The organism is Bdellovibrio sp. HCB2-146 (assembly GCF_047345725.1).
GTDB lineage: Bacteria > Bdellovibrionota > Bdellovibrionia > Bdellovibrionales > Bdellovibrionaceae > Bdellovibrio.
Genome location: NZ_JBLEQP010000001.1, coordinates 1,828,966 through 1,944,308, shown reverse-complemented (window position 1 = coordinate 1,944,308; position 115,343 = coordinate 1,828,966). Strand labels below are relative to the sequence as shown.

The following is a 115,343-nucleotide window of genomic DNA, read 5'->3' as shown; positions in this document are numbered from 1 at the left end:
CGTCATAGTCGCTATTCATCGGTACATGTGGCAAACGAAAGAAAGTTTTAATTGCTCCAAAGCGAGGAAACTCACGTCCACTAATTGGCTTATATTCCATAACAAACTCCTCTGACAGTCCGACTCCCAGACTACCTCGGATCCCACGAAAACTCGAGTTCTAATATGACGCAGGATTCTTTATTGCAAAACCAAAGACCAAAAACGAAAGTAGCTGACATGCAAAGTCCAGAAAAGTTTGAAAACCTGCTGCAAGAGCATTTCCACTTGCGCTCCTTCCGTCGAGGGCAAAAGGAAATTATCTCAGATGTGTTGGCAAAGAAAGATGTCCTCGCGGTTCTGCCAACTGGTGGCGGTAAATCTTTATGTTACCAATTTCCTGCTTTGCTATTAGGTCAACTCACCGTGGTGATCTCTCCCCTTATTGCCTTGATGCGCGATCAAGTTGCGGCTTTGCGCAAAATTGGTATCGCCGCAGGCTGTCTGCATGCCGGACAAAATGAAGAAGAAAAACGTAAAATCTTTCAGGACATTTCTCTCGGGGGTCCTTACCTCCTGTATCTGTCGCCAGAGCGTGTGCAAAAAGAAGGTTTTAAAAATTGGATCAAGGCCCGTCCTGTTTCTCTTTTTGCGGTCGATGAAGCGCACTGCGTATCGCAATGGGGCCATGATTTTCGTGAAGAGTACGGCCAACTCAGTCTGCTCAAAGCCTTGCGCCCCGATGTTCCTGTATTAGCTTTAACAGCATCGGCGACTCCAACAGTTTTGGCAGATATCGCCAAACAACTTTCTCTCAAAAATCCTGAACAACGCGTGCATGGGTTCTATCGTCCGAATCTTTACTATCAGGTTGAGATTTGTGCGGATGACGATGCAAAACTTTTGCTGCTTATGCAAAGTTTGAAACAAACGCCGACAGGTCGTGTGATTATTTACTGCGGAACTCGCAAGGTCACAGAGGAGCTTGCACAATTCTTGGCTTCAAAATTTGATCAAGTGGGTTATTACCATGCAGGACTTGCGAATGAACAAAGAAACCAGGTGCAAGAAGCTTACACTCGGGGTCATTTAAGAATCCTCGTTGCCACGAACGCGTTTGGAATGGGAATCGACCAACCTGATGTGCGTTTGGTGGTGCACTATCAAATGCCTGCGAACATTGATTCCCTCTATCAAGAAATGGGTCGTGCGGGCCGCGACGGAGAACATTCCACTTGCCTACTTCTGTATGCAAAAAAAGATAAAGGCCTTCAGTCGTTCTTTATTACTGGATCTGAAGCACAGCAGGAAATTAAAAATCTCCGCTGGCGAAATCTCGAAGCCCTGGTGAATTACTCGGAAGGTGGTGAGTGCCGTCACAGCGAAATCCTCACCTACTTTAAAGACTCGCAACGAGTGGATCGTTGTGGGCACTGTGATGCGTGTGACCCTGAGTCGTCTCGTCGTATTCAAAAACCAGCACCACCACCCGCAGAAGCCTTTACTTCCGTAATTAAATCGGTGAAGGCGAAAATGAAAAAAGCCCCTGCTAAAGGCGGCGACCTTGTGCTTTCCGAAGAAGAGCAAGTTCGCTTCGAAGGCCTGAAGCGTTGGCGCAAAGAAAAAGCGAAGGAATTGGATGTTCCGGCGTTTGTGGTCTTTAGCGATCAGAGTTTGAAGCATATGGCTCAGAAAAATCCTCAAAATCTGGACGAACTGCGCCGCATTTACGGCGTGGGCGACGCAAAACTCGAGCAATATGGCTGGGACGTACTTGCCGAGCTAGGAGCTTCGAGGTAAAGTCCGGCCCATGGATTTAAAGGCCGATCATCGTTCTCTGGTTCAGTGGTATAAGAAAAACCAACGTGCACTTCCTTGGCGTGAAAGCAAAGACCCGTATCGCATTTGGCTTTCGGAAGTCATGCTTCAACAAACAACCGTCGTCGCGGTGATTCCTTATTTCGAAAGATTTCTTAAAAAATTTCCGCGCCTTAAAAATCTTGCTGAAGCTCCAGAGGCCGAAGTTCTCGAAGCTTGGGCAGGACTGGGATATTATTCTCGCGCGCGCAATTTACATAAAGCCGCCAAAGCTCTTAACGAAAATGGTTTTCCTCAAACAGCCGCTGAACTTTTAGAGCTGCCGGGATTTGGTCCCTACACATCGCGCGCTGTTGCCAGCATCGCCTTTGGTGAAAAAGTCGGTGTCTTAGACGGAAACGTTATCCGCGTTCTTTCACGCAAGTATGGTTTGTCCCTGGATTGGTGGACGCCGAAAGGTCGCATGGAGTTGCAAAAAATTTCTGACGACTTGGCTCTTTTTGGACAAGCTGATTTTCTGAACCAAGGTTTGATGGAATTGGGTGCAACAGTTTGTACGCCTCAAAAAGTGACATGCATGCTTTGTCCCTGGGCTTCCGACTGCAAAGCGCGCGATAAAAATTTGATTGAGAAATTACCGCTGAAAAAACCAAGAAAACAAAGCGAAGTCTGGGTCTGGAAACCAGAACTTGCGATCAAGGACCAAAAGGTCGCTCTGATTACCAACGATTATGCGCCATTTTTAAAAGGGCAGATGATTTTTCCTGGCGAAATTGCCAAAGAAAAAAACAAGCCCAAAGCCTATGATGCCAAACACAACATTACCCATCATGATATCTTTATCCAAATCACTCGAAAAAAATCAATTTCGAGCCGAAAGGTAACTTGGGTTTCGTTGAAGGATTTAAAGAAAGTAAATCCTTCTTCTCTATTACAGAAAGTGTTGGCAAAGGCAGAGCATGAGAGCGGTTAGAATCATAGTTGCAGTTTTACTTCTTGCTCCAGTTGGATGTATTCACAAAAGTGCGACCAAAGATGTTCTAACTCCCGATTACCTTCTTGCTAAAAATTCCAAACAACTGACATTCATGGGCGACAATGAACGCCCGCGCTTTTCTGCCGACGGAAATAAGTTACTTTACGTCAGTCGTCAGCGTGCGGCTCACAAAGGAGCTCAAGTTTACGAGTTGGATTTGCGGACGAACAAAGAACGTCGCGTGACCTTCTCTGATGGCGACGCCTTTGATGCCGTCTATGTTTCTCAGGATGAAATTCTGTATGCTTCCACAACTGACGAGATTAAAGAAAGTCCGTGGCAAAATAAAATCATCGATAAGCAAGCTCCACCGTCTGATCTTTACATGAGTGACCTTTTTGGTTCCGAGATTTTGCGATTGAATGTTCAGCCCGGTTACGATGGCGAGCCGCTTTTTGTTGCTCACGATAGCAAGCCGTATATTTTATTTACCTCTCGTCGTGGCGATATGACGGGCCTGTATCGTCTGGATCTTAAAAATTTACCGGTGAGTTTTGTATCTGTCGAAGCTGGCAAACAACGCCACTTCCCAGCGATCTCACCAGACGGGAAACAGATCGCTTGGATTGAAAAAGATCTAAAGACCGAAGAGCAAAGCATTGTGATGTATGCTCCAAAAGGGAAAGTCACCTTGGTTCTTAAGAAAAACGAAGGCGATTATCGTGATTTATTTTGGTCTCCCCGCCTGCCAGATCGCCTGTTCTACAGCATTCTAAGAAAAGGCGACAAGAACTACCAGATTGAGTCTTTGCAGTTAGAAAACCATTGTACGCAGGTTGTTTTTAAAGGGGCTGATTCTTTGATTTATCCGGCGCTTTCTAATGAAAGTTCTGAAAAATTGGCGTTTGTGCGTGTATTCCAGGACAGAAAACAAATTTACATGCTCCCGTTGCCAACTGATTTAGGGCCTTGCCTCCCCGACCCGACTCAAGTTACTCTTAAAGAGTGAAAACCGGGCTTTTTATCTTATTCCAACTAGCCGCTTCTGCTTTTGCAGCTCCACATCCTGCAACCAGCACTTCTGCGCTTACAGCTCCGGAAAAAGGCCTTTATTTTCTGCACAAAGGCTTCTCACTTAAAACAGAAGGCTCGTCATGGGTGCCAGTTGCCAATGCCGATACACTTCTTGATACGGTTCGCTTTGCTTCACCGGGAAATACCAAAACAGGATCTCTCAGCATTCGCACTGACAAGGTTGCCAAAGATGCTTCCTTGGATCTTTATACGCGCAAGTGGATGCGTGATTATCCCAATTATGGTTTCGAAGTTTTAGCGACAAAAAAATTCACTTTGAATGGCAGCCCTGCTTTGCTCGTAGATATGCTGTCGCGCTCGAAGAATAAACAAATTCGCCAAGTCGTTTTGAAAAACGAAGATCGCGTGGCGATTATGACGTGCCTTGATGACAAAGAAAGCTTTAGCGCTTCGCTTGCTCAGTGCAATCAAATCATGAAGTCCTTCACTTGGACGAACTCCGAAAATCAAAAATAGATATTCTACAATTGTTGTGAGCATGTTGATGCTCGTCGACACTTTCAGTTTTGCAATCAAGATTTTTTTCCCTCAATAGATGCGGTTTTCAGTCTTATTTTCCCGACCTTGTTAGTGATTTTGTTTACTTACATTTTGACCTAATAAAACGAACTCACATACTTAGAGACGTCACAGACAAGGAGCATCTTATGAAATCATTAATCGTCTTCGCGCTCATTGCACTGAGCGTTTCTTATTCACAGGCACAAGAGGGTTCCAGCAGCATGCTATTCGGAAAAGAGGAAGCGGAAGTTGCTCCACGCGGACTACTCCCCTTCATCGGAGCCGGTGGTGGTTACACTGGGTACGACACATTTGAAGCAGCTGAAGGTACACCCGCATCATTAAAACTGTTGGGATCATTGTATCTCGAAAGTCCTTGGGTCATGGACTTCGGTTACGGTTTCAACAATCAACAATTCACGAGTGACCTCGCAGCCGAAACGGCTCGTACTGAAGGAGCCATGGAGCTCGCAGCTCGTTACCGTACTGAAAATCGCTGGCAAGTGGGTGCGATTTACAATCAGTACTTCAATCAAGGGGACGCATACGCTGCCTACACAGCTGATGCGCAGTTCGCAGGTTTGCAACTCTTAAAAGAGTTCAACATGTCTCCAAGTTGGTTGGGACGTCTGGGTGGTCGTGTGCAATCGCTCACAAATAATACAGATGGTCTTGTGATCCAATACTTGGTCGACTTGCAAATCGGTTGGAATCCAGGCGCTTACAAACCATCTGCTAAAGCTGCTTCTGCGGCCGCAGTACCAGCAGCTGTTGCAGCTGAGCAAGCAATGAATGAACCAACTGAACCCGCAAAACCAACGACAACTCCAATTAGCGAAGTGAGCTACAGTGAACTTGTACCAGCAGGTGCTGCAGCCATCACATTCGGCTCTGCAAAGGCAGCGGTGTCTCGTCGAGACCAACAACGTTTGGATAAAATCGCGAAAGCACTTCGTGAAAATCCAGATCTCGTTGATAGAGTCGAGGTCCGTGGTTACGCAGACTCAACGGGAAGCATGGCTACCAATGACCGCATCTCTCAACAAAGAGCTAACAGCGTTCGCTCGGCCCTTGAGAAATCAGGTATGGGTGAAGTCGATATCGTAGCGGTAGGTAAAGGTGCAACTGACAGCTTTGGATCTAAATCCCAAGACCGTCGTGCAGAATTGATCTTCCACGGTGTGAAAGACGAAGATGCCCTTCGTAAAGCACTCTCTGATATCGAATAGTTAAACGCTTATAAAAACCACAAACCCTCGCTTGATCGCTAAAGGTCCTGCGAGGGTTTTCTTTTTTTTAATAAAAGTAAACTCGCCCCTGTTCAACATACCTTGGTCTTTACCATCGGTTAACGCTTGCTCCCCTAGGTCTTGCTTTTTAGACTAAGGGAATGACGCCAATCTTTCTTGCGGATGCAGCTATTTTTGATTTCCTACCCGTAGGCGTTCTTATTCTGAGCGAAGATAAGAAAATCATCTATTGCAACGAAGCTTTCGCGGGTATTTTACGGACGCCTTTACGTCGTCTTAAACCCGGATCACCGTTAAGCAAGAGCATTCCTGAATCGTCAGAGATCTTTTCTGTGTTAAATCTTGAAACAGGTCACCAGAAAGAAATCACCTTGAATCTGCCCTCTGGCATTAATCCGACTTTGCGTGTGAATTGTCAGCCAGTGCGTCTTGATCAAGACGTGCATTATTTGATCTCGATGCAAGACGTGTCGATTGAAAAACATCTGCACGAACGCTACAAAAGTGTCTCCAAAGATTCCGTCACAGACGAAAAAACGGGACTCTATAACTCTCGCTATTTTGAAACCGCACTTTCTGATGAGTTTAAAAATGCCGACAACAAATCAGCCACTCGTTTGGGATTGATTATCGTCGACATCGATCACTTTAAACAGGTCAACGACAAACACGGACACTTAGTGGGCGACGAAGTTTTAAAGGACGTGTCCGCTCGTATTCGCGAATCTCTTCCGGACAATGCGATGGCCGCTCGTTATGGTGGCGAAGAGTTTTGTATTCTGGTACGCGATACAACCGAAGGCGAGTTGATGGCTTATAGTGATAAGCTTCGTCTGAGCATCGCTAACTCGGGGCAAATTCGCGTGACTGTGAGTATGGGAGTGTCTTTGGTTTCTTCGAAAACGACGAGCAGTCGCTTGCTTTTTGAAACGGCGGACGAAGCTCTTTACGAAGCAAAGAACTCCGGCCGCAATCGCGTTATTTTGCGGGCTTAAGCTGCTCAAGAACTTTCAAAAGTTGCTCTTGAGATGCTGTTTTCGCCGATTTCTTATTTGATTTTTTCACAGTCATTTTCGTCAAAAGCTCTTCGACGTGAGAGTTCAATTCAGGCTTGATGTTGAGTTTCTCCAAAAGCTTTTTTGAAGCCAAAGCTTGATTCAAGACTTCTGTTTGTAAGTATTCAAGCTGAGTCGCATTGAGAGTTTCAACATCAAAGGTCCAACCCATTTTGACTTGCCATGCTTGCGCCAAGAAATTCTTATTTCCGATGTGAGAAACCGCATTGATAAAGACCAATGGGAAAACATTGTAACGAGCTTGCAGCAACTGAATCGCTTTTGATTCGTGCGCCAAGATCTCACGCACATAACCTGTTTGAGCTTGATCGCGGGATGACAAAAGAGCTTCTTCCATCATTGAATACATACTCATTGGTTTTTGCTCAGGTGACTGACTTAAAGCGCGCACTTGTTTGCGGTTGTGTTGGTGCATTGAAACCGCCATGGCGTCGAAAGCGGCTTCTCTGTTTTTTTCAGAATAGATATCATCTGATTCTGGTTCAACAAGAGGATTTACACTGCCATCAGCAGGAGCCAGCTCTTCGATTTCCATGAAAAACTCCATCGCTGCTTGCTGGCCTAACAAGGCACGTTTGTCGGCTTCCAGATCTTGACCGAACTTGTTCCAGATTTGGAACTCAAACGACATAAAGTATTTGTTGGCTTCCGAGATTTTTTTAAAGAGCGTTGGTGCTTTTAAGATCGCTTCGTAAGCTTGACGACGCAAAGATAACGAATCGCCTTGGCGAAGAGTATCGTATAATTCATTGGTGATATCACGCATGTCGTTGGTTGCATCATGCATGTCATCGAGTTTTTCTTTTTCCGAGCAAGCTACGACCATTACAAGGGACATTAAACCTAGCAGGAGTCTTTTACTCATATCGATTTCCTTAAAAGAGGTTGTTCAAGACTTAGACAGTCCGGTTTTTTTTACCAAGACCGCGTATTCAGGGACCTCTGAATCAGTTAAAAAGTTCGTTGAGCAAATACTCCAATATGTATGCCATAAAAAAAGCCGACCTTGTGGGTCGGCTCTCTTCACATTCTGCGAATCAAGATTGTATTTCTGCAATTTATTTTTGCTGACGTAACCACTCTGCCATCGGTAATGCAAAGTAAGTAAAGATGATGTCCGCCCCTGCTCTGCGAATGGAGTAGAGCGTCTCAACCATCGCACGCGTCTCATCAATGATACCGGCTTTGGCACCAGCTTTGATCAAACCATATTCACCACTGACGTTGTAAGCAGCCACTGGCAAAGTCGTGTGTGCTTTCACTTTCGCAATCACATCCAAATAGCTCAAAGCAGGTTTTACCATCACCATGTCAGCACCTTCGAACTCATCTTGTTCGATTTCACGAAGAGCTTCACGGGTATTGCGGAAATCCATTTGATAGGTTTTTTTATCGCCAAATTTAGGAGCGGAATCCAAGGCCTCACGGAATGGTCCGTAAAAAATTGAAGCGTATTTCACCGAGTAAGAAAGAATACCGACATCCGTAAATCCATCCTCATCAAGGGCTTCACGAATCGCCCCCACTCGCCCATCCATCATGTCAGATGGAGAGATGATATCAGCTCCTGCTAAGGCATGAACCAAAGACATTTGTGCGAGCACTTCCACTGTTTCGTCATTGAGGATTTTGCCGTTTTTCACAATGCCATCATGGCCATCGGAAGAATAAGGATCTAAGGCCACATCGGTGATCAGGGTCACATCGGGAAACTTGTCGCGAATCATTTTTAGGGTGGTGGGAACCAGGCCGTTGGGATTCAAAGACTCTTTGCCGTAGGTGTCTTTTTTGCTTTCTGGAAGCGCAGGGAAAAGGTCGAAGGTTTTGACCCCTAGACCCACTGCTTTTTCCACCTCCCCGAGGATCATATCGGGACTCATACGGAAAATACCCGGCATAGATTGAATCGCTTGCTTTTCGTTTTTGCCTTCGACCAGGAAAAGTGGCAAAACCAGCTGATCCACTCGTAAATCTGTCTCCGCGACCATGTTTCGGATGGCTTCAGTCTTACGATTTCGACGGGGTCTTTGAGTGAGTTTCACGTTTTCCTCCCTTGGGCGATTCAATCTGAGGCGTTCACGGAAATCGTGCTAATAATTTAAGCATATGCGCTTCGCAGCCATGACATTTCCGTGACACTTTAATGAAAGGTTAGTGATAAACCTATCATTAATGGAAGATATACTGCTCGTTCACAGAAAAACCAATAGAAACTTCGCGCCGGTCTTGGAAGGATACGCACTTTGGAAAACGTGCCTCCGTCAGATCATGTTCTTGAGCGAAGCGGAATATTCTGTGAACAGCGAGGCCTTCGAAGCTGACGATCACGTGCTTCGTGGCGAAAAAGCTTTCTCACTGTTGCTGGAAATTCTTTGCGGTTTGCACTCACCTATCGTGGGTGAAACTGAAGTCTTCGGCCAGTTCAAAAATTTCGTCGAATCACGCAAACAAATTTCCGATCCTCTTTTTGGGGACCACCAAAAATGGCTCAACTTTATTTTCTCTGAAGTCAAAAAGACTCGTTCAGAGCATTTGGTCGGTATTGGCTCACAAAGCTACGGAAGTTTGGTTCGCAAATACAGCAAGGACGCAAACTCAGTTACGATTTGTGGTTCTGGACAATTGGCTCTTGAAATCCTTCCTTGGGTTGCCGCAAAATCCCAAATCCAATTGATCTGCCGTACACCTGCAAAAATGCAAACTTTTGCAGATAAATATTCGCACCTGAATATCTCGAATTACAATCAAGCATACATTCATGGCGAAGTATTAGTTATTGCAGCTCCCCTTGAGGATCAAAGAATCGTCGAGCTTATGAGTCGTCAAGACACACGCCCTCTAGCGGTTTGTGACTTGCGTGGTGAGGACAATCGTCTGGCAGATATGATTGCGGAACAGTTTCCACATGTGAAGTATTTAAGCCTTCAGCAATTTTTTGCTGAGATCGAAGAGACGAAAAAAGACACGCACAATAAAATCACGACTCTTAAGAATTTACTGTTCGAAAAAGCCCAAGCCTTTATGCAACGAACTGAGCTTCGTCCTTTAGGTTGGGACGATCTATGCGCTTAAGGATTTCCGCAAGAAAAAGTGACCTCGCACGTTTACAAGCATACATGGTAGGTGAAGCTCTCGAGAGCCAAAACCCCGGTCTTGAAATTGAATATCGTTTCAAAGAATCTCTCGGTGATATCAACCTCACGGACCCTCTCTGGAAAATTCCGCAAAAAGGTGTTTTTACTGAGGACTTCTATGGTGAGCTGATCCGCAGTGAAACCGATATGGTTGTGCATTCTTGGAAAGACCTTCCTACAGAACACAAATCGGACACGGTTATCGCCGCAACCTTGCCTCGCGCCGACCAACGCGATCTTCTTTTGATTAAAAAAGCGCACATCGCAGGAATCCGCGAAAAGAAATCTCTGCGCGTGTTCAGCTCTTCGCCTCGTCGCGAATACAACCTGAAGGCGTTCTTTAAATCCCATCTACCATTGAATCTTGAGCAAGTTTCTTTTGAAAGTGTTCGCGGTAATATTCCAACTCGTATTCGTAAACTTTTAGAAAGTACAGAAGTCGACGGTTTAATCGTAGCGAAAGCGGCCTTGGACCGACTATTGACGGCTTCTCAAGCGGAGTTTTCTGAAGTGAAAGCTTTGCTTCGTTCCTACTTGAATCAACTTGATTACGTGGTTTTACCATTATCAGTAAATCCCAATGCCGCAGCTCAAGGAGCTTTGGCGATCGAGGTTGGCGCTCACCGTCCCGAAGTTTTGGAAATCGTTAAAAAGCTCAACCACGCAGCGACTTTCGAATGCGCGCAAAAAGAACGCGATCTTTTGGCAGGCTTTGGCGGCGGTTGCCATCAAAAAATCGGTGTTGCCGTTTTGTCTCGCCCTTATGGCCAAATCACTTGGTTGCGTGGCGAAACAGATCAGGGCCGCATCCTTCTTGAAAACACCTTGAGTCAGAAAACTCCTCCTCCTCGCTTTAATGCCAATCAGTTGTGGCTCGAAAAGCCTGCGACACAAAGAGTTCCTAATAATGCGTCCCTTCCGACTGGAAAGAATGCCTATTTCGTCGCTCGTGCAGAAGCGTGGCCAGAAGGCTTTACCACTCACGAAATTGTGTGGACTGCAGGGCTTAAAACCTGGAAAAAGCTCGCTGAGAAAGGTATATGGGTGCATGGTTCTTCCGAGAGTCTCGGAGAACAAGAAGAAGCTCGTGTTGAGATCTTAGCAAGTGAGCCACTTGCTTGGGTGAAACTTTCTCATCAGGAAAGTGCGCAAGAAGAGGGACTTCCGGTGGTAGCCACTTACCAATTGGATTTCAAACTCGATGTTTCTTCTTTTAGCGGGAAAGAATTTTTCTTTTGGAGCAGCGGCAGTCAATTTCTTGAAGCCGTAAAAACTTCGCCAGAACTTTTGACGAAGTATCATGCGTGCGGCCCTGGCAACACTTCCAAAATGATTCGTTCTCAACTGAAAGATTCAAATCGCTTATTTATTTTCTTGGATGCTGATGATTGGAGAAAGCAATGCACGAAGGAATGAACTCAGAATCACTTTTTCAAAGAGCCCTTAAAGTAGCTCCGGGCGGAGTTCACTCTCCAGTTCGTTCTTTCAAAGGTTTAGACCGTGCTCCGGTTTTCTTTAAAAGCGCACAAGGTGCTTATCTAACCTCTGTTGAAGATAAAAAATATATCGACTTCTGCCAAAGCTTTGGGCCCTTGATCCTTGGCCACTTGGATCCTGAAGTGAAAGAAGCTGTTCACAAAATGGTGGACACGGCTTGGACTTTCGGTGCGACAGAAATTTATTCTTTGGAATTGGCTGAGTGGATCACTTCTACTTTGCCTTTCATGGAAAAGCTCCGTTTCGTATCTTCTGGTACGGAAGCTGTGATGAGTGTTCTTCGTGTGGCGCGTGCAGCAACTGGTCGCGATAAAATTTTGAAATTTGAAGGCTGTTATCACGGTCACGTCGATAACTTGCTGGTAAAAGCCGGAAGCGGACTTGCGGGGGCTGCGGCTTCTTCAAGTGCGGGTATTTCCGCACAAGTGGCATCACAAACTTTGGTAACTCCACTTGATGACGAAGCCGCATTGGAAGCCGTATTCCAAGCTCACGCTTCAGAAATCGCAGCCGTTATTATTGAACCACTTCCGGCCAACTATGGATTGCTTGTCCAGCGCCCTGAATTTTTGAAAAAGGTCGCAGACCTTTGCAAAAAACACGGCAGTCTTTTGATTTATGACGAAGTGATTTCAGGTTTCCGCGTTGGCCTTGATGGCATGGTTGGTAAAACTGGTATTCGCCCAGACCTCGTGACTTACGGTAAAATCATCGGTGGTGGTTTTCCTGTTGGTTGTTATGGCGGTCGTGCAGATTTGATGAACCTTGTTGCTCCCAGCGGCGACGTTTACCAAGCTGGTACTTTGAGTGCCAACCCGGTGGGTATGCGCGCCGGTCTTGTGACTCTACAAAAAATGCAACGTGTGAACGGTTGGAATGTTTTGTCAGAGCGCACGCAGAAATTCGTGAAGTCTTTGCAAGCGGGCTTTGATAAAAAAGGTTTACCACTGCAAGTGTCTTCAGAAGCTTCTTTGTTCTGGATTCACGGCAAATCTGACAAAACAATTCGTACAATTGAACAAATTCCTGCTAACCAAGGCGTGAATTTTAAAAAATTGTTCCTTACTTCTTTAGACAAAGGTGTTTACTTGGCACCAAACGCCTACGAAGTGGGATTTGTTTCTTGGGCCCACACGGATGAAATTTTGGCTGAAGCAGCTGAGAAAATTATTTCTTCTGCGGAGTAACTAAGATGATTACAAAGATCCTTAAGCAAAATCTGAAAACCGTATTGGCGATCGTCTGGTTCGCCTTTACATTTTCATTGGTTGCTTGGTGGTGGGTCTTTTTCCTTTTCAAAATGACAGAGTCGACTTCCCACACCATGTTTGCGTGGGAAGGATCAATTTTGCTGGCAGCCATTCTCATTGGTGGCATTGCTCTGATTGTTTTTAGTTATCGCGATCAACGCCGTCATAAGCGTTTGCTCTTTTTCTTTGCGACTTTTAGCCATGATATTAAAACTTCGATTGCACGTTTGCGTTTGCAGGCGGAAGTTTTAGAAGAAGAGCTGCATGGCCAAGCTCATCCGGTTCTAAAACGCCTGGTCAACGATATTCATCGTTTGGATTTGCAACTAGAAAACTCCCTGCAACTGGCGAACTTGGACAACGGAACAACTCACCAAGAAGAAGTTTCTTTAAAGTCTTTGGTAACGACACTACGAAATGAGTTTCCAGATCTTTCCATTGAACTTGAAAAAGATGCGATGATCTTAGGAGATCGCAGAGCTTTGATCAGTGTATTGCGCAATCTTTTGCAAAATTCCGTTCAACACGGCAAAGCATCCATCGTTCGTTTCAAGGTAAAAGCCTTGTCAGATTCCCGTCTTGAAGTTGCCATTCAAGACAACGGCTTAGGTTATAAAGGTGCTCTTCACAAGCTAGGCTCTGATATTCTTGTTTCAACAGACCCTCGTGGAAACGGCATTGGCCTTCTGATCACCAAAAGACTTCTTGAAAAAATGGGTGGTGACGTTTCTTTCAACTCAACTGACAAAGAAGGCTTTATCAGCACCCTTCGCGTAGGGGGCCGTCTATGAGAAAAATCCTCTTAGTCGAAGACGACCTTTCCCTTGGCGAAACTCTGCAAGAGCGTCTTAAAAAAGAATACGACGTGGAATGGGGTCGCAGCCTTCAAGAAGCCTGGACCTTGTTTTCTTCGAGAAAAGATTTTGATCTGGTGATCTTGGATGTCGGCCTTCCCGATGGAAATGGCTTTGAACTTGCCAATAAAATTAAAGAAGCTTCTAACGTGCTCTTTATTTTTCTCACGGCTCAAGCTGATGCCGAATCGCGCTTGAGAGGCTTTGAGTTAGGGGCCGTTGAATACATTCCAAAACCTTTCCACCTCAAAGAACTTTTGATTCGCGTGCACCATGTGCTGGAAGCCCATGTGCCTGTTCGCGAAATTGAACTGCGAGATTGTTTTATTAATTTTACCGACATGTCGGTTCGTCAGAAAACGGGAGCGATTGAGTACCCGCCGGTGACCGACATGAAGATCTTGCAGCTTTTGATCGACAAAGCACCTCGCGTGCTCAGTCGTGATGAAATTATGAATGAAATCTGGGGTGTTGATAAAAATCCCAGCCATCGCACAATCGACAATATCATCGTCAGACTTCGCCATCTTTTGGGAACTCACGGTGAGCAGTATATTCGCTCCGTTCGTGGTGTCGGCTATCAATGGTCGGAACATCCCGAGGAATCTTAGAAAGGAACTCTCCTATGAACACTCTCTTCCAGAACACCTTGCAAAGACGTCCTCAAGCTGTCCCCCCTATTTGGTTTATGCGCCAAGCAGGTCGTTACCACAAACACTATCAAGGTTTGCGCACTCAATATTCTTTCGATCAGCTTTGCAAAAAGCCAGAGGTCGCAGCGCAAGTCGCTTTGGGCCCCGTTGCAGAATTTGATTTTGACGTTTCAATCTTGTTCAGTGATATCTTGTTCCCGCTTGAAGGCTTGGGAATGGGTCTTGAGTACACGGATCATGGTCCTCGTTTAAGCTTCCAATTAAGTCCTGAAACGATTTCGCAATTAGGACCGGTCGATAAAGCTATCGAATTTATGTCTTTCCAAAAAGAAGCCATGAAAGCCACTCGTGCGGTTTTACCTTCGAATAAGAGCTTGATTGGATTTGTGGGTGGCTTTTGGACCTTATTCGTTTATGCAGTTGAAGGCTCACACGCCGGTTCTTTAACGGCTTCTAAAAAGTTCGCGCCCTTATTTCCTCAATTCATGGAAAAAATGTTTCCGTTGCTCCAAGCCAATATTCAATTGCAACTGGACGGTGGCGCGGAAGTCGTCATGATCTTTGATACAGCTGCGGGCGAAGTGTCTCCGCATTTCTTCAAAACTTGGATCCAACCTTACCTTGCTAAAATGGCACAATTGTATCCGGGTAAGATCGGTTACTATTCGAAAGGCACACAACGCGCATTCTTTGATGATGCGTTTACGTCGTTGCCATGGGCAGGACAAGGATTCGATCATCGTTGCTATATTCCCGAATGCTTCTCTGTTCAAAACAAAGGCTTTGTTCAAGGAAACTTTGATCAAGGTCTGTTGTTTATGGACGAATCGGACTTTAAAAAATCATTAACTGAATGGCTTCGTCCTATGAAAGACATGCCTCAAGCTGCACGCGCAGGTTGGGTGTGCGGACTTGGTCACGGTGTTTTACCTAAAACTCCAGAAAAACATGTGAAGTACTTTGTGGATCATGTTCGTGAGGTGCTATCATGATGAAAGATCTATTAGCTAAGTATGATGTTCCCGCTCCACGCTACACGTCTTATCCAACTGTTCCTTACTGGGAAACAAATCCCACAACCGATCAATGGGTTTCGCATCTTCGTACGACGTTACAAAAATCTTCCAGTGGATGGTCTTTGTACGTGCATATTCCCTATTGCGAGACTCTTTGTACTTTCTGTGGTTGCAACAACATCATCACGAAAGATCACAAAAGAGAAACTCCTTACGTCGACAATCTGATTAAAGAATGGGAGTTGTATTTAAAGGCAGTTCCCGAGCTCATGACAACTCCGCTGAAGCACATTCACTTGGGTGGCGGAACCCCGACCTTCCTTTCGGCAGACAGCCTGGTGCGTTTGTTAAAAGCGATCCTGGAAAAAGTAAAAGTTGATCAGGAACATTTTGAAGGCTCTATTGAAGTCGATCCTCGCCGTACAACAGCAGTTCAATTGAAAGCTTTGCGCGAGCTGGGCTTCAATCGTGTCAGCATGGGCGTTCAGGATTTCCATCCTGAGGTTCAACGCTTGGTGAATCGGATTCAGCCTTACGAGATTACGGAAAAACTGACTCGCGAAGCCCGCGAGATGGGTTATACATCTGTGAATTTTGACTTGATCTATGGTTTGGCGAAACAAACTCCGGATTCTATTCGCGATACGGCTGAAAAAACTGTGGCATTGCGACCGGATCGTATTGCGCTTTACAGCTTTGCTCTTGTTCCCTGGATCAAACCACAACAACGTCTTTTCAAAGACGAAGACTTGCCAAAGGCTTCTGAAAAACGTGAGTTATATGAAATTGCTCGCGGTATCTTGATTGAAGCGGGTTACAAAGAAGTGGGTATGGATCACTTTGCCTTGCCAACGGACAACCTGTGCTTGGCTATGGATGAAAAACGCTTGCACCGTAACTTTATGGGTTACACGGATCAGCGCACGGACGTTTTGTTGGGCTTGGGTGTTTCTTCTATCTCTGAAACTCCGCAAAGCTTCCATCAAAACGAAAAGGTCTTGCCGCTGTATGAAGCTGCGCTAAATGAAGGCCGTTTGCCAACCTTGCGTGGTCACGTGTTGACGGAAGAAGATCAAGTTCGCCGCGAACAAATTTTAAAATTGATGACTCAGTTTGAAGTTTCATTCCTTGATAAACAACAAGAGGACCTGGCGAAGGATTTCTTGGCGGAAATGATCAAAGATGGTCTGGTGTTTATTGAAGACCACAAACTGATAGTTCGCGAAGAAGGTCGTCCCTTCCTGCGCAATGTTTGTGTATTCTTTGATGAGAGATTGAAATTGAAACAACCTCAAACAAAAGTATTTTCACAGTCTATATGAAGAAAATTTCCGTCGTGGGGGCGGGCTTTGCGGGGATGACTTTATCCCTGAGGCTCGCTGAAAAAGGGTTTCAGGTCGATCTTTACGAAAAGTCTTCTCGTGTGGGCGGACTTTTAGGAACGGAGATCACACCGTATGGCCTCGCAGAAAAAGCGGCCAATGCCTTAATTCGTACTGAGCGCGCGGAAAAGTTGTTTGCCGAGTTAGGTATTACACCCCAGTTAACTCGCGAAGACTCCAAAAGACGTTATATTTTTCGCGGCAGCCCTCGCAGATGGCCCCTTTCTTTTTTTGAAAGCTTAGGTTTTGTTTTTAAGTTTTTACCTGTCGCACTTTTTAAACGAGAAAATCTCAAACCTCATCCAGAACAAACTTTGAAATCCTGGGGACTTCACCATTTAGGTGAAGCACCCACTCAGTTTCTCTTAGAACCTGCGATGCAGGGAATTTACGCCTCGGAGATTTCATCGTTAAGCGCCTCGCTGATCTTAGGTCCTCTTTTCTCGAAAAATCGTGAAAAGTACAAAGGTCTTTTAACGGGAAAAAATGGTCTTCAAGATCTCATTAATGCTCTAGAAAAACGCTTGCTTGAAAAAGGTGTACGCATTCATTTGAACTTTAATGGCTCATTGGAAGAAGTTTCAGGCCCTGTGGTGCTCGCCACTTCGGCCTCAGCGGCGCAAAAAATCACTGCCGATCTTTATCCAGACGTTTCAAGCTGGCTCTCAAAAATTCATATGTCGTCAGTGGTGAGCGTAAAGCTATTCTTTGATAAGGCCCAGGAGTCTTATAAAGGTTTTGGCTGCCTGGTTCCTCAATCTTTAGGATTTAAAACTCTGGGAATCCTGATGAATTCCTATATCTTTGCTGAACGTGATCAGACCTATACGGAAACTTGGATCATGGGTGGCAAAGATGTCGAGGCCTTGCTGCAAAAAACCGATCAAGAAATCTTGGATGTTATTCTGTCAGAACGTCGGCAGTTGCTCGAACGCTCGGATAAAATCGTCCATGCAAGCATTGATCGTTGGGATCGCGCCCTTCCTTGTTATGATGTACAACTCGAAAAAGTACTGCATACGATGACAACTCCATCGCATCTCTATTTACACGGAAATTACTTGGGTGGATTGGGATTAAGTAAGATACTTGAGCGCAGTGATCGCTTGGCAGAGGAGCTCGCAAAGAACTATGTCTAAAAAAGGTTTGTTACTTCTTAATATCGGCAGTCCCAAGTCATACGAAGTTTCTGACGTAAAAAAGTATCTTCGTACTTTCCTCATGGATAAAGATATTATCAATATTCCGTTTTTAGCGCGTTGGTTTCTCGTGAACTGCATGATTGTTCCGCGCAGGTCTTCGTACTCTGCTGGCAACTATAAAAAAATCTGGATGGAAGGTGGTTCTCCCCTTCTTGTTCACACGGTGAACTTTGCCAAGAAGTTGCAAGAGGCTGTTGGTGATCGTTATTCAGTTAAAATCGGCATGCGCTATAGTGATCCTTCAATTGAAACAGCTCTGCGTGAATTTTCCAACGAAGGTATTGAAGACGTTCTTTTGGTTCCCCTTTATCCACAATATGCAGAAGCAACAACGGGTTCGTCTTTAAAAGAAGTTGAACGCCTGCTGCAAAAGATGAAATTGCCAATCAAAACTCAGGCTCTTTCTTATTTCTATGCAGCACCACCGTTTGTCGACTCGTCTGCAAAAATGATTGAAGAATCTTTGCGTAACAAAACAGTCGACCATTATCTTTTTTCTTTTCACGGATTGCCTGAAAGCCAAGTCCGCAAAGTTCATGGATGTTTGCGTTCGGAAGATTGTTGTTTCGAAAAAAATGCGTGCGATAAACCTTGTTACCGCGCTCAATGTTTTGCTTCGGCTTCGGCAATTGCACAGAAACTGCATATTCCTGCAAGTCATTGGAGTGTTTCATTTCAATCGCGCCTCGGACGTGGCGAGTGGCTAAAACCCGCGACAGATCACAGTTTGCAGGTCCTTGCCGAATCCGGACGAAAAAAAATCGCCGTGATCTGTCCATCATTCGTTGCTGATTGTATCGAAACCCTGGAAGAGATCGGCATGGGTGGGAAAGAACTTTTCACCGAACATGGTGGTGAAGAGTTTGATCTTATACCGTGCGTGAATGATGAAGATCACTGGATCACGAACTTTCAAAAACTCATTTAATCATTTAAATTTCACAGATTTAGTGATGTCAGTTCCACCGTGGAACTAGATCGAAAAAATATATTTTTGTAATTCTCAAAAATTTCCGTTTACTTTTCTGAATCAATCTCCGATATTGAAAGTATCTCAATGAAAGGAGGCCATGATGAGCATCATGATTAAGAAAACAGAACTGACAGTTGTAGGACACGCACTTGACCTGGCCTCCAACATTCAATTCTAAATTAAGATCCCCGTCACAATTTTAATTTATTATTAGAACTCTTGCGTTCGCACACTTTCGTTTACGTGCGCTTACGTCTTGAATTCACAAAGAAATTTTTAACTAAACACTCTCGCACAAGCTGTCTTGCGATGGCCTTCGCATGTGCGCTTTGCGAGCACGATCAACCAGGAGGAAGCTATGAACGCTTTATTGCGTAAAAAGAAAGAATGGGAATTCTATAACGAGCAAGTTTTATTAAGGCTCGTCGAAACTTCTGCTGATGTGTCTATCGAAAGCGTAAAAAAGGCCGGTCATGTAACAAGCTTCCTCATGTACATTTTGTACAAATTAATGGGAGTCGTGCTTGCACTTGCAGCATTGATGTTCAAAGGACCGACACTTGTGCGCTGGGAATCTCCGGAGTTTGCTAAAACTGTGGAGAGGACACCTGAGCAGTTAGAAGCCCAAGTTCGCAATCCATTTTTGCGAATGTAATTTGATGTGGGGCCGAGAGAAATCTCGGCCTCTTTTTTATCTACCAAATGGCAATGGCACTGGTCCCATGTCTTTGCCAATGAGTTCTTCAAAACCCTTCATAAAATCATGACTATATTTATTGAACACGTATTTACGTTCTTCAGCACTTTGAAAGCATCCCACTCTTGAAGCTTCGACGCCATCTCTTGGAAGAATAATCACTGTCGGCGCACCCGCCGTGCGCGGATTACCCTGATTCCCAATGCTCGTCATGTCGGTCAGAAATAGACCTGAAATTTCAACAGCAGATTTACTTTTTTGGTTGCGAACAAGCATTGTATTTTGATCAAAGCCTTTTTGCAGATCAGTCCTGTTACCATGCCAGTTGAGTAAATTATCACCTTTAAACTTATTAATTTGTAGATCAATGCCCTTATCAGTGACTTGGTAAAAGCATTCATACGGCGAGATCATATCTGTCACCTGATCTCGGAACTGATACTTCATTTTCGCAAGACTCCAAAGATCTTGCTTGGCTCCAAAGCTGGTTGTGACTTCAACTCCCTCAGGCAATCCGGTTTTAAGCTGAGGATCTGCCAACACCGGTAAGGTTAGACCATTGATTTGCACAAACTGTCCCACGATGTTATTGCCAAGACCGTTTTGCATGCCAATTCCAAAGCCAGATGCCGACGGATCGTAATCTCCATCGACTGAGATGGCATTGCCACTATCACCTTTGTAGAAACTTCCCGATGGGGTTTTGATCATATTCGTTTCAAGAATCCCATTACCAAAATCACGGAAGGTCATTCGGTTCTTCATTCGCCAGCGCGTGTTGCTGGTATAATTGCGCAATCCTTTTTTGAAGTCCTTTATAATTTTAACTAGTGAGCGTACACCTACAAAATAAGATTTGTTTTCGATTCTATGATGTCCTTGCACAAGACCTTCGATAAAATAGACATACTGATTTTGCCATAAAAACACAGAGAGAGGCATGTCACGAATGACGGGTGCACCACTGAGACCCGGCAACATTCGTGCTCCCGCCATATAACCTCCGCCAACCAACTGCTCCTGTAAAACGCCGTCCCGATCCCAGATGTCAGCCATCATGATCATGGCTTCCTGAACCGACTTTAATGCATTTTTAGTTTTGTTTTCGTTGATATATCTACGAAGAATATCTTCGCGATTCTGAGAAAATGTATAGACAGTGTGACCCGCCGAATTTTGTGGTAGCAAAGATTTTAATATTGGTACGTGTTGTTTCTTGGATACATAGATCCGATCATAGTCAGGAATATCCATATCATCAGCCAGAGGTTTCATTTTCAGTGGCTCTGTCGCCAGCAATCCAAACTTATCATGTTCGATTAACGGTGTTTCGACATCGTCTTTCAAAATGATAAGCTCCACGTCTTTATCGACGTTAGCAAGGCGCATTCCTGGCTGGATCGATACCAATCGATTTTTTGTATCATAGATTCGAAGCTGCTGACCTTGAGTCAAATGCGAAACGGTGATAACTGCTGAGCGTATAACACCGTCAATTTTTACTTTCACAAAAGATCCGAGGCCCTGAACAGTTTCCCATTTTTTTGTCGCTTCATCATAATACGAAGATTGAATACGCGCTAAGAACGGCGCTGACTTCCCCCGGATGACCGGTTCACTTTTTTTACGATATTTTTTCTTAATCATTTTCATCAGGTTGTCGCGAAGAACCTCGTCACCTGATGCTAGGAGTAACAACATATTATAATCTTCGCTCTCAATTACTTCCGGATCTCTATTCAATTTGGAGTAATCAACTTTCCCGGTCCAAAACTCTGTGGTTTGAGCAAAGGCCTGATTAGAGAAAACAAAAACCGACAAAATTGCTGAGATGATTGATTTTTTCATACAAACCTAAAAAGCAAACCTGGGACCGACTCACCTCCGATATACGCTAGCTCAGACATATATATAGACAACTTTGCCATCCCTGTTCGACAGGTGTTTATCCCCTAAACAAGTATGTCTTCTCCATTCTCAAAGTGAGACGCTGGTTCTATTGACAGGCGATGGACCTAATTTGTCTCTCGAAGGTCGATTCATATCTCTTTCCTCGTATAGTCGCGCTCTTGCGGCACAGCCTTCGCACTCTAGGTTTAAGAAATGAAAATTTCAAACAGGAGAGCATATGAAAAAGGCAGTTATTTGGGCGATGGCAGCAATGATGATTTTGGGTTCACTTAAAGCTTTGGCGACAGATATTGATATGACTGGCGGAAAGCTAGATGCAGCAGAAGCGGAAGAAGCCCTTCTTGAAGCTGATATTCAAGCTGAAAACACGGAAGGTAAAATTGCAGCTGCGGAACTGCAGACCGCTATGGCTTCGATCAGAACTCAAATCGATGCAATCTATGCGATGCAAGACGAACTTTCCGCACTTGAAGACTCTCAAGGCATGATCAAAAAACTGGGCATGATTGCAGATCTTGAAGAGCAAAAATTAAGAGCCATCGATGATTCATTGAACGTAGCGCTAGCAAAAAAAGCCAACGCTTCCCTTGCAAAACGCATCCAAGTGTTGCGCCAAGAGGTTAACGTTGTTTTGGGTCAGTAATTAGAAGCTTAAATTGTATGAAAACCGGGGATCTGACGAGATCCCCTTTTTCCGTATAAAGAGGTCGAAAATGAACGCGTTTATTAAGTTAATTGAAGCACCTTTGGATGAACTCTTTTTGATTCAAGAAGAGGTCCGAGAGGATATGATACTTTCGACTTATGCAGAGATTCTTCAAGCTTATTTGCGCAGCGATATTTCGGCTTTGATTTTGTTACAGGAAAAAACCAAGACCTCTCCCCTTTTGCATACGCTCTTAAAATTGCGCCTCGGAATTCGTGAGCGGGTGATCAGTGAAGTTCTTTTTCAGGAGGCCAAGGACCTTTTATCCGTCCATCCTGAATGGGCCGGTGAAATTCATTTTGTTTGCGGATTTGCTAGTGAGATCCGCGGCGAGTATGTGAACGCCAAAGATTATTACCACGCTTCATATGTTGAGCTTGCACGTCTGGGTGCTCAGCAAAAATCTTTGAAGGCACTCCATAACTATATTTCAGCTTCAACGAAAGCCGTTCCGGAACGTGCTTATTTTGCGGAATTCAGCTTGATCTATCGTCGTGCGAAAGCCATTGGAAACTGGGAAGTTTCGGGAACGGCATTGACAAATGTTGCGCGCGAGTTTCAAAAGTTGAAAGCTTACACGTCAGCGCTTCGCTATGCGAATCGATCGTTAACACTGTTATCTCGTTGTCCTGGAACTCACCATCAACAACTCGCTCTTCTAAATCGCTGTCATATTTTGTGTGATATGAAACGATTCAGGGAGGCGCTTGTTGATTTTGAAAGCTTGCGGAGCTCTTCACATCCGGAAGTGAAAGCCGGCGTGAAAGCACTTGAGCAAGTGATCATGCAAAATGAAGCGGGTGTTGATCAAACATCCTTACATCCAACCTGGCTTGAGAGATTGGCTTATCAAGAAAATGGTACGATGGAGCCGCTAACAGACATGGAAGACCGTTTGGTGTGCCTGGTTTCTTGCCGTCCTCGCGATAAGTTTGAAATTATAGATGACCTTTACGGTGAAAAAATTGATTTAGAAGCCGCTGAAAATCGCCTTAAAAACCTCTTAAATCGCCTGCGTAAAAAAAGACCGGGCCTCATTCAATTGATCGAAGGTCGCTATCACATCGTGGATGGCGAGGCCCTTGAAGTTGGTTAAAATTATTTAAATAGAACGAGGACCGCCGAAAGGCTCCTCCAGATCTTCAAGTGTCGAACTTGTAGACGTCGACCTCTATTCTTCTAACTGCCTCTAACTGTAATCTTCATTCACTTCCCGGTAGAACTGTTTTTGTTCAAACAAACACAAAAACCCTATCCCTGGAGGATAAAGTGAAAGCATTCGTAACAGTATTGATGACAGGACTCCTACTTATTCAAACCGCTCATGCGGGTGTTGTCATCCGTGTGAACTCTTTAAGTGCCGAGGGCCAGCAAATTATCACTGCTTTAAAACTCTCGCCTAATAATTCTTATAGATGCGTTGCTAAAAGCGACGGCAAGGATTTCACCGAGAGCACGAGCTACCTCTCTTCTTTTATTTCGACGCTAGAGAACTTCGGGGGATATTCGATTGCGCAATATGATGGCCCTACACCTTTGTTTGAGGCTTTGGTGCGTAACTCTGACTATGTTATGCAAATGAGCCTCTATACAAACGCGAGCGCCACAGAAGTTGTTCAAATCATCAAAAAAGATTTTAGAAAAACTCAGGTGAATAAAGGAACTTTGGCGAAACCCAACTTGGGCTATGAAGATAGACTTTATAGAACAACGACTTGTACGAAAATCGTTTCGAAATAAGAGATTTAGAAATAAAAAAAGCCCAGGTTTCCCTGGGCTTTTTAGGATCAGCTGTGCTGATTCAAATTACTTCGCGATATCGCCAGTGTATTTGAAACCAACAGTGATCATGCTTTGAGTAACGTCGTCACCCGCAGCGAAGTCTTTGTCTTTTGTAGACGTGTAAGCTACGTGGTAACGGAAAGCGTCTTCAGCTTTAGGAACGATTTCCAAACCAAGAGCCCAAGCATCACGTTTGAAGTTGTCAGCGTCAGCAACTTTGTCTGTAGACATTTCGTATTTGAACACTGGAACGTACATACCCATTTTGTAACGAGCTTCTAGGATAGTAGAAGTAGTCTCGTCTTTAGCATCTGTAGTTGAAATAGTGTCTGAGTTCGCAAGGTACTCAAGATCAATGTTCAAGTTTTCAACTGGAGCTACGCGGAAACCAACACCAAGGAAAGTTTGCTCGTGACCAGCAGTTGCATTGTCAGCAGCACCCAAAGTGTAGCTGATGTATGTTTGAACCATTTTCTCAGCGAATGAACCCCAGTAAGCAAGACCCATTGTGTGGCGTCTGTTGTTTGAAGTTGCTAGTTCGCTGTCAGAGTTAGTTTGGTTCGCCAATTGGAACTCAACTTTGTGCTCTGGAGTGATAGTGTAAGCTGCACCGATACCAGACATGTTCTCTGGAGTTACTACTGAACCAGAGTTTGCAACTGGAGTAGCACCAGCTACGCGACCACCAGTACCACCGTTCGCCAATGAAGTAAGGTAAGTATCACCATCGTAGAATGCACGACGCTCGAAACCACCAACATTCATCCACATTTTACCAGCTTGGAATGTCCAGTCGCCCATTGGTTTAGAGATAGTCAAGTGCTCAACGAATTTGTCTACAGTCATAACTTTTTGGAAGCCAGTGCCTGCACCGTCGATGTCACCAACAACGAATGAACGAAGGTTCAAACCAGCGTCCACAGTTGCGTCGCCAACCATACCAGAAAGGTATAGACGAGCTACTTCAGGTTTAAATAGTGAAGTGCTGTTCACTTCAACGCCGTCAGCTGCATCGTAAGATGGAGTGTTGACGTAATCAGAACGTACTACAAGTTTTACACCTGCGAACGCGTTAGTAGCCGCAACAGTTACAGCTGCCATTACTAAAAGTTTTTTCATTGTTGCATCCTTTCGTTTCGTTGCAATCTTAATTACTTTTAAATCCATTAAAAAGCGTAATCGATATAAAAAAATGCTAATGAGGACTAGGTTCAAGATCAACAACAAAAATTTTTAGAACGCTCGCTAGTGCACGCTGATGATCACGAAAAATTTTTCTTGATAACCCGAGTAAAAAAGTTTCTCACACGCCGAAACATCACAAAAATATTGTCGTTAAAAGATCACTCGACTCTATGAAACTCGCTACCAGTGCGGATTTCACTGTTCGAAGTCGCGTGTGCTTTTCAAGCATCTTTTCTTTGTTTTTACTGGCGAAAAAATACGAGTGTGGATCGACAAGTTTCCAAAACGGACGCATTGACGCGACTTTTCAAATTAGAGTTGTCGCACTAGATCAACCTAGATGATGGTCTAGTTTACCAAGTTTTTACGTTACATGGGCTGGACCTTGGTCTTAGGATTATTGGGGTCAGAAAAATTCAAACAACTTAGAAACACACTATATATAAGGAGCATCTGTGAATCTTGTTAAGCTTGTTATTTTTGCGCTTTCCTTCGGAGTTGCAACTGCACACGCAGTTGACGTAAGCGGCATCACTGTCAACGGTGAGATCTCTTTCGATTACAACTTCCTTTCATCTGGCAATCAGACGCCAGCGGTACCAAATGTAGGCGGAGCTACAAACGAAGCCTATCGTTTGAACACAGCTCAAATTCTTTTGAAAAAAGAAACAGAGCAAATCTCTTTCCTTTCTCGCTTGGCTTACACGCAAGTGAATGTCGACGGAACTGATCCTGCGACAGGCATGACAACGACAAGACAAAACATGGGAACTTTGGATCAAGTTGAAATCTTCTACAAAGCACTTCCATCTTTGCAAGTAGGTTTCGGTCGTTTCTTGACGACACTTGGTTATGAATCACTTCTAAAAGGTGAAAACGCGACTTACGGAAACACAATCGCTTACCAAACTCTTGTTCCAGGTTACGGAGAAGGTCTTCGCGCAAAGTACACTTTGAATGAATACTTCTCTGCAACGGCTTCTACATACAACCGTATGAAATTCAGCCAATGGGGTGAAGACTACTCTCCAACGAAAGCAACTGAAGTTTCCGTGACTGGCACAGTTGCTGGTTTGACTTGGTTTGCTGGTTACCTTTTCGGTAAAGACCTTTCTGATGCTCCAGCAACTGGTACAACAGAAAGAGCTTCTGGTGATGCATGGGTTTCTTACAAATTCATGGATAACTTGTCTTTGGCGCTTACATACGACTCATTGACAACAAATGTAAATGACGCTGGAACAAACTGGTCAGATTCAACAAGCGCAATCGTAACTTACGGTTGGGGCATGAACAACTTTGCACTTCGCTATGAAATGGTTCGCGGCGCTATGCACATCGGTTACGGTGCAGCTGACGTTGTGAACTCTATCACTGTTTCAGATAAAATCGTGATGAACGAAAACTTGAATCTTTACGTTGAATACCGTGCAGATCAAGCTGACGAAGACTCTTTCGTAGACCGCGATGGCGCAGCTACTAAAGACGCAAGCATCATCACTCTTGGTGCTTTGGCTCGCTTCTAATATCTGTTAGGAAAGAGTTAAAATCTCAAAAGCCCACCAATCGGTGGGCTTTTTTTATTTTTGTTACTCGCGGCGAATGACGTAACCTTCGCGAAATCTTGTTCCCGGATCCATAGTCACTTCGGCGTAGTTGTTATTTAGAATTCTTGTGACACGTGCACTGCCAACGCGACTCAATTTACAATTTGGCAGCCGTGCTCCCGAGCATGTTTTCTTGAAAACGCCCACACGTTGTCCCCGGGCGAGCTCATATTCTCCAAGATTGACTTGTGCGCGAGAAGGGTTTATCTTCATGGTGATATCGCCTTGGACAGCACCCAAGCTATCAATGGACCACATCGTCACTGCAAGCAATGACAAGAGCAGTAATCTCATAGAAACCCCCTATAAATATAGTGTTTCGAATCTCGCCTGCAGTCTCAAGTTACGCCATTGCCATAACCTAGCCCTTGTAAGGGAAAAATTCACTTCTCCCCGGACCCAAGTGTGCTAACCTCAAAATAGGAAAAGGAAAAACTCCTCTGAATTCATCAATGAATAAAACAAAAACTCTCAACGGCACAATCAAAAGACACCCAGACGGATTCGGCTTTTTTATCCCTGAAGACCCCGAGCATCCAGACGTTTACATTCCCCGCCATTCGATGGAAGGGATCATGACAAACGACAAAGTCTCGATCACCGTCACTCCAGAAAAAGGCACTGAAAGATTCCGCGGCGAAATTACTCGTGTCATCTCTCGCGGAACCAAAATCGTCGTCGGCCGTTTCTTCCGCCTCAACGATAACTACGGCATTCTTCGCGATGAAGGCAAAGGTTGGGGTTCCGATCTTCGCATCAAAATCGAAGACTCCATGAATGCAAAAGACAAAGAACTCGTTGCTGCTGAAATCACAACATATGCTGAAAATGGTAAAAAATTCGCCGGCAAAGTAACCGAAGTGATCGGTAATGCGCTTGATCCTTTGACGGATATCAAACGTGTGATTCTTTCAAACGGTATTCCGCAAGACTTTTCAAAAGCGACTTTAGAAGAAGCACAAAAATTCTCTGAAGTTCCTGACGAAAAAGATTTCAAAGGTCGTAAAGACCTCCGCGACATCAATCTGATCACTATTGACGGCGCAACAGCCAAAGACTTTGACGATGCCGTTTATGTGGAAATGACAAATGAAGGCTTCCGCTTGTTCGTGGCTATTGCGGACGTCAGCCACTACGTACAAGTCGGTACAGCGATCGATCGCGACGCTTACGAGCGTGGAACTTCCGTTTACTTCCCGAACTTTGTGGTGCCAATGTTACCTGAAGTTCTCAGTAATGGTCTGTGTTCTTTGAATCCTCACGTGCCTCGCCTCTGCCTGGTTGCTGAAATGCTTTTTGATTTCACGGGCGAGATGATCAAATCAGACTTCTACGAAGCCGTGATGGAAAGTAAAGCGCGCGTGACCTACGGTGAAGCGCAAGAAGTAATCGACGGCAACAGCATCGAAAAATTCGAGCACGTGAAGGAAAATATCCTACGCCTTGCTGATCTGGCAAAAATCTTGATGGCAAAACGTTTTAAAGAAGGTTCTGTCGATCTCGAAATTCCGGAAACAGAACTTGTGATTGATGGTGCGGGTGTTCCGGTTGATATCCAAAGATCAGAACGCCTGTTCTCTCACCGCTTGATCGAAGAGATGATGTTGGCAGCAAACGTCGCGGTCGCAAAATTCCTCGACAGCCGCCAGGTGCCTGCACTCTATCGTGTGCACGAGCCACCAAACGAACAAGCCATTCATATGTTGGAAAACTATATGGCCACATTTGGCGGAAAAACCAAATTGGATGGCGGAAAACTGCAAAAACGCCTGACCAAGGCTTTGGAGGAATTTGAGAATCGCCCGGAAGCGCAAGTACTCCATATCCTGACTTTGCGTTCAATGAGCCAAGCAAAATATAGCATGAACAATGTCGGGCACTTTGGATTGGGCTTTGAGTTCTATACTCACTTCACCTCTCCGATTCGTCGTTATCCAGATTTGATCGTGCATCGTTTGCTTAAAAATCAAGTGATGCCAAATTCTCGCTACAGACTCATGAGCGAAGACGATTTGGCAAGTGCGGGAACGGTTCTATCAGCAGCTGAGCAACGCTCGACAAAAGCCGAACGCCAAGTTCAATCGATCAAAAAAGCTCGTTTCATGGAAAAATTTGTCGGCCAAGAGTTCGACGGGATGATCAGTTCTGTTGCTAAATTCGGCGTCTTCGTTTTGCTTCGTGAATACGATATCGATGGATTAATCCGTTTAGATGATCTCGGTAAAGAACGCTTTGAATACGACGAAGAAAAATTGTCTTTGATCGCTCCCCGCTCCGGATTCTCATACACCATTGGTGACACAATGAGAGTCCAAGTGGCTTCGGCAGATCCAGAACTGGGACAAATTAACTTTGTACTGGCTCAAGCAGAAAGATCAACAGCTGTGGGTGATCGCGAAGAACATCACACACGTTCTCGTGGCAAAGAGCATTTCGAAAGAAAATCTCCTCGCCACAAAAAAGATGAACGCGAAGACAGATCCGATCGTCGTCGTGATAAAGAAGAGCGTTTCGCTGGTAAAAAACCACGCGGTGATAAATTCAAAGATCATAAAGACAAAAAATCTCCTTGGAAAAAAGAAGAGCAACCAGCTCAATCTGCAAGGCCAGGACAAAAATCTCGATTCTTCCGAGATTCTCGAGAGGAAAAAGAAGGCCAAGCAGAGAAGCTGCGCAAGCTTGAAAAATCTCCGTACCATCGCCCAGAACCTCCCGTTGCGGAAAAAGGCGGCTCGATGGACAAGGGGCTTCTCGCGATGATCCTTGGTCCAGAGGAGTATCGTCGTGCTACGGGCGAAAGCTCTCCTAAGGACAAGCCGAAACTCAGTAAAAAATTGATGTTTGCCGAAAGCTCTAAACTTCAGGATAATGACGAGTATTCGGAGAAAAACAGTGACAGTCTTAAAGACCGGAAGCCAGATCGGAAAGACGCTAAGAAACGCGGCAAGACTAAGAACGATAGTCGGGGTGTTCGCAAAGCACGGCTTTCATCAGGTCGCGGAAAGGGTAAAGCTCGGTAAATTCATTATCGAGCGCCTGAATTCTGCCAGCGACATTGAATCTTTGTCGATGGCAGAGCGTATGCGCCGAAGCTTCGAAGAATTAGGTCCCACTTTTATTAAGCTGGGACAACTTCTTGCCACTCGTCCCGATCTTGTTCCTGAGGAATACGTCACAGAATTTGAAAAGCTCCACGACCGAGTTCAAACTCTTCCTTTTGAAGTCATCGAAGAAGTTCTGAAAGATGAATTTGGCAATTCCCTCTATCAAGTCTTTGAAAGCATTGATCCGGAACCGCTAGGTTCTGCGAGTATCGCACAAGTTCACCGCGCGCGTTTACGTTCGGGAGAGAGTGTCGTTATCAAGGTTCAACGGCCAGGAATTATTCAAACTATCAATGATGATTTGAATGTTCTTTATTTATTGGCGGAACTTCTCTCAACTTATGTGGCAGAGACCCGTCCCTACAATCCCACCGGGATTGTCGATGAGTATTTCAAAACTCTCGAACTAGAAACAAACTTTGTCGTTGAAGCAAATAACTTAAGACGGTTTAAAGAAAACTTTGCTTCACTTGATTATATCAAAGTTCCCGCTGTGCACTTTGAACTCACCACCGAGCGTGTGTTGGTGATGGAAGCGCTTCAAGGAATTCCTCTCTCGCAAGAAGGGGCATTGGACCAAGCGTCTATCAATCCTCACGAAGTCATTCGCAGAGGACTTAAAGCCTATTTAAAAATGGTTTTCGAAGACGGTCTTTTCCACGGAGATCTTCACGCGGGGAATTTCTTTGTCCTTCCCGACAATCACATCGGATTGATTGATTTCGGCGTTGTGGGCCGCTTGAATACGCGCACCCAAGGAGCTATCGCTAATATGCTCTTAGCTCTTTCCAAAGAAGACTACGAACGCCTGGCTTATGAGTATGTAGATCTAGCGCCGTTTACGGATCGCGTGAACGTGGATCTCTTTGCACGCGACTTGCGTGAACTGATTGCGCCTTATTATGGTTTGACGCTTAAAAATGTAAACTTGGGAAAAATTCTGATGCGCTCCGCAGGCATCGCAGCCCGACATCATATTCAGGTTCCGACAGAACTGATGATGTTCTTTAAGTCCATTGTTTCGATTGAAGGCATGGGCCGCAAGATTCATCCTGACTTTGATTTCCTTCAATACTCTTTGGAATTTGCAGGAGACCTTGCAAAAAACCATTTCGGTCCACAAAAAGTCATGAACGACATGACTCAAATGGCCAGAGAATCACATGCATTTTTAAATGCTCTGCCTCGTCAGCTGAATTTCTTTTTAAGAAAGCTAAATAGCCCGGATCACGCTTTTCGTCTCAAGGTCGGAGAAATCAAAGAACTCAAACGTTCAGTTGAAAGCTCTTCGAATTTGCTGTTTTTGGGTGTGATTATTGCCTCTTTGATTTTGAGTTCCTCTTACATCGTCGTTCACGAGACCGTGAATCACATCGGTGGTATCCCGACATTGAGTTTTATCGGGTATGTCTTTGCCGGATTTTTGGGACTTTTTGCCGTCTTTAACTATATTAGAAAGCCTTAAGGAATTTCATGCAGCAACTGACTTACGAACTAAGTGTTTTAGCAAAAGCCGTCCATTTCAAGAACTTATCTGCTGCCGCCCTTCATGTGGGTTTAAGTCAGCCGCAGCTTTCACGCATTATCGCACGCATCGAAGATGAACTTAAAATCGTGCTTCTGGACCGTTCGGCAAAACGTAAATCGGGATGGACTTCCGTTGCCTTCCAGTTGGCTGAGATTTTTGAAAAATCCAATCGCCGTCTTGAACTTGAATTGCAAAGTATTTCGAACAACCAAATGGTTGCAGAACTCCATATTGGAACCTTGGAAGGTCTTGCACCTTTTGCTCTTAATACCTGCCGCACTTGTTTTGAAAAAGTAGGTGTGCAAAAGATCACATTGGATATTTTTGACTTAAATGAACTTGAGGCAAACTTCCTATCAGGAAATCTAGATTTGATTCTGACCTCGAAATCTCCGGGCCGACAAAAATTTAAATATCTTTTAGAGCTTGGCTATCAAAGGCTGGAACATATTGAAACGAGTAAAAATTTTGCCGTATTAAGTACATTTGAATATGGTCGCGCCAATAAAAAGGAACTTGAAGACTTCCCACACATCTTTGTTTCAAACTCTCTGGCAATGCGCCGATCTTGGTTTGATCAAATTGGTGGAACAGGTCATATGCCAACGGAAGCCAAACGCGGTCGCGCCAAAGATGCAGAGCCGGTGTTGATGATCGGCTCTGAACTCTTAAGTCCTCTGTTGTGGGAAAATATTGAGTCTGCTTTAGAAGAGTAGATATTGATTTAAAGCATCTGCCACCTCAGCCGACTCGTTGATCACGCGTTGGCTGATCGCAGGACCGTCATCGAAATATCCAAAGGCACGAATGCGATGTGTATCTGAAATTCTTGCTGTCACATTCGTCATATCATATCGAGCATTGCGATAGATATCTGCAGACCATAGTTTTTCAACTTCAAGACCCGGGCGTTTATTCAAAACCCAGTGTTTTACGGGTTGAGCCACGTGACAACTGACGCAGTCCATATTTTCCGGATTAAATACTTTTGGATTTTCGATACGGAAGGCAGCACGAACTTCTTTGCGAATCGTTTCTTCTGTATTGGGTTCATCCATTTGAATAGATTCAAAAGCTAGCTTATTAAGCGTATCTTCGCCAGACGGTGCAGGCTGAATTCCTCCGCCGGAGAAGTGATCGCGCGGAACGGCCATATTAATAAAGGTTTGAGCTTTGCGATCTAGACGAGGAACAAACTGATTTGTAACAGTATCACCTTTGACATCAAATCCTGCAAACATCCACATATCTGCATTTCCGCGCAAAACCATGATCGTCAAACGTGTCATTGAGCCTGATCCAGCGTACTTTTTTATGATTTCATGAAACGCAGTTAACGAAGGACTCTTGTCGCCTTGTTTTGCCCAAGCTGGATGAATATTCAAAGGAAGACCTTGAGTCTTCACCTCAAACTTTGTTTTCCAAGCTTGAATATCTTTAAGCAACAAAGAAAATTCCGCATCCGTCAGGACATAGAATGTATGAAGAGCAGCATCGATTGTACGAACTTCTTGGGTACGACGATCAATTTCAAGAGGTTGCCACACAAAACGGATTTGACGCTGGCACGACTGCGGAGTTGGCAGCGGGAAACAAGGATCGATACGAACGCCCACCACACGCAATGTTTCAGCCGCCTCTTCACGGCTGAGTCCCATTGCAAGAATCGGCAAAGCTTTCACAATGCGATCCGGAATAAGAGATCCGCCTTTACCTGGCGCTGCTGTTCCAAGGAGATTGTCATCACCAATCACAGAAGGCATCGGCATTAAATAAGAAACGTCGTTCAAATCCCAAGAAGCATGGATAAATGAGGTCGGCACAAGAAGCAAAAGGCACAAAATGTATTTCATGGAGCGACCTTTCCAAGTTTCCCTCCCCGTTTCAACAACATTCAATTTGCTAGATGCAGCAACAGGCCTTCTTGAAAGTTAGTTGAAAATAACCTGGTGAAAACTCAGGTTCGAAGGGGTTCCAACGAATGTGTCTAAAGTTTAAGCACTGAGTTTTCCGCTTTTGTCGGCGAAGTAGACGAAAAAAAAACATTCACTCTTTTTATTTCGGCAGCTGGTCTAACGACCTAAGCTTGTTCATGTGACATGTATGACGTGAAATTTTTGGAGGGAACTCGAATGAACAAACTAACTCTGACAGCGCTCTGCCTGACGATGGGACTTCTTTCTGCCTGCGGACCACAGTTGACGGCGCTTAATGAAGAAGGAACTAGCAATAGCTCCTCATCAGTACCTAGTACAACAGCTGAGAAAGCACTTGCCTCTTTAGAATCAGATCTTCGCAAAGGAACAGTTGCACCAACTGAATCCTCTGTAAATCAAAAGACAGTTTCTACAACAGCTGAGAAAATCGCTCTGAACAGTGCCCAGATCAATACTATTATTGAAAGTGCGCGCATGGCTTTAGAGACAGCGAATCTGGGACAAAGCAACGATTTGTCTGCGATTATTCCGGCACTTATTAAAGGTGCAAGCCTTGGTGCCAATGCCATTCAACTTGGCGACTCCTCATTAATTGCAAAACTTCTTTCGGTGATCGGCAACAGCGCTTTGACTTCAATTGTGAATCTTTCACCTGATCAAGTCGCAACAAGTGACCTCAAAGGTCTAGCACAGTCTATCTTTGCGAACTTGGCTACAGCAGGTGTCGGATCTTCGAACGCAACATCAGTTTCACAGACAATCATTCAATCTTTGCTGGGCCATATTGCTTCTACGGACATCGACAGCAGTGGTTTTTCAAGTGTGATTCAAAGTATTGCACAAGGTGCGATTGCGGGACTTAATAACAACTCTGGAACAAATGTGGGTTCCACGATCTTTCAATCTATCTTAAAAGGATTGGGTTCAGGTTCTTTGAACGGTATTGCTTCGATTGTGAATTCACTTGGCAACTCAAACAATGCTTCTGACCTTTTGAAAACTTTCATCAACGCCTTCACCGCTGGATCACAATCAGGTTTGAATCAGGTTTCGAGTTCTAAATCTTTAGTATCTACGCTTCTCAACAGCATCCTCACTGGTCTCAATAGTTCAGCCGGAACACCGCCATCGTCTGGCTCCTCTTGGTTGACAAGCATTGTGGGTGCTGTTGTTCCAACTTTAATTAGCACACTCATCAAAGTTCTTATCATCTAAGTAAAAATACCGTCCTAAAAAGCAAAACCCCCGGCCTTCTTCAAGACCGGGGGTTTTTAGTTTTTAGATTAGCCGAGGAGTTTCAAAGCCAATTGTTGAGATTGGTTTGCTTGTCCAAGGACTGAAACACCTGCTTGCAACAAGATGTTATTTCTTGTCATCTCAGAAGTCTCAGAAGCCACATCTGTGTCTCTGATTCGAGAATTCGCGGCCGACAAGTTCTCGTCAGCGATCAACAAGTTATTAGATGTTGATACCAGACGATTTTGTAGCGCACCGAAGTTCGCGCGAATCGCGTTCACCGATGTCATGGCGTTATCGACCACGTCCAAGCTCAGCTGAGCTCCTTCTTTCGTCGCTACAGATTCAGCTACCAGACCCAAAGCTTCCAACGAAGAGTTGGCTGCGCCGGCGTTAAAGCTGATACGGTCGCGGAAAGGATCGTTGTTCACACCCACTTGGATGTCGATATTTCCACCTGTACCGTTGAGAAGTTCGTAACCGTTATAAACCGTTGCTTCAGTAATACGCTGAATCTCTGATTTTAACTGTTGATACTCAACGTCCAAAAACTTTCTTTCTGTTTCACCAATCGTGTCGGAAGAAGCTTGTACACCCAATTCTCTTAAACGAATGAGCATATTTGAAACTTCATTCAAGCTACCCTCTGCGACTTGCACCAAGGAGATACCATCGTTGGCATTTCGGTTGGCTTGTCTCATACCTCTAATTTGACCTTTGAGGTTTTCACTGATCGCAAGACCGGCAGCGTCGTCCGCAGCTTGATTGATTCGGAATCCCGAAGCCAATCGTGCCATAGAACGGTTTGCATTGATGTTTGTCATGTACAAATTCTTTTGTGCATTCAATGCCGCCACGTTTGTACCAATTCTTAATCCCATACTATCCTCCCTGCATACTCATATCCTCCGTGAAGCTTGCCATCCATTGGCATAAGGCGCGATCCGTGCACCTGTTAAATTAATAAATCGGAATTGCGATGCGCAGTTCCTGCATAACTTTTCGGAAAAAAATATGAACAACAAGAGTCCAGATTTTGTCTTTTCTTTTTTTATTTTTTCTGGGGAAATTTTTTTCGTACAACAAGAAGATGTGCGCACAGAAAAGCGCAACAAAAAATCAAATGGCAGAACGCCAAAAAACCAAATCACTCAATCAAACGATCCACTCTCGAAAAGAGTAAATCTAATATCTAATCTCTAATATCCAATTTCCATTTGCTAAATGAACCCGGTGATTGCTCACCGGGATCGTCGCAGGAAACAGATCAAATTGTCAGCTCTATAAGAGAGCTTCGGGGTCATTACACTCGGAACCGTTCGTTAAAGAACGGTTCTCTTGAGGGTGATCTTGATCATTGAAGATAAGATCGGGAACCTAGGTCATACTCTTGGATTAAGAGAATGACTTGTTCAAGAGTCCAAGTGCTGTATTAGCTTGTTGGTTCGCTTGTGCTAGTACGCTAGTACCTGCTTGCAACAAGATATTATTTCTAGTCATTTCAGAAGTCTCTTCAGCGACGTCAACGTCTCTGATACGAGAGTTCGCAGCTGACATATTCTCAACACTCACTTGGATGTTGGAAACAGTCGATTGCAAACGATTTTGAATCGCACCGAAGTCTGCTCTCATCGCGGAAACGCTGACGATCGCTTGGTCGATTGCTGACAACGCATTCTGCGCTGAAGCTTTATCTGCCACTGATGTCAAGTTTACGCCTAGAGCCGCGGAGTTCGCGTCTGCTTTAGATGCGTCGAAAGAGATACGGTCAATTTCTGGATTATTTCTAGTACCGACTTGGAAATCCAAGATCGAGCCTACACCTGCCAACAATTGAGTACCGTTGAACTCTGTTCCTTCTGCGATACGATCGATCTCTGATACGAGTTGATCATACTCCACGTTTAGGAATTGACGCTCAGTCGGTCCGACAGTGTCAGAAGCGGCTTGTACAGACAATTCTCTGAGACGAATCAAGATAGAAGAGATCTCATTCATAGAGCCCTCTGCTACTTGCACGAGAGAGATACCGTCTTGTGCGTTTCGAGATGCTTGTTTAAGACCGCGAACTTGAGCTTTTAAATTCTCAGAGATCGCTAGACCAGCGGCATCATCACCGGCGCGGTTGATTCGGAAACCTGATGCGAGCTTTTCCATGCTCTTATCAAGACCGATCTTCGTCCCCCAGAGAACTCTCTGAGCATTCAACGAAGCTGTGTTCGTGTTAATTCTGAGACCCATATTTCCTCCTCCGTGAAGATTTCCGGTTTCAATCCTTTGAATCCGGTGCACCTTTGTGGTGCCATGGGTAGTTGCTTACTGTACTGATCGGTGTGTCTCAGAATTCCTAAAGTGATACGTCTCAATTTTTTACATTTCTGGTTTTTGGTCCCGTAAATCTTCGCGATTTCGGGACCAAGGTATTGTGAAAATGCTATTTGAGCGTGCTGTTCTCAGAGAGATTTTTGAAATCTTGTACCTTCTGTATCGCAGGCGGAGCCCACTGCCCGTTTAAAATAGCCTGTTTTGGCCAGTAAGTGCGCAGGTTCAAGCTAAAATTACCTGACGGAGCTGGCAACCAGTTGGCCGTTTTACCGCGCCCTGGGTTTTGTCTTTGAATATAAATCTCCAAAGACCCATCTTGGTTGTATTGGAGTTTGTCTCTGTCACCTAAAGTAAAACGATTCAGTGAGTTCTTAGCAAAAAAGTATTTCGAATTATAGAGAGTCAAAGACCAGAAGGCATTCACCGGAGGCGTTTGTCCTCGCGCGAAGCGAACGACATAACGATTCGATCCACTGAGGGGTTGTCCATCAGCATCCACATCCGCCACAAAATAAACGGCGTCTTCTGGAAGATTCGCACCCAATCCGAAATTAGCCACAGCGGCTCTGGTCTTAAAGTCATTTCCGTACTTGCCGGCTTTATCAATAGAGACCCAACCGTTCACACGTTTCGCCTCAGAACTTTTCACCGACTTCACGATGGCAGCAAGACCACTATCCGCCCCTGCCTTTAAAGCCACTCTTTGATCAGATGTCAGAAGTGTGGGATCAAAATCACGCCCCGGGATCAACCCAATACGAACCATTTGGGCCACTGTTTCCGCATCGGCCGTTTGTGGTGAATTTCTCTTCATGGAAGCTGCCATACGTTTAAAGAATTCTTCTGCCGACAATCTTTCGACTTGGTCCACCGGAGGAGTGCGCATGTCGATGCCCGTTTTAACACTCGTATTTCGTGGCGGTGTGTAACTCGTCCCCCAGGCACTTAATGGATAAAGACGATATTGCTTTTGCAATGCCTGAACTGCAGCATAGTCTTCTTTTCCATTCGTTTGTGTACGCCCCACGATCCATACATCATTTGTCGGAGCTTTAATTTCTTTCACTCCGGCAGGAAGTGAGCCCTTCCAATTAGGACCGACAATTGCGTAATCCCCTTTTTGATTTCCTGTTGTGCGTGATCCTGGTGAAGCAAAGACGTCAGTCCAGGCGCTTAACATCGGCATTAAATAGTAACGATCTCCTGTATCCGGCAAACTTAGAATCATGGGTTCTTTAGAAAGGTCCAGCCAGGCCGTACTATATAATGTATCCGCGTTGGGACTTACGACGCCGGTAAAGTTCGCATCAGGAAAACGTTTTTTGTGAACGAACTGACCCATTGGCGCGCCTTCTTCACTGGGACTTGAAACATTGGTCATCTGTTCACGAGTGATATCCATCAGCACCAACGGATACCCATAGATGTAAGCTTCTTCTGCAATTTTTTGCACATCAGCTGGAGGTATGGAGCGATCCGCCCCTACAACTTTTCCAGGCTCCGGACTCTTCGAAGATGTCGAACAGCCTAACGAGAACAAGGTCCCGCACATGACCACCATCGCAAATCCATATATCAACTTTCTCATGGAATCTCCTTCACAGCTTCTCGCTCTGCGAGATTGTTTGCAGTAATAGATTTTTGTACGCCTGGCATTTCCCAACTGCCATCAGTGGCAGCTTTCTTCGGCCAGTACATACGCATAACAAGATTGAATTCTTCTCGCGGTGACGGCAGCCAATTGCTTTCTCGAGCTTTGCCCGGAGATGTTGGCTGAATGTAAATATCCAGTGATCCGTCAGGATTGTACTTCAGTTGATTGCGATCCCCGATAGCAAAGCGGTTGATCGGGTTTTTCACAAAGAATTGTTCTTTGTTATAAAGCGAGATCGACCAAAAACCATTCACTGGCGGCTTTTGATCTTTTTTAAAGTGAATGACATAATTGCGAAAGCCCGTGAGCTTTTCCCCATCTGTATCCACTGTCGTGCGAGGATAAATAGCATCCTGCTCTAGATTAGCGCCCAATCCTAAAAGAGCCACCCCGGCTCTTTTTCGATAATCAGTTCCATACTCACCCAGGCCCGACACAAACACCCAGCCATTCATATTTTTTCCCGGTAACTTTTCAGCTGCTTCTTTAATTTGTGCGAAACCTTCTTCTGCACCTTTACGAAGGGCAGCTTGTGTCGGATCAGGCAGAGCCGTCGTATCTAAGAACTCCCCTGGGATGTAACCGATTTTTTTGAACTTCGACATGATCGCAGCATCCTGACGAGATGGCGGATTATCTCGCATCAACTCTCCCAGGCGACGATAAAATTCCAACGCATCCATCTGTGCGACCTGACGAAGTGGGGAAGTTTTCATATCGATTGTTTTATCTATACTCGGACGAGGAATGCTTTCGACAGCACCCTTCCACTGACTGAGGGGCACCAGTAAATACTGTTCTTGTAACATGCTGATCGCTTTATAGTCGGAAGGCCCTTTACTTTTTGTCCTTCCTAAAATCCAAACGAGATTAGTGGGTGCTTCTACCTTACGAACATCTCGTGGCAGTTCGCCTTTAAAACCGGGACCGACAATCGCAAAATTACCTTTTTGATTTCCAGTCGTGCGTGTTCCCAAAGACTCAAAGACATTTGTCCAGCCATCTAACAAAGGCATCACATAATAGTGACTGCCCATATTCGGCAAACTCAATACGACGGGTTCAACGGAAAGATCAAGCCACGCAATACTATAAAGGGTGTCGGCGTTGGGAGAGACCACATCGCGAAACTTATCGTCAGGGAAAGACTTCATATGCCCAAAGTGATTCAGCGGTGCCCGATTCTCCTCGGGTATATCCACATTGGTGCTTATTCTTTTGGTCATATCCATTAAAATTAGAGGAAAGCCATAGACATAAGCTTCACGTGCAACTTTCTGCGCTTCTTCGGGCGTGACTCGAGGAATGCCGGCAATTTTCTCGGATGATTTCTCTGGTGTCGTTGAACAAGACAAAAGTCCAATGGAACAAATGACTGCGATAAGCGTGCGTGCAAATAGCTTCATAACCACTTCCTCCGTGAACTGGTTCTTTCCATTGGACGAGGATTGTGATTCTTCTCCAAGATGTATTACGACAAAGGTCAAAAAATAAAGCCTATATAAAAACTCGCGTACGCCTCCATGGTGTTTCTGCATACAATTGTCGTAATACACTCTTGGAGGCCTATATATGACATGGAGGAAAGCACTCTTTCTCCCATTCGCGCTCACTCTTTTTTCCATTTCTGCGCAAGCTCAAGACAGCGTGAGTTTTTCAATTCATCATCTTTACCAATCACCGAGAGCTCTCGGAATGGGTGATGCATTTGTAGCGGTCGCCAACGATTACAGCGCACTCTTTTATAATCCTGCGGGATTAGCACGTTTGGAAGAAGGACAAATCAATTTGTCTATCAACGCTGGCGGCTCCATCGGCTTGAAAGACTTCGTCGATGAAATCAATGCGGTCCAAGAAGACGACACACTTGACGAGCCTACAAAACAAACTCGCCTCTATGAAATCATCGAATCACACTATGGTGATACTTATGGTGTTCGGCTTGCTCCCCTCGAAGGAATTTGGGTTCGTCCAAAATGGGGAATTGGTTTTGTTCCCGCCGATGTTTCAGTTGAACTCACACCACATCGCCATGTGGGCCCCTCTATCGACGCCACTGTTTATGCCGACTCCTACTTAGCGATTGGATATGGCGATGACGTAAAGAGTGTTAATCACGGTCGTCTCTCTTGGGGTATCACCGGGAAGTTCGTCAATCGTGGTTGGGCGAGTCTTGCGATTGATGGAACCGAGCTTGCGATGAATGACAAAATCGTCGACAAGGATGATCTTCGCGAGGGATACACAATCGATGCTGATATTGGGTTGCTGTGGACACCGGAACTTCCAAGCGAAGGTTTCTGGTCATGGCTCACTTACACTCGTCCCACTCTCGGAGTTGTCGTCCGCAACGTCGCCGAAACTGGATTTGGTCAGTCTTTAAAATTGATCAATGAAAATAAAACGGAAGCGCCGGAAAAACTTTATCGGGTCGTCGATGTCGGAACACGCTGGGAATATCCAACAGCCTGGATCTTTGGAGGTCGTGGAAGTTTGGATGTTCGAGACATCGGTCATCCAAACTTTAGCTGGTCAAAGGGACTTCATGCAGGTTTAGAATTTGACTGGTTTGTTTACACTTGGTGGAAGGGCCACTACCGCGTCGGTATCAGCCAAGGATTCTGGACAGCTGGGCTTTCTGCTGAACTCGGTATCTTCAATCTTGATCTAGTCAGCTATGCGGATGATGTCGGAACAAAAAGTACGCCGATGGAAAATCGCATTTATGCCTTAAAAATGAATTTGGATTTTTGATTTACAAAATAACTTCATGTCTCTTGGGAGCAGTTCAAACTCTTGGGAGCAGTTCAAAAAGGTTTTCTCAATTCTCTCGAGGAAACCTTCGCATTCCTCACATTACGTTATGACCTAGGCCGAGACAGTCTCTCAGAATGAGACGTTTCCACCCCAAATATAAACATTTCTCGTCAATTTTTCGTCAAGAAACCAAAATATTCCGTCGATAACAAATGTATATGTACGTTTTTTGAAGGGACGGATTCCTTGGGAGCATGTTCGAAGTTGCGAACAAAATCTATCGTTTCCGGTATAAAGCTGGCCATAGCTTTAATCGGAATCATTTCGTGGTTCACGGCAAACAGTGCCCACGCAGCTCCGGCGTCTCTGAACTATCAAGGTCGTATTGTAAAAACCGACGGCACTCCTCTGACATATTCCAATGTGAGTTTCATTTTCCGCGTATTGAATCCAGCAGGAACTTGCGTGATCTATCAAGAGCAAGTGAGTGGTTACGACATGACAAATTCGGGGGGTGTATTTGACGTTCCCATCGGACTTGGTTCCGTCACCTATCCTGCGGATGCTTCACTTGATATTTTAGATGCCTTCAATAATGCCAGAACATTTGATTGCTCGGGCGGAACGTCGACCTATACCCCAAGCTCCGGCGACACTCGCAAATTGCGCGTTTTATTTTTTGATGGTTCGGGTTGGCAAACAATTACGCCAGATAACGTGATTCGTTCAGTTCCATTTGCAGCATACGCTCGAAGCGCAGAAAGACTTGGAACCTACACGGCAAACGACTTCTTATTAAAATCTTTGATTCCTACATGTGCTGCTGGAACATACCTGTCCTACGACGGAACTGCACTCACGTGTACGCCGGTTTCTGGTTCGACAGGTGGTACTGTCACTGCCGTGACTTCAACAAATAGTTATATCTCTGTGGCGAATACAACATCCACACCTGCACTGACATTGAATGTTGGGACCGGCGCAGGAACTGTTGCTGCGGGTAACGACTCACGCCTTGTAAATGCCTTGCAACCAGGTGCAGGTGTTGGAGGAGACCTTTCTGGAACTCTGCCAAGCCCAACAGTTGCCAGAATCCAAGGGATCAATGTCAACTCGACGTCTCCAACAACAGCGGGACAAGTTTTAAGATTTGACGGTGCAAGTTGGGCTGCGGCCAACGTTTCAATGAATGACGTTACGGGCCTGTTATCGACTCTTTCAAATTATATGACTCAGTCATCATTTAACGCCGCTGTTTCCGGTGGCTCTTGCGGCGTTCATCAAACGATGTACTGGAATTCTGTTTCATCAAGTTTTGCCTGCCAATCGATTAATGTCTCTTTAGCGGGTGACGTATCAGGTTCTCTTGCGACAACAACTGTCGGAAAAATCCACAATCGTCCTATCGTCAACACGGCTCCGACAGATGGACAAATTTATCAATGGAATGGCACGAGCAATCAGTGGGAACCAAAAAATCTCACACTTGATGCAACGTCCGTGACCTATTCTCCGCAAGCGGCGAATTCCGTTTTCGCTGCTCCCAACGGATCAGCTGGTACTCCGTCCTTCCGTGCGCTTGTGACGAACGACCTTCCAACAATTTCTGTTGGTAAAGGTGGTACAGGTTTAACCGCAGCTCCAACAAACGGTCAGCTTTTGATCGGTAACGGAGTTGGCTATACGCTTAGCACACTAACCGGTGGTGCTGGCATCACCGTCACCAACTCTCCAGGAGGTATCACAATCTCCACATCCGGTGGCGGCGGAACAGTTACAAACGTCTCTGGTACAGCTCCCGTGAGCGTCGCAAACGGCACGACCACTCCCGTGATATCGATCACTCAAGCGAACACCACGACAGACGGTTATTTGAGTGCCGCAGACTGGAATGCGTTTAATAACAAACAAGCCGCAGGCTCTTACATCACCGCATTGACAGGTGATGTGACAGCTGCGGGTCCTGGGTCTGCTACCGCGACTGTTAATTCAGTTGGTGGCATGACTGCCGCGAATGTGGCGGCGGGCGCAACACTTGCAAACAATGCTACGTCTGCCAATACACCAAATACAATTGTGAAACGTGACGGATCTGGCGGTTTTAATGCGGGTGCGGTGAGTGTTTCGTCTTCCGTGTTAAGAGACTCTGGTTCAAACACAGTGACGCTTCAAGCCCCTAACACAGTGACAAGCTCTTACGCTCTTAGATTTCCAGCAGCTCAAGGCTCTGCGAATCAGTTTCTAACAAATGATGGCTCGGGAAATCTTGCTTGGACAAGCATGTCTTCTGTCGGCGTGTCCTCTGTTGGTGTCACCTCACCAATTCTCAACACAGGAACTGCAAGTGCTCCGGTGATTGCGATTCAACAAGCCAATGGTACACAAGCTGGTTATTTGTCGTCTGCTGACTGGACGACTTTTAACTCGAAATTGTCTTCCTCTCTGACTTCAGGAAATATTTTTGTCGGAAACGGATCTAATGTCGCAACTGAAGTTGCACCTTCTGGTGATATTTCAATGACAAATACAGGTGTGATGACTGTGACAGGTCTTCGCGGTAAAGCGATTTCTGCAACAGCCCCAACTTCAGCGGGACAATTGCTTCGTTACGATGGCACGAGCACTTATGTGCCAGCTTTCTTATCACTTGCAGATATCCGTTCAACTGTCACTCCGACGGCAACCATGTTTCCTGCGACAAGCTGTACGGCTTCACAAACTCTGACTTGGTCGTCATTGACTGATACAATGTCTTGTACAGACATATCTTTATCAGCGGCAAACCTTCCTACTATTCCAGTAAATAAAGGTGGCACGGGTTTAACTGCTGCTCCTACAAACGGTCAGATCCTGATCGGCAATGGTACCGGCTATACCCTGAACACAATCACTGCGGGTTCAGGTGTTACAGTAACAAACTCTGCCGGAGGCATCACGATCGCCGCAACAGGTTCTGGTGGAACTGTCACGAATGTCGCAACAGGAACCGGATTAACGGGCGGTCCAATTACCGGAACGGGAACGATCTCGCTCGCAAATACGGCTGTGACCGCAGGCTCCTATGGTTCTGCAACACAAACTCCGACTTTCACAGTCGATGCTCAAGGTCGCTTGACGGCTGCCAGCAATGTCACTCTCACACCGGCGTGGACGTCTATCACGGGAACACCGACAACTCTAGGTGGTTATGGTATTACAGATGCCGTCAGCACGACACTGAACTCGGGACAAATTCTTGTTGGTAGTGCGACGAATGTTGCAACAGCCCGCACGATGAGTGGCGACGGAACACTGTCCAATACAGGTGCTCTGGCGGTTACAAATGTTGGCGGTGCTACCGCTGCCAATGTTGCATCAGGTGCGAATTTAGCAAATGCAGCGACTTCTGCAAATACGGCAAGTACGATTGTCAAACGTGATGCTTCAGGTGGCTTTATCGCCGGCGCCGTGAGCACGTCTTCCACTATTTTACGAGACACAGGTTCCAACACGGTCACGCTGCAAGCACCAACGTCTGTGACAACTTCTTACGTTTTAAAATTTCCAGCCGCTCAAGGCTCCGCAAATCAATTCCTTACGAACGACGGCTCCGGAAATCTTTCTTGGACAAGCATGTCTTCAGTAGGTGTTGCCTCCGTCGGCGTGACGTCTCCTATTCTGAATACAGGAACCGCAAGTGCACCTGTGATTGGGATACAAGTCGCAAATGGATCGCAAAGCGGTTACTTGTCCTCTGCAGATTGGACGACATTCAACTCGAAACAAAGTACAACGCTGAACTCCGGTCAAATTCGCGTAGGTAACGGATCAAACGTTGCCACAGCCATTACACCTGGTGGTGATGTTTCCATGACGAATGCTGGTGTATTCACAGTCGATGGCATCCAAGGAAAAGCTGTTTCTGCAACAGCTCCAACTTCGGCCGGTCAAGTTTTGCGTTACGACGGAACCGGCACTTATGCTCCAGCTTTCTTGTCACTCGCTGACATCCGCTCAACTGTCACTCCGACAGCGACAATGTTCCCGGCGTCGACTTGTACAGCAGCGCAAACTCTCACTTGGTCCTCGCTAACAGACACAATGTCTTGTACCAATATCGCGATTGGTGATGCGGCCGTTACTTACGCCTCTAAAACAGCAAATACAGTTTTTGCTGCACCTAATGGATCCGCTGGGGCTCCAACATTTAGAGCTCTTGTCGCCGCCGATCTTCCAACTGTGACGGTTGCAAAAGGTGGCACCGGTCTTACAACAACACCAACAAATGGTCAGGTTCTCATCGGTAACGGAACAGGTTATGCGCTTAGTACGCTAACGGCGGGATCTGGTGTAACGATCACGAACGGTTCCGGTTCGATCACAATCAATGCGACCGGCTCTGGCGGAACAGTTACAAATGTCGCAACTGGCACGGGTTTAACAGGTGGTCCGATCACAGGAACGGGAACTATTTCTCTTGCCAACACAGCCGTTACGGCTGGAACTTATGGATCTGCAACTCAGGCCCCTCAATTTACAGTTGATGCTCAAGGTCGTTTGACTGCAGCTTCAAACGTAACAGTCACGCCGGCATGGTCTTCGATCACTTCAAAACCAACAACTCTTGCAGGTTACGGAATAACGGATGCGCTGGACACGACATTAACTTCTGCGAATATTCTGGTCGGAAGTTCGACAAACGTCGCAACTGAGCGAGCACTTAGCGGTGATGCGACATTATCTAACACAGGTGTTCTAACTCTCGCAAATTCGGGCGCAACAGCAGGCACGTACACGAAAGTTACTGTTGATGCAAAAGGACGCGTGACCGCGGGAACCAACATGACTTCAGGAGATATCACAACGTCACTTGGATATACACCTGTTAACAAGGCCGGGGACACCATGACTGGAGTCTTAGCACTTCCGTTAGGAAGTGCTACAGCGCCTTCGCTGACATTTACGGGCGATACGAATACCGGTCTCTATTCACCTGGGGCGGAACAAGTTGCTATTGCCACCGGCGGAGTCGCGGCAGCGACATTCGACTCGGCGGGAAACATTAATTTGACCGGAAATATCGGTGTAAAAGCGGCGTCTCCATCCGCAAGTATCGCCATCAATTCATCCCTCACAACCGGAGCAAATGCCACAAGACAGGGCATCAATAATCTCCTTACGTTAGATTCATCAGAGACTCTTACGGCGGCTCGCAGCTCCTATGGTTCCTTCAATGATGTGGTTTCTTCTGTTCCAGACGCCAATCTGTCTTCTTTCACGCTCAGTACATTCGGGTCTTACAACCGCGTACGCGTGGGAGCGTCCGCCGGAGCTGTCGGTGCGGCATCGGCAATTTATGGATCATACAACTACGCCCTCCAGCAGTCTGCCAGCACGACGACAACGTCAGCTTCTTATGGCTCCTACTCACAAGCGTCAAACAACTCTCCGTTAACAACGACAGTAGCATACGGCGCGGTTGGTGCAGTCACGCAAAACAATGCTTCGGCAGTTACAACAAACGCTCACGGTTTGCGCTCCACAATTACAAATACTGCGGGAACAATGACGACCGCGTATGGACTTTCAGTTGCCTTCTCCGGCACGATTGCAAACAAATGGGGTATCTACGTCTCCGGCGAAACCTCGAACTATCTCAGTGGAGAACTGGGTATCGGCACGGCTACGCCGGGTGAAAAACTCGAAGTCGCGGGTAACGTAAAAGCAACAAGCTTTATATCGACGTCGGATCGACGTCTCAAAAAAGACATTGAAACAGTCGAAGGTTTGGACAAGATCTTACAGTTGCGAGGTGTTCGCTTTAAGTGGATCGAAAATGACGTCACTGAGTTAGGTACAATCGCTCAGGAAGTTGAGGAGATATTCCCTGAGCTTGTCGTAACCAATAAAAAAACTGGCTATAAGGCCGTAAAATACCAAGGGTTGATCGCGCCACTGATTGAGGCTACAAAAGAGCTTAACAACAAATGCGAGATGACGGCCGCCCAAATGCAGTCTCTACAAACTGCGGTCGCTCGTCATGAACGAGAGATCGATACAATCAAACGTCGCTTGGCTTCGGTTGAAGAAGAAAACGTAGAATTAAAAACAATGCTCAAAGCATTGGAAAAACGCATGAAGGCGATCGAAAATAAGCAAAAATAGAAAGCAATGAGGCCCATGACATATGTGAACACACTCCTTAGAGCATTAGCGACTCTCCTGATACTTATTGGGATGGCTCGTTTTGCTCAAGCCGCATGTGCTTCACCGGTTGGAAACGCTGGGCAACTACAGTGGATTGCCGCTTCTGGTGCGGTAAAATACTGCAACGGCACGACCTGGGTGACCATGAATAATACCAACACCGGTCTTACTTGCAGTGTGGCCGGAGTCGTTCAATACGTCAGTTCCGAAATCATGTTTTGTAACGGTACTAACTGGTACAGAACAGCCCCTGTCGTAAATCATGGTGCATGTGCCGCAACACTCGCAGGCAAATTCTACTATGATTCCGTCGGCACTTACTATTGGTTCTGTAACGGCGCGAACTGGCGCCGTATGGGTCCTTAAAGACTCGAATCAAAAACCTGCGAGAATGATTTTTCGTTGGAAATCTCAAAAGGGGCAAAGGCCGAAAAGGCGACAAATTCCTGTTCTGTTTTCCATTGCGGTGCCGGACCACTGCAAGAATGAACAACTCCATTCAACATTGGCTTCATAGCCAAAAAGTGCGGCCCTTCGTACATATATAAGCTTTTAGCATCCAAATCCGAACAGATCTTTTTCCACTGTTCTTCATTGATCGAAGACGTATCGAAAACAACTTTGGATCGAGCAAAAACTCCCCGACCGATTTCAATAAAATATTTCTGTTCAAGCCGCGAATAAAATTCATTCATATAGTAAAACAGTCGATTCCCAAAAAACACCAAGTCCAACTTCGGATCTTCAAGCACTCCAAGAACTTCGCCCTTGTTGCCCTCATGTTCAGGTGCCGGGAATATAAAAATTTTGTTATCGCGCGGCAAAACGACAGTCGCGTCGTAGTAATTCACGTCGCGATATGACTGCAAATACAGATGCATCCTCGACTGTAGCTCAATTTGCTCGATATTATTTTTTTCACGATAAACCCGGGCGACCGGAAAAAAAGCCTGAATAAAAAGCGCACCAACACAAAAATACCCAAGCACCCGATTATATTTTGAGGGCTGATTCCAAAAAAATTCATAAGAGTTCAAGGCGACATAAAGAATTGGGAAACCCGCAAGGCTGTATATGAAAAATGGTAAGCGATCATTATGCAGAATAATCAATAGCAACGCAGTCAAAGCCGCGGCTCCTACGTCGGGGTACTGCAACTTCCAACCCTCGCGCTTTGAATAAAACAACATACCCGCAAATACCACTACGTAGACCAGCTGCTGCAAAATGGCTTCCTTCACAAATAAGAAGGATTCAACGGTTAAAAATCCGGGGTGATGAGGACTTGTCGAATAGGATTTGAAAAAGAAAACTAGAGCAGTCCAGAATTGGGAGTGTTTCCAGATCAACAAAACTGCAAACGATACGAAAACGATGACTGCGGGAATGGCCATCAGCTTCTGCGACTTTCGCGAAAAGCCTTTTCTTTCCCACAAAAAGATCGCGACACCATTTACGATCAATTGAAAAAGTCCTTTTGGAGTCGCCAGTAAAATTAAAACATTCAAAAAAACTTGGATTGCTATTTGTATTTTAGAAAATTCAAATTTTTTTCGATACCCCAAGTAATGCGCCAGGGCTGCCATCTGCCAAAAGAACGCGAGTGCATCGGAGCGCAAACGGAAGGCCTGTAAAAGAAAGAGAGGAGACACAATAAACAAAAATGCAGACCAAGCCGCCCTCTTCTGACTCCCAGTTAATTGGTAGGCCACATAAGAAAAAAGACCCAGTGCTCCTAATCCAATAGTGGCAAAAATCAATCGCGCCGCTTGAACGGTCTGAAGATTGTCGAGATTCTCCCAATAGCTCAGATTCAATACAAGGTTGAATAGAAATTTATAGTCCGTGGAAGGTTGCGCAGAATGAAAGAAGTCTCGAGCCAACCCGAGTGCCCATAACTCGGAATCGGACCAGTGCGCCGCCAGCGCAAGAGAGCAAAACACTCCAACAATTAGAGCATGGATCACAAATGACGCGATTTTTTTAAATATGTCCACAATATCTTAAGAGTAGAAGAGCTTGCTCCTGATATCAAGTTGCATATAATTCGAAAGGCACCTGGAGGGTTCATGTCGAAAATTGAAGAAGAGAAAAAGAGCTTTCGTGATCGACTCAATCAGGTCAGCCCTTCATTTTGTCTAGCAAAATGGCTTCAGGTCACGATGCATCTTCATAGTGGACACAATCATTCGTGCCATCATCCAGCTACTCACAAAACTCCCTTGGAAGAGCTGAAGTTCAATCCATCGGCTTTGCACAATACCTGCTTTAAAAAAGATCAAAGACTCAAAATGAAATCAGGCGCTCGCCCGGCTGAATGTCAATATTGCTGGAACATTGAAGATTTGGGAGAAAACTACTTTAGCGATCGAACTCTTAAATCCTCTGAGTTTTGGGCGGCACCTTATTTGGAAGATGTCGCAAGCCTTTCTGCGAACGCAAATATCAACCCCACCTATGTTGAGGTCAGCTTTAGTAATGTCTGCAACTTTAAATGCAGCTACTGTTCCGGCAACTTCTCGACGCGCTGGAAAGACGAGATCCAACGCTATGGATCTTACCCGACAAAATCGGGCGAACAAACTATGGAAATTCTTTCGGAAGACAACAATCCCTATATTAAAGCATTTTGGGAGTGGTGGCCGGAACTTATCAAAGACCTCAAAGTTTTCCGCATCACAGGCGGCGAGCCTCTCTTGTCCAAGAACACTTTCCGTGTTCTTGAAGAGTTGAGTCGCAATCCAATGCCGAACCTTGAAGTCGCGATTAATTCGAATCTCGGGGTTTCGGATGCTACTTTCCAAAAGTTTTTAGCATTGGCGAAAGATCTCACTGAGAATAAAAAAGTTAAATTTTTCCGTCTTTTTACCAGCGCTGAGGCCTGGGGTGAAAAAGCGGAATACATTCGAAATGGGCTGGACTTCATTCGCTTCCAACGAAACCTCGAAAGCTTCTTACAAGAGGTCCCACAGGGACAAGCCATCGTCATGTCCACTTTTAATGCTCTGAGCCTGACGTCTTTTGAGACCTTCTTGGCCTATATTAAAAGCCTTAAAGAAATATATACGAAAGACCCTTCGCATTGCCCGATTTTCATTGATGTTTCTTATCTCAGACATCCGACTTACCAAAGTATTCAAGTTTTGCCGGAATCCTATCAAAATCACATGAAAGAAATTCTCCAATTCATGGAGAGTCGCCAGATTCATAAAAATGATCCAGGCGGATTCTATTTCTTTGAAACGACTAAGGTTCAAAGAATTTACGAATGGATGAAGCAACCTCTTGCCGAAGCTGATTTACGAACTCGTCGCAAAGAGTTTTACTCTTTTTTCAATGAACATGATCGCCGTCGCGGAACAAATTTTCTGCAATCCTTTCCAGAAATGAGGGCTTTTTGGGATCAATGCAAAGAGCTCAACTAACAATCGGTGTCGTTGTTCACAATGAGGTTCAACATCTCCCGCGACTTCTGCAAAATCTTGAAAATATCGTCGGTGCTCATGAGGCTGACATTATTTTTGTCGACAATGCTTCGACTGACAGCACTTTAGCTCGTATCGAGCACTGGAGCGCTCAACAGGAAAATCGCAATATTCAGATCATCGCGCGACTGAGGAACAATCTGGCCCTGGCTCGTAACGATGTGATTCACAAAACTCAGACGAAATGGTTGTTTTTCTGGGATGCTGACTGTGGGATGAATCGCGATTCGTGGGAAAGACACCTCGAAATCTTGCAATCAAATGTCATTCACGAAAACGTGGCTGCCATCGGCGGGGGCAACAGCGCGCAAGGTCCAAAGTCATTTTTAGTTTCAGGTCTGCAAAGCATGTCCCGCAATTGGATTTCTCATATGGGTTCTTTGCAACTTCGTCACCCCAGCAAAGTTGAAGAAGTTTCCGTTCTTTCCGGCTGTAATATGCTGATTCGAACACAAGCCGCCATTCAGGTGGACGGATGCGATTCTTGGTTCCATCCCGTGGGCGAAGATCTTTCTCTTTGTCACCGCCTTACAAAAGCAGGGTGGGTTCTTTTAGCGGCACCTAACTTGGAAATAGATCACTATCAAAATCAAACTGTCATCAGCTGGATGGAAAAAATGTTTGCCTACGGTTTGGCGCAAGTTCAAATCGCAACCCAGTATCCTCAACACTTTAAAGGTCTTCGTGGAGCTCAATGTTTGGCTGTGATACTTTTAGCATTCGCAAGTGTTTTGACACCCCTGCTGGTTCTTTCGCTGTTTGCGATTTACACCTTAGCTTATGTGACCTTGGCCGTTAAGAATGGGCCTCGCTCGATCCATTATATTTTCTGTGGCTGGGCCCTTAGCTTTCTTTCTCACCTGGCGTATGCGACAGGGGAAGTCTACGCTCTGACAAGTTGGCTTTACTGCAAATTTTCTCCCACTTACCAAGGACGATCCCGAATCGTGAAAGAACAAAAAACAACGCAAGCCCTGGTACCAGATCCCATTGTAAATCACGAAATCTCACCGTAAATGGACCACTGAGATCAAATTTTCCTGCAGCAACACCTTGACGATACGCTCTCCTTGCGAAAGCTGAAAAGTCAGACTCATCTAGATGAGTCAGCGTGAAATCCGAATGCCACTTTCCAGTATAAGGAGAATGCCGCTCGAGGTGACGAAGCATTTCTTTTTCTTCTCCTCCCCACTTCAGTTCTGGAGGAAAATGAATAAAGGGTTTCACTTCGGAGCGCGCAAAAATAAATCCACCTAAAAGGTGAATTTGTCCCTTTTCAGACTTTCCGGATCGCAACCATAAATGATTCACTGCTTGGTAGATGCGGCTCCAATAACGAGGTTTTCCAGAAAGAGCATAGCTCCCTCCATGAATATAACCTTCTTCGTCAGCTAAATTCATCAAACGTGGAATAAATCCCGCGTCTTCAATTAAACAATCGTCATCAAGAAATAAAATATATTTTCCCGTTGAAAGGCGAAGTCCCTTATTTCTTGCATTTGAAACTCCACCTAACGGACTGAGATGAAACTGAAATTCAGGGAAAATGATACGATAATCTTTAAGACAAGGCGGCTCCTCAGCCGCATCAACGACAACCAAAACTTCCAAAGAAGTATGCCCCGGCAATCTCTGCAGCGATCGCAAACAGCGACGTAAATGCCGACCTTCTTTGGTGGCAATGACTATGCTAAGAGACGGTGTCTGAGTATCGCCCAAAAGAACTTCACTCCATCAGATAGAGGGTTGAGTTTAGATTCACCGGCACGCTCATAATAATAAATAGGCATTTCTGCAAACTTCATGCGGCCATTGATAATGAGGAGTGTAAGAGCCATCGAATAACTCAAATCATTTTGCGAGACGCCGCAAAATTCATCTTTCAGATGAGACTTAAACAGTCGCATTCCCGTGCACGGATCACCGATATGCGGAAAGCCCATAACCTTTAAACAGTAGTAATAAAGATTATTTCCGAAACGGCGAACCCAAGGCATTCCATTTTGATTGCTCAAACGATTGCCAAATAAAACATCCAAACTTTGTTGTTCAAATTGTTGCAGCATCTCTGGCAACTGACGAATATCGTATGTGTCATCCATATCCAGAAAAATAATCAGATCTGAACTGGCATGTTGAAAACCCAGCTTAAGGGCCCCACCATATCCCAGACATTTTTTTGAATTCAAGACTTCAATATCAGTGTATTGCTTTAAGATCTGCGGGGAACGATCCGTAGACCCATCATTCACAACTATAACTTCACGGAGCTCTGGAACGCGAGAACGAACCTCAGCAATTTTCTCCATCACGGGAGCGATGGCTGCTTCCTCGTTATGGCAGGGAATTACGATGCTAATAGAACGAGGTGTTTTAATAAACAAGTCCTTTCATTTCTGGAAATGTCTCTCCAAAATTCAAATTACGAATTTTGTCCATGTGCTGAATGTATTCTTTAAACTCTGGCAAACGATTGGACCAATCTTCCGAGTTCATAAACTTCACAAGACCCTTTAAGCGCTTGATTCCGTATTCACTTTCCTCAAGACGTTGCGGCTCGGGATGATTTTCATGCAGCCAGCGATAGAACTCTTCGTACTTTTCCGTCACTTGCTTTTTAAACTCTGGCGGAAGCACTTTTACATTTAGGTGAGCCGGATGATAGACAAAATGGAAATTAATCAGTCCCGCTCCCAATGGCCACGGATTGATTTTTTTATACCCTTGACTGAGCTTCCATTTAATAAAGTCCGGAATATAGTAAATATTCAAAATTTGCACAGCACAAGCCACCGTCACTTCGATATGAGCTTCTGACTCATCAAGACGGCGAAGTTGTTTTTCAATTTTCGCCCAATCCGAAGGGAAACGAATGTAATGATTCATCTCCCCGATGCTGTCGATACTAAAGTGAAAGCGAACGCGACGGAAATGCTTCCATAATTCAAAAATTTTCTCTGGCATTTCCAGACCGTTGCTGTTGTAACGAAGTTCAATTTTAGAAGCGTGGCCTTCAGCAATGCATTTTTCTAAAAGCGTGTAGTGCTCTTGGATGATCGTGCTTTCGCCACCCGCAAAGTAAAGCTGTTGCAAGTGAGGGAGTTGTGTTTGCAGATCCGTCCAAAAACTTGGATTGTCAGCAAACCATGTGTAGCTGGCTCCGTCGACTTTTCCCTGCTGAGGCCATTGGATGGTTTCTTTCAGCTGTGGATTTTCCACCATCGGGTAAAGCTTGTTCCAATCCCCCACCCAGCGGGAACTGTCGTGAGGAGAACACATGATGCACTTCAAGTTACAAAGTGTTCCCAAGCGCAGATCAATGTAAGCAATTTGCGGTGGTACTTCACCATCAGGTGATGTTTGCTCAATGAGAGATTTCGTATCTATGCGACTGCTCCAGTATTCAGTTTCCCAAATACGCTTTGAACGATGGCCCGCAGATTCTTCTTTAAAACATTTCAAACAAGATGGCGGCTTTTCTCCGTTAAGCATCATCTGACGGACTTTCCGCATGTACGGCCCATTCCAAGCATCCAGCAAACGTGTTTGTCCTAAATTTGCGGGTTTTCCAGAATCCGTTTTTAAAATACCAACTTCGCCACCATATTGTTTGTCGTTGGTAGCGCCGGCAGATGATGCGTTTGCTGTGCAACACAGGCGCATGTGACCGTTGGGACGCGTCGACAGGTGAATCCACGGAAGGATACAAAACGTCGGAGTAATTTGATCTGGATGAATACGCTCTGGCATAACCCAGCTATGATCATATAACTACGCAATGATTGCAACGAGTGCCCTCATAATTTACATTAAGAGAGTGGCACGTCATTTTGATATCGAGAGAAATTTCTTCTACAGCCTGACTCCTTATTGCACTAAGGAGAGCGTCTTTTCTATTTCGGCTTGCGATTACTCAACAACGATGTCAGATGTCGCGGGCCTTGAAATTCAAAAACAAAATTCCCGAAACCTCGTTCTGAGCTCCACTGCTTTTGAAAAATTGGATTCGCGACTAGAGGCGGCAGTTTTGCCGGGAGCCAATGGATCCATTCGATTACAGGTCTCCGTGGGTGCAGAGCTGCACCGCCTGCAAAATGTGGTACTCAGACTTTTACAGCAGGGGTGCGGACTAGATATTTTGATAGATCGACCCCTCTCGCCGCAAAACCAAACGTCTCTTGAGAGTCTTTCTCATAAATATGACGTGCGTTTTTGCCTCATGCTCAACAAGTACTTTTCGCTCACCGAGATCATCCACTCTCTACCGCAAACAGTTATGAAAAAGAGCTTCATGCTCATCGTACCACCCAACGACTCTCGCTCTATTTTTTATTCAGCGGATCATGTTATTCATATTTTAAACGATTTACTATTTGAGCTGCCTATTTTGGTTTTTGAAAATCTTGTCGCCCAGGTTTCTCATCCCAGCGAACGAGCCTTTTTCACTCATTTTAATCTAGATACCACTTTAGAAACGGCGTCGGCCTTTGCAAACTTTAAAAACTTTCGGACTGTTCTGTTGTGGCTGATGAAGAGGCAGTGGATTTTTCTTTTAGACCTTTTGCACTCCGGTCTCCTCTTTATTCGGCACCCATCCGGTGCCAAACTTCAACAATTAGGACAGACATTGTGGCAGCTCCTTCGTCTTTTAAAGGGAATGCTGGGTAAACTGTCAGTTCATCTGTATAACTTCATTCGCTACAAAGTGTGGCATTTCATTCGCTATCAATTCTGGCATTTCATTCGCTATCAACTCTGGCATTTTATCCGTTATCAAATCTGGGGTTTTGTCCGTTATCAAATCTGGGGCTTTGTCCGCTTTCAAGTTTGGAATTTTATTCGTTACGACGTCGTCCATTTTTTTCTGTATAAAGTGTATCCCTTTATTAAGTACGACATTATTCAACGTGGACTTTCCAACAGCTGGCGTTTGCGGGAAGGGATGAGAATTCTTGCCTATCCGTTCCTCAAAGTTTACTGGTTTGCTTCTTACCAAGTAGAGACCCGCCTTCTTCCTTTGCTAAAAAAAGGAACTGAGAAGGAATGATTTCCATCATCATCCCGTCAGCGGGCTCTATCACTGCCGTCCGCCGATTGTGTGATTCCATTCTTCAACAAAACGTCGCTGAAGAAATAGAAGTCTATGTCGTAGCCAATCCTGATTCTCGTGAACTCAGTCGCTTGTTACGCGGCTATCCCTCTTACTTTCACTATCTTTCCAGCGAGCGCGGTGCTAACAAAGCTCGCAATCAGGGGATCAAAGAATCTCGAGGCCGCTACCTTTTCTTTTTCGACGATGATTGCATCTTGCCCACCCGGGACTATCTCACAACCAGCATTCGTCATCTCGATGCCCATCCCGATTGCATGGGCTATGGCGGTCCCTATAAATCACAACGATCGCCAGAATCTCGCTATGGTCGTGCCTATTTTTATCTTCAATGTAAATGGCTTTTCGAAGGAGCCGCAACCGATGATCAGGCCCGTTACTTCGTCGGTGGAAATATGGCTTTAAGAAGAGAACTCTTTGAAATATATGGTCCCTTCACCGAAGATCTCAAATTCGGCGGGACTGAGACTGAGTTCTTTGCCCGACTTCGACACGAACGCTTGGATTTCGATAAGGATCATTTTCTCTGGCACGACTATGAGTTGAAACGCTCGCAGTTTTTGCGGAAGGCTTTTTTACAAGGCCTTGGAAGTCGCTACATTCAACATCGATATCCTAACAGACGGCGCGCTTCCATCATTTACGGAAAACAGGCTCTGCTGCGCGAGTTGGACCTGCCCTCTGTGTCTGAAAAATGTCTGAATTTATATCGCAGCGCCTTTCACGCGGGCGAAATTTATTATGAAACTCACAGAAGCACACAAATCCCTTCCAGAATCTTGCGATGGGAACTTTTTAAACTTGGCTCGAGTTCAATTCTAGAAAAGACCAAAAAGACTCTCGATGATCTGATCTGCATTGTCGAAAATCTCAGGACTAACGACCGTCTAAAATTGAGATAAGTGTTCCCTTCGCATTTCCTCCCTCTTGATTTTAACTGACTAGTATTGAGACAGCCTTATTGCAGGCCCTTGTCTTTCGCTTGTATAATTAAAGAATACATTCCGGAGGGACCTGCACGTGTCTTTTGAGCTCACCCGTCGTAAGCTTATTCTAAGTACTCTTGGAGGCGTTGCCTCTTTTGCTGGTATCAAAGAACTTTCTCAAGAATCAACTCTGGAAGCACTCTCGGGCCTCTTTATCCGCGATCATACTTTACAAACACTTTTAGAGTCGTCCGTTCGAGATAAGGCTGACAAGAGCACTTCTTATCTTTCAGGAACGGACATGTCGGAATGGCATCGCGAAATTCATCCGGTGCTGGCGAAAATCGCACGCAGTGGACTTGTACCTTCGCAAGGAAAAATCATCGAGCTTGGCTCTTATCAAGGAAAATCACTCCGAGTTTTAAACAAACTTTTTGGCGCTGATCGCGTGCGCGGATGTGATATTCATAATTACACACACAATTCGCAGATTTCGATTCAAGATGTGCGCTCTGAAAGCTTTCAGATGGAAACCCCAGCTCTCGTATGGAGCGACGTTTCGAACTGGACAAATTCTCCACGTTCGAAATTGGCAGCTTTTAACTGGGCCAAAAATAATTTAGTTTCTGGCGGAATCTATATTGATGATCGCCTCCGAAACCTGCCTTCAGATTTAGATCTCAGTGGCTTCAAACTGATTTTCAGCCAAGGCTATGTTTCGGTCTTCCGTAAAACATAAACGTGCTCGGAGTCCGCTTCACTGGATGGATGGATCTTGAATCCAAACTTTTCATATACAGGCAAAGCACTGAGTTTGGGATAAGACCACATCCAGGTAAACCCCTGCTTTGCAGATTCCACCCGCATACCTTCCATCAAAAGATGCGCACCACCGTGGTTGCGAAACTCAGGTTCGACATAAAGACCCCGAATGCGAAATCCATCCTGTCCCGTGCCATGACCTGACAAAACGCCGATGACTTGATTTTGATGAAACAGGCCCAGAAAGATCGGCGCATAGAGAAGATAGATATCCATGTCAAAGCCACCCCCTAAAAGCATCGAGCTGGCGGGGCGTATGGTATCTTGGCGGTTCGGCCACAGTTTCCCGCGCCAAATTGGATACACATCATCGAAAGTTATTTGTTTAATAGAAAATTCCATAAGATCTGAGATAATAGTAACATGTCGCCAACAAATCTCGTATGGAAAACATCTTTTAATGTGGATCTCCCACTCTTGCAAAAAGAGGTGGCCGCGCTGATCGAAAGAGTTGGTTTTGATAAGTCCACACAGCAGATAGGCCTGACTCATACTCCGGATTGCCATCCACACGACAAATACTTTCAGTCAGTGGGATCTCTTTACGACTATGAACAGGATCAGTTTCTCTATCAAGAAAGAGATTTTAGCATTTTGAATGCGGATCTAAAAGGTTCGCATTTGGAATGGATTTATCAGAATGTGCCTTTTCGCGTGGCTCGGATGCGCTTAATGCGAATGCCACCACGCAAATGTCTATCGATTCATGATGACACCGGTCCCCGATTTCACATCGCAATTAAGACCAATCCGTTTTCATATTTGTTCTTTCCCGATACTCAACAGAGCTTTCAAATTCCGACTGACGGCGCGCTGTACGGAATGGATGCGACAAAGCTACACACAGCATTTAACGCTGACCTCAAAGAAGATCGCATTCACCTGGTTTTTTCTGATTTTGATAAATCTTAGCTATTGCAAAAATACTTTCAGCTTCTCGTAAATTGTCGGCGAGAGGTGATTCATGAAAAATGTCTTAGCAGTCGTTTTCATCAACTGATGCTTGAAATACATCGAGTGCCGATAACGAGCTTTTTCTGAAAATGGAGTCAGATGAAAAAGCGGCTCTTTTTCAAGATAGAAGCGATATTTCTTAAGATACGCCGTATATCCTAAATCCGTGTCTTCAAATCCGTAAGACACATAAGTTTTACGGAATTGACCTAGTTCATAGAAATGTTGGCGACGCAGACTCAAACTATACGTGCAGGTGTACTTCCAATAATCCGGAATTTGCATCCAGTCATCGCTGGCAAAGAAAGGACCCCAATAAGAAGACTCTTCGATATAATAATCTGATTTCTTCAGATCCCTCAGGTTCGTAAATTGATGGGAGAGCGAAGGTTTAATGTGATAACGAACAAACTGAAGTATCTCCGTGTGCGCGAGTCTTTGCATCACGCGTTTCAGATATCCCGTGGGAACCAGCATATCAGAATCTAAGAAACTCAGAATTGCACCGTTGGCTTCCGAAGCACCAAAATTACGACAAAGACCCGCACGAAATTGACCTAGCATCGACTCCGCGGATACCGTTTTTGGAAGATGATAGTAGCGAAAATTTAAATGCCCCATTTCAGGAGCAAGGAAGTTTTGCAACTCGTCTAAAACAGGCTGAGAAGATCCATCATCAATCAAAAGAATTTCGTACGAATCGCGATTCAAAGTTTGCCGCAAAAGATGGCGAATACTATTTAAAAGAAAGTCTCCCGCTTCAAAACAGGGAATCACAACTGAGATTTGAATATCCGGCGCCGAACTCCGCATTTCCAGAGAGGCTTTTCCCTCTAAAACAAGCTCCACTTCTGCGGGAATACGTTCATCCCATTGCACCAGCCCCGGCAGTGGTTTGTATTTGATTTCAGGAAAACGCTTTTCGATTTCTTGACCAATAATATAAATTTGCTTTCCGCTAAGTTCACTAGATGGAGAAAAACAAAGCTTTTCGCGCAACCAAATCGGAAAATAGGAAAGGCAGTTGGAGATATCAAAATTTTGACGAAAGCGAAACAACGCCTGAATACGGTCTTGAACTTGAAAAAGTCTTTCCAGATGTCCCGAGAGCGACTTTACGTTCGGATCAAACTCTAAGACAATTTCATCAAATCGCTGAAGAATTGATTCCACACTTTCATTACTGCATGTTCTAAGGACTGAATGCGGCAGTAACAATGCCGTCTTGACGTTGGGAAAATTCAATTCACAATCTGCCTGATACCAATCCCAAGTCATCAACAAGTGACTAGCTCCACTGCGCTCTGCTTTCAATAACCGCCGTTGGCAAATGGCTTGGTCATCATGATACTGAAGAAGATAGTAAGATTTCATGATTGTGTGGAAGGCCAAAGCGGGACAGCCGATGTGGGTTTGCGTTTTGGAATTTTGCTATCAGCACTGCTCACACAAGAAGGTGTCGTGCAAGGACGAACATCATCAAAAAGTTGAAAACCCTCATCCAATGTTCCAAGAAGTTTATCGTGGCAGCTGTAACTACGTTTGACCACGCCACCCGGTTCGCGAATGACCAAAGAGCGGTATCCGGCACTGCAATCCCATCCAGAAAAACGATTAAATGGAAAAGCATTCAAACGTTCCGCTTGATCAAGATACCAAACTTGCCCGTCGGAATCGCGTAGTTCCATCTGCATGTTCGCGTACTGAACTCCTGAGAAACTCCGATCTTGAATCTGATGTTTCGGGCGAGGACGCTCGGAAACTTTTTGCAGCTGTTTCAAGCGCAAACCCGTATAGTCCATTTGTGGCAAACCTTTTTTTAAAATCTCTAATTGCTCTTCCGTGTATCCGTCGACGATTTGCGAAGCATCCGTATTAGACTGAGGCTTTAGCGTCACATTGATGCCGGCTTGATGAAAGAACAAAGCTCGTTCCCAAAGAAGATCAAAGCGTTCTGGCACCATGACCATATTGATTGTCACCTGAACGTCATGGCTTTGCAGAAAAAGGATTTTATCGCGAAACGCTTCCGGTTTTGCAAACTCAGAGTGAAAACTTGCCGTGATACTTACGCGGTTCAGTTGCGCTGTTGCTGCGACGTACTTTTCATACCAATTCATCGGCTGACTCAAATTACTGGTCATATGAACGGACTGATAGTTGCAATGAGGAGTGTCATCTCCATAGACTTTTAAAAACTCCAGATATCCCGGATGCAGACTTGGCTCCCCACCACTAAATGAGAAGTGGAACGAATTAAATCCACGCGCTCGGGCTTGTCTCTTAATCTCTTCGATGTTCCGAATGACGACTTCCGTAGGGCGATGATCTTTGGTTTTTGTACTCGCATAAGGCCAGCAATAGCTGCAGTGATAGTTGCAGTAGCGGCCCAAAATCCAACTGACAGCGAAAAGATCCCGATACAACAAACTGCGTTGGCCCAAGCTCTCAATGCGATCAAATGGAATTTGTGTGAAATCGTAGTCCGAAAGATAGGAACTCATTATCTCACCCCCACGAGCATAAAGCGCTTATAGTCGAATAGTGAAAGCTCACCTGCAAAAAGAACGGTTGAAAGTGGCGCTTGCTCTTCGAACTCTCGAAGATTTTTAACACAATTCACATGATCGCGCCCGTCGAAGAAGTCGTTGTTTTGCAAAACCATGAATTGCCCCTTAGGAACTTGCGCATACCAAGATTGAAAATCACTTTGGTGTTCGCAGACAGTATTCAATAAAATCTGTGGCTGATGAGGAGCAAACTGAAAGTTCTTCAGATCCCGTGTCTCGGCGCGAAACTTCCCGTTCCACGAATAAGGTTCATTCAGCGATCGCGCCACATGTTCGCAAGATGGATCAATGTCGAAGCTTGTGCATTCATAGATGAGATCCGGCAAAAGCCATAATCCCAAGAGCGCAGTCGTCCCTGTCCACCCACCTCCAACATGGAGAGAGTAAGATCCTGGCGGCAACACATCGCGAAGAACTTGGTAGAGCCAAAGTTTCGACTCCACTTGTCCCTGCGAAAGGGATTCTCTCACGTTCCTCCACAATGCAGGTTCCAATTTTTTTATTTGTCTGACATAAACTCCGTACTCTGAAAGTCCTTCGCTCAGAAGATGCTTTTGCCAATGCCCGAGAGCTGTCGGCGTGCACGGACCTTCCAAAAAAGACTGGAGAGCGCGAGTGAAAGCACGAATGGATTGAGAAGAAAGAGTTCTATCCTGCATTTAACTATTTATTAGCCATTCGACTCACTATAATGTCAAGATTTGGAGAGAGGTATAACTTGTACGGTTACGAAGATATTAAGATGGTGCATTTAGAAGTGACATCTCGCTGCAATGCCAGCTGTCCCATGTGCGCCCGCAATATCAACGGAGGCCGCATCAATCCTCATCTTCCTCTGATGGATCTTTCATTGGATGACGTCAAAAAAATATTCCCAGTTTCATTTATTAAACAGCTGAAAAAAATCTATCTCTGCGGAAACTATGGAGATCCTGTGGCTGCGCAGGATACTTTGGAAATTCTGCGTTACTTCCGTGAATCTCATCCTGGATTGAATTTGGGACTGCACACCAACGGAGGCTTACGCTCGACGGATTGGTGGAAACAATTGGCTTCGATCGTTTCTTACTGTCGCTTCGGAATTGACGGACTTGAAGACACCAATCATCTCTATCGTCGTAATGTTCAGTGGTCGCGACTTAAACAAAATGTCCAAGCCTTTGTACAAGCCGGTGGTCGTGCGGAATGGGACTATTTACTTTTTGCTCACAATGAACATCAGGTTGATACCGCTCGCGCTTTAGCACAAGAGTGGGGTTTTCAAGATTTCCAAGTCAAAAACACCTCTCGCTTTTTTGATAAAAGCACGACGCAAACTCGCGCTTCGTTCCCCGTGCAAAACAATGAAGACCAAGTCATTTATGAGTTGCGTCCTACAAGTTTACCTGATTATCAAAACAAAGCCCTCGAAAAAGACTACAAAGAAGTCGTCGAACACTATGGGTCTGTGGCTGAGTATTGGGATCGTGCCGAGATTCAGTGTCGAGTCGCTGCTGAAAAAAGTATTTATGTTTCCGCAGAGGGGCTTGTGTTCCCTTGCTGTTGGACGGCGGGTCAGCTCTATCCTTCGAAGTCTCCAGCAACGGCCGAAAATAATGAAGTCTTGCGCCTTCTCGAAAACATGCCCGAAAAGAAGCAAAGTCTTTCTGCGCTTCACCACTCCGCTCAAGAAATTATTGAGGGTGAGTTTTTCCAAAGCTTGCTTCCCAATAGCTGGGCACTACCTTCAGTAAAAAGTGGAAAGCTCCAAGTCTGTGCCAAAACTTGCGGTGCCTGCGTAAAACCTTTTGAAAGTCAGTTCGTCTCACCATGAAGGGCGCCTTTATCTCTCCCGAAGTTTATCAAGAGGTGTTTTCAAGCCTTTGCCGCAAGAAAAAGTTCTCTTCTATCCCTTCGGTCGATCACATTTGGGATCAATTTAGTCAGTCTCCCTATCGGAAACTTCTTCTTCCTTTTTCGTGGGTAAAGCAAAACCCTGACTTTTGCAAAAAAACTAAGAATTTTGTTTTGGTGGTTCGACCCCATGAGTTGGCCCCTGAAGTTCCCGAAGGTCCGTGGATATTGCTTGTAGAAAGTGTTCGAGATTTTAAGAGGCTCGCAACCGTACCAACCTCCGCTCTTGAAATCGTTTTTCTTGTGACATCTTCCTTATCAAAATCTGATCTGAGTTCGATGTCCCAAGATACGAAAGTAAAATGGCTTTTTTCTTACAAGATCTCGCACGAAGATTTACAAAAAAATCTCCAACTCATTCGCAGTATGGGGTTGCCGCTCCAGACGTCAGATTTTCTGGAGCTTTCATGTGAAGAATCTCTAGACAACTGGTATTCACCGAAAATATCAGATATCCAGTCCAATGCTTCCGAAGCTTCAATTAACACATCTATCATCGTTCCCTTTCAGGACAACTATGACGAAGTTTTGCAAACTCTTCCTCTCTTGATTCAGAGTTTGAAGGATGAAGCCTCAACAGAGATCATTGTCGCGAATGACAGCTTCTCGTTAGAACAAGAAAATCGAATTCTCGAGATTCTGAAATCCGATGCCAGATATTTTACCTATTTGAAAATTGAGAGATCCAAACCTCGAGTTAAGGGTGACGCTCAATTCCGTGCCGGAGTTGTAAGAAATCTTGCGGCTTATCTCGCACAAGGTCAGGAACTGATATTCCTCGATTCAGATATTATCGTCGGCAAGAATCTTTGGACGGCGATTCACACGGCTCGCAAAACTCATAATGGAGCCTTGATGCCCCGGCGGCATTTCTTGCGTTCAGACATTGAAAACTCAAGTCTCTCTTATGAACTCATTCAAAAAGGATGTCATACCCAACTCAGTTGGGGCGGTCATTGGGAAGACTTCTATCGTAATTCGCATGTGCCCGACTCGTGGAAGTGGACTTCGACTTATTGTCTAGCCCTTCCACGCGCACTTTTTGATGAAGTCGGTGGATTTGGTCGTGCTTTTTCGTCTTACGGATTTGAAGATACAGATTTAGGATATCGCCTGCTTCGGCACGGTCAGAGCCTGCAAGTTTTAAATCAGGACGTCTTTCATCTACCTTTTCCTGCTTCTCGCAGTGAATATGCGAGCCACTTTGAAGAACGTAAAAAGTTGCTCAAGAAATCATTTGGAGCTTTCTTAAGAAGCTCCATGAATCCAGATCTCCTCTCTCAATTTCGACATATTTTAAACTGAGCGAACGGCTGATAGAACCATTTCATGCACCAACACCTCAGATGGTGTTGCATAAAGATGTTCAATCAATTTTGCCAAAGATTTCCCTGTCAAACCAGCGCCGGGCCAATTCGGTTTTTGACGAGCTTCTTCAGTGTCTAACATACCCGGAGTCAAAAGCGTCATGCGAAATCCGATGCCGCCGTTTTCAATTTTCTTGCAGCACTGCTGATTTGCGATTTGCAGAGCTTTCTTTACGACTGAGTAGCGACGATAATCTTTCAAATCGTGATAGGTCGCAAAACTGCCGGTATTAAAAATATAGCCCTTCTTATCATGATGTTGCCAGGCTTCGAAGACTTCGTAGAGCAAACGAGTTTGTCCTTCAAAATGACCATTGTGAGCGTGATTAACAAAAATATCAAAATTCAAACTTTTTTCGATAATCGCGCGACGTCCTTCAGAAGTGCCAATATCAAAGCCATTCGTACGGCTGACAGAGAAGGCGCGCTCCCCGAAATGCTCGCAAATTTCTCTCCCAACGCCGCGATTTCCACCTGTGACTAATAAACTTGTCATTTTTTTAGCTCCTCAAGTGGTTTCGTCTGAATCTGTTGCTGTTGAGAGTTCTGCGCCAGGCACTTTCTCTCACAAATTATAAAGGCGTTCTCTGGCGTCTTCCAACCTTCTTCAAGCTCCTTCCAAAGAGAGTCTTGTAAAATGTCATCCAGGGATCTTAAGTGAAGATTTAAGCGGTCCTTGTATTTAGCAAAACCGTCTTTGTAGTGAAGAATACGCTCAGGGTTAATATGCGAAGCTTTCACATCGAAGGGATGAGAAACCCATGAACAAGGATAAAAGATTCCCTCCACATCCACATAAGCCCCGCGATATCCGAACTTGCATGTCGGAAGAATATGCTGACCGGAATATTTTTGAACGGTCTCGTCATAGGATTTTTTAAAGGACTGATCTATTTCTTGATAGAATTCTCGCGCTGCCTGGCGTTTTTCAGGATGCGTATCGAACTTCTCTTTAAATCTTTGAGTGCGAGGAATCTGGCTGCGGAATTCCTCTGACGGTTCTAAATGATCAAGACCCGTTACCGGATCACGGTAATGCCCACCAAAACGCTCGCTTAATACAGCATGAAAATGATCCACACCCGACTTGCAAGCAAGTTCCTTGATATCCTCGATCTTATTTTCATTAAATCTAAAGATAATCGTCGACCAACGAACTTGCGCCTTTGATTTTACCGCAAGACTCATTCCCCTCATGATACTGTCCCAATCGGAGTTCACCCGGTACAAATTATTTGAAGCCTGATCCCAACCATCAATAGAGAAAATGACTTCATCATATTCGTTCAAGGAACCTAGAAAGTCTTGCCAGAAAGACTCGGACTTATGACTTCCATTCGTGATAATCACGAGCTGCAACTTCGGATTTTCACCTTTCAGATAAGCTGCGATTTCAGGCAATTGCGTATTATACAGCGGATCGCCAACTCCTCCCGACAGTGTAATTCTTTGTACCGAATTACGCAAAAATGCGGGCTTAAAAAGACGACGGATAAAATCCAGGCTCAACTGTGTCACGGGATAAGTGCCTGGATACTCCGTTCGCGTGCAACGCGGGCAGCGCAAAGTGCACTTTGAACTAATCTCCAAATGCCAATTGTAAACTTGATGTCCAAAAAGAGTTCTCAAAGAAACCCTCCCATCTGAACATGAATGCGAACTTTTGATTTGCCGTGAAGATAGGTCCGATTCATCTGATCAATGGCAAAGCGCAAGGTCATCCAACAGTTCTGCTCCAAATCTGGATAACCGACGACCGCCTTTTCATATTCGACAGGCAGGGACATTGCCAACGTGACGTCTTCCCCGGAGGCATGAAGCTGTTGATACAACTTTAAAAATTCTTCCAGTTTTGAAAAGGTCGGTGAAAATTCAAACATAACATCAGACATTTGGAGCCGCCCATTCATTCACACACTTTCCGCAAGTCTTCACACAAGTCGAAAGGACCACTGGAGAATGTTGCGCAGATAAGTTCCAACTCTCGGGAAGATGCTTCTGCCACCAAGGATGAGAGAATATCTGCTCTAAACTCTGCTCCACCAACGAGTTAAATCCTTTTTTATAACGATTGAGTGTTTCTTGCTGAAACCATTCCCGCAATTCGTGTTCAGGACGATAAGGAAGCCCCCCGACCCAACAGCAAGGCCAAACATGTCCATTCACATCAAGATAAATATTTTTGCGCGTTAAAGAACGACACTCAATTGAATGGGCCGGCTTTTCTCGAAGCTGAGACCGATACCAGGTCTGCAACTCCTCTTTGTTAAGATCAAATTGAGCGACCGAAGCTGGAGGATTCCGCAAATCGATAGCTGTCTCGGCAATCGCCGAATCAAGTCCCGGATAATTATTTTTGCGTAGATCAAATCGGCGAAATCCAAGTTTCTGCGACATTTCTCGTGCTGTCTCAATTTCATTTTTATTATGGGCAAAATCAATCATCTGCCACACCGCTCGTCCGCCTGCCGCAATAAACGTTTTAGCATTTGCAAGAGCCGTTTCCCAATTTGTTCCGCGACGAAACTTTTCGTGAGAATCCGCCAGGCCATCAAGAGAAAACTTTATAAAGGAACCCGGAGTTTGAAAGTAAGACGCCAGCTGAATCCAAAAATCCTGGCTGCCGAAAGAAGCATTTGTATGAACCACAACTCCGACAGAACCCTTCTCTTGCCGAATAAACTCAAGGATATCAAAAATTTGAGGATGCAATAGCGGGTCTCCGTAATTGCCGCAGAATAAGATAAAGTCAACCTGGGCACTTTCACGCAGAGCTTTTTTTAAAACTTCGATATCTAAATCGAGTCGAGAATTAAAAAAAGGATTGGGATAATAAAAATGACTATAACGAGAACACCCCACACACCTTGAGTTGCAACGGGAGGTCAACTCGACTTCCCAACTAAAACCAGATTGAAGGAGGTTCGAAAATGACATCATTTGAATTCATCCACATCATCAACAAGATAACGTAAGAACGGCCGAATACCGACTGGCGATTCTTCATCGCCATCTTTTTGAAACGCCAAATGAATTGCTTTCGTTTCGCGCAAGTCTAATTTTTCACATATATAACTATAGGCAGATCCATACCGCGTCTGAATATAGTCACTGCCAAACTGACGCATGAAATGCAGGCCATACCACATCACGCTGGCAATCCCCATGTTAAAGTCATTGATAATCGTCACAGGCCCCGCATGACGTTCCCGTGCATAACGAACGCCTGCACGGTGCGCACCTAGTCCGAGCCCCTTGGATAAACTAAAGGAAACTGTTTGAATCGCCGGATGATCACAATGGAGTATAAAATCTTTCAAACATCCATACCAAGCTGCATCGATATGAACTGGAATCGATAGAGCCAAACAGCGATCTAAAATTTCATTCATTTCCGGATGAAGATCACCATACCAGGCAAAGGGAGCGGACATCACCAGCACATCGCCGGGTTCGAGGGTTTCTAAACGACGCTGCGGGATCGCAGGTTTCATCCGGCGATGATAAGCATATTCTTTCTCAAGGATGACGATCTTTGATCCATAAGTAATATGCAAATCATCTAATGTGTGGGTGACCCCCACTATGAAATCTCGATGCGGAAACGCTTTAAGGCCAGAAAGTTGATTTAAGCGACTACCGTGAATCCAGCGATCGAATTCCTGAATGAATTCTTGCCGCAAAGATTCCGGATCGCGGAAATAGTTTTCTGTAGCTAAGGTTTCCAGCAATTGAGAAAAGGCACGATCATAGAGAGGACGAAAGTGAGCCCTCTGCAAAAATCTGCGATTTTGTTCCCAATCTAATTTTTCTGCTTTCTCCAACCACAATGTGCTCATGATATAACCTTTAAGACAGTGAGTCCCTTAAACGGGGTTGAAGATCGTAAATGGCGTGACCTCTTTGACGAACTAAGAACTCATGCCATTGAAGTGCTTTTTTGCGGGATTCTTCAGAGGCGCGTGGCAAGTTCAAGACTCGTAAAAGATTTTCCGAGTTCATGAAAAAGACCTGGTCCTTTTCTAGGAGAGGCCGCGCCAACGCGGCAATTTCCAGCCGATCTTCGAGTTTTAGATTTGCCGGACTGGCATAGGGCTGCTGAACCCACTGAAACACCGGGCACAGATTCAGTTTTTTCATTTTTGATTTCAGTTCCAGCATTTTTTCTAAAAACTCAGGCAAATGAAATACATTAAATGACGATAAAGTAAAATCCACTGAAAGCGCGACCACTTGAGGATGCTGATCTAAGTATTGAAAGTGTTCTAGGACCTTCGAAAACGAAGTTCCCCGAATCCATTCGTAGACTGCTCCCCAGCCATCAAAGCTAAATCCGACTTCGAGATCCAACCCTGCAAGAGAGGGCATCCATTCCAATGGAGATCTCGTTCCGTTGGATTGAATAAACACGCGTGGACTTCGTCCCTCGCGTAGTTTGGCCAGACGACCTAAAAATTCCAAGCAATGGGGCTCACGAGTAGGCTCCCCGCCTTTGACGATAACCAAATCAAATTCTTCCGCATGGGTGAGAATCTCATCCATCAAGGGACGACTGATACGCGCCACTTGTTGAAAAGGCTCGGTGAAACGGCGAAATTCTAGTCCTTCAGCGACAGCTTGCTTATCATCTGCGATCCAGCTTGTGGAAAACTCACTTGAACACATCGCACACTGAAGATTACAGACGTTTGAAAATGAAATCTCAAGATGGCGAATATAGGGACGATCCTGCTCTATCAAAAGGGTTTGAGCTTCGGCTTCACCATAGCGAGCACATTTTCTTTCCCACGTTCGTGTGCGACGACTCTGCAGATTTCGTTTTTCTTTATTCAGACAAGGACGACACGTTTCAGGCCATTTTCCCTGGAGCAGCTCACGGTGAATATTCCATCTTTGCTTTTCAAAATTTTGAGGATTGGGATCAATTGGAAGCGTGGACGTCAAACAGAACTGGCGAACCCCCTGAGGGTGCACAGCGATCGCATTTAACGGCAAAAAGCACCCGCGCTTGTCCTGCATACTCCAAAATCCTCACTTTGCTCTTCTCATAATAAGAGTCAAAGAGATGATTTTTTGCAAGAACCATTTTCCAAGTTCGCGATACTCTTGGAAGTACATTTTCAATGCACCCTGTTCTTCGTAATTACGATTTTCAAAATACGTTCCCGTTTGCGCTGCAAAAGATTTAGAATCATCGCGTGCCGTTCCAAAAATCCGATCCCAGAAGGAAAACACCAAACCAAAGTTTCCCTGATCGTCGGAGATATCATGATGACGCCGATGAGAACGTGGATTCGCAAAGATTTTCCCAAAAAATCCGTAATCGGTATTAATGCGACTGTGACACAGAGCTTGAGAAATCTCTTCTGCAAACCAAAGCCAAAGTACATTCTCAAAAGAAACGCCCATAACAAACATGGTTGGAAATGCAACACTCAAAGTCCGCAGTGGATAATCGAGCGTGTGGACTCTCATATGCGCCAAGGCATGAAGCTCCGTCGTTGAATGATGCCAACGATGAAAAATCCAAAAGAAACGTGAACGATGCTTTAATCGGTGCGACCAGTATTGAAGGAAATCATAGAATAAGAGACCTAAAATAAGGAGACTGATTTGGGCGAAAAGGCCTTTTTCCACATACATATCCAACGAGTGAATTTGCAACCAATCTTTCAGGCGAATCAGAAATCCCAGAAGCAATAAATCCCAAATAAGAGGATTCAAACGCAATAAGTAAATTGACCACGACAGCATTTCAAATCGACGGCCTTTGGACTTTCGAAAAACATTCCAACTGTTGTCTTGGCCCTGCACCAAAACTTCGACCGCCAATACGACAAGAAGCGCCCCTATCGATAAGGAGCCGATTTCAATCACAGAAGAAATCCAAGCGGGCCATGAGAAATGCATTATTGCATTTTAACACTCACAAAGCGGAGTGTGCATCAAATTCACCTACCAATGAAGCAGGAGCTTGTATAAAGTGATCTCGGGAAGAAACGTATGCAGATTAGCATTTTTGGCACAGGTTATGTGGGATTGGTTACAGGGCTCTGTCTGGCTGAAATCGGCCACGACGTCCTATGCCTTGATGTAAACCCATCTAAAGTCCAGTCCCTTCAAAAAGGGCAAAGTCCCATTTTTGAACAGGGCCTTGAAGACCTTCTCAAAAGAAATCTCCAAAAGGAACGCATTCGTTTTTCAACTCAGTTGGTCTTAGCACTTGAATCAGCGCAATTGATATTTATTGCCTTAGGCACGCCCTCCGATTCAGAGGGGCGAGTCGACCTTACGGAAATCAAAAGACTGATTCAACTGATCGGACAAAATATAAAACGTGAACTCACTATCGTGGTTAAATCAACGGTTCCGGTGGGTACTGCAAAAATTCTGCGTCAGATTCTGGACGACGAACTTTCGAATCGCGGACTTTCTATCTCAGTTCCCGTGATTACAAATCCCGAGTTTTTAAGAGAGGGATCAGCTCTACAAGACTTCCTGAAACCGGCTCGTGTCCTTATTGGCGCAGATAATAAGGAAGAGGCCGCTATTTTAGAGGAACTCTATGAGCCGTTTGTTAAAAATGGACATCCGCTGTTGATTATGGATTCGGCCTCAGCAGAGCTCGCGAAATATGCAGCAAATGCCTTTCTCGCTACTAAAATTTCATTCATGAACGAGCTGACTTCTCTTTGTGAAAAAACAGGGGCAGACATAGAAGACATTCGCCACGCTCTTGGACATGATGCCAGAATCGGTTCAGAGTTTCTCTATGCTGGCATTGGCTTTGGCGGAAGTTGTTTACCCAAAGATCTCCGAGCGCTTCAGCAGATAGCACGTGATCACGATGAGCATCTTCCTGTTATTCAGGCGGCGGAGCAAACCAACCATCGCCAAAAAGCACGCATCTTAAACAAAGCAAAACAACTTCTCTCTGCGACGCCTTCGCCACAGGTTGCCATCTGGGGTTTGGCGTTTAAACCAGGAACAGATGATCTGCGCGAATCTCCCGCCCTTGAATTGATCCACGGACTCTTGAAAGAAAATATTCGCGTGCAAGCTTACGATCCTGTTGCAGGAGAAAAGGCACGGGAACACTTTGCAAACTCGCCTGGGGTCGAAGTTTTTTCCAATCAGTATGATGCCCTTAATGATTGTGATCTCCTCGTGATTGCGACGGAGTGGCAAGAATTCCGTGAGCCCCATTTTCAAAGAATGCAATCCTGCATGCGACAAGCTCGTATTTTAGATGCGCGAAATATTTATAATCCCAATCGCGTGCGCAATCGTGGATTTGATTATGTTTCAATTGGACGGCCCTTATGAAGACGGTCGTCATCACCGGAGTCGCGGGATTTTTAGGGAGTCATTTAGCAGAGTATTTTCTCTATCAGGGATACAAAGTCTTCGGAATCGATAATTTTCTGACCTCTGATCATTCCAATATCGAATATCTGCAAAAAATTTCATCGCATTTTTATTTTCAAGAGATGGATGCATCTGATGACTGGACTCAATTTTCCGAAAAAATTGGAAACTCAGTGGAGTTTGTTTTTCATTTCGCAAGTCCCGCATCCCCGCGCAAATATCAAGCTCTGCCGTTTGAGACGATTTCGGCAAATACTCAAGGGCTTCTTAAGGCATTAAGTTTTGCGAGAGCTCATGGCGCGCGAGTGGTTTTCGCTTCGAGCAGCGAGGTCTATGGTGATCCTCTTCAAAATCCACAAAAAGAAACATATCTAGGTAACGTCAATACTTTTGGGCCGCGTGCTTGTTATGACGAAGCAAAGCGTCTGGGTGAAACTCTTATTTACGAATTCAACCGTCATCACGGTAACAAACACGGTCTGGTGCGCATTTTCAACACGTACGGCCCTCGCATGAACTGTGAGGACGGACGTGTGATTATCAATTTTCTGACGCAAGCGCAGCGCGGAGAGAACTTAACAATCTTCGGAGACGGAAGCCACACACGCAGCTTTTGTTATGTCGAAGACCTCATCCGCGGAATTGTACAATATGCACGCTCGAACATCTTCGAGCCCGTGAATCTTGGAAACCCACAAGAGATTTCGATAGCAACCCTCGCTCGCCAAGTTCAAGAACTGCATTTAGAAAAATCTCTCCAACTGGATTTTAAACCTCTCCCTCAAGATGACCCTCAGCAACGACGTCCCGATATCACCAAAGCGCAAGAACTTTTGCAATGGTCTCCGCAAGTGGGACTTAAAGAGGGACTACTACGAATGAAATCTTGGTTGCATGAGGTGAGATCGTGACGGAACGTTTTTCTCATTTGAATCTTAAGTTCAATGGGAAAAATTCTTTTTCCATCCGCTTCCGCATTTACTCGCATTCAGCTGCGCAAAAATGGGCTTTATGCCTCAAGGAAGCCAGCACAAGAAGTCGAATTCTTGAAGCAGATCGCTGGTATAATTTCCCGGGAAAGAAGCTCGCTTCTCTTGAGAGTCTGGCCGCCGAACTGCAAAAGGTGATCACAGGACTGAATCAAATCCACACCGGACTGATCTCCGAAAGCTTAGATCCACGGAATCTACAAGCAAGTGTCAACCGCCTGCACGTTCATTTTGCCGACAGTCACCTCGTGCAAAAGCGAATCACAGCAGAATCCCATGATCTTTGGTTTCAATTTAATAATCTTCTCCATGCGTTTGAAAGTGTCGAACGCTCCCAACAAGTTGAAGCCCAATCAGGAATTCCAAACGCCAGTATTATTTTTACTTGGGAAGATAATTGCAAAAAACCACTTGAAGAGTCTGACTATCATGAATTCACTGTGGCCAAAAAATTTGGAACTTGCTATATCAACTATTGCCAGGTCGGTCGTCATCTCTTTGAAGTCTTTCAGGCGCAAGATACGGATCTGTCTCATGAACATATTCGTCCCCTAGAATCTGCGAGCGCGGATACTTATTTGTGGCTGGGTCCAAGCACAGGGCCTCAAGGTTTAAAAAAGAAAATGGCAGCAATCGAAGATTGGTATCTAAAGAATCAAAAATCCTTCGGTCATCTGGGGATGAACTGGGGTGATCCAAAGCTCGCGATAGGTTGGATTCCGGTGGCCTCACTCGAAACTGACATTTCATCTCCCCTTGAGCAAAAGGCTCTGATTGACCGAATTAATCTCTGCGATAAGCTTGAATCTTGCACGGTGGAGACGACATGATAACACGCGAAAATCTCGAGTCTCGAGGACTTTTAAATTCCCTCACAAAGTCAGTCTATGATCCCGCGTTCACTGATTTATTAGCGAAAATGCCGTGGAATTCCTGGTTTCAAGAAAACCCAGATCCGCTCGATTGCCGTAAAGAATATCTTGAAACCTATCGGCAATGGATTTTAAAAACAGAACTGAATACAGTTACGGGACTTGAGAAATTTAAACGACTGGATCTAATCAATGGAACAACCCAAACTTTTGATGAGGCGTATTTTAAATATGCGGGTCGCCGTTTGCGTCTGTTTCGCGGCGAATATGCTTACCATCGCCGCATTCATCCAAATGTGATTTATCTCGACGACCAACCGCTCGCGGCCGAAGACTACGTGATTCTTTCGGCTCCTTTTTGTTCAACAGGCGAAATTCATCCGCATATGAACGCTCTTTTAGATAAAGCCGCTGAACTCAAAGTTCCAGTCATTCTCGACTGTGCATTCTTTGGAACTTGTTATGGACTTCATTTTGATTTTTCCCATCCGGCTATTGAGTCCGTCAGTTTTTCGCTCACGAAAGGTTGTGGCCTGGGTCACGTCCGCTCGGGAATTCGTTTTAGCAACTTGGATGACAACTTTCCGATTTGCCAACAAAACAACTTCAACCATAGCGTTCTAAGTGCCGCACGCATCGGACTGCACATGATGCAAAATCTGAGTCCCGACTTTATTCCTCGCAAATATCAAAACCTGCAGAAAGAACTATGCGCAGAACTGAAGCTAAAACCCAGTGCATGCATTCACATCGCGCTTGGTGACGAATCTTGGGACCAGTATAAAATTGATGCTCTCTACAATCGCGTGGGACTCAGTGACCTTATCAAAGCTCACCGCAAAGGACTTCTCTAACGAGAAGCTTCTAAAGACTTGCGAGTTTTACCTCTTTTCACGTTGGCAAAATAGATTTCTTGCTCTGGAACTTCAAGAGTCTTTTTGTCTTTCGTGTATCTCTTTAGGAATGAGCGATAAAGACCGTATTTAAAATAAATCTGACTTTTTTGTTTCGTAGGCCCCTTATAGTCGACCTTTTGCTGACCATTCACCCATAGCCTCAAAAAGCCATCTTTCTTGGTCGACCAATGAACTTCCATTTCAATTTTTTGCCAACGGCCTCGCAACTCAGATTCAGGAATCAAAGCAAAAAGCGTGTTGTTGTCGAGAAAGACTCCCTCTAGACTCAAACCGGTTTCGCCATGCTGGAACATCCAAAGAGGAGAACCCTTGTCTTGATGAAATTGTCCCAAAGCTACTTTAGCTGGATAGATGCTGAGATAAGATTCAGGCAAATAAAACGACCATCCATACCAATATGTTGTGCCATCGTTCTTGCGTCTTTGTTTCTCAGAAAGTTCACTGCGCTCTCGATCATTCGCACAGTCACTCCAGTCTTTCGTGATGCTACAATCACCATTTTTGACTTTAAAATGTTCAATTTTATAAACGGGCGATTTGCCGGTCGGATCGACAATAACTTTATAACCATGGTTTTTGTCATTGAGGGAACGACCAAACGGACCGAAATCACCGCGAGTCAGTTCTGCCTGCGCCAAGGCCATGTGAGACCACATCAAGATTAAAACAACCCATCGAAACAAACGGATACCTCACTTGGCCAAAAGATCTTTTAAGTATAAAAGCCCTCATCTCATTCGACAATGGCCCTGGACTCTTGTCCACAACGCAACCCTCCTTGAACGAGTTCCCGATGCTGTCTACGATTTTCACTCTGCATGGGCTGGAAGATTCAAGAAGGACCTCAAATTCTAGACATAGTTACTTTTCGAAAGTTTCGAAAAGCAAAAACGTCCATGATTCCAAGACCGGAAGTCATTGCCTACAACCGACACTATCTCTCTGTCGTATTTTGCCTGAATGACTCCAGACATCAGGACTGTATTTACGTAATCAACGCCGACGAAAGCATCCAGCGACACGGGCTCCCTTTCGATCATGATAATGTTTGGATGAGTCGATACCTCGAGCTTCTCATGAAATTCGATACGCGTCCGTGGTTCATCGTTAATGGCGATACAAATCTCTTAAGCAAACTTAAGTTCACGGGTGCGGATCTCAAGCACTTACAAAATCGACAAGTGGCGTTCTACTTTTATGAGCCTCTTTTTTCCCGTTCTCATCACAATGACCGGTGCCCGGCTTTTTTTGATGAAGATCATGAAGTTCATTTCCCCGAGCTCGATTGGCTTGAGGATTTCTGCCACAACAACGGCATAAAAAAGGTCACGGCTTACGTTTGCGACTACCGACTCAAAGAATACTGTGAAAAGTGGAATCTCTATCCTGGAATTGAAATTCGCACTTGGGATATTTTCTTAGCGGACCTTTGTCGTAGCCTTGTGGGAAGAGAAAAGCATTATCAACCGGATTTTTTTTACAAAGGTTACCCTTTTGAACATCAAGTTGATAAAAAATATATTTGCTTGAACTATCGCTATGAAGGTTTCCGTGAATTGATGGCCGGCTATTTGAGTTCAAAATGGCAAAGCGAAGGCTTTTTAAGCTTCTTCCATCGTCATGATCGAGAACATTTTCTAAAAGATCTGCCGCTCGATCCGCGAACTCTTTCACATTGGCCACAAATTTCCGCTGCTCTTGAACGAATTCAGACCGAGATTCCATTAACGGTCGATACCGAAAACTCCAAGGGCCTTGATGCAGCAGGAACTTCCCATCCGGATGCGGATGGAAAATCAAATCAGAGGACGGAGTACGATATCTATCGCTGGTACAACCGTAGTTTCCTCGCCATCGTCAACGAGACACGTTATGGAACTTATTGCGGCGAAATTAGCGAAAAAACTCTTTTGCCTATTCAATTTATGCGACCATTTCTGGTTGTCGGCGGCCCCAAAATGCTTCGTTATCTGCGAGAAATGGGCTTTGAGACCTTCTCTGATGTCTGGGACGAAAGCTATGACGATATTGAAGACCACGGCGAGCGCATGAAAAAGATCTTAGACGTCCTCGATGAGGTTCTATCACGCCCTCTTGAGCAACTACAACAAACTCTCAAGAGTCTTGAGCCCCGCTTGCTGCGCAATCGCCGCCGACTGCTCTATGATCTTCTCCCACGAATGCATCAAGATCTTAGACAAGATATTATAAAAATCGATTCATAAAGTGCGCACAACACAACTCAAACGACGAGTTCCTAAAATACAAACCAATTAAAGACTTCACGATAAGATATCCCAGCCTCTTGAAGACGTTGCACCAATCTTTCTTTACGTTCGAGGCGTTCGGGTGTGCTGCGTGGAACGACCATTGCCAAAACACCTTCTGGCTTTTTATATTTTAGCCAATACTGGATATTGGCAAAATTATTATCTGGATCCGAGCCAATATCGATCGCGCAAAAGTCATACGCAAAAGGCCACGCAAACGGCAATGGACTTCGCTCAATCATAAGTGTCGCAACTCCACGAAGCGAAGAGGCCAACTCATCAAATGAAGTCTTATAGTCAGGAGTTCTTTGATGTTCATCAATTCCAAAGATGCGAGCCTGCGGAAAACGCGTTTTCAATCGAGAAATCCCACGCCCGTCGTTCAGCCCCACCTCAACAACTACGGAAGCCGCAGGATTTCCAATTCCCGCATCCCAGAGCTTCTGATAAGGACTATCGTATTCTACTGGCATTTTATTTCTCTCTTTTTAAAAACGGGCCATTGGCTGATATCAGGGTAATTGTCACTACCGCCTAAAGAATGCTTCCTTTGCGGATCCAATCCTCGCAAAAGGAGCAATCCTCGCGCGGCATCTTCTGGAGTCATGTAATAGTGATACCCAATTTGCTCGATAGGATCGTCCTTCCAAAGTTTGTCGAGATCTCGTCCATCATACGCCGATTTCCGCAACCAATCAGCCGCCGCCGCATTGTCGGTCAGAATCATTCCGCCCCTTCCAATTGGCAGGTGCTTCTTGGTATGAAAGCTTAAGCACTGAAACAAACCAGATCGGAACATTTTCGGAGCTAACAGCAAACTTGAATCCACCACCGGAGAAGGCGAGAGAGCATACTCATCTTTCCAAGTCTCAGAACTCCATTCGATCTCAATTCCAAGCTTAATAAGTGTCATCGGCACACTCGGATAGGTGCGCGTTGGAACCCGCACCGTTCCGCGAATACCTAAATATCTTAAACAAAGTTCAATAGCATGTGTGCAGCAGTCCGTCGCCACGGCATAAGGAGCTCCCGTGAGTTTAGCTATTTCACTTTCAAACATTCGCACAACATCGAAGGGTTGCTGAAAACGAACTCCCGCTTTTTCAAGTTCTAATAACTCAGTTCTTTGCATAGATTTCTTTCCACCGTGAAAACTCAGACTGAATACTATTCTGAAAACTAAATCCCTGCGAACAAACTGCCTTTGAACTCACGCAGTAATGGCGCACATCTTTTTTATCTGTGTTGATGTCTACTCGAAGGGGCCTCTTTTGAAGAGAGCTTGAAATCTGATCCAGCAAATCCGTCTTCGAAACGTTTTCACCTGCGAAATTGAGAACACTTCGTAAAGGTGCCCTTTCGAGAGCAAAAACAAGGCCTCTCCTGATATCAGATACATGCGTATAGGGCCTCATGCTATTCGGATCGTAAAGTTCAATCGGCTCTTTATTGCAAATATGTTTACCCATCGCATTCGGCAAAAGGTCCCAACGCATGGGCTGACTGACTCCAAATGCCGTCCCAAATCGACAAATCACATAAGGCAACGAACTTGTTTGCAAAAGATTCTCAACCGCCAATTTCGATTTCGCATAAAAGCTGGTCGCCATCACCGAAGACTCTTCAGTAAGTTCACCCGATTGATATCCGTAAACACTGCAACTGGAAGAAAAAATCACGCGCTTGATCGAAGGATGTTGTTCAAGTTGACGAATAAATTTTTCATGCAATGAGATGTTATGCTCGAGATTTTCGGCATTTAATTCTTCAAGTCGCCGGTCAGCCAAATGGATAACCGTTTCGACACCGGCAGGAATTTTGAAATCAGAAATGCAAGATTGAAAAGAGGACCCTGGATGACGATCTAATCCCTCACTCTCAGGAATCAAATCCAAAAGTCCCGAGCCCACATAGCCTAAAACTCCCGTAATCAGAACTTTCACGCCGGTTCCCTCGTGTTACCATAAGGAATTGTTCTAAAGTCTTTCTCTGAAACACCGGAGCGCCAAGGGTCAATCACAACCGACCCCCGTCCAATCTGATTCTTAATTCTTTCGTACAAATGTGTATGTGCTAACAAAACCGCCACATCTCGCCCTTCAATACGGGACTCATAACCTGCGTCAGGGTCATAAAGATGAACTTTTTCTCCGCTTTCTTCCAGATAATGAGAGACCAACAAAGAATAACTACCATCAGTCAGAGTCGTGTGGGGTTTGAAAGCGACTCCAGCAATAAGCACTGGCATAGATTGCATGCGAAGGAACTGCGCCAATTGAAAAGCCTGCGCCTCACGACTTTGCATAATTGCACCAAACAAATCATAACCCAAATCCAGACGGCGAGCGATATCACTCAAAGCAATATTGTCCCGTGGATGACAGGGCCCCCCATCGCCTAATCCCGCTTTTAAATAAGAGGGACTGATCAGTCGCTGCGTACTTTTCGCCAAAGCTCCCGTCACCCGATCCACATCCATGTGACCGACCTTCAAAGCAACATCGAGTATCGTGTTCACAAAACCAATTTTGAAGCTGATAAACGTATTATAGAAAATCTTAATGCTTTCGGCTTCCTCGTATGTGCCTAACTCCAATCGCGCATTGGGAACAAGCTTTTGATAAAGGGAAATCAAAACTGCCGCGGCACCACTTTCGCCGTTGCTCGTTCCGATAGGAACCATCTCCGGACTTAAGAAATCTTCTTTCACAGTGCCCATCGCAATAAAATAGGGATTATAAATAACCTGTCCTTGCGGCAAAAGAGGCGCAATCTGTGATCTCATCACTCCCGGCAACACCGTTGAAATCACGACGACACGTGCTTGCGGTTCATAACGAGCAATTGCAGAAATCACATCTCGCAGAATCGTGTAGTCAAAGTCGCGTGTTGGCAAATGGCTGCTCGGTTTACTGCCGTCATAGTCCTTGTGATGCGGAGTTGGTACAGCGACGAAGACAAGGTCCCGGCCACGCACAGCCTCACTTAATTCCCCGACGATGGAAAACTTATCCGAGTGTCGTTTTTTATCGGTATCAAAACCAACGACATTAAAGCTGCCCGCCATCACTTCCGCACAAGGCAGACCTAATTTCCCAAGGCCAATAAAACCAATTTTCATAAATGCCCTTCAAAAGCGGCTTGATATTGTGGTGACATCACACTTTGGAAAGTCTGGCTGCGTATTTTATCAAGGTCCTGATTCCAAGTTTTAAATCTAGCAAAGTCATCAGAACCACTCGCCTCCGCCTCCATAAATTTAAGAATCGAACTGTGAATATCATCCCATTGCCGCAAGTAATTGGAAACCAGAGGACCTGGTAAGGAAAATTCTGCCAACCGGTGCTCAAAATCTTGGCGAAGTCTTGGCATCAACTCTTTGGTTCTATTTTTAATAGCCGCCGGCAAACACTTCAGTGAAAGATGCGACGGTTTGTGCAAAAAATGAGGTGTGATAAGTGGCTTTTCTTTGGAAACTCCCACACGGCTAAAATTCATGCGAACTTTCCAAATCAACAACTCATTTAAATCCAAGAAATTGTAGATCGAAAGCGTTGTGGCAATCCATGCGTTCAAATGAATCGGAGCCGCATCCAGCTTCAAAAGATTGTTTTCGATATTCTTAAAGACACTCGGATGGCGAATATAATTATTAAGTTCTCCATACCCGTCAACGCTGACGCCCACTTTTACTTCTTTAAAGGACCGCCAAATTTCCAAAACTTCATCCGGCAAAACTGTCAGATTGGAATTGTACTCGAGTGTCACCTGCGAGGCACGTCCTGTATCAGCCAGCCGTCGCAAGAAGGAAAAATGCTGTTTAATCAAAAGCGGCTCGCCACCAACTAAATAGATATGCTGCAATTTCTCTGTCTGTTGAAAGAGCTGCTCCCAAAATCTTTCATCTTGATACCAAGAGAAGTTGCCTTCGGGTTGAAAGGCTCGCCCCTGAAGGGCTTCAAAGTCTCCATACCAAGCATTTGAGTCAGAGGGGCCACACATACGGCATTTCAAATTGCACTTGTTTCCAAATCTCAAATCTAAATCTTCAATCGGCCATTCCGAAATAGGGATACTCCCATCCTGAGCCGTTCCGTCTTGATACTTTTGGAACGGAAGATCGAGAAATTCACTGGCGTATATGCGTTTTGAGCGTAAGCCCAGCGATTCTTCGCGATGACAACGCCCACAGGCCGCAGGCCACTCCCCTTTTAACATTTGCCGACGAATTTCTTTTAAAGATTCGCTATTGCGAACCTCTGCAATTGGCTGCTCATCCGCGCGCTGAACTTGATTCTGAGAATCCCTTAAAACTCCGCGCCCTTCTGAAACATTGGCATGACAACACACGCGATGAACACCATCGTTTCTCACCGCCAGTGACAGCCATGGCAAGGGACATATCAAGCTTTTCTTCATTTCGCTTCCTCAGCCTTATCCAAGAGATATCTCACTCTAGTATAAATCACTCACGCTCACAACTTTCTAAGAATGGGATTTTTCCGATTTAATCGAAATGCACATTGAAATCTGACAGGAATGAACTCAAACTAGAATGAAACCCTGGATTGATTTATGAAGCACGTCGAGCAGATGATCCAACTCGGTTATATATCGGGAAAAAACGCGACTAGCTGGTCTTTTAAAGACAGCGGCGGTGCTATGCGCGCAAATGCACAAGATCAATTCCGCATGCATCTTGGACATGCGCTGCGTCCCCCTGGAAATTTCAAAGAAGAAGCCATTCGCACAGCAGAAGAAATCAGTGATTCCGCAAAAGGACACGCCGTCACAGTTCTAGCCAGTGGAGGTCTCGATAGTGAGGTCGTTTTGAAATCCTTTTTACTGGCGAAAAGGCCCTTTGAAGTCGTGGCATTCGATCTCTCATCCACGAATGGCGATGAACTATTTCATCTCGATCATTTCTGTAGAAACCATCAGATTAAATATAAAAAGATCCATATTGATGTGGAACAGTTCTGGGAAAATGATCTCGAAAGTTTTGCCCGCACTTCAGGAAGCACCAGTCCGCAAATTAACACCTTACTCTTCGGTCTCTCGAAAATTGAAGGACATGTGGTTTTAGGAGATGGAGAACTCTCGATCCGCAAAAAGGGAAAAGAGTTTTTTGAGATCTGGCGTGAACGCCACTCCTTCGCACGCTGGATGCTTTCTCAAAATCGTCCCGGTTGCCCCTCGTTCTTTAGTTATTCCCCCGAACTCGAACTCTCTATGTACGCAGATTCCATCGTCGAAGATTTTACGAAGTACGGTTGGTACATGCTAGACTGCTATCACTTCGACTACTGCAAACCGTTTCTTTACTATCATCACTTTGGCACGCGACTCCGTGGCAAAGTTGACATCTTTAAACCCCTCCGAGACCTGGAACAGCAAAGTCGAAATTATCTGCAAAAACTTTTGCCGGGCGCCGATGGTGAAGTACAAATGTCCTATTCCCAGGTCCTTGCTCACCTTCGCCGAGAGGACACGAGCGCAAATACCACTCATGAAGAAATTGAAAATGGATCGAGGCTGGTCATTGGATAAGTCGAGAGCTCCCACTCATTGTCCTCTGATGTGGCACGGACTTTCGGACCGAGACGGCGAAAGTCTTTACCCTTGTTGTCGCTTTGACTATTTTGATCAGCCTGGAGTTCCCGCATCAAAAGAAGAACCCCTCGTTTCAAGTTTGAATTCGAAAGAATTTTCCGAATGGCGTTCCAAAATGCGCGAAGGAAAACAAATATCATCTTGTTATAAATGCCATGAAGACGAAAAGATCCACGTTAAAAGTGAACGAGAATGCGCATTAGAAGAAATAGGTCCGAATCTGCCATCTACAGATACTGTAGAGCTTTCTAAGATCCAAAACGCTGAAGCTTTCGTCGGCAATCATTGCAATCTGCGTTGTCATAGCTGCAACCCCGCTTCGAGCAGCGGTTGGGCCAGTGAATATCAAAGACTCGGATGGCAATGGCACACGATCCAGCAAAATACATTGATCGCCGATTCAATTTCTGAATTTACCGGCTTGCGCATCCTTAAAGTCATCGGTGGCGAACCTGCTTTCTCAAAAAAATTTGAAGAATTGATTTTGAACACGCCCCACCCTGAAAAGGTAGAGCTGCATATTTCATCCAATGCCACGCGAGTTTTTACTGACAACGTTCTGGCGAAACTTCAAAAATTTCAAAAGGTGCGCCTTTCTCTCAGCATTGATGGTTATGCGGATTTAAATGAAATGATCCGCTACCCTTCAAAATGGAATGACATCGAGGCAACCGCAAAGCTCTATCTGGAGCTCTCAAAAACTCAAAAGAACTTGCAGCTGATTTTACATACAACAGTCAGCATCTTAAATGTGTTTGAGCTTTTACCGCTCATAAATTGGTGGAATGCTCTTCGAAACAACTCCCCTCGCAGCAAGGCCCATCTGTCCATTTTGCGATCTCCTTCATTTCTGTCGATTCAAAACCTGACAAAAAATGAGCAGCAGCGCGCATTGCAATTACTCAATGAAAATTCAGATCCGTTGTTCGACGGAATCAAAAGAGAACTCAATGGCCCACCTGCACAAAATCCCGCGCGATCAGAGCTTGTCGATTATTGTGAAAAAATCGATCAGAGCCGTGGAACAAAATTTTTCCTTCGTTTTAAAAAATATATAGATAACTAAAAATAAGAATTAGGCCCACCATCGCGAACTAAATCCAACGTCACACAATGAGCCCCGCCCCCAAGAGTCCTCTGGTGGCGCATACGAACAGGCAAAACATCTATTTTGTTTTTTTCAAGTAATCGAATCAGCCCGGTCTGCGAAGACTCCACCACAGCCAGTCCTGGATGGAGCATAAATAAATTCATTCCAATCCATTTACTGGCGTTGTTATAGGGCGCATAAAAAGAAAACTCTTCCGGCTCAGGACTCCACAAAATCTGCCATTTTTTAAAGATTTCGGGAACGCGGTCCTTATGAATGCGTTCGGGATTAAGCAACACCAAGCCCGGACGCAAAAGAGCAATCGTGCTATCAATATGCATATAGGAATAAATTCCCTCGAGCGGATGCACCCGGAACTGATTGCCTAAAATTTTTTGCAACCACTCGGCCCCCATTTTGTTTCCGCTATTAGAGACAAGATAGAAAAGGTCATACCCGCAGCGTAAAATATTGGCGGCATCAAAAAGGATTTCTTCATTCCGCAAAGTCGGAACGCCAGGTTGAATATTCTGCAACTGATAACTGGAATCCCGACGCTCCACCAAAGGAGGCGAAATAAAATCATGCTCAAAATCTTGTAACAGAGGTGTAAAAAATCGATGTTCAATGGCGCGCGCTCGAATCGGCATTGGAGAGGCTAAAACCGTGTTCCCCACAACCAACATCGAATCGCGCGGACAATAAATATATTGGGAGTCACTTTGCCAGTGCGAATTTCCGTGTTCTAATCCCGTATCAACCGGGTGTGGACGCAAGACCTGAATGCCCAGCTTTCGTAACTCGTCTGAAAAAATCTCCAAATCCTCATTGGCTTCGTCAATAACCACCTGAGGATAAGGACCACTGGGAAGTGGTTGATCCGCACGATAATTCGCAAAAGAAATCGAACGCAAACTCCGATCTTCCCGAGGAACGCGCGCCCCGTCTGCTCTGCCAACGATGACAGTTTTCAACGGACTCCATTCATCCCAAGAATTGATCTTCAACATCGTCTCCCTCTATTGCTTTGTCGTGAAATTCAATGCATCTTGATTATTGATGAAAACAAACGGAAAAGAAAACTTCATTTGCCCTTTCCCTTGGCTAACTCCTTGCGTAACCACGAGTGGGCATTTCCGTGTATGTCCGGTGTCTCAGTCTTCTCCGTCAAAAGGTCTGATTAAAAGCAAAAATTCGTATCTGCACATAGAGACGCCTAACGCCGTCAACGAATGGCGAAACTCTGAGACCTTAATGCAATTGCGTGATGCCATGATGAATGGGAAAGACATTTCATCGTCATGTTATCGTTGCCTCCAAGAAGAAGAAAACGGCATTCATTCCCGCCGCCAAATGGAACTTGCTCGACATCCTAATTTCACTCATGAATTTGTCGCAAGTGTCACATCTGAAAATGGCACCATTGCGTCTGAAACTCCGATTGAATCTCTGGTGATTCGTTTGGGGAACAAATGCAATCTGGCCTGTCGCATGTGCGGTCCCACCTCATCCAGCGCATGGTACAAGGAATGGAAGCAACACGAAAGCGAACGTTTTCAAGATGATTTTGAAAAAGTTGTTCTTCAAGAAAACTCGCACGGACAAGTCACACCTATTAAAGACATTTATAAATGGGCTGAGCAGGATCTCCTTTTAAAGTTCATTCAATCCTGCGGAAACAAACTTCACCGCATTCACTTTTCCGGTGGCGAACCTCTGTTAGTCGAAAGCCATATTCCCTTGCTCGAAAAACTCGTGGAAAGCAAACAAGCGCCGCATATCGGTCTTGATTATAATAGCAACCTCACGGTCGTCCCTGAACAAATCCTCAAGCTCTGGGCCTCCTTTCACGATGTTCAGATTGGTGCTTCTCTCGATGGTCCACCCGAGATCAATGACTATATCCGATATCCCAGTAAGACGGCTCCTATCTTAAGAAACATCGAAAGAATTGGGAAAGCCGTTCCGCGCGCGAAGATCTGGATCTCAACGACGGTGCAAATCTATAATATCTTTTATCTACAGGAAATGGCAGCTTGGGTTCGCACGCTGGATCTACCGGGCCTTGAGAAGAACTTCTCGTGGCATATTTTACGAGGCCCTGCGGAACTCTCTATCTACGCTCTCCCACAACCCATCAAGCAAAAGCTCGTCGCTCTCTATACAGGAACAGAGTTTTCTGCGGTTGCGGAATCTCTGCAACAGGTTTCACACGCTGACATGTTTGAAAAATTTAAAAAGTACACTCATCGCTTGGATCTGGGACGAAACCAAAAAATCCAAAACCTAAGTGTACTTTATTCGGAAATTAAAAATTACTGGGAATCTTAGGTCCTATTGCCCCGTGCTTGCGTACCAAAGCTCGAGAATCTTGTTACCTACCGATTCAGGATCATTGATATCAACTCCAGCGGAGTTGATTGCATTGGTCATCTCTGTGCAAAGATCAGAAGTCGAAGACGAACCTGATGTACAAGTCGTCAAATAAGTCGTCGTGACAGCTGAACCAATATCTTGAATCACAGGAGTCGGATCTCCGGTATAAGAACCACCGTTGGTTCCAAGCAGATCATCAATTGCGTCTTTAATATCATTTGCGGAAACCGGCGTTCCAGAATTCAGTCCCGGAATGGCAATAGCGGCAAAAGTCGTGGCTGATTTTGCTAGTGCACCCATCATCGTCAGACTTTTTTGTTTTGATTTTTCGCAGTCAGAATAGACTTGATCGGCAAATGCCTTATTCAAGACGCCAGAAGATTTACTCTTAAACGCCATCAAGCTCATAAGACCTGTCGTCCCATCACCACCGGCATCCAACTGCTCGATAGCATCGATCAAACGTTGCGCATCCGTGAATCCTTCTTCCATAAAACCAGCCGAGCAGCGAACCACGTAAGCCGCTGGAGTTTCAATGCCTGCAATTTTATCAAGACACGCCGAGGCGGTCGCAGAAGTCGCTTTATCTAAGCACAGTTGCGCATCGCCTATTTTGTCAGCATCGGTCTCCTCACAACCACTGAGGCCTAATGAAAGTACACCCAAAGCAATGATGAGATTCTTTCTTGAAATCATGAAATCGCTCCTTAAGCAGTCAATATAACTACTTATCGGAGTTATAACGGAGCCCTTAACTCGCACTTTTTCTGTGTCTCAATAAGAGAATCTGCGAAAATTTTAATTCAGAGAATAAGTCAGATTGAGACCAACCGCATTTGAATCTTGAATTCCTTTTGATATTTGGCCGTAGTACGACTCCATATAAAAATTAAATCCAAATTTCGGAGTGAACTTAAAGAGAAATCCCAAATGCCCTGGAGTGATCGGGGTCTGCACACCATTCACTTTACAGCCAGCCAGATCACAGTCGCTGGCAATATTAATTGAAACATCAAACCCGAAATAGATCGCAAATTTTTCGGCTACCTGAAAAAGAAGGTCGAAGGGAACATCGAGATAATTAAAGGTGTATCGATTTTTTTCGCCTGTTGACTCACTCTCGGATTCGAGAGGTCGTTGGGTAAAAAACAATCCTGTTCGCCCGTGAAGCATGCCTTTTTCATCCATCGGCAAGTGTGCAAACCCACCAAATTGCCAACCCCATTGCGCATTCCCAGTCAGGTCCGCTGGTAAAAAGGTGGCCTGTTGTTGTCGAGTTCCCAACTCCAATCCATAATCCAACGCCGCATACGTGCAAAAACTATAGAGAAAAACAGAGCAAACGATGAGCCATTTCATAGAACCCCCCGCCATATCGTAGATAAATGGCATCTGAGGACACAACCGGTAGCGGTAAAAATCAAATATTCTTCAGTCATTCCTGATCCTTGACAGGTCCCCAAGGGTGCCGTCATAACCAAAATGCGGCAGGAGAATTCACATGGAAATCAGAGATCCCGTTCACGGCTCCATCTATTACTCAGATCCCGAAGTCGCAGTCCTCGACACTGCTGAATACCAACGTCTTCGCGCGATCAAACAGCTCGGTTTTTCAGAGTTCAGTTTTCCTGGTGCCACTCACAACCGCTATCTTCACTCCATCGGTGTTGCACACTTAGCGGGTTTAGTTTTTGATTCTATCTTCCGCGTTTATCCATTTTCAAAACCTTCAGTCAAGCCACGCTTCCGCCAGGTTCTGCGTTTAGCAGCACTTCTCCACGACGTGGGTCACGGACCTCTTAGTCACACGACTGAACAAGTGATGCCACCTCTGGCGGATTTGAAAATTAAAATTTACGATGAGCAAGAAAAGGCCGGAGCCCTTGCTGATACGGTCATGTATAAAAATCGTCGCGCGAATCATGAAGACTATACGATTAAATATGTCACAGATTCGCCGATCGCCGAAACGATTTCTCGTTCCTTCCAAGATATCAAGCCTCTGCATATCGCGTGCTTGATTGATAAATCTTTGCAGTGCCCTGATGACTTCTTCATCGATCAAGGTGTCGACTTCCGCCCGATTCTTTCACAGTTAGTGAGCAGTGAAATCGATGCGGATCGTATGGATTACCTTGAGCGCGATTCTTATTTCTGCGGCACCAACTACGGAAAGATTGATACCAACTGGTTAATCCAGAATATGACTTTCTACCGCGTCGACGACAAATTGTATTTGGCTTTGAACCGCCGAGCTCTTTATTCATTCGACGACTTTTTGATCTCTCGTCATCACATGCATTTAATGGTGTACTGTCATCACAAGTCCATCATTTATGAAGAAATGCTCAATCGTTATCTGACCTCGCCTGATTGCACATTTGTTTTGCCAGGCGATATCAGCGAATACACACGCTATAACGACTATCGCTTGCATGAACATTTAGCGAGCGTAGAAAACCCATGGGCTAAACGAATTGCCCAACGTCGTCCATTCAAAGTTCTTCTTGAGCAACACAATACGACCGAATCAGAACGTCCTGATCAAATCCGTGCCGCTCTGGAAAAAGAAGGCATTGAAACCATTCGCGCGAGCTCGAAGATGCGCTTGTCGAAATATCATTCGGCCTCTCCTGAAGAGCGTGCGGCACAAATCTTTGTTGTGGATCAATATGACCGCTGGAATAAACCGGCGCCAATCAGTGAATCAACTGAGATTTTCAAACGCTATGAAGGCGCACGTATCATCGATCGACTTTACGTGGCTCCAGAGAACTATCATCAGGCAGAATTATTATTGAAAGACCGTAAACTATGACAAGCGGAAGTGCTGACCATTCATCGTTGCACCCATAGGGCTGACGAGGAAGGACACTGTCTGCGAAATTTTATCAGGCTCTGTGATTTTTAAAGAAGGATCCAGAGCCTTCATTTTTTCCATCGCTTCCTTGATTGATTTCGACTCTGGATCATGAGCCAAAATATATTCTTCGGTCAAAGCTACGGACATAGAATTCACAGTGACATTAAAGTCGGCAGTTTGTTTCGACAAAGCCGAAGCAAACTGCAACAAGCCCGAACGAACACCAGTTCCTAAGACGTCATCTTTGATTTTACTAGACGGAGATTCATTCATCAAAAAGATCACACGACCTTTTTTACGAGCCTTCATATAGGCCAAGACATTTTGAGTCAGCATCAATGGAGTTTTCAGGTTTCTTTCGAGCATTCCATCTAAGCCATCAAACATTTTATCAAAACTGATCGGTGTCGGCTGCTGGATCATAAATGCATCGATGTAAATATCGAGACCACCAAAAGTTTGCGCGGCACGGCCGACAGCATCTTTCAGATCGTCTTGAGTTTTCAAGGCATTTTGAATGACATTCGCACGACCATAACGATCGTTAATTTCGCGAGAGTCATTGATCTGATTTATAAAGGCTGGAGCGACAGTTTTGTCTGGATCAAGCAAAACGCAATCTGCTCCCAAACGAGTCAAGCCCATCACGATGCTTGAAACAGTGGAGGACATAGGCCCCGCAATAAGGGCGACTCTTTGATGTAAATTCAAGCTGTTTTCCATGAACCTTCCACTGCTGCAGTAAAATTAAAGTGCTTCAATAATAATCGCGATACCTTGGCCACCACCGATACAAGCAGAGCCCAAAGCATATTTCGCTTTACGACGATGTAGTTCATAAACCAAGTGGTTCATGATACGAGTGCCCGAAGCTCCCAAAGGATGTCCGACTGCAATCGCCCCACCATTGACGTTTGTTTTAGCTGGATCAAGCTTCAATTCTTTTTCCACAGCCAAGTATTGAGCCGCAAAAGCTTCATTCACTTCAACCAAATCCATTTGCTCAAGTTTCATGTTCGCTTTTTGCAAAGCCAAACGTGCTGCTCCCGCAGGACCGATACCCATGATTGAAGGCTCGCAACCGACCGAAGCGTAACTTACGATTCGAGCCAGAGGTTTCAATCCCAACTCTTTCGCTTTTGATTCACTCATCAACAATGAACAAGCCGCCCCATCAACGATTCCAGAAGCCGAAGCTGCTGTGACCAAGCCATCTTTTTTAAAGATCGGTTTCAATGTCGCGATTTTTTCTAAGGTTGAATCCGGTTTTGGATGTTCGTCTTTATCAACAACCACTGTGCCTTTACGAGTTTCTACCGTGACAGGACCGATCTCTTGTGCAAAGTAACCTTTCTCAAAAGCCGCGTGAAAACGTTGTTGTGATTGAATAGAATATTTATCAGAAGCTTCACGTGAAATGTCGTACTTCACTGCTAAATTTTCAGCTGTGATTGCCATGGGAGTTTTTGCGTAAGCATCTGTTAGCGCCGACGTCATCAAATCTTCCAATTCGAAATTCCCCATACGCATACCATCGAAACGAACTTTGCGCGCGACGTATGGGATCTGAGACATTTGCTCAACACCACCGGCAAGAACCGCTGTGGCTTCACCACATTGGATCATTTGCACAGCATTCACCCATGATTGAAAGCCACTTCCACACAAGCGATTGACTGCAAACGCGCCGACATTGATAGGCACGCCTGTTTTCAAACCGATATGGCGAGGAAGATAAGCGGCATCCGCTCCTGACTGAACCACATTACCAAAAACAACATGGTCAATCTTGTCAGCAGAAACGCCAGCTTGTTCTAAAGTCGCTTTAGCGGCAGCGACACCTAGATCAGTTGCAGAAATATCCTTTAGAGATCCGCCAAATGCTCCAAAGGGAGTTCTTTTCCCAGAGATAAATACGATTTTTTCCATGCATTCAAGAGTAGGACGCTTACCAGGACCAGGCAAGGCCAATCATCGATAAACCTTGTTCAGAATTCTTTTTGTGACTGAGGACGAGGTCTTTATTTTGGAAGACTTTTTCTTTCACTTCGACATTGGTTTGAGAAACTTTTGCGTCATAATCGACGACAGCTTTCATCCAACCTGTGTACTCAATTTTTGCCAGCGCTTGAAACGCTTCGATACGGAAAGAAAACTTATGAGTCGTGTCTTCTGGTTTCGCACCAGCAACAACAACATCTGTTTTCAGCTTTTCTTGGGTTTTTTCGGCCATGCGACCCACCGCCGAGTTTTTAACCGTAGAAGAATTAAACCAAGCATTGAAAGTGCGGTCAGCAATTCGAGTCATCATCGACGAAGTGGTTTCGTCTTTTTTAATATCTGTTGGAATAATTTTGGCGACATCTTCCGAAGTGATTCGGGGGGTTACAGTGTCTTGCGGGATCACCAACGGCTTCGTTGATTTTAAATCAATCTTCGCCAAGCACTTGCAACAAGTGAGTATCGATAGCATTAAAAGAAGAATGGAGCCCAATCGTCTCATACAAACCTCTCTTACAAATAGCGTTCCACGAGAGGTGGCCCTTGTCCTTTTTAATTCGATTTGAAATGCAAAATACACACTCTTTCAGGCCTCCATGACCAAAGGTGACCAAAAGTCGCACCATCCCCTGTTACTTCTGACACCAGCTCATGGGCTTGTCTCAAAAAGATCCAGTTGAGCATCGAACTTGCATCCATTGAGACGAGCCTGAAATCCGCCCTCGTTACGGGAACTTCTTCTTTGTTATTTCAATAACTTAGAACCAAGCCCCCGAAAACCAGAGCGACATTTTGCGGGCAAATATTACGTAATCACTAGAAGTTCTACAGGGAGAACCTATGTATAAGTCTATGAAGCGAAGTTCACTTTGTTTAGTCCTCGCCATGACGATGACGGCACCTTACTTCGCACATGCGCAAAGTCTACCTATCAAACTCCCTATCGACGTAGGCATGGATGACCCTCAAGATGGTTCTCAACAAAGCGACACGGGACTTGGTCCTGCTCAACCGAGCATTCCAAAAGTAGGAATCGGCCCGGTAAATCCAGGCACTCAAACTCCGGGAGAAACAAAACCAGGTCAAGCGACCACTCCAGGCACTTCAGCTCCGAAACCAGGTGGTTCACCGGCGCCAACTACGGGAACACCATCAGGAACCAAAGGTGCGACAATCGCAGCTGTGGGAGCTGAGTTTAACTGCTCTATTTTAAATAGCCCTACAAACGCAGATCTTTTCAAAGCTATTGATGCTCTTTCAACCGCTGTTGGTAAAGTGACTTCTTGTACGGACAACCCATCTGCTAAAGACGTGAAAGCCAACGGCGACAAGATCAAAGAAAATATCGAAGCTCTTGCGAAGATGATGGCAGTCACGGATCCAAGCCAAGTGAACTTAGCGACAATTGACTCCAGTGTAACGGCTGCTTTGGGCGCCGTTGCGAACTTGGGTGATATCTTTAATAACAGCCAATTCATCAACTCTGCTTGCGGTCGCCAATCCATGACTTCAGGTAAGGTGTTGTTAGCCCTTAATGACGTGGTTGCAGGTCTTGCTCCTTACGCACTTTTCGCGGTTTCAATGAATGCAGCTTTAACACCCGCATTGCCGTTCGTTGTGGGTGGTGCAATTGCGACAAGCAGTATCTCTGCAATTTCAAAAATGCTCGATAAAGGCGCGTTGGATATGAAAGACGCGAATGTTCGTAAGGCTGTATGGGCAAATACTTGTGCTTTTACGAAAGTGGCAACAAAAGTTCGTTTCATGCAACTTGCTCAAAGTGGCAAAATCGAAAAAATCACTCAAGAGCTTGAGAAAGACGTGGATCTTTACAGAGTTCGTTTCAAAAATCCAACAAACCAGCTGACATCTATTTTGGCGTACAAATCCAAAATGGATAAATACTTCGGCCAAATCGAAAAACAATTGGAAAGCGACAAAGCGGACCTCAATGTTGTTTCAACTCAAGTGGCGCAAAACAGTCAAGACGACCTCTTGATGTGTACTTTGGGTCAAGAGCTTGCGAACTGGGCACAAGATGGAAAAACCTTCCCATCTTCTGTTTTCAACAACTTGAACTCGGCTATTTCTCAATCAGACAAGTCTCAAAAGCTTCAAGCAGCCACGATGAAGGCTTTGCATGAAAGCAATATGAAACGTGTTCGTGACTTTGCTCCGCGCGCTTCAGAAGACGAATCTGCATTGAAAACTTGTGCGCAAGCAACTCGTTCGTGGATTTCTGGAGTTCGTCAAGCAACTGAAATGACGACTGCTCTGACTCAAAAGAATAAAAATCTTTTGGCAAATCAGCTGAACGAATACTCTGAGTACCGCACTTGGAAAGCTTCATTCGACTTTATTGAAAATCAAAAAATCACCATCAAACGCGTTGAAAAGGCGATGCAAGAACTGCAAAAAGATACTTCTGTTATCGACCGTTCTGAGCTTGCACAACGTATGGTGTCTTTGAAAGCAGGTCTTTTCGGTACTCGTGGTTTCGGTTGGGGCAATAAACCAAGCGTTCCAGTATTAGATTGGATGGAGCACACCAAAGCCGTGAGCGACAGATCTGTTGCCGCGTTCCTGGTGAGCTTTAAAGCCGTGCGTGACACTGCTTACAGCATCACTGAGACCGGACTTGGTAAGTCCTATGTTATGACAAACTCAGGGGCTTATTACGTGAATCCACAAAAGCAAGAGCGAGACCTGGCTATTGCTGAGAAACTTTCAAACTTGAATCTTGATACAGTTCAATTTGATTCTCGCCAACATCAAATCATCTGCCAAAACTTGGAAGCAGCATGGATTGATTGGTCTGCAACTCTTGATCACTTGGGTTCAATCAAACTTTTCTGTGACATGATTGATCCAGTTCTGGATGCGAAGATGGATCAGGCAGTGGTTGAACAATGCCGTGGTGTTACGAAACTTTCTGGCGTTGAAGTAAAAAAATCGATGGTGAACAGCGCTAAAGAAGCCCTGAACACAAGCGGTTATCAAGCTAAGGCTGCAATCGTCAGCGCGAAGCTTAAAGAGCTTCAATGCCCAATGCCAACTGTTTCAGTCATGAATAAAGAATAGAAACTAAAAAGGGCTCTGCAAAGAGCCCTTTTTTTTGCCGTTATGGCATCACCGTCACGAGCTCGGCATTCGCCTTCGCGACCTCAATGATATCTGATCGCGACAACCCCGCTTGATTCATACGAATCACCACTTGAACTCCGGCAGTCACCAATTGACGAAGATCTTCTTTTGTCATGGTCGAATTCAAATTCAAAATGAACGGTTTTACTTTAGCCATATCCAGCATATCGAATTTCGTAAGCCCCGCACCTGCTGACACGACAACGATTTGCACTCCGGCTCTTTGCAAATCCATAATGAAGGTTTTATCTAAAACGGCCGTATCAACATACAAAACATAGGTTCCCGATTTGGCCATATCCATAAGATCGGTGCGTGTAAATCCTGTTCGCGCCAGCGAAATTCCCATTTTCACATTCGGGCTTTTCAACAAATCGACTGCATCGTATTTGCTTAAAAGATTGATTTGATTTTGACAGACCGTCAGATTCGAAACTTTGGAAATTTCCTTCATATCAGCCGTGGATAAAGAAGTTCCCGAGTTGTCGTTCATACAATCGGTGAATTGAGGAGGAAGAGCCGCCTGCAAGTTCGGCGCACTCGCCAAAAAGAAAAAGGCTAAAAGATTCAGGATCATAAATCCTCCTTTTAGCCCATTTTGCTTCTAACAAAGACTGCTTTCTAGTCCTGTGTCATTACTCAGCTGTGCAACTACTCATCTAGAATATAGTTGATTGGATCGACGGCCGTTCCATTAATACGAACTTCGTAGTGAAGATGAGGACCTGTTGAGCGACCCGTGTTACCCACGGCTCCGACAACGTCCCACTTGCTAACCCGTTGACCCGCTTGAACATAGATTTGTGACAAGTGACCAAAGCGAGTCGTCACACCAAATCCGTAATCGATAGAAATCAATTTTCCGTACGATTCGTCGTAAGACGCAAACACCACAACACCATCAGCTGGCGCATACACCGGAGAACCTGGAGCCGCGGCAATATCAAGACCCGCATGAAGTGCCGTTTTTCCAGTAAATGGAGAAATACGGTAACCGAAACGCGATGTGATCCAACCTTTTGCTGGTTTCATATTTGGAGTTGAGTTCAACAAACTTTGACGTTCTGACAAACTCTCCCACAAATCGATCACGCTTTGTTCTTTCAGCTGAGTTTCTTTAACGGCCTTATCAATTCGCACCACCAAGGATGCATAATCACGGTCGGCTTCTTCTGCTGCCAACTCTCCGACTTGATCATCAAGAGGTTTTTTATTGGCATAGACTTGATCTTCTTGAGTCATGGCTTCGGCGTCTTGACGTTGCTCCATCGGTTCATATTCTTCAACCGGTTGGTTCGCGCTTGGCTTCGGACCCATGGTCAATTTTGTGATACGGTCGTCAGCATCGACGTTGGTGATCAATTTCAATTTGGTCGTGAAAGTTTTTACGCGCTCTAGTGAATTTTCCAGGGCGCTGACTTTACTCTCAACGATTTGGAATTGTTTTTCGAGTTGCGCGTTTTCAGCTTTGAGGCGTTTATTTTCCATGACCTGCAAAAGCAAACCAAAATAATCCACCAAACCGGCAGCGAAAATCACGATCACAATCGCAGAAATAAAAGAGAGAGCTTTAAGCCACGCAGCAGATAAAACGAGCTTACGCGTTTTTCCTGTCTGATTGCTTACGATGAACAGCGTGACTTTCTTTTTATCCAAAACTTCGAACCTCTATAATCTTTGTAGCCGACTTTTACTCAACGAACTGTAAAAGCATGACCGTGACGTTATCGTCACCACCATTGGCTAGAGCTTGTTCTACACAAGCTTTTACTATTTTGTCAGGTGTATTTTGATTCATGATTTCGCAGATGCGTTGATCAGGCACCAAACTAGAAAGTCCATCGGAACACATCAAGAACATTTCGCCCGGTGCGACTTCTCGCTCGATTACGTCGGGATAAACTTCGCGCTCATAACCAACACTTCGAGTGATCACATTTCGACCGACGAATTGATGAACTTGTTCTTCCGTCATTACGCCAGCGCGCAATTGCTCGTTGATCAAAGAATGATCTTCGGTGATCTGCCACAAATACGGTTTTTTAAAAAGATAACAGCGAGAATCCCCGACATTTCCGACGTAGAGATGCTTTCCGCGCAAGTACGACAACACCATTGTCGTTCCCATACCCGCAAGCTCCGGTCTTTCGTGAGCTGCTTTATCGAAAATACGGCGAGAGGCTTCTTCATAACACTGAAGAATCAGTTCGCGAGGAGACTTTTTTTCTGCTCCCGGTTGCAAGGCAATTTCTTCTACAGTTTCCACTGCCATGCTGGAAGCAACTTCTCCCCCGGAGTGACCACCCATTCCGTCTGCCACAATGAAAAGACCAATGTCTTCGTTGATGAGGCAAGAGTCCTGGTTTGAATCACGGCGAAGGCCCTTATCTGTCAGACACCATGAGTTAAATTTCATAATTGTTTCATTTTCACTCAAACAACATGCGCGAGTCAAAGTCTGGTCCTCGACTTCGGTCGAATTTCCGCAAAACAGGATCACCTAAACATTAATCTCCGGTGTCATAATACCGATAGAAGGGGTGAGGTTCTGATGAAATATTTCCGCTCTTTCAGAATGTATGTACTGGCATCTCTCGTAATTCATATGCTGATTATGGGCGGTCTTTTCCTAGCTGAGGCTTTGAAGACTCCGGAACCCATCAATCAAGCCGTTGATATTGATTTTGTGACTCCAGAAGAACTACAGCAGCTTGCGACGACACCACAACAAACTGGACCTAAAAAACCGATACAAACTCCTGCTAACCAAATTGTTGAGCAGAGTGAAACATCGGCAAACGAGCAAGAGGTCGATACACGCTTCCTGAGCGCTAAAAACCAAAAAGTAGACAAGCAAACGATTGCAAAAGATCGTGGCGAGTTTAAAAACGTAAAAAAACCGACTGCAAGCAAGTCAGGTCCAAAAGGCAATGGCAAAGAAAAGTCGGAACCAACTCCTGAAGAGAAGTTGGCCAAAGATATTTTCAAAAGCTTCGACGCTGCTGAGGCCCTTGAACGTCAAAAATTGGCGGACAAAGAAGGTCTAGGCAAAGGCAATGGTTCTGGTGCGACTCCAGACGGAACCGGCGATGCTTCTGCAAGTAACGATTACATCAAGGATGTTGATCAGGGACTTGAAACGATGTTGAATACGCGCGAGTTTAAATACTACTCGTACTACAGCCGTATTCGTCGTCAACTTGCCCAGCATTGGGAAGGCAAAGTCCGCGAAAAACTAACGAAAATGTTTAAAGAAGGCCGTGCTCCTGCTGCCGCAAACCAAGACCGCGTGACAAAACTGATGATCGTTCTCAACGATCGCGGAACTTTGGTGCGTGTTCAGGTGTTAAGTGACTCTGGAGTTCGTGATCTTGACGATGCCGCGATTGAAGCCTTCCGTGCCGCTGCTCCTTTCCCAAATCCTCCCAAAGGAATAGTTGAAGGTGATGGCACCGTGAAAATCCGCTGGGATTTCGTTCTCGAAACTTAGTTTTCAAAACCAAAATTGCTATTCATCAAGAGCCTGCAGTTGTAACTTCGCAGGCTCTTTTTTTATTTCCTCACAAAGAAATTTCTTCGTGCCATCCTAGACGCATTATTTTTTTCAATACTCAAGGATGGAGGTCTTATGTTGCATTCATCTTTCCTCGCAACGCTGGTTTTTTTATTTACCGCAACGGCATTTGCCTACCCCGCTGTTGGTGACCGTGTCGAATGGACCGGCACAATTGATAAACTGGATGGCACTTCAACACCCATTAAAGTCGTCAAAGAAATCCTCAGCCAAAATGAAAAATCCAAAAAATGGGTGGTTAAAAAAGACGTGACCCTGGGTGAAGAACGAATGACAGAAACCTTGGAGCACGAAAGTATTTACACTCCTGAACAATTCAAAAAGACGCTGGAAACTTGTGAAGCCAATGGTGGCAAGATCGAAGAAACCACAGTGCCCGCGGGAACCTATAAAACTTGCATGCTGGTGACAGTTTCAGAAGATGGACGCGTGGATCAAAAATGGTGGGGTGATGTGCCATTTGGAGTTGTTCGGAAAAATACGAGTGAAAACACGAATGCAAAGAATGCAAAACTCGATTTGAATTCGATTCTCAATGGTCTTTAAGACGTTTTTTCAGAGGGGACTGGCCTTTCGATAAGGACCCCTCAAGAATTAGAGCCAGAACTCTTGTCGCAGCGCTTAAACCAATGGACTCCTCCTCTGTAGAGTGCTAGTTTCCGAGTCGAAATACGACTCTCAAAATCAAGGAGAACCACTTGGATAAAACAGCTCTTAAGAACATCAAACCCGAGGTTCTGGACTCCATCGCTCGTCGCGCTCACTACTTGGCAACCCAAATGATTTGGCAAGCCAACCACCGTTCCGACAAAGAAAAAGGCGATCCAAAAATCGGCGGTCACCCTGCTGCTAGCGCCAGCTCTCTTCACATCATGGGTGCCTTGCACTTACTTGTGAAAACAGGCTTCGATCATATCGCGAACAAACCACATGCTTCGCCAACTGATCACTCGTACAACTATCTTCTCGATCTTTTCTTGAAAAACGACTTGTCTCGTTTGTCACAAGAAGAGTGCGATACAGCGATGAACGGTTTGCGTAAATTCTCTGCGCAAGGTGAACCTGTATTCCAATCTTATCACTCAACTTACGACTCTGATAACCACAACTTCTACCCATCCGGATCTGTTGGTATTCCACCAGTGGCTGCGGGTTACATGGCGCTAGCCTACCGTTATGCTCGCGAGCATAATTATGAAGTTCCAGATGCACACTTCTGGGCTGTTTGCGGTGACTCTGAATTCCGCGAAGGCTCTATGTATGAAGCTGTTCCTGACTTTGCTGAGCGTGAGCTTGGTTCTGTGACTTGGATCTTGGACTACAACCGTCAATCACTTGATGGTCACCGTATCACGAACAAAGAAATCATGAACGGGACAGATGCTGACCGCGTTGAGCGCACAATGGCTGCCAACGGTTGGGAAGTGATCCAAGTTCGTCACGGTTCTAAACGTCAAGCGCTGTTCAAAAAGAAAGACGGCGAGCTTTTCAAAAACTTCCTAGAAAAAGAATTGGAAGACTACGAATTGCAATCGTTGCTTCTTGTGCAAGACATGAAAGCTTTGAAAAAAGGCATTTCGAAAGAACATCCGCATCTTAAAAAATTCCTTGAGAGCGTGACTGATCAAGAGCTTTACGATGCTTTCCGTGATTTCGGTGGTCACGATATGATCCTTTTGGCTGAAGCAATGCTGAAGTCAAAAGAATCAAAACGTAAACCCACAATCATCATCGCGCACACTCTTAAAGGCTGGGGCCTTCGTGCCGCCGCTCAACCGGGCAACCATTCTTCTTTACCACAAGAAGAAGAAGTTGAAGAATTGCGCCAAAAACAAAAAATCTCAGGCGACAAACTTTACGAAAGATTCGCATCCGGCACTGCTGAAGCGAAATTTCTTAAAGAGCGCGGTGAATCTTTGCTTGCAGACATCAAAGCTCAACACGCCTTGAAAGCAAAAAACCAAGATTCATTCTTGAAACAACTGACAGCTTTCGGCGAAATCCCAGAAACTTTGGACATCAACACGAAAATGACAAGCTATCCGCATACACAGTGGATGCTTGGTCAGTTGACTGCGAAGTTGACTCGTATCGCGAACACGCCGCTTGATGAGTCTAAACTTTCTGACAAACAAAAAGCTCTTACTCCGAACGAAAAGCCATTCAAACTTCCGGGCGAATTGTTCATCTCTATGGCGCCAGACGTGGGAACTTCAACGAACTTGAACCCTGCGATGGATGGTAAAATCTTTGGTGCTCCAGTTGTTGTCGATCACGAAACTGACTTGGGCGTTAAAGACCACAAATTGCCAGACCTCGTTCCTGGTGAGGAAGTATCAGACCGTTTCTTGCGTTTTGAAATCGCAGAAGGAAACGTGATGACCTGTGTGGGCTCATTCGGAAGAATGCGCGATACATTGGGTATTCCACTCATGCCTTTGATGACAGTTTATGATTTCTTCATCAAACGTGCATTGGATCAATACTTCTACAATCTTTACTGGAAAAGTTCTTTCATCTGCGTGGGCACTCCGTCTGGTGTGACATTATCTCCTGAAGGCGCGCAACACGGTTGGAAATCTGATATCCAAATTCCATTCCAAATCACTTGGGAACCGTTCTTCTGCCAAGAGTTGGATTGGATCTTGTGTGATGCTTTGAAACGTCACGTATTGAACGACAATGCGGGCCGCTCAGGCGTGTTGTTGCGTTTGGTGACTCGCGGAGCTGAACAAAAAGACATGCTTCACTACTTGAAAAAACAAGCTCGTTTCAAAGACGGCTTGCAAGCTCCTTTGGCACGCGCAGAATTCCCAATGAATGGCGCAGCAAACGAAGAAGAAGTAGCGGCTCTTGATGAAGCAACAATCTTCAGAACTGTTCGTGAAGAAGTTTTGAAAGGTGCTTACTACTTGATCGATTACCGTGGTTACGCGGGCTATGAGCCGGGTGACAACGTAATCAACATCTTCGCAATGGGTTCCTTGACGACTGAAGCTATTAAAGCTTCTGAAGCATTGTTGTCTCGTGGTATTTACGCAAACGTGATCGTTGTGACTTCAAGTGATTTGCTTGTTGGCATCCAAGGTCACGAAACTGACTACGAATACTTGAAATCTGGCTTGGGTATTAACTCAAACTTGATCTTGAACCGCAGCGAAGAAGTTCGCACAGGTGATTTAATCACAGTTGCGGGTCGTCGCGTTCCTGTTGTCAGCGTTCATGACGGTGAAGCAGGTCTTCTTGATAATATCGGCTCTATCGTCGGTGTTCGTCAGGAATGCTTGGCTGTTCGCAAGCACTCAAAATGCGGTCGCCCTTCTGAAATTTACGCTTACCACGGTATCGACGCTGAATCAGTTGTTGAAGCTTGCGGTAAAGTATTGGCAGAAACAGCTCTTGAGAAAGTTATCGTATCTGAACAAGCCCTTGGCGATGCCCACCAAGCAGAAGGCGCTTCTGCTCACTGGACAGAGCTTTGGCCTTCTAGAACTCCTGCACAAAAACACTAGTGCGGGAGCCTTATAAGAGGCTTATGGATTATTCTGGTTTTACCAATGAAAAACTCCCCTTAGATGGGGAGTTTTTTTTAAGCAAAAACAAAAAGTTCGACGAGTTGATCTTTTTTGTTCATTTCTATGATGGCAGCAAACGCCAACTGATCCGTCACATTAAACTTGTTAACGATTTAGGTTTTGATGCCTTCGCTTTTCATTTAAAAGGCACACACAAAGACATCTTCGAATTAAGATTGCCGATCAGTCCGAATGGTAAATTTGGTGCGAAACACGTTTACGCTGATCAAATCACTCATCTGTTAAATATCATTCCTGGAAATAAAATCGTCTTTGCTTTTTCCAATCCTGGAGCAGCAGCGATCGAAGCGATTTCTCGCAGAAATAGTTCCGACGTGAAGGCTTTGATTTGCGACAGTGGACCGACGGCTCGCTTTTTACCTTCAGCTTACAATCTTTATACGCATGAGTTTCAACTCAAATCGCGCTTGCTAAAATGGACACTGACTCCCCTTTTGAGCATGGGATGGAGTCCGCTCTTGCATAAAGATTTAAAACAAGATTTAGATAAATTCCCAGAGGGTTTCAAAATTTTGTCAATTCGCGGTTGGAAAGATAAACTTATTCCACCAGCCCACATTGATGAAGTGTTTGAAGGTCACCCGCAGTTGGAATGGACGAAATTATCATTGCCTGAAGCCGAACATTTGACAGGCCTTCGCGACTTCCGTGAGGAATATGTCCCTGGTGTTGAACGCTTTCTCAAAAGTGTTGCCACTGCAATTTAATAGTTCTTTCGCTTTCACTCGACATCATCTGCAAGTCCCTTAAGAATATTTTTTCTGGAGGGACACGCATGAGACTCAAACATGTTTTGCTCGTTGTTGGATTCTTCTTTCCAATTCTTTCGTTCGCGGATCGCGGCTATCTCTACGAAGGTACTTTTTATCGTCAGGGTAAGGATTATCTCAATCGTCTGGCCTCTACCTCGAATGATCGCCTGCAGAACTTACCTGAAGACAAAAGACAAATTTGTGAAAAGCGCTATGACTCTCTTTTAAAAGATGGCGTCCTCGATATCCGCATTGCTCTGGGGTATTTCGATTGGACAACAGGAAGCCCGCTTCGTTATTACGGTGAGAACTACGGCTATAGCCCCTCCATGGATATCGGGGGTTTCTATGCACTGAGTTCGATCTTGACCTCCTCATGCCGGGGAAACAATCAGCTCTGCGGTTTTCGTCGCGAATCTGGAAACATGTATCGATTCTCAAAACCCATTCGCATTCGCGGAAAGACCTTTACAGCGCGTGTGGAAGTGCAGTTTTCTTCCGAAACGGAACTGCTTTCCCGCAATACGGGACGCTACTCAGCTAATCAATCTTCGCGCAGCCAATACACCGAAAGTTTTTTCAAGAACGCCATTCGCAATGCGGATGTGACATTTTATTTCGGGCATTCCCGCAACGGAGGCGGCCCTGACTTTAACCCGCCGGTATTTGTTCCCGGCACAAATAAATTAAACTACTCGGGCTATTATAAAGCCAAAAGACCCGGCCTCAATAAGATGCTCAATGCCTTTAGCAGTGCGGAGGACCCAACCGAAATTATGGGCCTTTTTTCTTGCGATTCGCGCGATCACTTTTTAAGAAAAATTCGCTCTCTATCGCCTCATACAGGCGTGATCACATCCTTAGACATCTTAACAGTCACAGAAGTCTGGACAGCGATGACAGGAGCCTTGGATTCGCTTTTACGCGGCCAATGCCAGAAAAGCTTTTATCAATCGCTTCGTATGACCGCCGGGAATCAGAAATATATGACTATGGACGGTGTTTTTGAATAGAGGCCTGTAATTCAGCAAAGTCCATTTCCAAGAAAAAGAACGGGTTTAAAATAAATAAACCTGAGGAGGATCCTATGCAAAACCTCGATCAGTTACAAAATTCAGAATACTTTTCATTTCAAAAGAATCACACCGTTGGTTTTTTTGACTCGCGCGAGGATTTAGATAAGGCTTTGGAGGCACTTCGCTCCCACGGCTTAAGCGATGATTTTTTTACGATCTATCATGGAGCTGAGGGCCTGCATGCCATCGATCCCGAGGGCGAGGAGCACAGCATGCTGGAAAAGTATGCGCGCTTTATCCAAAAGATCTTTGGCTCGGGTGATTGGACACTTTTAGAAGAGGCCGATCGGGAAATGCGCGATGGCCACTATTTGCTGAGCGTCTTTACCGAAGACGATGAGGCGAAGGCTGAAATCATCGACATTCTGAAGGAACATCACGCCCATAATATCCACTATATTGGTCTTATTTACATTGAAGAGATCTCGTAAGAGGTCTCTTCTTCGTTTGTGAACGCCCTTCGCCAGAACCCCAAAAACTGGCTCGTTCTTTGTATTTGTTTCTCTACTATGAAATTATCAAGATTTAGACCCCAAATAAGCGCGATTTTGGCAACTTTTTTTGCCGCCTGTACAGTTTGTGCACAATCCGTGAATCCTGAGGTCTTTCTCAGCGAAGCCTTGCATGTTGATTCTATCGTACAAAATAATGGAACGACGACCCTAAAAGGCGTAGCTGTCTATGAGGTTCGCGACCGAATTTTGAAAATCTCTACCAAGAATTCAGCGGACTCTGTTTGTCGCCTTTTCGGATTTGACCGAGCTCTCGGTAAGCCCACATCTACCGAAAACAACCCAAATCTTTCGACAATTCGCTTGGATTCAAATGGAGAAATTGAAAGCTTTGAATTCACTGACGATCGCGGAATCGATCAAATTTCTTGCACTAAAAATATCGAAAACCCCTTGATCATTCAGAAACCATCTTTTTTTAGTTCTTATTTTAACGAAAAAAAACTGAAAGATCTCACCCGAGTTTTCTTCCGCTGGATGCTTCCTTTAAGAAAGGAATTCAATGCTCGATTTGATTTGAATTTCACTGAAAATGATCCAGCAGTTGGTATTGCTGCAACTAGAATTTACAGTGGAAAAATTAAATCGCCTTACCGAATTTCCTTCAAAATAGACACCCAGCAATTTTCAAAGCTTGCTCTGAGCATCGATGCTTATTACCTCATGCTTTGTCATGAAGTTGGCCATCACCAAAACAACTTTGCGCAGATTCAAAAGAATCTTACCAACTCTATTTCGACTTCGGAACGGGATGCAGATTGGTACTCAATGGACTACTGCATGAACTATTTTGCGGAACCTCAGGGGATCGCGTTTATCAATAGGGTTGAGATTCCTCCGGATGTTGAAACCTTCTGTTCAAAACACCGTTCTTCAGCGACTGAAAACAGTATTTGCAAGCGCGCCGCCCTAGCTGCTATTTCGCTTACTAGCGCTGTTATGCAAACCCGCGATGAAGCACTCCCTAGCCTGTCAAAAGAAGCCTCTGAAGCCGCGACGGGCCCATTTGGCCATGCTTCAAAGCAATGTCGTTTAGACATCCTTAAAACTAAGTTGAGTTGCTTGCTAGATGATCAAGCATCATGCACAAAGCCTCGCTGCATGAATTAGTTTTATAGAGTGAACGCCTCAATTGACAATACCGACCTGCCAAGGCTACTTTGCGCCCGAACAATAAGTCACATAGAGGTATTTTGAATGCAAGATCTTGAATTTAACGTTTATAAAGTAGAGTCTCCACTTGGCGAATGGCTTGCGGCTTTCGAAGATAAAGAATTGGTTTTCCTCGGTAGCTATGCTGCTGGAAAAAAATTGGTGGAAGGCGATCTTGCGAAATTCTTCAAAGAACTTTATGGCTTTAAACTTGGAAAATTCACGCCTGCTAAATGGACTAAAGGAAACTTCTGGAACAAAAAGCACAAAGTTAAAGTGATGGGCACAGACTTCCAAATGAAAGTTTGGTTGGATCTTTTGAGCATTCCTGAAGGCGAAACTCGCACTTACTCTGACGTTGCAAAACGCTTGAAAAAACCTTCGGCAACTCGCGCAGTAGCCTCTGCAGTTGCGAAAAACCCAATTGCTTATTGGATTCCTTGCCATCGTGTTGTTGGTAAAGGCGCTTCTAAATTGAAATACCGTTGGGGTTCAAAATTGAAAAGTGGTCTTCTCGAAATGGAAGGCGCTTTGAACTAAGTGAATAAAAAAGGCGGCTCCTAGCCGCCTTTTTTGTTTTCAATCTAGTAAGTAACAACACAAGCTAGAGTTGTCGGGTTGCCCTTTTCGTAGCTGTACTCAGCTAAAATCTTACGACCTTTGTAAGTGCTCACTTGTCTTTGAAGAGTCAGCGTATAGGTTTCGCCATCGGCGTAGTTTTCAAATCGAATCGAATTCTTCGTGATAGACTTCACTTCCATCGCCGAATTATTTGTTCTTAAAACTCGCGGAGAAGAAGAGTTGATTCCATAAAGTGAAAACACTTCATCTAAATTCATAAGTTCGCTGCAGTGAATGTCCTTCACTTCTCTTAAATCAACATCGACTGCAGCAGACGCTGCTGAAGAAGCCACTAAAAGAACGGCCATCAAGAAATGTTTCATATACATATCCTTTGTTAGAGTTAATTCGTGAGTTTTTAAAGCAATGCCTGTGCCTTCCTTTATTCAAATAAACGCAATCGCCATGAGAATTTCTCGCACAGTTCGTTTACAGCAGACTTTTTTGCGCCTCTTTGTCCCCTAAACCGACTGGAGTGTTCGGAACGATATGTAAAAAGAAAGGGATTAGACGGCAAAATCAGATGATTATATTAAGTTATTAAATTCATTGGCGTTTTATCCAACAAAAACGAAAGTCTAGTTCATTTTTAGGTCTTTGACTTACATATTATTTACATAGTAATTTATGTGTAAATGGAGAGCGACCTATGAACACCATGGCCCTTCCCGCACTTGCTAACATCAATTTTTTATCACCTGAGGAACTTGCCCCTCCCGCTGGAGTTCCGACAGGAGTTTCCACCTTTGATGACTTTCTTTTATGGAGAGGAGTTCCCAAGGGAGACCTGACTTTGTTTCAAGGCTCTCCCGGGACAGGCGCGACCTCGTTATGGATTCAACTCACACAAAAAGCTCATGAACAAGACAAGTGGGTGGCGTGGGTGAATTCCGGCCAAAATCTTTTCCCCACACATCTCGCGAGTAAGAAAATCAATCTGAAGAAGTTGCTCGTTGTAAAAGAACCTTCTGAGCAAGAACAGCTCTTTTGGATTTTACAAGAGATGATCACCAGTTCTCTTTTTGAGGTGATCGGTTGTCAGTTGAAGGAGATGTTTTTAAAAAATCACCAGCTGCAAAAACTTAAAAAGCTCTGCCGCTTTCACAAAGTGGCTTTGGTCTTTGTCTGTCAGCGCGCGAGCAAATTTATCAACCCACTTTTTTCTTTGATCATTCAGTTTCAGAGAGACTTTGTGACTGTGCAAAGAGCTCTTCATCGTCCAACCCCTTTCCATATTGCCGGGAGTACTCTGTATGCGAACTTTATGCCTCAACTTAAAAACCACGCAAACAAGCTCCTTGGCTGAAGCTTTTTTGCAGTTAAGCCCGCAAGTTCAGTTCCGCTTTCCGCACTATGTTTTTATTGATATCTCGTCGACCTCTGGAATTTTAGGCGGCGAGCAAGCGTGTTTGGATAAAGCCTTGGTGATTGCGCGCAAATTTTCTCACGATGCCAGCGGAGCGATTGCCGACTCTCCAGCTGTGGCGCAAATGATGGCACGCTGGAAACCGGGCAGTATCACCCCCGTTGGCAAAGAATCTTTTGCAGGTTTTGGCTTGGATGCAATCAAAGATCTCGAAGGATTGCATCCTTGGCCCAAGATCACGGTAATCAATCATGTTATTTCACTTTGTCATTCTTTAGGAGTTTTCACTCTGGAAGAAGTGGCGAAATTTAAAATCACATCACTCAGAGAACGTTGGGGGGATATCGGTGTATTACTTTGGAATCGTTTGCACAATCAAGACTCTCAGGTCATTTCTCCCCTTATTCCTCGCGACCCTCTTGTGGGCTACGCATATTTGGATGATCCCTTAAGTCGCGTGGATCTGCTGATGAATCGCTTTCGCCCCATCATGGATGGGCTTTTTGCGCGCCTGCAAGGGTTGTCACGTTATGCGCAAAAGCTAGAAGTGATTTTACACTGCGAATATTCAGACAAGAAATATGTTCTGAATATTGAGCCGATCAGTGCCAGTCGTGATCAGGAATTGTTCGAAGATCTGCTGGAAAAGAAAATGCAACAAACGGTTTTGGAAAATCCAATCCGTGAGTTTGAAGTAACTCTGTATGATGTACCAGAAAAAATTCAACAGCTGGATTTTTTCGAGCCGCGAGACAACTCGGAAGATCGCTGGCGCCGCTTGATCAGTTTTGCCAAGCAAGCCAACTGCGAGATGGGTTTTCTGCAAATGGAAGCCAGCCACTTTCCTGAAAAAAGCTTTCGCCTTGTCACAGACTGGCCTGAAGACTTTAATCCGCAGGATTTGATCGAAAGAAACGAAGGTGCTGTTCAGGTGAAATCGGTTTACGCCAAAGGATTAGCACAAAGTCCTCGTCCCTCATTGTTGTTAGAAAAACCTATGCCGCTCAATGATTACGAAATCAATCGCCTGCGCTTTGTTTCGTCCTTACCCAGTGAGCGCATTGAGTCTTCGTGGTGGCAGGTCAGCGAAAAAGAACTCAAGTATCGTGATTACTATTTTGCCTTGTCTCAACAAGGTCAATTGCTCTGGATCTTTCAAGATCGCATGAGCTCGCAGTATTATCTACATGGCTACTTTGATTAAAAAGCAGCCGAAGTTTCAAGCTCCCGCCCTCAAGGCGCGGGGCTTTGTGGAACTTCTGGCTCGCACGAATTTTTCCTTCCTCCAAGGCGCTTCTCATCCTGAAGAAATGGTCGAAGAAGCTATCAAACTCGGCTACCAAGGTATTGGCATCTGTGATTTGAACGGTTTGTATGGAGTGGTACGCGGTCTGCAAACGGCACAGACACCTTCTTTTTTCTCGGCTAGCCTTAAAGCGCGTGAAGACTTTCATTATCTCATTGGAACTGAACTGACTCTCAGTGATGAGAGTTTTTTGACGTTAGTGCCGATGACCAAAGTGGGATACACGCATCTCTGCGAACTGCTCACTTTAGGTAAAAGACAAGCAGCCAAAGGTTTTTCTTTATTAAGTCTTGAGCAAATTGAAAAGCGCAGCCAAGATCTTTTGTGTTTTGCTATGCCTCCGGTCAGCGAAGAACGTTTTGAGGCTCTCGAAAAGATTTTCGGCGATCGACTTTATATTCCAGTTTGGAAAGATCTTACTTGGGAGTCACAAGAACATCTCAATCATGCTTTGTCGTTAGAAGAAAAATACGGCGCGCAACTTTTCGCCACTCAACGTCCTTTTATGCACTCAGTGGATCGCAAACCCCTCTTTGATGTACTAACATGTATTCATCATCATACGACCTTAGAAGACGCGAAAGATAAGCTGATTCAAAATGCCGAGCGTTGCCTGAAACCATTGGAGGACTTGAGTTTCCTGTGGCAGACACGTTTAGATCTTGTGGAAAAAACAGTGGATATTGCTCGACGCGTGAGCTTCTCTTTAGAGGAAATTCGCTATCGTTATCCGCGTTCTTATTTGCCCGAAGGAATGAATGCGTCGGACTATTTGCGCCAGCTCACTTATGAAGGGCTTGAATGGCGCTATCCGCAAGGCGCTCCGAGCAGCGTGATCAAACTTATTGAACATGAATTAGAACTCATCAGAGAGCTTGAATACGAAGATTATTTCCTGACACTAAAAGAAATCTGCGACTTTGCGAAAGAGAAAAATATTTTATATCAAGGCCGAGGTTCCGCAGCGAACTCGGTGGTGTGTTATTGCATTGGTCTGACTTCAGTTCGACCAGGCGATATCAGTCTTCTTTTTGAACGATTTATTTCCCGCGAACGTCGGGAGCCTCCAGATATCGATATCGATTTTGAGCACAGTCGTCGTGAAGAAGTGATTCAGTATATCTATGAGAAATACAACGAGCGCCATGCCGCTATGGTTTGCACCGTGATTCGTTTTCGTTCACGCATGGCCCTACGCGAAGCCGGAAAAGTTTTTGGGATGTCACTTGCGAATATCAATGCCATGATCAAATTCACAGGACGCGATGGATTTCGCCGTCTTCTCGAAGAGCCCGAAATTGGCGAACGTTTTGGGCTACCTGGCCCGCAGTGGGGTTTATTTCTGAGTCTGGCCCAACAGATTCGCGGCTTTCCTCGTCATTTGGGAATTCACACGGGCGGATTTCTCATCACTCAAGATCCAATTACAGAAATGGTACCGGTTGAAAAAGCCACGATGAATAGTCGCTATGTGATCCAGTGGAATAAAGATGATGTCGCCACTTTACGATTGATGAAAATCGACGTTCTGAGTTTAGGAATGCTCACGTGCTTAAGAAAATGTTTTGAGCTTTTATCCAAGCATAAAGGTTTGCATTTTAATTTGGCGACAATTCCCTCAGAAGACAAACCGACTTACGATATGATTTCTAAAGCAGATACTGTCGGAGTTTTTCAAATCGAATCACGCGCGCAGATGATCACTCTTCCTCGCATGAAGCCGCAAAACTTCTATGACCTTGTGATCGAAATTGCGCTGATTCGTCCTGGCCCTTTACAAGGAGGCATGGTTCATCCTTTTCTACGCCGTCGCCAAGGACTTGAAAAGGTAACTTACGCCCATGACTGCTTAAAGCCTATTCTGGAAAAAACTATGGGTGTGCCGATCTTCCAAGAACAGGTCATGCGAATTGCTGTGGTCGCGGCAGGCTTTACGCCCGGTGAATCCGATGAACTGCGCCGAATTATGTCTTCCGCATGGAGAAAACGCATGACCATGGATGGCGTTAAAGAGCGGATCATGCGAGGGCTTGCCGAAAAAAATATTTCCCCTGAATACGGCGAGCAAATCTATCAAACAATCGAAGGCTTTTCTAATTTCGGCTTTCCAGAAAGTCACTCCGCAAGTTTTGCCTTACTCACCTATGCAAGTTGTTATATTAAATGCCACCATCCCGATGTTTTCGTCTGTGCGATTTTAAATAGTCAACCGATGGGATTTTACGCTCCGAGAACTTTGATTGCCGAAGCCCAGCGCCACGGCGTAGAAGTTCTGCCCCTGGATGTACAAAAATCCGATTACGACTACACCCTTGAAGACAACTGCAAACTACGTGTCGGCTTGCGCTCCATTTATGGAGTCTCAGAGGACATGTTGATGCGAGTAGAGCAAGAAAGAAAGCGCGAAGCCTTCCAAGATTTGCGCGACTTTATTCAGCGAACACAAATTCCAAAAGGAATTCTGATACGCCTAGCGGCTGCGGGAGCCCTTGATAGTTTCCACGAACAAGCCCGAGAACTTATTTGGAAAATCGAAGGCATGAGTTTGGATCAGAACAGTTTCCTTTGGGGGCAGTCCAAAGAACTCTCAGATGATATTCAAGAAGACATTCCTTTTGAGTCAAATTGGGATCGCCTGCGCCGCGAATATGATACGAAAGGATTTTCTGTTAATGATCATCCGCTTTCGGTTTTACGTTCTTATTTAAACGCCAAAAATGAACATTTTATTCAGCAACAGCAAGTGCCGTTCCGCTGCTCTCAAGATCTTCCGCATTTCCGCAACAAAACCAAGGTGCGAACAGCCGGACTTATTGGAATCACACAACGACCCCCAACAGCCAAAGGCATGTGCTTTATTACCTTAGAAGACGAATTTGGCTTTATGAATATTGTGATCACGCCAGACGTGTATCAAAAATATCGCACGGTTATTTATACCCGTTCACTTTTGGAAATTCGTGGTTCCGTCGAGCGAGTTGGCGATATTATTAATGTCCGCGCTGAAAGCGTTCTCCCTTTAGTCTAGCAACGCCCCAGTGTTTTAACAGATTTGAGATCTTCATCATAAAAGCGCCTACACTTAAAGTGTGTGAGGTGTTTGTGAGATTTTTATTATTCATCACAATCCTGATCTCTTCATCTTGGGTTTCAACAGCTCTCGCAGTTCCAGAGCCGCGCGAAGAATATTTAACTCCGGCAGAACCTGTTTCCAGCCTGCGCTCGCGAATGATTCCGTGTTACAGCGGCTATCGCGGTGTGGGCCGAAGTGTCACGGGAGTTGAAGTGGCCGGCGAAGAGTGTCCTATTTACACCTCGACTTTGCCTCGTCGATTCGATCGACCCGAGCAAGGTGGCGAGATTGACACTCCCGGAAATCCCTTCCCAAAACGTATGGAATAACACCGCTCAGAAAAATCAATTCGCACTTGCGTCTGCTCTGGTTTGAGCGGATGATCCCTGCATGTTGAAAGAAGCCCTTGAGTTTTTATTAACGCCAACAACTCCCCTTGCTAGACGATACGGTTTTCTCTACCAATCTATTTCTTTGAAACACCGCTATCATCGTTGCAAAAAGATTTGGATGCCGCATCTTAAAAACTGCCAAGATCTTTTCTTGGAAAATATCCAAGACCTTCCGCAAAAAAATCATGTGGTGATTTTAGGAAGCGCGCACTTGCATGAGATCCCCATGCACCTTTTGGTACAAAATTTTAAACGTGTCACATTGGTTGATGTGATTCATCCCCTGAAGCATCACCTGCTGGCGAAAAAAAATAAAAACCTTGAACTGATCACCAAGGATTTAAGTGGTGCCTTGGCAGATCTTGAAGAAATTGAAACATACGAAGAGCTTCTCACCCTGGCACAACAGCTACACGAGAAAAAACTTTTCCATTTTAAAGCGGACTTAATTGTTTCAGGTAACCTCTTATCGCAATTGGCACTTTTGCCGATTGAACAAGTGGAAAAAGCATTGAAACGCCCCCTGACACTGGAAGAAAAAGACCACATCTGCACTCAGTTCGGAAACAATCACCTTAAAAATCTTTTGGCCTGTGAGGGACATAAGCTGGTTTACTGCGATCGCGAAATCACCTACCGCTCTCCTGATAAAGAAGTCATCTATCAAGGAAGCTACCCCATTGATTTTTCTGGATTCACATATCTAAAAAATTGGATGTGGGAATTGGCTCCTAAAGGTGAAGCTTCCAAAGAATATTCCATCGAAATGAAAGTAGAAGCTTACCGTAAAGACTAAGCAGTTCAGCGCCAAGATGAACTACTTTTTAATCGCAACAAAGAGTCCTTCAAAAGTTGGAATCAAAGAGCTGGTGTACAACGACGTATCCGCCAAACGCTGATTAAATTCCTGCATCACGCGCGCTTGCTTTTCGGAGAATCTTTGCAAAGATGTATCTCCCCAAACAGCGCCCGACAAAAACACATTGTCCGCTAAAACCAAACCACCCGAACGAAGATTTTTTTCTGCCCACATCAGATAATCCAAATAGGCAGCCTTATTGCCATCGATGAATACGCCGTCAAAAGGCCCTTCACTTGCAATGCGCTCTAATTCCACACGCGCATCACCTACAACCATATGAATTTTCTTACTGCCCATATTCATTTTGGCAAAAACTTGTTTGGCCATATCGGCATGTTTGGCTTCTTTCTCTAAAGTCCAAAGCTCTCCACCTTCGACCAAGCCCTCACAGATGTACTGAGCAGACAGTCCCGTCAAAGTGCCAATCTCGACAAATTTTTTACAGCCATGCATCCGCACAAGAGTTTGCACCAGGCGCGCTTCAGGTGCAGAAACACTGATACGTCCTAATCCCAATTCATCGGCGAATTGGCGCGACATCTTCTTAGTTTCATTTTCTTCGCCCAGCAAAGATCCTAAATATTTTTCTCTGTCTGATAACACGATTTCTCTCATACGCTTATTCTCACACAGCTTGGTACTGAAGTTAACATTAAGTTAATTATGATTCGGGAAAACATCTCTTTAAACTGTTCAAACAAGAAGGAGGATCCATGAAAAAGTGGCTTATTTTCACACTGAGCCTGGGCTTTATGGCTTGCGCTTCGAAAGAAGAATCTCCCCTTCGCAACGACGGCAGAGCCGCGGCTCAAAATCCACCTTCTGCTCTGGGCCGGGCTTCTCAAGATTTGCATCAAAGTGCTAAATTCGCCCGACTGTCTAAAGCCATTCGTTTTGATTATGGCAGCACCACTTTGAATGCTGATTCAAAATTGATTTTGGATCAGCTGGCGACGGAAATGAATCGCTCTGCAAACTCTTTTGAAAAGATTCGCATTGCTGGCTTTACTGATGCCCAGGGAAATCCTTCGCGCAGCCGCGAGGTTTCCTTGCAAAGAGCGGAGTCGGTTCGCAGCTATCTGATTGCGCGCGGAGTTCCATCGGAAAAATTAGAAGCTGTTGGTATGGGATCCACTTATGCCAATCAAAATCGCAAACTCTCTAAGGCACAAACCGCCGATGATCGAAGAGTAGAATTAGAGATTGTCGAGTAAAAGTCTTTTGGGCAAGATGGGGGCATGAATCCACTTCTTGTCTTTGACCTCGATGGCACTCTCGTTGACTCGGCACCCGACATCATTCGCGCTGTGAATCGCACACTTGCTAATCACAGCAAAGCAACTCTGTCTGATGAGGTGATTATTTCTCATATCGGTGAAGGCCTTAAAAAACTCATCGCGGATCTTTTCAAAGAAGACAATCTGGATCCGGGCGATATCATGGGATTCGAACATGAATTTCTTCAAATCTATGAAGAAGAGATGTTCACAGCGACCTCGATTTTCCCGGGAGTGGAAAAATTCCTCGCAGCTTACCCCGGTCCGATGGCTATCGTGACAAATAAAAATGAAGGGCCCGCAAAGGCTTTACTCAGTCACTTAGGCCTTGATCGTTTTCCATGGATTGAAGTTTTTGGTGCCGACAGCTTGGCTGAGCGCAAACCAAGTCCTCTGCCGCTGCAAACCGTGATGCGAATCGCAGGTCATCATACCCGCAACACATTTATGATTGGGGACGGCATCCCTGATATGGTCTCTGCCCAACGAGCAGAGGTCCCCTCCATCGCCATTTCCTTCGGTTACACGTCTCGCTCGATACTTGAGACCTACTCACCGAAGGCTTTTCTCCCTCACTATGACGAACTCGGAGCCCTGATAAAAAAACTGACTCACATATGACGCATCCTCGCTAAGAAAAAGATCTACAGGCCTTTTTCCCGACTTGCCTCAGAGCAGCACGGACTATATAAGATGGAAGCTTTCAAATGGGGGTTGTCTCCGGTGAGTGAAATTCTTTTAGATGTTCAGAACTTAAAGACGCGTTTTAAAACTGACGATGGGACATTCCTAGCAGTTGATGACGTTAGTTTTTCCGTTAAAAAAGGCCAAACACTTGGAATCGTTGGCGAATCTGGTTGCGGCAAATCCGTAACTTCGCTTTCAATCATGCGTTTGATCCAAAAGCCAGGTAGCATTGAGTCCGGCAAAGTCCTTTTCAAGGGCCAAAATCTTCTCGATTGTTCTGACGATAAAATGCGTACGATCCGCGGTAACGAAATCGCGATGATCTTCCAAGAGCCTATGACTTCTTTGAACCCGGTTTACACAATCGGTGATCAAATCGAAGAAGCTATTTTGCTTCACCAAAAAAATCTCGATAAAAAACAAGCTCGCGAGCGCGCTATCAACATGCTTCGTATCGTTGGTATTCCAGCTCCGGAAAAACGTTTTCACGAATATCCGCACCAACTTTCGGGCGGTATGAGACAACGTGTGATGATCGCCATGGCGATCAGCTGTAATCCTGAACTTTTGATTGCCGATGAACCAACAACTGCATTGGACGTAACTATCCAAGCGCAGATTTTGGATTTGATGCGCAACCTGCAAAAAGAATTCAACGCCGGCATGATCTTGATCACTCATGATCTTGGTGTTGTTGCAGAGATGTGCCAAGAAGTCGCTGTCATGTATGCAGGCCGTGTTGTTGAGTTCGGGACTGTTGAAGATATCTTCTACCGTCCAAAACATCCGTACACTCGTGGTTTGCTTGATTCTATTCCGCACTTTGAAACGGGTCACAAATTGGAAAGACTTAAAACTGTCAAAGGGATGGTTCCAAGTCTTTACAACTTGCCAGTGGGCTGCCGCTTTGCAGACCGTTGTCCGTTTGCTCAAGATGATTGCCGTCAGATCTATCCGACTTTGGAAAACATGCGCGGCATCCACAAAGTGGCCTGCCACCACCCATTGTCTGAAGAGGTACAAAAATAATGAGCACTCCTCTATTGAAAGTTGAAAACGTCACGAAAAGCTTCCCGATCTACGGTGGCATCTTCAGTCGTGAAATCGCATCTGTAAAAGCCGTTCAAGGCATCTCTTTTGAGATCAACAAAGGTGAAACTTTGGGTCTTGTGGGTGAATCTGGTTGCGGTAAATCA

The 115,343-nt window shown here is 45.0% G+C and carries 104 protein-coding genes and 1 pseudogene (2 of these 105 only partly in view); 62 read left to right on the top strand and 43 right to left on the bottom strand.

The features are described from left to right. Positions 1 to 100, bottom strand: the 5' end (the start) of a protein-coding gene (speB, locus tag ACLWOR_RS09510) for an agmatinase (RefSeq protein ID WP_413940465.1). The gene continues 833 nt to the left of window position 1, outside the view; 100 of the gene's 933 nt are visible here — the first part of the coding sequence; it begins with the start codon at positions 98 to 100; the stop codon falls past the left edge of the window. A 65-nt stretch (positions 101 to 165) separates the two neighbouring features. Here speB and ACLWOR_RS09505 point away from each other — a divergent pair, with 65 nt between their 5' ends. The 6 genes from ACLWOR_RS09505 to ACLWOR_RS09480 all read left to right on the top strand — a co-directional run bounded on the left by ACLWOR_RS09505 (position 166) and on the right by ACLWOR_RS09480 (position 6,614). Then, a complete protein-coding gene (locus tag ACLWOR_RS09505) occupies positions 166 to 1,779 on the top strand; it encodes a RecQ family ATP-dependent DNA helicase (RefSeq protein ID WP_413940464.1) in 1,614 nt (537 codons plus the stop codon). A gap of 10 nt (positions 1,780 to 1,789) precedes the next feature. Continuing rightward, a complete protein-coding gene (locus ACLWOR_RS09500; protein ID WP_413940463.1) occupies positions 1,790 to 2,770 on the top strand; it encodes an A/G-specific adenine glycosylase in 981 nt (326 codons plus the stop codon). Beyond that, entirely contained in the window at positions 2,757 to 3,782 is a 1,026-nt protein-coding gene (locus tag ACLWOR_RS09495) for a hypothetical protein (RefSeq protein WP_413940462.1), read from the top strand. The genes ACLWOR_RS09500 and ACLWOR_RS09495 overlap by 14 nt, the downstream gene beginning before the upstream one ends. Continuing rightward, complete coding sequence (locus ACLWOR_RS09490) at positions 3,779 to 4,324, top strand: hypothetical protein (protein WP_413940461.1); 546 nt, start codon at positions 3,779 to 3,781, stop codon at positions 4,322 to 4,324. Before ACLWOR_RS09495 ends, ACLWOR_RS09490 begins: the two co-directional genes overlap by 4 nt. Before the next feature lie 191 nt (positions 4,325 to 4,515). Further along, the gene (locus tag ACLWOR_RS09485) at positions 4,516 to 5,598 is read left to right on the top strand and encodes an OmpA family protein (RefSeq protein WP_413940460.1); all 1,083 of its coding nucleotides are present in this window, start codon (positions 4,516 to 4,518) and stop codon (positions 5,596 to 5,598) included. 161 nt (positions 5,599 to 5,759) lie between these two features. Then, positions 5,760 to 6,614, top strand: coding sequence for a diguanylate cyclase (locus ACLWOR_RS09480; protein WP_413940459.1), 855 nt, complete (start codon positions 5,760 to 5,762; stop codon positions 6,612 to 6,614). Here ACLWOR_RS09480 and ACLWOR_RS09475 read toward each other — a convergent pair. Next, on the bottom strand, positions 6,598 to 7,560 hold the full coding sequence (locus ACLWOR_RS09475; RefSeq protein WP_413940458.1) for a hypothetical protein: 963 nt from the start codon (positions 7,558 to 7,560) through the stop codon (positions 6,598 to 6,600). The two genes, ACLWOR_RS09480 and ACLWOR_RS09475, sit on opposite strands and share 17 nt — an antisense overlap. A 193-nt stretch (positions 7,561 to 7,753) precedes the next feature. Then, on the bottom strand, positions 7,754 to 8,737 hold the full coding sequence (gene hemB / locus ACLWOR_RS09470; protein ID WP_413940457.1) for a porphobilinogen synthase: 984 nt from the start codon (positions 8,735 to 8,737) through the stop codon (positions 7,754 to 7,756). Positions 8,738 to 8,867: 130 nt separating this feature from the next. Here hemB and ACLWOR_RS09465 point away from each other — a divergent pair, with 130 nt between their 5' ends. The 10 genes from ACLWOR_RS09465 (at position 8,868) to ACLWOR_RS09420 (ending at position 19,311) form a co-directional block, all read left to right on the top strand. Beyond that, complete coding sequence (locus ACLWOR_RS09465; RefSeq protein ID WP_413940456.1) at positions 8,868 to 9,767, top strand: hypothetical protein; 900 nt, start codon at positions 8,868 to 8,870, stop codon at positions 9,765 to 9,767. Further along, positions 9,758 to 11,245 (top strand): hydroxymethylbilane synthase, encoded by a 1,488-nt coding sequence (hemC, locus tag ACLWOR_RS09460; protein WP_413940455.1) that lies wholly within the window; start codon positions 9,758 to 9,760, stop codon positions 11,243 to 11,245. The genes ACLWOR_RS09465 and hemC overlap by 10 nt, the downstream gene beginning before the upstream one ends. Beyond that, the gene (locus ACLWOR_RS09455; RefSeq protein ID WP_413940454.1) at positions 11,230 to 12,513 is read left to right on the top strand and encodes a glutamate-1-semialdehyde 2,1-aminomutase; all 1,284 of its coding nucleotides are present in this window, start codon (positions 11,230 to 11,232) and stop codon (positions 12,511 to 12,513) included. Before hemC ends, ACLWOR_RS09455 begins: the two co-directional genes overlap by 16 nt. 5 nt (positions 12,514 to 12,518) lie before the next feature. Continuing rightward, entirely contained in the window at positions 12,519 to 13,367 is an 849-nt protein-coding gene (locus ACLWOR_RS09450) for a sensor histidine kinase (protein WP_413940453.1), read from the top strand. Continuing rightward, positions 13,364 to 14,041 (top strand): response regulator transcription factor, encoded by a 678-nt coding sequence (locus tag ACLWOR_RS09445; protein ID WP_413940452.1) that lies wholly within the window; start codon positions 13,364 to 13,366, stop codon positions 14,039 to 14,041. Before ACLWOR_RS09450 ends, ACLWOR_RS09445 begins: the two co-directional genes overlap by 4 nt. A gap of 14 nt (positions 14,042 to 14,055) precedes the next feature. Further along, entirely contained in the window at positions 14,056 to 15,075 is a 1,020-nt protein-coding gene (locus ACLWOR_RS09440; protein WP_413940451.1) for a uroporphyrinogen decarboxylase family protein, read from the top strand. Beyond that, the gene (gene hemN / locus ACLWOR_RS09435; RefSeq protein ID WP_413940450.1) at positions 15,072 to 16,421 is read left to right on the top strand and encodes an oxygen-independent coproporphyrinogen III oxidase; all 1,350 of its coding nucleotides are present in this window, start codon (positions 15,072 to 15,074) and stop codon (positions 16,419 to 16,421) included. The genes ACLWOR_RS09440 and hemN overlap by 4 nt, the downstream gene beginning before the upstream one ends. After that, on the top strand, positions 16,418 to 17,620 hold the full coding sequence (locus ACLWOR_RS09430; RefSeq protein ID WP_413940449.1) for a protoporphyrinogen/coproporphyrinogen oxidase: 1,203 nt from the start codon (positions 16,418 to 16,420) through the stop codon (positions 17,618 to 17,620). Before hemN ends, ACLWOR_RS09430 begins: the two co-directional genes overlap by 4 nt. After that, positions 17,613 to 18,611: a ferrochelatase gene (gene hemH / locus ACLWOR_RS09425; RefSeq protein WP_413940448.1), complete on the top strand. Its 999-nt coding sequence runs from the start codon at positions 17,613 to 17,615 to the stop codon at positions 18,609 to 18,611. Before ACLWOR_RS09430 ends, hemH begins: the two co-directional genes overlap by 8 nt. A 403-nt stretch (positions 18,612 to 19,014) precedes the next feature. After that, positions 19,015 to 19,311, top strand: a complete 297-nt coding sequence (locus ACLWOR_RS09420) for a hypothetical protein (RefSeq protein WP_413940447.1) — start codon at positions 19,015 to 19,017, stop codon at positions 19,309 to 19,311. A 36-nt stretch (positions 19,312 to 19,347) separates the two neighbouring features. On the opposite strand, the gene ACLWOR_RS09415 is transcribed toward ACLWOR_RS09420, so the two are convergent. Continuing rightward, positions 19,348 to 21,201: a hypothetical protein gene (locus tag ACLWOR_RS09415; protein WP_413940446.1), complete on the bottom strand. Its 1,854-nt coding sequence runs from the start codon at positions 21,199 to 21,201 to the stop codon at positions 19,348 to 19,350. Positions 21,202 to 21,481: 280 nt separating this feature from the next. Between ACLWOR_RS09415 and ACLWOR_RS09410 the strand changes: the two genes are divergently transcribed. From ACLWOR_RS09410 to ACLWOR_RS09400, 3 genes are all read left to right on the top strand, one after another. Continuing rightward, positions 21,482 to 21,907, top strand: a complete 426-nt coding sequence (locus ACLWOR_RS09410) for a hypothetical protein (RefSeq protein ID WP_413940445.1) — start codon at positions 21,482 to 21,484, stop codon at positions 21,905 to 21,907. A gap of 70 nt (positions 21,908 to 21,977) precedes the next feature. Then, on the top strand, positions 21,978 to 23,066 hold the full coding sequence (locus tag ACLWOR_RS09405) for a hypothetical protein (RefSeq protein WP_413940444.1): 1,089 nt from the start codon (positions 21,978 to 21,980) through the stop codon (positions 23,064 to 23,066). Between the two features lie 173 nt (positions 23,067 to 23,239). Then, positions 23,240 to 23,710, top strand: coding sequence for a hypothetical protein (locus ACLWOR_RS09400; RefSeq protein ID WP_413940443.1), 471 nt, complete (start codon positions 23,240 to 23,242; stop codon positions 23,708 to 23,710). 66 nt (positions 23,711 to 23,776) lie between these two features. Here the strand turns inward: ACLWOR_RS09400 and ACLWOR_RS09395 are convergent, their stop codons facing one another. Beyond that, positions 23,777 to 24,871, bottom strand: a complete 1,095-nt coding sequence (locus ACLWOR_RS09395; RefSeq protein WP_413940442.1) for a hypothetical protein — start codon at positions 24,869 to 24,871, stop codon at positions 23,777 to 23,779. A 521-nt stretch (positions 24,872 to 25,392) separates the two neighbouring features. Between ACLWOR_RS09395 and ACLWOR_RS09390 the strand changes: the two genes are divergently transcribed. Continuing rightward, entirely contained in the window at positions 25,393 to 26,463 is a 1,071-nt protein-coding gene (locus tag ACLWOR_RS09390; protein ID WP_413940441.1) for an outer membrane beta-barrel protein, read from the top strand. A gap of 63 nt (positions 26,464 to 26,526) precedes the next feature. On the opposite strand, the gene ACLWOR_RS09385 is transcribed toward ACLWOR_RS09390, so the two are convergent. Beyond that, positions 26,527 to 26,838, bottom strand: a complete 312-nt coding sequence (locus ACLWOR_RS09385) for a hypothetical protein (RefSeq protein ID WP_413940440.1) — start codon at positions 26,836 to 26,838, stop codon at positions 26,527 to 26,529. A gap of 158 nt (positions 26,839 to 26,996) precedes the next feature. Here ACLWOR_RS09385 and rnr point away from each other — a divergent pair, with 158 nt between their 5' ends. The 3 genes from rnr to ACLWOR_RS09370 are packed head-to-tail and all read left to right on the top strand — an operon-like array spanning position 26,997 to position 31,892. Further along, positions 26,997 to 29,564 (top strand): ribonuclease R, encoded by a 2,568-nt coding sequence (gene rnr, locus ACLWOR_RS09380; protein WP_413940439.1) that lies wholly within the window; start codon positions 26,997 to 26,999, stop codon positions 29,562 to 29,564. Then, a complete protein-coding gene (locus tag ACLWOR_RS09375) occupies positions 29,512 to 31,113 on the top strand; it encodes an ABC1 kinase family protein (RefSeq protein ID WP_413940438.1) in 1,602 nt (533 codons plus the stop codon). Before rnr ends, ACLWOR_RS09375 begins: the two co-directional genes overlap by 53 nt. Positions 31,114 to 31,121: 8 nt before the next feature. Next, complete coding sequence (locus ACLWOR_RS09370; protein WP_413940437.1) at positions 31,122 to 31,892, top strand: LysR family transcriptional regulator; 771 nt, start codon at positions 31,122 to 31,124, stop codon at positions 31,890 to 31,892. Here the strand turns inward: ACLWOR_RS09370 and ACLWOR_RS09365 are convergent. After that, a complete protein-coding gene (locus ACLWOR_RS09365; protein ID WP_413940436.1) occupies positions 31,881 to 33,029 on the bottom strand; it encodes a hypothetical protein in 1,149 nt (382 codons plus the stop codon). The two genes, ACLWOR_RS09370 and ACLWOR_RS09365, sit on opposite strands and share 12 nt — an antisense overlap. 279 nt (positions 33,030 to 33,308) lie before the next feature. Between ACLWOR_RS09365 and ACLWOR_RS09360 the strand changes: the two genes are divergently transcribed. Next, positions 33,309 to 34,328 carry a hypothetical protein gene (locus ACLWOR_RS09360; protein WP_413940435.1) on the top strand — a complete coding sequence of 340 codons (1,020 nt, stop codon included), beginning with the start codon at positions 33,309 to 33,311 and terminating at the stop codon, positions 34,326 to 34,328. A gap of 68 nt (positions 34,329 to 34,396) precedes the next feature. Here the strand turns inward: ACLWOR_RS09360 and ACLWOR_RS09355 are convergent, their stop codons facing one another. From ACLWOR_RS09355 to ACLWOR_RS09340, 4 genes are all read right to left on the bottom strand, one after another. Further along, entirely contained in the window at positions 34,397 to 35,230 is an 834-nt protein-coding gene (locus ACLWOR_RS09355; protein ID WP_413940434.1) for a flagellin, read from the bottom strand. Positions 35,231 to 35,744: 514 nt separating this feature from the next. Beyond that, positions 35,745 to 36,590, bottom strand: a complete 846-nt coding sequence (locus tag ACLWOR_RS09350; protein WP_413940433.1) for a flagellin — start codon at positions 36,588 to 36,590, stop codon at positions 35,745 to 35,747. Between the two features lie 193 nt (positions 36,591 to 36,783). Further along, positions 36,784 to 38,262, bottom strand: coding sequence for a DUF1254 domain-containing protein (locus tag ACLWOR_RS09345; RefSeq protein WP_413940432.1), 1,479 nt, complete (start codon positions 38,260 to 38,262; stop codon positions 36,784 to 36,786). After that, complete coding sequence (locus tag ACLWOR_RS09340) at positions 38,259 to 39,734, bottom strand: DUF1254 domain-containing protein (protein ID WP_413940431.1); 1,476 nt, start codon at positions 39,732 to 39,734, stop codon at positions 38,259 to 38,261. The genes ACLWOR_RS09345 and ACLWOR_RS09340 overlap by 4 nt, the downstream gene beginning before the upstream one ends. A 166-nt stretch (positions 39,735 to 39,900) precedes the next feature. On the opposite strand from ACLWOR_RS09340, the gene ACLWOR_RS09335 reads away from it, so the two are divergent. The 3 genes from ACLWOR_RS09335 (at position 39,901) to ACLWOR_RS09325 (ending at position 47,637) form a co-directional block, all read left to right on the top strand. Beyond that, a complete protein-coding gene (locus tag ACLWOR_RS09335; RefSeq protein ID WP_413940430.1) occupies positions 39,901 to 41,082 on the top strand; it encodes a hypothetical protein in 1,182 nt (393 codons plus the stop codon). A 267-nt stretch (positions 41,083 to 41,349) separates the two neighbouring features. Then, positions 41,350 to 47,229 carry a tail fiber domain-containing protein gene (locus ACLWOR_RS09330; protein ID WP_413940429.1) on the top strand — a complete coding sequence of 1,960 codons (5,880 nt, stop codon included), beginning with the start codon at positions 41,350 to 41,352 and terminating at the stop codon, positions 47,227 to 47,229. 72 nt (positions 47,230 to 47,301) lie between these two features. After that, on the top strand, positions 47,302 to 47,637 hold the full coding sequence (locus tag ACLWOR_RS09325) for a hypothetical protein (protein WP_413940428.1): 336 nt from the start codon (positions 47,302 to 47,304) through the stop codon (positions 47,635 to 47,637). Here the strand turns inward: ACLWOR_RS09325 and ACLWOR_RS09320 are convergent. Next, positions 47,634 to 49,214, bottom strand: a complete 1,581-nt coding sequence (locus ACLWOR_RS09320; protein ID WP_413940427.1) for a hypothetical protein — start codon at positions 49,212 to 49,214, stop codon at positions 47,634 to 47,636. The two genes, ACLWOR_RS09325 and ACLWOR_RS09320, sit on opposite strands and share 4 nt — an antisense overlap. A gap of 126 nt (positions 49,215 to 49,340) precedes the next feature. On the opposite strand from ACLWOR_RS09320, the gene ACLWOR_RS09315 reads away from it, so the two are divergent. Both ACLWOR_RS09315 and ACLWOR_RS09310 read left to right on the top strand, forming a co-directional pair. Beyond that, positions 49,341 to 50,696: a twitch domain-containing radical SAM protein gene (locus ACLWOR_RS09315; protein WP_413940426.1), complete on the top strand. Its 1,356-nt coding sequence runs from the start codon at positions 49,341 to 49,343 to the stop codon at positions 50,694 to 50,696. Beyond that, positions 50,678 to 51,772 carry a glycosyltransferase gene (locus ACLWOR_RS09310; RefSeq protein ID WP_413940425.1) on the top strand — a complete coding sequence of 365 codons (1,095 nt, stop codon included), beginning with the start codon at positions 50,678 to 50,680 and terminating at the stop codon, positions 51,770 to 51,772. The genes ACLWOR_RS09315 and ACLWOR_RS09310 overlap by 19 nt, the downstream gene beginning before the upstream one ends. Before the next feature lie 94 nt (positions 51,773 to 51,866). Here ACLWOR_RS09310 and ACLWOR_RS09305 read toward each other — a convergent pair. From ACLWOR_RS09305 to ACLWOR_RS09295, 3 genes and pseudogenes are all read right to left on the bottom strand, one after another. Next, a pseudogene (locus ACLWOR_RS09305) lies at positions 51,867 to 52,385 on the bottom strand (glycosyltransferase family 2 protein); the annotation flags it as partial. 56 nt (positions 52,386 to 52,441) lie between these two features. Then, a complete protein-coding gene (locus tag ACLWOR_RS09300; protein ID WP_413940424.1) occupies positions 52,442 to 53,140 on the bottom strand; it encodes a glycosyltransferase family 2 protein in 699 nt (232 codons plus the stop codon). After that, a complete protein-coding gene (locus tag ACLWOR_RS09295) occupies positions 53,130 to 54,506 on the bottom strand; it encodes a twitch domain-containing radical SAM protein (protein ID WP_413940423.1) in 1,377 nt (458 codons plus the stop codon). Before ACLWOR_RS09295 ends, ACLWOR_RS09300 begins: the two co-directional genes overlap by 11 nt. A gap of 67 nt (positions 54,507 to 54,573) precedes the next feature. On the opposite strand from ACLWOR_RS09295, the gene ACLWOR_RS09290 reads away from it, so the two are divergent. From ACLWOR_RS09290 to ACLWOR_RS09280, 3 genes are all read left to right on the top strand, one after another. Further along, positions 54,574 to 55,803, top strand: coding sequence for a hypothetical protein (locus ACLWOR_RS09290; protein ID WP_413940422.1), 1,230 nt, complete (start codon positions 54,574 to 54,576; stop codon positions 55,801 to 55,803). Continuing rightward, positions 55,800 to 56,768, top strand: a complete 969-nt coding sequence (locus ACLWOR_RS09285) for a glycosyltransferase family 2 protein (RefSeq protein WP_413940421.1) — start codon at positions 55,800 to 55,802, stop codon at positions 56,766 to 56,768. The genes ACLWOR_RS09290 and ACLWOR_RS09285 overlap by 4 nt, the downstream gene beginning before the upstream one ends. Positions 56,769 to 56,886: 118 nt before the next feature. After that, positions 56,887 to 57,531, top strand: coding sequence for a hypothetical protein (locus tag ACLWOR_RS09280; protein WP_413940420.1), 645 nt, complete (start codon positions 56,887 to 56,889; stop codon positions 57,529 to 57,531). Here the strand turns inward: ACLWOR_RS09280 and ACLWOR_RS09275 are convergent. Continuing rightward, positions 57,504 to 57,830 (bottom strand): GNAT family N-acetyltransferase, encoded by a 327-nt coding sequence (locus ACLWOR_RS09275; protein WP_413940419.1) that lies wholly within the window; start codon positions 57,828 to 57,830, stop codon positions 57,504 to 57,506. The genes ACLWOR_RS09280 and ACLWOR_RS09275 overlap by 28 nt on opposite strands. A 147-nt stretch (positions 57,831 to 57,977) precedes the next feature. Here ACLWOR_RS09275 and ACLWOR_RS09270 point away from each other — a divergent pair, with 147 nt between their 5' ends. Then, the gene (locus tag ACLWOR_RS09270) at positions 57,978 to 58,526 is read left to right on the top strand and encodes a hypothetical protein (RefSeq protein WP_413940418.1); all 549 of its coding nucleotides are present in this window, start codon (positions 57,978 to 57,980) and stop codon (positions 58,524 to 58,526) included. Here ACLWOR_RS09270 and ACLWOR_RS09265 read toward each other — a convergent pair whose 3' ends face one another. Genes ACLWOR_RS09265 through ACLWOR_RS09255 form a run of 3 tightly spaced genes read right to left on the bottom strand, consistent with a single transcriptional unit; the run spans position 58,527 to position 61,797 of the window. Continuing rightward, on the bottom strand, positions 58,527 to 59,942 hold the full coding sequence (locus ACLWOR_RS09265; protein ID WP_413940417.1) for a glycosyltransferase: 1,416 nt from the start codon (positions 59,940 to 59,942) through the stop codon (positions 58,527 to 58,529). It lies immediately after the preceding gene. Then, positions 59,939 to 61,072, bottom strand: coding sequence for a radical SAM protein (locus ACLWOR_RS09260; RefSeq protein ID WP_413940416.1), 1,134 nt, complete (start codon positions 61,070 to 61,072; stop codon positions 59,939 to 59,941). The genes ACLWOR_RS09265 and ACLWOR_RS09260 overlap by 4 nt, the downstream gene beginning before the upstream one ends. Further along, the gene (locus ACLWOR_RS09255; protein ID WP_413940415.1) at positions 61,072 to 61,797 is read right to left on the bottom strand and encodes a hypothetical protein; all 726 of its coding nucleotides are present in this window, start codon (positions 61,795 to 61,797) and stop codon (positions 61,072 to 61,074) included. The genes ACLWOR_RS09260 and ACLWOR_RS09255 overlap by 1 nt, the downstream gene beginning before the upstream one ends. 32 nt (positions 61,798 to 61,829) lie before the next feature. On the opposite strand from ACLWOR_RS09255, the gene ACLWOR_RS09250 reads away from it, so the two are divergent. Next, complete coding sequence (locus tag ACLWOR_RS09250; RefSeq protein ID WP_413940414.1) at positions 61,830 to 62,951, top strand: radical SAM protein; 1,122 nt, start codon at positions 61,830 to 61,832, stop codon at positions 62,949 to 62,951. A gap of 323 nt (positions 62,952 to 63,274) precedes the next feature. Continuing rightward, on the top strand, positions 63,275 to 64,336 hold the full coding sequence (locus ACLWOR_RS09245) for a galactosyltransferase-related protein (protein WP_413940413.1): 1,062 nt from the start codon (positions 63,275 to 63,277) through the stop codon (positions 64,334 to 64,336). Here the strand turns inward: ACLWOR_RS09245 and ACLWOR_RS09240 are convergent. From ACLWOR_RS09240 to ACLWOR_RS09210, 7 genes are read right to left on the bottom strand one after another with little or no spacing between them, the layout of a single operon-like run. Then, positions 64,328 to 64,894, bottom strand: coding sequence for a hypothetical protein (locus ACLWOR_RS09240; protein ID WP_413940412.1), 567 nt, complete (start codon positions 64,892 to 64,894; stop codon positions 64,328 to 64,330). The genes ACLWOR_RS09245 and ACLWOR_RS09240 overlap by 9 nt on opposite strands. Next, positions 64,891 to 66,027, bottom strand: coding sequence for a radical SAM protein (locus ACLWOR_RS09235; protein ID WP_413940411.1), 1,137 nt, complete (start codon positions 66,025 to 66,027; stop codon positions 64,891 to 64,893). The genes ACLWOR_RS09240 and ACLWOR_RS09235 overlap by 4 nt, the downstream gene beginning before the upstream one ends. Further along, on the bottom strand, positions 66,024 to 66,278 hold the full coding sequence (locus ACLWOR_RS09230) for a hypothetical protein (protein WP_413940410.1): 255 nt from the start codon (positions 66,276 to 66,278) through the stop codon (positions 66,024 to 66,026). Before ACLWOR_RS09230 ends, ACLWOR_RS09235 begins: the two co-directional genes overlap by 4 nt. 4 nt (positions 66,279 to 66,282) lie before the next feature. Further along, positions 66,283 to 67,335, bottom strand: coding sequence for a radical SAM protein (locus ACLWOR_RS09225; RefSeq protein WP_413940760.1), 1,053 nt, complete (start codon positions 67,333 to 67,335; stop codon positions 66,283 to 66,285). Then, positions 67,335 to 68,237: a hypothetical protein gene (locus ACLWOR_RS09220; protein ID WP_413940409.1), complete on the bottom strand. Its 903-nt coding sequence runs from the start codon at positions 68,235 to 68,237 to the stop codon at positions 67,335 to 67,337. Before ACLWOR_RS09220 ends, ACLWOR_RS09225 begins: the two co-directional genes overlap by 1 nt. A 10-nt stretch (positions 68,238 to 68,247) precedes the next feature. Further along, the gene (locus ACLWOR_RS09215) at positions 68,248 to 69,417 is read right to left on the bottom strand and encodes a twitch domain-containing radical SAM protein (RefSeq protein ID WP_413940408.1); all 1,170 of its coding nucleotides are present in this window, start codon (positions 69,415 to 69,417) and stop codon (positions 68,248 to 68,250) included. A 12-nt stretch (positions 69,418 to 69,429) separates the two neighbouring features. Further along, on the bottom strand, positions 69,430 to 70,308 hold the full coding sequence (locus ACLWOR_RS09210; protein WP_413940407.1) for a sterol desaturase family protein: 879 nt from the start codon (positions 70,306 to 70,308) through the stop codon (positions 69,430 to 69,432). A 93-nt stretch (positions 70,309 to 70,401) separates the two neighbouring features. On the opposite strand from ACLWOR_RS09210, the gene ACLWOR_RS09205 reads away from it, so the two are divergent. Genes ACLWOR_RS09205 through ACLWOR_RS09190 form a run of 4 tightly spaced genes read left to right on the top strand, consistent with a single transcriptional unit; the run spans position 70,402 to position 74,481 of the window. Beyond that, positions 70,402 to 71,724, top strand: coding sequence for a UDP-glucose dehydrogenase family protein (locus tag ACLWOR_RS09205; protein WP_413940406.1), 1,323 nt, complete (start codon positions 70,402 to 70,404; stop codon positions 71,722 to 71,724). Further along, complete coding sequence (locus ACLWOR_RS09200) at positions 71,721 to 72,677, top strand: NAD-dependent epimerase/dehydratase family protein (RefSeq protein WP_413940405.1); 957 nt, start codon at positions 71,721 to 71,723, stop codon at positions 72,675 to 72,677. The genes ACLWOR_RS09205 and ACLWOR_RS09200 overlap by 4 nt, the downstream gene beginning before the upstream one ends. Then, entirely contained in the window at positions 72,674 to 73,585 is a 912-nt protein-coding gene (locus tag ACLWOR_RS09195) for a hypothetical protein (RefSeq protein ID WP_413940404.1), read from the top strand. The genes ACLWOR_RS09200 and ACLWOR_RS09195 overlap by 4 nt, the downstream gene beginning before the upstream one ends. Beyond that, positions 73,582 to 74,481 (top strand): hypothetical protein, encoded by a 900-nt coding sequence (locus ACLWOR_RS09190; protein ID WP_413940403.1) that lies wholly within the window; start codon positions 73,582 to 73,584, stop codon positions 74,479 to 74,481. Before ACLWOR_RS09195 ends, ACLWOR_RS09190 begins: the two co-directional genes overlap by 4 nt. Here ACLWOR_RS09190 and ACLWOR_RS09185 read toward each other — a convergent pair. Beyond that, complete coding sequence (locus tag ACLWOR_RS09185; RefSeq protein ID WP_413940402.1) at positions 74,478 to 75,227, bottom strand: polysaccharide lyase; 750 nt, start codon at positions 75,225 to 75,227, stop codon at positions 74,478 to 74,480. The genes ACLWOR_RS09190 and ACLWOR_RS09185 overlap by 4 nt on opposite strands. Before the next feature lie 369 nt (positions 75,228 to 75,596). Between ACLWOR_RS09185 and ACLWOR_RS09180 the strand changes: the two genes are divergently transcribed. After that, positions 75,597 to 76,769, top strand: a complete 1,173-nt coding sequence (locus ACLWOR_RS09180) for a hypothetical protein (protein WP_413940401.1) — start codon at positions 75,597 to 75,599, stop codon at positions 76,767 to 76,769. Positions 76,770 to 76,801: 32 nt separating this feature from the next. Here ACLWOR_RS09180 and ACLWOR_RS09175 read toward each other — a convergent pair whose 3' ends face one another. From ACLWOR_RS09175 to ACLWOR_RS09155, 5 genes are read right to left on the bottom strand one after another with little or no spacing between them, the layout of a single operon-like run. Then, on the bottom strand, positions 76,802 to 77,287 hold the full coding sequence (locus tag ACLWOR_RS09175; protein WP_413940400.1) for a hypothetical protein: 486 nt from the start codon (positions 77,285 to 77,287) through the stop codon (positions 76,802 to 76,804). Further along, complete coding sequence (locus tag ACLWOR_RS09170; protein WP_413940399.1) at positions 77,278 to 77,946, bottom strand: DegT/DnrJ/EryC1/StrS family aminotransferase; 669 nt, start codon at positions 77,944 to 77,946, stop codon at positions 77,278 to 77,280. The genes ACLWOR_RS09175 and ACLWOR_RS09170 overlap by 10 nt, the downstream gene beginning before the upstream one ends. Beyond that, on the bottom strand, positions 77,933 to 78,757 hold the full coding sequence (locus ACLWOR_RS09165) for an NAD-dependent epimerase/dehydratase family protein (RefSeq protein ID WP_413940398.1): 825 nt from the start codon (positions 78,755 to 78,757) through the stop codon (positions 77,933 to 77,935). Before ACLWOR_RS09165 ends, ACLWOR_RS09170 begins: the two co-directional genes overlap by 14 nt. Then, entirely contained in the window at positions 78,754 to 79,935 is a 1,182-nt protein-coding gene (locus ACLWOR_RS09160; protein ID WP_413940397.1) for a UDP-glucose/GDP-mannose dehydrogenase family protein, read from the bottom strand. Before ACLWOR_RS09160 ends, ACLWOR_RS09165 begins: the two co-directional genes overlap by 4 nt. Next, entirely contained in the window at positions 79,932 to 81,233 is a 1,302-nt protein-coding gene (locus ACLWOR_RS09155; protein WP_413940396.1) for a twitch domain-containing radical SAM protein, read from the bottom strand. The genes ACLWOR_RS09160 and ACLWOR_RS09155 overlap by 4 nt, the downstream gene beginning before the upstream one ends. Before the next feature lie 156 nt (positions 81,234 to 81,389). Between ACLWOR_RS09155 and ACLWOR_RS09150 the strand changes: the two genes are divergently transcribed. Together ACLWOR_RS09150 and ACLWOR_RS09145 are read left to right on the top strand one after the other, a co-directional pair. Further along, entirely contained in the window at positions 81,390 to 82,364 is a 975-nt protein-coding gene (locus tag ACLWOR_RS09150) for a hypothetical protein (protein WP_413940395.1), read from the top strand. Beyond that, a complete protein-coding gene (locus ACLWOR_RS09145; RefSeq protein WP_413940394.1) occupies positions 82,324 to 83,493 on the top strand; it encodes a twitch domain-containing radical SAM protein in 1,170 nt (389 codons plus the stop codon). The genes ACLWOR_RS09150 and ACLWOR_RS09145 overlap by 41 nt, the downstream gene beginning before the upstream one ends. Here ACLWOR_RS09145 and ACLWOR_RS09140 read toward each other — a convergent pair. Continuing rightward, the gene (locus ACLWOR_RS09140; protein WP_413940393.1) at positions 83,490 to 84,527 is read right to left on the bottom strand and encodes an inosamine-phosphate amidinotransferase 1; all 1,038 of its coding nucleotides are present in this window, start codon (positions 84,525 to 84,527) and stop codon (positions 83,490 to 83,492) included. The two genes, ACLWOR_RS09145 and ACLWOR_RS09140, sit on opposite strands and share 4 nt — an antisense overlap. Positions 84,528 to 84,576: 49 nt before the next feature. On the opposite strand from ACLWOR_RS09140, the gene ACLWOR_RS09135 reads away from it, so the two are divergent. Next, the gene (locus tag ACLWOR_RS09135) at positions 84,577 to 85,848 is read left to right on the top strand and encodes a twitch domain-containing radical SAM protein (RefSeq protein ID WP_413940392.1); all 1,272 of its coding nucleotides are present in this window, start codon (positions 84,577 to 84,579) and stop codon (positions 85,846 to 85,848) included. A gap of 3 nt (positions 85,849 to 85,851) precedes the next feature. Here ACLWOR_RS09135 and ACLWOR_RS09130 read toward each other — a convergent pair whose 3' ends face one another. After that, complete coding sequence (locus ACLWOR_RS09130) at positions 85,852 to 86,589, bottom strand: hypothetical protein (RefSeq protein ID WP_413940391.1); 738 nt, start codon at positions 86,587 to 86,589, stop codon at positions 85,852 to 85,854. Positions 86,590 to 86,691: 102 nt separating this feature from the next. Continuing rightward, positions 86,692 to 87,252 (bottom strand): hypothetical protein, encoded by a 561-nt coding sequence (locus tag ACLWOR_RS09125; RefSeq protein WP_413940390.1) that lies wholly within the window; start codon positions 87,250 to 87,252, stop codon positions 86,692 to 86,694. A gap of 142 nt (positions 87,253 to 87,394) precedes the next feature. On the opposite strand from ACLWOR_RS09125, the gene ACLWOR_RS09120 reads away from it, so the two are divergent. Further along, a complete protein-coding gene (locus ACLWOR_RS09120; protein ID WP_413940389.1) occupies positions 87,395 to 88,711 on the top strand; it encodes an HD domain-containing protein in 1,317 nt (438 codons plus the stop codon). Here ACLWOR_RS09120 and ACLWOR_RS09115 read toward each other — a convergent pair. The 3 genes from ACLWOR_RS09115 to ACLWOR_RS09105 are packed head-to-tail and all read right to left on the bottom strand — an operon-like array spanning position 88,706 to position 91,259. Then, a complete protein-coding gene (locus ACLWOR_RS09115; RefSeq protein WP_413940388.1) occupies positions 88,706 to 89,479 on the bottom strand; it encodes an SDR family NAD(P)-dependent oxidoreductase in 774 nt (257 codons plus the stop codon). The genes ACLWOR_RS09120 and ACLWOR_RS09115 overlap by 6 nt on opposite strands. Positions 89,480 to 89,503: 24 nt before the next feature. Next, positions 89,504 to 90,685, bottom strand: coding sequence for an acetyl-CoA C-acetyltransferase (locus ACLWOR_RS09110; RefSeq protein WP_413940387.1), 1,182 nt, complete (start codon positions 90,683 to 90,685; stop codon positions 89,504 to 89,506). Between the two features lie 19 nt (positions 90,686 to 90,704). Next, the gene (locus ACLWOR_RS09105) at positions 90,705 to 91,259 is read right to left on the bottom strand and encodes a hypothetical protein (RefSeq protein ID WP_413940386.1); all 555 of its coding nucleotides are present in this window, start codon (positions 91,257 to 91,259) and stop codon (positions 90,705 to 90,707) included. A 338-nt stretch (positions 91,260 to 91,597) separates the two neighbouring features. Here ACLWOR_RS09105 and ACLWOR_RS09100 point away from each other — a divergent pair, with 338 nt between their 5' ends. Further along, complete coding sequence (locus tag ACLWOR_RS09100; RefSeq protein ID WP_413940385.1) at positions 91,598 to 93,838, top strand: hypothetical protein; 2,241 nt, start codon at positions 91,598 to 91,600, stop codon at positions 93,836 to 93,838. Between the two features lie 40 nt (positions 93,839 to 93,878). Here the strand turns inward: ACLWOR_RS09100 and ACLWOR_RS09095 are convergent, their stop codons facing one another. The 3 genes from ACLWOR_RS09095 to ACLWOR_RS09085 all read right to left on the bottom strand — a co-directional run bounded on the left by ACLWOR_RS09095 (position 93,879) and on the right by ACLWOR_RS09085 (position 96,317). Continuing rightward, positions 93,879 to 94,478 (bottom strand): hypothetical protein, encoded by a 600-nt coding sequence (locus ACLWOR_RS09095; RefSeq protein ID WP_413940384.1) that lies wholly within the window; start codon positions 94,476 to 94,478, stop codon positions 93,879 to 93,881. A gap of 74 nt (positions 94,479 to 94,552) precedes the next feature. Continuing rightward, positions 94,553 to 95,557 carry a M23 family metallopeptidase gene (locus tag ACLWOR_RS09090; RefSeq protein WP_413940383.1) on the bottom strand — a complete coding sequence of 335 codons (1,005 nt, stop codon included), beginning with the start codon at positions 95,555 to 95,557 and terminating at the stop codon, positions 94,553 to 94,555. Between the two features lie 34 nt (positions 95,558 to 95,591). Next, positions 95,592 to 96,317, bottom strand: coding sequence for a Stp1/IreP family PP2C-type Ser/Thr phosphatase (locus ACLWOR_RS09085; protein WP_413940382.1), 726 nt, complete (start codon positions 96,315 to 96,317; stop codon positions 95,592 to 95,594). A 135-nt stretch (positions 96,318 to 96,452) separates the two neighbouring features. On the opposite strand from ACLWOR_RS09085, the gene ACLWOR_RS09080 reads away from it, so the two are divergent. From ACLWOR_RS09080 to ACLWOR_RS09045, 8 genes are all read left to right on the top strand, one after another. Further along, positions 96,453 to 97,391 (top strand): energy transducer TonB, encoded by a 939-nt coding sequence (locus ACLWOR_RS09080; RefSeq protein ID WP_413940381.1) that lies wholly within the window; start codon positions 96,453 to 96,455, stop codon positions 97,389 to 97,391. A 138-nt stretch (positions 97,392 to 97,529) separates the two neighbouring features. Next, positions 97,530 to 98,021 (top strand): hypothetical protein, encoded by a 492-nt coding sequence (locus ACLWOR_RS09075; protein WP_413940380.1) that lies wholly within the window; start codon positions 97,530 to 97,532, stop codon positions 98,019 to 98,021. A 152-nt stretch (positions 98,022 to 98,173) separates the two neighbouring features. Next, complete coding sequence (locus ACLWOR_RS09070; protein WP_413940379.1) at positions 98,174 to 100,987, top strand: pyruvate dehydrogenase; 2,814 nt, start codon at positions 98,174 to 98,176, stop codon at positions 100,985 to 100,987. 23 nt (positions 100,988 to 101,010) lie between these two features. Then, entirely contained in the window at positions 101,011 to 101,778 is a 768-nt protein-coding gene (locus ACLWOR_RS09065) for a hypothetical protein (protein WP_413940378.1), read from the top strand. 68 nt (positions 101,779 to 101,846) lie between these two features. Then, positions 101,847 to 102,836 carry a hypothetical protein gene (locus ACLWOR_RS09060; protein WP_413940377.1) on the top strand — a complete coding sequence of 330 codons (990 nt, stop codon included), beginning with the start codon at positions 101,847 to 101,849 and terminating at the stop codon, positions 102,834 to 102,836. 74 nt (positions 102,837 to 102,910) lie between these two features. Continuing rightward, positions 102,911 to 103,330: a hypothetical protein gene (locus tag ACLWOR_RS09055; RefSeq protein WP_413940376.1), complete on the top strand. Its 420-nt coding sequence runs from the start codon at positions 102,911 to 102,913 to the stop codon at positions 103,328 to 103,330. A 117-nt stretch (positions 103,331 to 103,447) separates the two neighbouring features. Then, positions 103,448 to 104,521 carry a hypothetical protein gene (locus tag ACLWOR_RS09050; RefSeq protein WP_413940375.1) on the top strand — a complete coding sequence of 358 codons (1,074 nt, stop codon included), beginning with the start codon at positions 103,448 to 103,450 and terminating at the stop codon, positions 104,519 to 104,521. An 87-nt stretch (positions 104,522 to 104,608) separates the two neighbouring features. Further along, complete coding sequence (locus ACLWOR_RS09045; RefSeq protein ID WP_413940374.1) at positions 104,609 to 105,103, top strand: methylated-DNA--[protein]-cysteine S-methyltransferase; 495 nt, start codon at positions 104,609 to 104,611, stop codon at positions 105,101 to 105,103. Between the two features lie 44 nt (positions 105,104 to 105,147). Here the strand turns inward: ACLWOR_RS09045 and ACLWOR_RS09040 are convergent, their stop codons facing one another. Further along, positions 105,148 to 105,507: a hypothetical protein gene (locus ACLWOR_RS09040; protein ID WP_413940373.1), complete on the bottom strand. Its 360-nt coding sequence runs from the start codon at positions 105,505 to 105,507 to the stop codon at positions 105,148 to 105,150. 326 nt (positions 105,508 to 105,833) lie between these two features. Here ACLWOR_RS09040 and ACLWOR_RS09035 point away from each other — a divergent pair, with 326 nt between their 5' ends. The 5 genes from ACLWOR_RS09035 to ACLWOR_RS09015 all read left to right on the top strand — a co-directional run bounded on the left by ACLWOR_RS09035 (position 105,834) and on the right by ACLWOR_RS09015 (position 112,117). Next, entirely contained in the window at positions 105,834 to 106,490 is a 657-nt protein-coding gene (locus ACLWOR_RS09035; RefSeq protein ID WP_413940372.1) for a recA protein, read from the top strand. After that, positions 106,438 to 107,754, top strand: a complete 1,317-nt coding sequence (locus ACLWOR_RS09030; RefSeq protein ID WP_413940371.1) for a hypothetical protein — start codon at positions 106,438 to 106,440, stop codon at positions 107,752 to 107,754. Before ACLWOR_RS09035 ends, ACLWOR_RS09030 begins: the two co-directional genes overlap by 53 nt. Beyond that, positions 107,738 to 110,884 carry a DNA polymerase III subunit alpha gene (locus ACLWOR_RS09025; protein WP_413940370.1) on the top strand — a complete coding sequence of 1,049 codons (3,147 nt, stop codon included), beginning with the start codon at positions 107,738 to 107,740 and terminating at the stop codon, positions 110,882 to 110,884. The genes ACLWOR_RS09030 and ACLWOR_RS09025 overlap by 17 nt, the downstream gene beginning before the upstream one ends. A gap of 74 nt (positions 110,885 to 110,958) precedes the next feature. Beyond that, on the top strand, positions 110,959 to 111,258 hold the full coding sequence (locus ACLWOR_RS09020; protein ID WP_413940369.1) for a hypothetical protein: 300 nt from the start codon (positions 110,959 to 110,961) through the stop codon (positions 111,256 to 111,258). A 61-nt stretch (positions 111,259 to 111,319) separates the two neighbouring features. Continuing rightward, a complete protein-coding gene (locus ACLWOR_RS09015; protein WP_413940368.1) occupies positions 111,320 to 112,117 on the top strand; it encodes a hypothetical protein in 798 nt (265 codons plus the stop codon). Positions 112,118 to 112,138: 21 nt separating this feature from the next. On the opposite strand, the gene ACLWOR_RS09010 is transcribed toward ACLWOR_RS09015, so the two are convergent. After that, on the bottom strand, positions 112,139 to 112,798 hold the full coding sequence (locus tag ACLWOR_RS09010) for an O-methyltransferase (protein ID WP_413940367.1): 660 nt from the start codon (positions 112,796 to 112,798) through the stop codon (positions 112,139 to 112,141). Positions 112,799 to 112,896: 98 nt separating this feature from the next. On the opposite strand from ACLWOR_RS09010, the gene ACLWOR_RS09005 reads away from it, so the two are divergent. From ACLWOR_RS09005 to ACLWOR_RS08990, 4 genes are all read left to right on the top strand, one after another. After that, the gene (locus ACLWOR_RS09005) at positions 112,897 to 113,397 is read left to right on the top strand and encodes an OmpA family protein (RefSeq protein ID WP_413940366.1); all 501 of its coding nucleotides are present in this window, start codon (positions 112,897 to 112,899) and stop codon (positions 113,395 to 113,397) included. Between the two features lie 24 nt (positions 113,398 to 113,421). Next, positions 113,422 to 114,081, top strand: coding sequence for an HAD family hydrolase (locus tag ACLWOR_RS09000; protein ID WP_413940365.1), 660 nt, complete (start codon positions 113,422 to 113,424; stop codon positions 114,079 to 114,081). A 102-nt stretch (positions 114,082 to 114,183) separates the two neighbouring features. Continuing rightward, the gene (locus tag ACLWOR_RS08995) at positions 114,184 to 115,176 is read left to right on the top strand and encodes an ABC transporter ATP-binding protein (protein ID WP_413940759.1); all 993 of its coding nucleotides are present in this window, start codon (positions 114,184 to 114,186) and stop codon (positions 115,174 to 115,176) included. Continuing rightward, a protein-coding gene (locus ACLWOR_RS08990; RefSeq protein WP_413940364.1) for an ABC transporter ATP-binding protein crosses the window boundary here: on the top strand, positions 115,176 to 115,343 show its beginning. The gene runs 801 nt beyond the window's last position; only the first 168 of its 969 coding nucleotides appear in the window; its start codon is at positions 115,176 to 115,178; its stop codon lies off the right edge, out of view. Before ACLWOR_RS08995 ends, ACLWOR_RS08990 begins: the two co-directional genes overlap by 1 nt.

Coding starts and splice junctions, on each gene's coding strand:
- ACLWOR_RS09505 (WP_413940464.1), top strand. CDS start 166: ATGACGCAGGATTCTTTATTGCAAAACCAAAGACCAAAAACGAAAGTA.
- ACLWOR_RS09500 (WP_413940463.1), top strand. CDS start 1,790: ATGGATTTAAAGGCCGATCATCGTTCTCTGGTTCAGTGGTATAAGAAA.
- ACLWOR_RS09495 (WP_413940462.1), top strand. CDS start 2,757: ATGAGAGCGGTTAGAATCATAGTTGCAGTTTTACTTCTTGCTCCAGTT.
- ACLWOR_RS09485 (WP_413940460.1), top strand. CDS start 4,516: ATGAAATCATTAATCGTCTTCGCGCTCATTGCACTGAGCGTTTCTTAT.
- ACLWOR_RS09480 (WP_413940459.1), top strand. CDS start 5,760: ATGACGCCAATCTTTCTTGCGGATGCAGCTATTTTTGATTTCCTACCC.
- ACLWOR_RS09475 (WP_413940458.1), bottom strand. CDS start 7,560: ATGAGTAAAAGACTCCTGCTAGGTTTAATGTCCCTTGTAATGGTCGTA.
- ACLWOR_RS09465 (WP_413940456.1), top strand. CDS start 8,868: ATGGAAGATATACTGCTCGTTCACAGAAAAACCAATAGAAACTTCGCG.
- hemC (WP_413940455.1), top strand. CDS start 9,758: ATGCGCTTAAGGATTTCCGCAAGAAAAAGTGACCTCGCACGTTTACAA.
- ACLWOR_RS09455 (WP_413940454.1), top strand. CDS start 11,230: ATGCACGAAGGAATGAACTCAGAATCACTTTTTCAAAGAGCCCTTAAA.
- ACLWOR_RS09450 (WP_413940453.1), top strand. CDS start 12,519: ATGATTACAAAGATCCTTAAGCAAAATCTGAAAACCGTATTGGCGATC.
- ACLWOR_RS09445 (WP_413940452.1), top strand. CDS start 13,364: ATGAGAAAAATCCTCTTAGTCGAAGACGACCTTTCCCTTGGCGAAACT.
- ACLWOR_RS09440 (WP_413940451.1), top strand. CDS start 14,056: ATGAACACTCTCTTCCAGAACACCTTGCAAAGACGTCCTCAAGCTGTC.
- hemN (WP_413940450.1), top strand. CDS start 15,072: ATGATGAAAGATCTATTAGCTAAGTATGATGTTCCCGCTCCACGCTAC.
- ACLWOR_RS09430 (WP_413940449.1), top strand. CDS start 16,418: ATGAAGAAAATTTCCGTCGTGGGGGCGGGCTTTGCGGGGATGACTTTA.
- hemH (WP_413940448.1), top strand. CDS start 17,613: ATGTCTAAAAAAGGTTTGTTACTTCTTAATATCGGCAGTCCCAAGTCA.
- ACLWOR_RS09420 (WP_413940447.1), top strand. CDS start 19,015: ATGAACGCTTTATTGCGTAAAAAGAAAGAATGGGAATTCTATAACGAG.
- ACLWOR_RS09415 (WP_413940446.1), bottom strand. CDS start 21,201: ATGAAAAAATCAATCATCTCAGCAATTTTGTCGGTTTTTGTTTTCTCT.
- ACLWOR_RS09410 (WP_413940445.1), top strand. CDS start 21,482: ATGAAAAAGGCAGTTATTTGGGCGATGGCAGCAATGATGATTTTGGGT.
- ACLWOR_RS09405 (WP_413940444.1), top strand. CDS start 21,978: ATGAACGCGTTTATTAAGTTAATTGAAGCACCTTTGGATGAACTCTTT.
- ACLWOR_RS09395 (WP_413940442.1), bottom strand. CDS start 24,871: ATGAAAAAACTTTTAGTAATGGCAGCTGTAACTGTTGCGGCTACTAAC.
- ACLWOR_RS09385 (WP_413940440.1), bottom strand. CDS start 26,838: ATGAGATTACTGCTCTTGTCATTGCTTGCAGTGACGATGTGGTCCATT.
- rnr (WP_413940439.1), top strand. CDS start 26,997: ATGAATAAAACAAAAACTCTCAACGGCACAATCAAAAGACACCCAGAC.
- ACLWOR_RS09370 (WP_413940437.1), top strand. CDS start 31,122: ATGCAGCAACTGACTTACGAACTAAGTGTTTTAGCAAAAGCCGTCCAT.
- ACLWOR_RS09365 (WP_413940436.1), bottom strand. CDS start 33,029: ATGAAATACATTTTGTGCCTTTTGCTTCTTGTGCCGACCTCATTTATC.
- ACLWOR_RS09360 (WP_413940435.1), top strand. CDS start 33,309: ATGAACAAACTAACTCTGACAGCGCTCTGCCTGACGATGGGACTTCTT.
- ACLWOR_RS09355 (WP_413940434.1), bottom strand. CDS start 35,230: ATGGGATTAAGAATTGGTACAAACGTGGCGGCATTGAATGCACAAAAG.
- ACLWOR_RS09350 (WP_413940433.1), bottom strand. CDS start 36,590: ATGGGTCTCAGAATTAACACGAACACAGCTTCGTTGAATGCTCAGAGA.
- ACLWOR_RS09345 (WP_413940432.1), bottom strand. CDS start 38,262: ATGAGAAAGTTGATATATGGATTTGCGATGGTGGTCATGTGCGGGACC.
- ACLWOR_RS09340 (WP_413940431.1), bottom strand. CDS start 39,734: ATGAAGCTATTTGCACGCACGCTTATCGCAGTCATTTGTTCCATTGGA.
- ACLWOR_RS09335 (WP_413940430.1), top strand. CDS start 39,901: ATGACATGGAGGAAAGCACTCTTTCTCCCATTCGCGCTCACTCTTTTT.
- ACLWOR_RS09325 (WP_413940428.1), top strand. CDS start 47,302: ATGGCTCGTTTTGCTCAAGCCGCATGTGCTTCACCGGTTGGAAACGCT.
- ACLWOR_RS09315 (WP_413940426.1), top strand. CDS start 49,341: ATGTCGAAAATTGAAGAAGAGAAAAAGAGCTTTCGTGATCGACTCAAT.
- ACLWOR_RS09310 (WP_413940425.1), top strand. CDS start 50,678: ATGCAAAGAGCTCAACTAACAATCGGTGTCGTTGTTCACAATGAGGTT.
- ACLWOR_RS09295 (WP_413940423.1), bottom strand. CDS start 54,506: ATGCCAGAGCGTATTCATCCAGATCAAATTACTCCGACGTTTTGTATC.
- ACLWOR_RS09285 (WP_413940421.1), top strand. CDS start 55,800: ATGATTTCCATCATCATCCCGTCAGCGGGCTCTATCACTGCCGTCCGC.
- ACLWOR_RS09275 (WP_413940419.1), bottom strand. CDS start 57,830: ATGGATATCTATCTTCTCTATGCGCCGATCTTTCTGGGCCTGTTTCAT.
- ACLWOR_RS09270 (WP_413940418.1), top strand. CDS start 57,978: ATGTCGCCAACAAATCTCGTATGGAAAACATCTTTTAATGTGGATCTC.
- ACLWOR_RS09265 (WP_413940417.1), bottom strand. CDS start 59,942: ATGAAATCTTACTATCTTCTTCAGTATCATGATGACCAAGCCATTTGC.
- ACLWOR_RS09260 (WP_413940416.1), bottom strand. CDS start 61,072: ATGAGTTCCTATCTTTCGGACTACGATTTCACACAAATTCCATTTGAT.
- ACLWOR_RS09255 (WP_413940415.1), bottom strand. CDS start 61,797: ATGCAGGATAGAACTCTTTCTTCTCAATCCATTCGTGCTTTCACTCGC.
- ACLWOR_RS09250 (WP_413940414.1), top strand. CDS start 61,830: ATGTCAAGATTTGGAGAGAGGTATAACTTGTACGGTTACGAAGATATT.
- ACLWOR_RS09240 (WP_413940412.1), bottom strand. CDS start 64,894: ATGACAAGTTTATTAGTCACAGGTGGAAATCGCGGCGTTGGGAGAGAA.
- ACLWOR_RS09230 (WP_413940410.1), bottom strand. CDS start 66,278: ATGTTTGAATTTTCACCGACCTTTTCAAAACTGGAAGAATTTTTAAAG.
- ACLWOR_RS09225 (WP_413940760.1), bottom strand. CDS start 67,335: ATGTCATTTTCGAACCTCCTTCAATCTGGTTTTAGTTGGGAAGTCGAG.
- ACLWOR_RS09220 (WP_413940409.1), bottom strand. CDS start 68,237: ATGAGCACATTGTGGTTGGAGAAAGCAGAAAAATTAGATTGGGAACAA.
- ACLWOR_RS09215 (WP_413940408.1), bottom strand. CDS start 69,417: ATGCAGGACAAGCGCGGGTGCTTTTTGCCGTTAAATGCGATCGCTGTG.
- ACLWOR_RS09210 (WP_413940407.1), bottom strand. CDS start 70,308: ATGCATTTCTCATGGCCCGCTTGGATTTCTTCTGTGATTGAAATCGGC.
- ACLWOR_RS09205 (WP_413940406.1), top strand. CDS start 70,402: ATGCAGATTAGCATTTTTGGCACAGGTTATGTGGGATTGGTTACAGGG.
- ACLWOR_RS09200 (WP_413940405.1), top strand. CDS start 71,721: ATGAAGACGGTCGTCATCACCGGAGTCGCGGGATTTTTAGGGAGTCAT.
- ACLWOR_RS09190 (WP_413940403.1), top strand. CDS start 73,582: ATGATAACACGCGAAAATCTCGAGTCTCGAGGACTTTTAAATTCCCTC.
- ACLWOR_RS09180 (WP_413940401.1), top strand. CDS start 75,597: ATGAGTCGATACCTCGAGCTTCTCATGAAATTCGATACGCGTCCGTGG.
- ACLWOR_RS09175 (WP_413940400.1), bottom strand. CDS start 77,287: ATGCCAGTAGAATACGATAGTCCTTATCAGAAGCTCTGGGATGCGGGA.
- ACLWOR_RS09170 (WP_413940399.1), bottom strand. CDS start 77,946: ATGCAAAGAACTGAGTTATTAGAACTTGAAAAAGCGGGAGTTCGTTTT.
- ACLWOR_RS09160 (WP_413940397.1), bottom strand. CDS start 79,935: ATGAAAATTGGTTTTATTGGCCTTGGGAAATTAGGTCTGCCTTGTGCG.
- ACLWOR_RS09155 (WP_413940396.1), bottom strand. CDS start 81,233: ATGAAGAAAAGCTTGATATGTCCCTTGCCATGGCTGTCACTGGCGGTG.
- ACLWOR_RS09150 (WP_413940395.1), top strand. CDS start 81,390: ATGAAGCACGTCGAGCAGATGATCCAACTCGGTTATATATCGGGAAAA.
- ACLWOR_RS09145 (WP_413940394.1), top strand. CDS start 82,324: ATGAAGAAATTGAAAATGGATCGAGGCTGGTCATTGGATAAGTCGAGA.
- ACLWOR_RS09140 (WP_413940393.1), bottom strand. CDS start 84,527: ATGTTGAAGATCAATTCTTGGGATGAATGGAGTCCGTTGAAAACTGTC.
- ACLWOR_RS09135 (WP_413940392.1), top strand. CDS start 84,577: ATGAAAACAAACGGAAAAGAAAACTTCATTTGCCCTTTCCCTTGGCTA.
- ACLWOR_RS09130 (WP_413940391.1), bottom strand. CDS start 86,589: ATGATTTCAAGAAAGAATCTCATCATTGCTTTGGGTGTACTTTCATTA.
- ACLWOR_RS09125 (WP_413940390.1), bottom strand. CDS start 87,252: ATGAAATGGCTCATCGTTTGCTCTGTTTTTCTCTATAGTTTTTGCACG.
- ACLWOR_RS09120 (WP_413940389.1), top strand. CDS start 87,395: ATGGAAATCAGAGATCCCGTTCACGGCTCCATCTATTACTCAGATCCC.
- ACLWOR_RS09115 (WP_413940388.1), bottom strand. CDS start 89,479: ATGGAAAACAGCTTGAATTTACATCAAAGAGTCGCCCTTATTGCGGGG.
- ACLWOR_RS09110 (WP_413940387.1), bottom strand. CDS start 90,685: ATGGAAAAAATCGTATTTATCTCTGGGAAAAGAACTCCCTTTGGAGCA.
- ACLWOR_RS09105 (WP_413940386.1), bottom strand. CDS start 91,259: ATGAGACGATTGGGCTCCATTCTTCTTTTAATGCTATCGATACTCACT.
- ACLWOR_RS09100 (WP_413940385.1), top strand. CDS start 91,598: ATGTATAAGTCTATGAAGCGAAGTTCACTTTGTTTAGTCCTCGCCATG.
- ACLWOR_RS09095 (WP_413940384.1), bottom strand. CDS start 94,478: ATGATCCTGAATCTTTTAGCCTTTTTCTTTTTGGCGAGTGCGCCGAAC.
- ACLWOR_RS09085 (WP_413940382.1), bottom strand. CDS start 96,317: ATGAAATTTAACTCATGGTGTCTGACAGATAAGGGCCTTCGCCGTGAT.
- ACLWOR_RS09080 (WP_413940381.1), top strand. CDS start 96,453: ATGAAATATTTCCGCTCTTTCAGAATGTATGTACTGGCATCTCTCGTA.
- ACLWOR_RS09075 (WP_413940380.1), top strand. CDS start 97,530: ATGTTGCATTCATCTTTCCTCGCAACGCTGGTTTTTTTATTTACCGCA.
- ACLWOR_RS09065 (WP_413940378.1), top strand. CDS start 101,011: ATGGATTATTCTGGTTTTACCAATGAAAAACTCCCCTTAGATGGGGAG.
- ACLWOR_RS09060 (WP_413940377.1), top strand. CDS start 101,847: ATGAGACTCAAACATGTTTTGCTCGTTGTTGGATTCTTCTTTCCAATT.
- ACLWOR_RS09055 (WP_413940376.1), top strand. CDS start 102,911: ATGCAAAACCTCGATCAGTTACAAAATTCAGAATACTTTTCATTTCAA.
- ACLWOR_RS09045 (WP_413940374.1), top strand. CDS start 104,609: ATGCAAGATCTTGAATTTAACGTTTATAAAGTAGAGTCTCCACTTGGC.
- ACLWOR_RS09040 (WP_413940373.1), bottom strand. CDS start 105,507: ATGAAACATTTCTTGATGGCCGTTCTTTTAGTGGCTTCTTCAGCAGCG.
- ACLWOR_RS09035 (WP_413940372.1), top strand. CDS start 105,834: ATGAACACCATGGCCCTTCCCGCACTTGCTAACATCAATTTTTTATCA.
- ACLWOR_RS09030 (WP_413940371.1), top strand. CDS start 106,438: ATGCGAACTTTATGCCTCAACTTAAAAACCACGCAAACAAGCTCCTTG.
- ACLWOR_RS09025 (WP_413940370.1), top strand. CDS start 107,738: ATGGCTACTTTGATTAAAAAGCAGCCGAAGTTTCAAGCTCCCGCCCTC.
- ACLWOR_RS09015 (WP_413940368.1), top strand. CDS start 111,320: ATGTTGAAAGAAGCCCTTGAGTTTTTATTAACGCCAACAACTCCCCTT.
- ACLWOR_RS09010 (WP_413940367.1), bottom strand. CDS start 112,798: ATGAGAGAAATCGTGTTATCAGACAGAGAAAAATATTTAGGATCTTTG.
- ACLWOR_RS09005 (WP_413940366.1), top strand. CDS start 112,897: ATGAAAAAGTGGCTTATTTTCACACTGAGCCTGGGCTTTATGGCTTGC.
- ACLWOR_RS09000 (WP_413940365.1), top strand. CDS start 113,422: ATGAATCCACTTCTTGTCTTTGACCTCGATGGCACTCTCGTTGACTCG.